At 59.5% G+C, this 87,589-nt stretch carries 77 protein-coding genes and 1 pseudogene (1 of these 78 only partly in view); 40 read left to right on the top strand and 38 right to left on the bottom strand.

Features of this window, described 5'->3' with window-relative positions; genetic code table 11:
• Positions 1 to 536 (top strand): NAD(P)(+) transhydrogenase (Re/Si-specific) subunit beta (locus tag ACXHXG_RS27610; RefSeq protein ID WP_457901391.1); only part of this gene is annotated, 536 nt, incomplete at its 5' end.
• A 492-nt stretch (positions 537 to 1,028) separates the two neighbouring features.
• Here ACXHXG_RS27610 and ACXHXG_RS27605 read toward each other — a convergent pair.
• The 7 genes from ACXHXG_RS27605 to ACXHXG_RS27575 all read right to left on the bottom strand — a co-directional run bounded on the left by ACXHXG_RS27605 (position 1,029) and on the right by ACXHXG_RS27575 (position 7,133).
• Positions 1,029 to 1,349 carry a 2Fe-2S iron-sulfur cluster-binding protein gene (locus tag ACXHXG_RS27605; protein WP_260304355.1) on the bottom strand — a complete coding sequence of 107 codons (321 nt, stop codon included), beginning with the start codon at positions 1,347 to 1,349 and terminating at the stop codon, positions 1,029 to 1,031.
• Between the two features lie 37 nt (positions 1,350 to 1,386).
• The gene (locus ACXHXG_RS27600) at positions 1,387 to 2,628 is read right to left on the bottom strand and encodes an NAD(P)/FAD-dependent oxidoreductase (protein WP_457901390.1); all 1,242 of its coding nucleotides are present in this window, start codon (positions 2,626 to 2,628) and stop codon (positions 1,387 to 1,389) included.
• A gap of 4 nt (positions 2,629 to 2,632) precedes the next feature.
• Positions 2,633 to 3,184: a cupin domain-containing protein gene (locus ACXHXG_RS27595; RefSeq protein ID WP_457901389.1), complete on the bottom strand. Its 552-nt coding sequence runs from the start codon at positions 3,182 to 3,184 to the stop codon at positions 2,633 to 2,635.
• Positions 3,177 to 3,848: a 4-carboxy-4-hydroxy-2-oxoadipate aldolase/oxaloacetate decarboxylase gene (locus tag ACXHXG_RS27590; protein ID WP_457901407.1), complete on the bottom strand. Its 672-nt coding sequence runs from the start codon at positions 3,846 to 3,848 to the stop codon at positions 3,177 to 3,179. Before ACXHXG_RS27590 ends, ACXHXG_RS27595 begins: the two co-directional genes overlap by 8 nt.
• Positions 3,849 to 3,973: 125 nt before the next feature.
• Positions 3,974 to 4,888: an ABC transporter substrate-binding protein gene (locus ACXHXG_RS27585; protein WP_457901388.1), complete on the bottom strand. Its 915-nt coding sequence runs from the start codon at positions 4,886 to 4,888 to the stop codon at positions 3,974 to 3,976.
• Positions 4,889 to 4,917: 29 nt separating this feature from the next.
• Complete coding sequence (locus ACXHXG_RS27580) at positions 4,918 to 5,943, bottom strand: amidohydrolase family protein (protein ID WP_104827400.1); 1,026 nt, start codon at positions 5,941 to 5,943, stop codon at positions 4,918 to 4,920.
• Entirely contained in the window at positions 5,943 to 7,133 is a 1,191-nt protein-coding gene (locus tag ACXHXG_RS27575) for a cytochrome P450 (RefSeq protein WP_457901387.1), read from the bottom strand. Before ACXHXG_RS27575 ends, ACXHXG_RS27580 begins: the two co-directional genes overlap by 1 nt.
• 238 nt (positions 7,134 to 7,371) lie before the next feature.
• On the opposite strand from ACXHXG_RS27575, the gene ACXHXG_RS27570 reads away from it, so the two are divergent.
• The 7 genes and pseudogenes from ACXHXG_RS27570 (at position 7,372) to ACXHXG_RS27540 (ending at position 14,254) form a co-directional block, all read left to right on the top strand.
• The gene (locus ACXHXG_RS27570) at positions 7,372 to 8,157 is read left to right on the top strand and encodes an ABC transporter ATP-binding protein (protein ID WP_457901386.1); all 786 of its coding nucleotides are present in this window, start codon (positions 7,372 to 7,374) and stop codon (positions 8,155 to 8,157) included.
• On the top strand, positions 8,154 to 8,867 hold the full coding sequence (locus ACXHXG_RS27565; protein ID WP_457901385.1) for an ABC transporter ATP-binding protein: 714 nt from the start codon (positions 8,154 to 8,156) through the stop codon (positions 8,865 to 8,867). The genes ACXHXG_RS27570 and ACXHXG_RS27565 overlap by 4 nt, the downstream gene beginning before the upstream one ends.
• Complete coding sequence (locus ACXHXG_RS27560; protein WP_457901384.1) at positions 8,867 to 9,748, top strand: branched-chain amino acid ABC transporter permease; 882 nt, start codon at positions 8,867 to 8,869, stop codon at positions 9,746 to 9,748. Before ACXHXG_RS27565 ends, ACXHXG_RS27560 begins: the two co-directional genes overlap by 1 nt.
• Entirely contained in the window at positions 9,745 to 10,704 is a 960-nt protein-coding gene (locus ACXHXG_RS27555; RefSeq protein ID WP_457901383.1) for a branched-chain amino acid ABC transporter permease, read from the top strand. Before ACXHXG_RS27560 ends, ACXHXG_RS27555 begins: the two co-directional genes overlap by 4 nt.
• A 34-nt stretch (positions 10,705 to 10,738) precedes the next feature.
• The gene (locus ACXHXG_RS27550; RefSeq protein WP_457901382.1) at positions 10,739 to 11,971 is read left to right on the top strand and encodes an ABC transporter substrate-binding protein; all 1,233 of its coding nucleotides are present in this window, start codon (positions 10,739 to 10,741) and stop codon (positions 11,969 to 11,971) included.
• A 299-nt stretch (positions 11,972 to 12,270) separates the two neighbouring features.
• A pseudogene (locus ACXHXG_RS27545) lies at positions 12,271 to 13,282 on the top strand (ABC transporter substrate-binding protein).
• An 87-nt stretch (positions 13,283 to 13,369) separates the two neighbouring features.
• On the top strand, positions 13,370 to 14,254 hold the full coding sequence (locus tag ACXHXG_RS27540) for a GntR family transcriptional regulator (protein ID WP_457901381.1): 885 nt from the start codon (positions 13,370 to 13,372) through the stop codon (positions 14,252 to 14,254).
• Here ACXHXG_RS27540 and ACXHXG_RS27535 read toward each other — a convergent pair.
• On the bottom strand, positions 14,245 to 15,318 hold the full coding sequence (locus ACXHXG_RS27535) for a lactonase family protein (protein WP_457901380.1): 1,074 nt from the start codon (positions 15,316 to 15,318) through the stop codon (positions 14,245 to 14,247). The two genes, ACXHXG_RS27540 and ACXHXG_RS27535, sit on opposite strands and share 10 nt — an antisense overlap.
• Positions 15,319 to 15,469: 151 nt before the next feature.
• Here ACXHXG_RS27535 and ACXHXG_RS27530 point away from each other — a divergent pair, with 151 nt between their 5' ends.
• The 3 genes from ACXHXG_RS27530 to ACXHXG_RS27520 all read left to right on the top strand — a co-directional run bounded on the left by ACXHXG_RS27530 (position 15,470) and on the right by ACXHXG_RS27520 (position 21,926).
• Entirely contained in the window at positions 15,470 to 16,822 is a 1,353-nt protein-coding gene (locus ACXHXG_RS27530) for an MFS transporter (RefSeq protein WP_457901379.1), read from the top strand.
• A 16-nt stretch (positions 16,823 to 16,838) separates the two neighbouring features.
• A complete protein-coding gene (acnA, locus tag ACXHXG_RS27525) occupies positions 16,839 to 19,463 on the top strand; it encodes an aconitate hydratase AcnA (RefSeq protein ID WP_457901378.1) in 2,625 nt (874 codons plus the stop codon).
• Between the two features lie 426 nt (positions 19,464 to 19,889).
• Positions 19,890 to 21,926 (top strand): methyl-accepting chemotaxis protein, encoded by a 2,037-nt coding sequence (locus tag ACXHXG_RS27520; protein ID WP_457901377.1) that lies wholly within the window; start codon positions 19,890 to 19,892, stop codon positions 21,924 to 21,926.
• An 87-nt stretch (positions 21,927 to 22,013) separates the two neighbouring features.
• On the opposite strand, the gene ACXHXG_RS27515 is transcribed toward ACXHXG_RS27520, so the two are convergent.
• Genes ACXHXG_RS27515 through ACXHXG_RS27505 form a run of 3 tightly spaced genes read right to left on the bottom strand, consistent with a single transcriptional unit; the run spans position 22,014 to position 25,640 of the window.
• Positions 22,014 to 23,171, bottom strand: a complete 1,158-nt coding sequence (locus ACXHXG_RS27515) for a M20 aminoacylase family protein (protein WP_457901376.1) — start codon at positions 23,169 to 23,171, stop codon at positions 22,014 to 22,016.
• A 1-nt stretch (position 23,172) separates the two neighbouring features.
• A complete protein-coding gene (locus ACXHXG_RS27510; RefSeq protein ID WP_457901375.1) occupies positions 23,173 to 24,414 on the bottom strand; it encodes a Zn-dependent hydrolase in 1,242 nt (413 codons plus the stop codon).
• Positions 24,411 to 25,640 (bottom strand): diaminopropionate ammonia-lyase, encoded by a 1,230-nt coding sequence (locus ACXHXG_RS27505; protein ID WP_457901374.1) that lies wholly within the window; start codon positions 25,638 to 25,640, stop codon positions 24,411 to 24,413. Before ACXHXG_RS27505 ends, ACXHXG_RS27510 begins: the two co-directional genes overlap by 4 nt.
• A 164-nt stretch (positions 25,641 to 25,804) precedes the next feature.
• Between ACXHXG_RS27505 and ACXHXG_RS27500 the strand changes: the two genes are divergently transcribed.
• The 3 genes from ACXHXG_RS27500 (at position 25,805) to ACXHXG_RS27490 (ending at position 27,654) form a co-directional block, all read left to right on the top strand.
• On the top strand, positions 25,805 to 26,311 hold the full coding sequence (locus ACXHXG_RS27500) for an Lrp/AsnC family transcriptional regulator (RefSeq protein WP_457901373.1): 507 nt from the start codon (positions 25,805 to 25,807) through the stop codon (positions 26,309 to 26,311).
• A 184-nt stretch (positions 26,312 to 26,495) separates the two neighbouring features.
• Positions 26,496 to 26,966, top strand: a complete 471-nt coding sequence (locus ACXHXG_RS27495) for a hypothetical protein (protein WP_260304334.1) — start codon at positions 26,496 to 26,498, stop codon at positions 26,964 to 26,966.
• Between the two features lie 124 nt (positions 26,967 to 27,090).
• The gene (locus tag ACXHXG_RS27490; protein ID WP_260304333.1) at positions 27,091 to 27,654 is read left to right on the top strand and encodes a CYTH domain-containing protein; all 564 of its coding nucleotides are present in this window, start codon (positions 27,091 to 27,093) and stop codon (positions 27,652 to 27,654) included.
• On the opposite strand, the gene ACXHXG_RS27485 is transcribed toward ACXHXG_RS27490, so the two are convergent.
• Together ACXHXG_RS27485 and ACXHXG_RS27480 are read right to left on the bottom strand one after the other, a co-directional pair.
• Positions 27,617 to 28,564, bottom strand: coding sequence for a DUF2950 domain-containing protein (locus ACXHXG_RS27485; RefSeq protein ID WP_260304332.1), 948 nt, complete (start codon positions 28,562 to 28,564; stop codon positions 27,617 to 27,619). The two genes, ACXHXG_RS27490 and ACXHXG_RS27485, sit on opposite strands and share 38 nt — an antisense overlap.
• Before the next feature lie 27 nt (positions 28,565 to 28,591).
• Positions 28,592 to 29,974, bottom strand: coding sequence for a DUF3300 domain-containing protein (locus tag ACXHXG_RS27480; RefSeq protein ID WP_457901406.1), 1,383 nt, complete (start codon positions 29,972 to 29,974; stop codon positions 28,592 to 28,594).
• A gap of 827 nt (positions 29,975 to 30,801) precedes the next feature.
• Between ACXHXG_RS27480 and ACXHXG_RS27475 the strand changes: the two genes are divergently transcribed.
• From ACXHXG_RS27475 to ACXHXG_RS27460, 4 genes are all read left to right on the top strand, one after another.
• Positions 30,802 to 32,490 carry a SulP family inorganic anion transporter gene (locus ACXHXG_RS27475; RefSeq protein WP_260304331.1) on the top strand — a complete coding sequence of 563 codons (1,689 nt, stop codon included), beginning with the start codon at positions 30,802 to 30,804 and terminating at the stop codon, positions 32,488 to 32,490.
• 55 nt (positions 32,491 to 32,545) lie between these two features.
• Positions 32,546 to 33,379, top strand: coding sequence for a polyphosphate kinase 2 (gene ppk2, locus ACXHXG_RS27470; protein WP_260304330.1), 834 nt, complete (start codon positions 32,546 to 32,548; stop codon positions 33,377 to 33,379).
• A gap of 28 nt (positions 33,380 to 33,407) precedes the next feature.
• Complete coding sequence (locus ACXHXG_RS27465) at positions 33,408 to 34,562, top strand: AI-2E family transporter (RefSeq protein WP_457901372.1); 1,155 nt, start codon at positions 33,408 to 33,410, stop codon at positions 34,560 to 34,562.
• A gap of 185 nt (positions 34,563 to 34,747) precedes the next feature.
• Entirely contained in the window at positions 34,748 to 35,962 is a 1,215-nt protein-coding gene (locus tag ACXHXG_RS27460; RefSeq protein ID WP_260304328.1) for an alpha/beta hydrolase, read from the top strand.
• 98 nt (positions 35,963 to 36,060) lie between these two features.
• On the opposite strand, the gene ACXHXG_RS27455 is transcribed toward ACXHXG_RS27460, so the two are convergent.
• Positions 36,061 to 36,369 (bottom strand): hypothetical protein, encoded by a 309-nt coding sequence (locus ACXHXG_RS27455; RefSeq protein ID WP_260305258.1) that lies wholly within the window; start codon positions 36,367 to 36,369, stop codon positions 36,061 to 36,063.
• Between the two features lie 129 nt (positions 36,370 to 36,498).
• Here ACXHXG_RS27455 and ACXHXG_RS27450 point away from each other — a divergent pair, with 129 nt between their 5' ends.
• The 3 genes from ACXHXG_RS27450 (at position 36,499) to ACXHXG_RS27440 (ending at position 39,933) form a co-directional block, all read left to right on the top strand.
• A complete protein-coding gene (locus ACXHXG_RS27450; RefSeq protein ID WP_283052263.1) occupies positions 36,499 to 38,292 on the top strand; it encodes a hypothetical protein in 1,794 nt (597 codons plus the stop codon).
• 139 nt (positions 38,293 to 38,431) lie between these two features.
• Positions 38,432 to 38,776 carry a DUF3302 domain-containing protein gene (locus ACXHXG_RS27445; protein ID WP_260304326.1) on the top strand — a complete coding sequence of 115 codons (345 nt, stop codon included), beginning with the start codon at positions 38,432 to 38,434 and terminating at the stop codon, positions 38,774 to 38,776.
• Positions 38,776 to 39,933 (top strand): HlyD family secretion protein, encoded by a 1,158-nt coding sequence (locus tag ACXHXG_RS27440; RefSeq protein WP_260304325.1) that lies wholly within the window; start codon positions 38,776 to 38,778, stop codon positions 39,931 to 39,933. The genes ACXHXG_RS27445 and ACXHXG_RS27440 overlap by 1 nt, the downstream gene beginning before the upstream one ends.
• A gap of 141 nt (positions 39,934 to 40,074) precedes the next feature.
• On the opposite strand, the gene ACXHXG_RS27435 is transcribed toward ACXHXG_RS27440, so the two are convergent.
• Complete coding sequence (locus tag ACXHXG_RS27435; RefSeq protein ID WP_283052262.1) at positions 40,075 to 41,082, bottom strand: LacI family DNA-binding transcriptional regulator; 1,008 nt, start codon at positions 41,080 to 41,082, stop codon at positions 40,075 to 40,077.
• Between the two features lie 204 nt (positions 41,083 to 41,286).
• On the opposite strand from ACXHXG_RS27435, the gene ACXHXG_RS27430 reads away from it, so the two are divergent.
• The 6 genes from ACXHXG_RS27430 to ACXHXG_RS27405 all read left to right on the top strand — a co-directional run bounded on the left by ACXHXG_RS27430 (position 41,287) and on the right by ACXHXG_RS27405 (position 47,674).
• Positions 41,287 to 42,606, top strand: a complete 1,320-nt coding sequence (locus ACXHXG_RS27430) for an alpha-L-fucosidase (RefSeq protein WP_457901371.1) — start codon at positions 41,287 to 41,289, stop codon at positions 42,604 to 42,606.
• 34 nt (positions 42,607 to 42,640) lie between these two features.
• The gene (locus tag ACXHXG_RS27425) at positions 42,641 to 43,426 is read left to right on the top strand and encodes a DUF4037 domain-containing protein (RefSeq protein WP_104827371.1); all 786 of its coding nucleotides are present in this window, start codon (positions 42,641 to 42,643) and stop codon (positions 43,424 to 43,426) included.
• An 86-nt stretch (positions 43,427 to 43,512) separates the two neighbouring features.
• Positions 43,513 to 44,727 (top strand): ABC transporter substrate-binding protein, encoded by a 1,215-nt coding sequence (locus tag ACXHXG_RS27420; RefSeq protein ID WP_457901370.1) that lies wholly within the window; start codon positions 43,513 to 43,515, stop codon positions 44,725 to 44,727.
• Between the two features lie 99 nt (positions 44,728 to 44,826).
• The gene (locus tag ACXHXG_RS27415; protein ID WP_445945045.1) at positions 44,827 to 45,732 is read left to right on the top strand and encodes a carbohydrate ABC transporter permease; all 906 of its coding nucleotides are present in this window, start codon (positions 44,827 to 44,829) and stop codon (positions 45,730 to 45,732) included.
• Entirely contained in the window at positions 45,722 to 46,576 is an 855-nt protein-coding gene (locus ACXHXG_RS27410; RefSeq protein ID WP_260304322.1) for a carbohydrate ABC transporter permease, read from the top strand. The genes ACXHXG_RS27415 and ACXHXG_RS27410 overlap by 11 nt, the downstream gene beginning before the upstream one ends.
• A gap of 30 nt (positions 46,577 to 46,606) precedes the next feature.
• Positions 46,607 to 47,674: an ABC transporter ATP-binding protein gene (locus tag ACXHXG_RS27405; protein WP_457901369.1), complete on the top strand. Its 1,068-nt coding sequence runs from the start codon at positions 46,607 to 46,609 to the stop codon at positions 47,672 to 47,674.
• A 44-nt stretch (positions 47,675 to 47,718) separates the two neighbouring features.
• On the opposite strand, the gene ACXHXG_RS27400 is transcribed toward ACXHXG_RS27405, so the two are convergent.
• Complete coding sequence (locus tag ACXHXG_RS27400; RefSeq protein WP_457901368.1) at positions 47,719 to 48,603, bottom strand: AraC family transcriptional regulator; 885 nt, start codon at positions 48,601 to 48,603, stop codon at positions 47,719 to 47,721.
• A gap of 130 nt (positions 48,604 to 48,733) precedes the next feature.
• On the opposite strand from ACXHXG_RS27400, the gene ACXHXG_RS27395 reads away from it, so the two are divergent.
• The gene (locus ACXHXG_RS27395; protein WP_457901405.1) at positions 48,734 to 49,693 is read left to right on the top strand and encodes an aldo/keto reductase; all 960 of its coding nucleotides are present in this window, start codon (positions 48,734 to 48,736) and stop codon (positions 49,691 to 49,693) included.
• A gap of 71 nt (positions 49,694 to 49,764) precedes the next feature.
• Here ACXHXG_RS27395 and cueR read toward each other — a convergent pair whose 3' ends face one another.
• Positions 49,765 to 50,232, bottom strand: a complete 468-nt coding sequence (gene cueR, locus ACXHXG_RS27390; RefSeq protein ID WP_457901367.1) for a Cu(I)-responsive transcriptional regulator — start codon at positions 50,230 to 50,232, stop codon at positions 49,765 to 49,767.
• A 57-nt stretch (positions 50,233 to 50,289) separates the two neighbouring features.
• A complete protein-coding gene (locus ACXHXG_RS27385) occupies positions 50,290 to 52,767 on the bottom strand; it encodes a heavy metal translocating P-type ATPase (RefSeq protein WP_457901366.1) in 2,478 nt (825 codons plus the stop codon).
• A gap of 160 nt (positions 52,768 to 52,927) precedes the next feature.
• Here ACXHXG_RS27385 and ACXHXG_RS27380 point away from each other — a divergent pair, with 160 nt between their 5' ends.
• The 4 genes from ACXHXG_RS27380 to ACXHXG_RS27365 all read left to right on the top strand — a co-directional run bounded on the left by ACXHXG_RS27380 (position 52,928) and on the right by ACXHXG_RS27365 (position 55,694).
• Positions 52,928 to 53,122, top strand: coding sequence for a heavy-metal-associated domain-containing protein (locus ACXHXG_RS27380; RefSeq protein WP_260304319.1), 195 nt, complete (start codon positions 52,928 to 52,930; stop codon positions 53,120 to 53,122).
• A 15-nt stretch (positions 53,123 to 53,137) separates the two neighbouring features.
• Positions 53,138 to 53,548, top strand: coding sequence for a CopM family metallochaperone (gene copM, locus ACXHXG_RS27375; protein ID WP_260304318.1), 411 nt, complete (start codon positions 53,138 to 53,140; stop codon positions 53,546 to 53,548).
• 113 nt (positions 53,549 to 53,661) lie between these two features.
• Positions 53,662 to 55,140 (top strand): multicopper oxidase family protein, encoded by a 1,479-nt coding sequence (locus tag ACXHXG_RS27370; protein WP_457901365.1) that lies wholly within the window; start codon positions 53,662 to 53,664, stop codon positions 55,138 to 55,140.
• 215 nt (positions 55,141 to 55,355) lie between these two features.
• Positions 55,356 to 55,694, top strand: coding sequence for a carboxymuconolactone decarboxylase family protein (locus ACXHXG_RS27365; protein ID WP_285170238.1), 339 nt, complete (start codon positions 55,356 to 55,358; stop codon positions 55,692 to 55,694).
• 115 nt (positions 55,695 to 55,809) lie between these two features.
• On the opposite strand, the gene ACXHXG_RS27360 is transcribed toward ACXHXG_RS27365, so the two are convergent.
• The 5 genes from ACXHXG_RS27360 to ACXHXG_RS27340 form a co-directional block, all read right to left on the bottom strand.
• Positions 55,810 to 56,601 (bottom strand): amino acid ABC transporter ATP-binding protein, encoded by a 792-nt coding sequence (locus ACXHXG_RS27360; protein ID WP_283052254.1) that lies wholly within the window; start codon positions 56,599 to 56,601, stop codon positions 55,810 to 55,812.
• An 11-nt stretch (positions 56,602 to 56,612) separates the two neighbouring features.
• Entirely contained in the window at positions 56,613 to 57,902 is a 1,290-nt protein-coding gene (locus ACXHXG_RS27355) for an amino acid ABC transporter permease (RefSeq protein ID WP_260304315.1), read from the bottom strand.
• 1 nt (position 57,903) lies between these two features.
• Positions 57,904 to 59,157 carry an amino acid ABC transporter permease gene (locus tag ACXHXG_RS27350; protein WP_260304314.1) on the bottom strand — a complete coding sequence of 418 codons (1,254 nt, stop codon included), beginning with the start codon at positions 59,155 to 59,157 and terminating at the stop codon, positions 57,904 to 57,906.
• A gap of 115 nt (positions 59,158 to 59,272) precedes the next feature.
• A complete protein-coding gene (locus ACXHXG_RS27345) occupies positions 59,273 to 60,289 on the bottom strand; it encodes an amino acid ABC transporter substrate-binding protein (protein WP_457901364.1) in 1,017 nt (338 codons plus the stop codon).
• Positions 60,290 to 60,437: 148 nt separating this feature from the next.
• Positions 60,438 to 61,676 (bottom strand): MalY/PatB family protein, encoded by a 1,239-nt coding sequence (locus ACXHXG_RS27340; protein ID WP_457901363.1) that lies wholly within the window; start codon positions 61,674 to 61,676, stop codon positions 60,438 to 60,440.
• Between the two features lie 115 nt (positions 61,677 to 61,791).
• Here ACXHXG_RS27340 and ACXHXG_RS27335 point away from each other — a divergent pair, with 115 nt between their 5' ends.
• On the top strand, positions 61,792 to 62,691 hold the full coding sequence (locus tag ACXHXG_RS27335) for a LysR family transcriptional regulator (RefSeq protein WP_457901362.1): 900 nt from the start codon (positions 61,792 to 61,794) through the stop codon (positions 62,689 to 62,691).
• Here ACXHXG_RS27335 and ACXHXG_RS27330 read toward each other — a convergent pair whose 3' ends face one another.
• The 10 genes from ACXHXG_RS27330 to ACXHXG_RS27285 form a co-directional block, all read right to left on the bottom strand.
• Complete coding sequence (locus tag ACXHXG_RS27330) at positions 62,692 to 63,447, bottom strand: alpha/beta hydrolase (protein ID WP_457901361.1); 756 nt, start codon at positions 63,445 to 63,447, stop codon at positions 62,692 to 62,694.
• A 122-nt stretch (positions 63,448 to 63,569) separates the two neighbouring features.
• On the bottom strand, positions 63,570 to 64,412 hold the full coding sequence (locus ACXHXG_RS27325; RefSeq protein WP_457901360.1) for a VOC family protein: 843 nt from the start codon (positions 64,410 to 64,412) through the stop codon (positions 63,570 to 63,572).
• A gap of 13 nt (positions 64,413 to 64,425) precedes the next feature.
• Positions 64,426 to 65,658: an MFS transporter gene (locus ACXHXG_RS27320; RefSeq protein ID WP_457901359.1), complete on the bottom strand. Its 1,233-nt coding sequence runs from the start codon at positions 65,656 to 65,658 to the stop codon at positions 64,426 to 64,428.
• Positions 65,659 to 65,672: 14 nt separating this feature from the next.
• Positions 65,673 to 66,779 (bottom strand): flavin monoamine oxidase family protein, encoded by a 1,107-nt coding sequence (locus tag ACXHXG_RS27315; RefSeq protein ID WP_457901358.1) that lies wholly within the window; start codon positions 66,777 to 66,779, stop codon positions 65,673 to 65,675.
• Between the two features lie 273 nt (positions 66,780 to 67,052).
• Positions 67,053 to 67,733: a cupin domain-containing protein gene (locus ACXHXG_RS27310; RefSeq protein WP_457901357.1), complete on the bottom strand. Its 681-nt coding sequence runs from the start codon at positions 67,731 to 67,733 to the stop codon at positions 67,053 to 67,055.
• Positions 67,720 to 68,760, bottom strand: coding sequence for an alcohol dehydrogenase (locus ACXHXG_RS27305; protein ID WP_457901356.1), 1,041 nt, complete (start codon positions 68,758 to 68,760; stop codon positions 67,720 to 67,722). Before ACXHXG_RS27305 ends, ACXHXG_RS27310 begins: the two co-directional genes overlap by 14 nt.
• 13 nt (positions 68,761 to 68,773) lie before the next feature.
• The gene (locus ACXHXG_RS27300; RefSeq protein WP_457901355.1) at positions 68,774 to 69,913 is read right to left on the bottom strand and encodes a flavin monoamine oxidase family protein; all 1,140 of its coding nucleotides are present in this window, start codon (positions 69,911 to 69,913) and stop codon (positions 68,774 to 68,776) included.
• A gap of 255 nt (positions 69,914 to 70,168) precedes the next feature.
• Positions 70,169 to 71,092, bottom strand: coding sequence for a transcriptional regulator GcvA (gene gcvA, locus ACXHXG_RS27295; protein ID WP_457901354.1), 924 nt, complete (start codon positions 71,090 to 71,092; stop codon positions 70,169 to 70,171).
• Between the two features lie 162 nt (positions 71,093 to 71,254).
• Positions 71,255 to 72,706 carry an NADP-dependent succinate-semialdehyde dehydrogenase gene (gabD, locus tag ACXHXG_RS27290; RefSeq protein ID WP_457901353.1) on the bottom strand — a complete coding sequence of 484 codons (1,452 nt, stop codon included), beginning with the start codon at positions 72,704 to 72,706 and terminating at the stop codon, positions 71,255 to 71,257.
• Positions 72,707 to 72,756: 50 nt separating this feature from the next.
• Positions 72,757 to 73,581: a bifunctional allantoicase/(S)-ureidoglycine aminohydrolase gene (locus tag ACXHXG_RS27285; protein ID WP_457901352.1), complete on the bottom strand. Its 825-nt coding sequence runs from the start codon at positions 73,579 to 73,581 to the stop codon at positions 72,757 to 72,759.
• Positions 73,582 to 74,023: 442 nt separating this feature from the next.
• Between ACXHXG_RS27285 and ACXHXG_RS27280 the strand changes: the two genes are divergently transcribed.
• Together ACXHXG_RS27280 and ACXHXG_RS27275 are read left to right on the top strand one after the other, a co-directional pair.
• Positions 74,024 to 74,716, top strand: a complete 693-nt coding sequence (locus tag ACXHXG_RS27280) for a hypothetical protein (RefSeq protein WP_457901351.1) — start codon at positions 74,024 to 74,026, stop codon at positions 74,714 to 74,716.
• A gap of 365 nt (positions 74,717 to 75,081) precedes the next feature.
• On the top strand, positions 75,082 to 77,700 hold the full coding sequence (locus ACXHXG_RS27275) for a beta strand repeat-containing protein (RefSeq protein WP_457901350.1): 2,619 nt from the start codon (positions 75,082 to 75,084) through the stop codon (positions 77,698 to 77,700).
• 624 nt (positions 77,701 to 78,324) lie between these two features.
• Here the strand turns inward: ACXHXG_RS27275 and ACXHXG_RS27270 are convergent.
• The 5 genes from ACXHXG_RS27270 to ACXHXG_RS27250 are packed head-to-tail and all read right to left on the bottom strand — an operon-like array spanning position 78,325 to position 82,325.
• Positions 78,325 to 79,233, bottom strand: a complete 909-nt coding sequence (locus tag ACXHXG_RS27270; RefSeq protein ID WP_457901349.1) for a homocysteine S-methyltransferase family protein — start codon at positions 79,231 to 79,233, stop codon at positions 78,325 to 78,327.
• A gap of 56 nt (positions 79,234 to 79,289) precedes the next feature.
• Positions 79,290 to 79,979, bottom strand: coding sequence for an ABC transporter permease (locus ACXHXG_RS27265; RefSeq protein ID WP_457901348.1), 690 nt, complete (start codon positions 79,977 to 79,979; stop codon positions 79,290 to 79,292).
• A gap of 12 nt (positions 79,980 to 79,991) precedes the next feature.
• Positions 79,992 to 80,717, bottom strand: coding sequence for an ABC transporter permease (locus ACXHXG_RS27260; RefSeq protein WP_260304297.1), 726 nt, complete (start codon positions 80,715 to 80,717; stop codon positions 79,992 to 79,994).
• Between the two features lie 12 nt (positions 80,718 to 80,729).
• Complete coding sequence (locus ACXHXG_RS27255; protein ID WP_457901347.1) at positions 80,730 to 81,500, bottom strand: transporter substrate-binding domain-containing protein; 771 nt, start codon at positions 81,498 to 81,500, stop codon at positions 80,730 to 80,732.
• 45 nt (positions 81,501 to 81,545) lie between these two features.
• Positions 81,546 to 82,325: an ABC transporter ATP-binding protein gene (locus ACXHXG_RS27250; RefSeq protein ID WP_260304295.1), complete on the bottom strand. Its 780-nt coding sequence runs from the start codon at positions 82,323 to 82,325 to the stop codon at positions 81,546 to 81,548.
• Positions 82,326 to 82,495: 170 nt separating this feature from the next.
• Here ACXHXG_RS27250 and ACXHXG_RS27245 point away from each other — a divergent pair, with 170 nt between their 5' ends.
• From ACXHXG_RS27245 to ACXHXG_RS27225, 5 genes are all read left to right on the top strand, one after another.
• Positions 82,496 to 82,981 carry an Lrp/AsnC family transcriptional regulator gene (locus tag ACXHXG_RS27245; protein WP_104827337.1) on the top strand — a complete coding sequence of 162 codons (486 nt, stop codon included), beginning with the start codon at positions 82,496 to 82,498 and terminating at the stop codon, positions 82,979 to 82,981.
• A 151-nt stretch (positions 82,982 to 83,132) separates the two neighbouring features.
• Positions 83,133 to 83,531 (top strand): DUF1236 domain-containing protein, encoded by a 399-nt coding sequence (locus ACXHXG_RS27240; protein ID WP_260304293.1) that lies wholly within the window; start codon positions 83,133 to 83,135, stop codon positions 83,529 to 83,531.
• 685 nt (positions 83,532 to 84,216) lie between these two features.
• Positions 84,217 to 85,278 carry a porin gene (locus tag ACXHXG_RS27235; protein ID WP_457901346.1) on the top strand — a complete coding sequence of 354 codons (1,062 nt, stop codon included), beginning with the start codon at positions 84,217 to 84,219 and terminating at the stop codon, positions 85,276 to 85,278.
• 331 nt (positions 85,279 to 85,609) lie between these two features.
• On the top strand, positions 85,610 to 86,485 hold the full coding sequence (gene yghU / locus ACXHXG_RS27230) for a glutathione-dependent disulfide-bond oxidoreductase (protein WP_104827334.1): 876 nt from the start codon (positions 85,610 to 85,612) through the stop codon (positions 86,483 to 86,485).
• A gap of 161 nt (positions 86,486 to 86,646) precedes the next feature.
• Positions 86,647 to 87,589 carry the 5' portion of an ROK family protein gene (locus tag ACXHXG_RS27225; protein WP_457901345.1) on the top strand. The gene runs 203 nt beyond the window's last position, so the window shows 943 of its 1,146 coding nt (coding positions 1–943); the start codon lies at positions 86,647 to 86,649; its stop codon lies beyond the right edge, outside the window.

The raw sequence follows: 87,589 nt of genomic DNA, 5'->3' as shown, positions 1-87,589 counted from the left end.
AGATCATCGGCGAGCAGATCGCCATTAGTGCCGAGGGCGTCGCGGCCGCCTTGGACGAGGCCGACAGCATCGTGATCGTGCCGGGCTACGGCATGGCGGTGGCCCAGGCGCAGCAGTCGGTCTCGGAGCTGACCCGCAAGCTGCGGGCTGCCGGCAAGACCGTCCGCTTCGCCATCCATCCGGTGGCCGGCCGTCTGCCCGGCCACATGAACGTGCTGCTTGCCGAAGCCAAGGTTCCCTACGACATCGTCTTGGAAATGGACGAGATCAACGACGATTTCCCCAATACCGACGTCGTCATCGTCATTGGCTCGAACGACATCGTCAACCCGGCGGCGCAGGAAGATCCGAACTCGCCGATATCCGGCATGCCGGTGCTCGAAGTCTGGAAGGCCAAGCAGGTCTTCGTCTCCAAGCGCGGTCAGGGCACCGGTTATTCCGGCATCGAGAACCCGCTGTTCTTCAAGGAGAACACCCGCATGTTCTACGGCGATGCCAAGAAGTCGGTCAGCGAGCTCTTGCCGATGATCGGCTAGGCAGGATACGCGCGCAGCCCTACGATGAGCGTAGTTGTTGCAGGCCTCCCACGGCGAAAGCGGCTCTATCTGCACCAGCCTTACGGCAACAAAATGCGTCGGGATTTGCACGGCCACTATTTACGGTCGTGTTCTCCCGGCGAACCTATGAAGAACCGTCACCCAACAGCCTTGTGCAGCGGGCGGCTGCAGCGCAACAATTGCTGTAATGGAAAGACCGCAATCCTAAGCCTGCAACGCGGGCCCGTGGTACTCTCTGAGTGGAAGACTATGCGGCAATAATGTCGACGTGGCCAGCCGAAATCGAGGGTTAGTTTCAGTGCTCAGCCATGGCAGAGATAATAGCAATGCGGCTTGACGAGATCGCAACAACGATCGCGTCAAGCCGCCAACATTACTCCTCCCGCTGGCCGAGTTCGGATCTGTCGGCCTTTGAGATAAGCCTGTAGGAAGGGAGCCGGGTCGCCCCGACAGGGTGCATCCTTGCGGCGACTATTCCTCCGGAGCAATCCTCACGACGATGCCATCCAAAGCCTGGTCAAAAGGAATTTGACAGGAGAGGCGGGAATTGTGCTCGCGATAATCCGACCCCTCCAGCAATTCGCTTTCATCGATCGAGGCATCCGGGAGTTGTCCCTCGACGGGGAGGCCCTCCACATAGACATGACAGGTGGCGCAGGACAGGCAGCCACCGCACATTGCGAGAAGTTCGTCAAAACCGGCATTCCGAATGTTTTCCATGAGAGACATGCCGATGCGCCCCTCGAAGTGATGGAGTTCGCCATCGCGTGTGCGCAGTGAGATCGTAGCCATTGATTTTCCCGTGTTCCGATTGAGAAACCTCGGACCGTCAGTTGGTCTCGAGGGTCAATTCCTTGAGTTGTTTAGAGGTATCAGCCAATCGGTCGCTGCTGAGCTTGGCCGCGTGTTCGACGAGTTTCCGCCCCTGGACGTAATCTCGCGGCGAATTCACGCAATCCAATGCGATCACCGCTCCGTTCTTTAGATAAACCAGGCTGAAGCTGCGGCTTGCCGGCTCGCCTCGCAGGACGACGGCGTCGTAGCCGACATTGAGGCCGACCGTCTGGAGCTTCAGGTCATATTGGTTCGACCAGAACCAAGGCAGCGCATCATAGGCTTTATAGTCGCCGCAAATGGCTTTCGCGGCTGTCGTCGCCTGGTCGGTGGCGTTCTGTACGGACTCGATCCTAATGCCCGCACCATTGATGAGTTTTGCGCAATCACCGACGCAATATATGTGGGGTAGCGACGTGCGGCAGTGTTCGTCGACATCCACTCCGTTGCTGCCTTCGGCTCCCGCAGCCAGAAGCGGGGCGGCAGACGGAACGATCCCGATGCCCACCACGACGATGTCGGCTTCAATTGCTTGGCCGGACTCCAGAAGCATACCGCTCACATGGCTGTCATGCCCGACGATGGCTTTGACGCCGCTATTCAGGCGGATGTCTACCCCGTGGTCCCGGTGTTCGCGCTCATAGAAGCGGGATATGGGTTCTCCGGCCACTCGGGCGAGGACCCGGTCAAGGGCTTCGACAAGAACGACGTCCTTGCCGAGCTCCCGAAACACCGCCGCCGCTTCGAGGCCCACATAGCCGCCTCCGATGATTGCGACCTTTCCGACATCTGCAAGAACGCCCAGGAGCGCGTCGCAATCAGCCTTCGAGCGGATATAGAAGATGCCGGGCAACTCGCTGCCTGGGCAGGAAAGTTTTCGCGGCTCTCCGCCTGCGGCCCAGACGAGGCTACCATATGAATAGCGTGCGCCATTTTCCAGGGTGACCGTCTTTGCGATTGGATCGACCGCGACGACGCGCGCGCTCAGCAGAAGTTCCACATTTCGAGAACTCCAGAAATCCTGCGGTCTCAGATGCATCCTCTCGAATGTCTTCTTCCCGGCGAGGTACTCCTTCGACAATGATGGCCGATCGTACGGCACCTCCGGTTCGGCACCTATGAGGGCTATGCTTCCTTCGAATCCGGCTTGACGAAGCGCTGCCGCGGTTTGGCAACCGCCGTGCCCCGCGCCGACAATGATGCAATCGAAGGTGCCTGTGAGGGCGTCCTGTGTCATGGCGTCACTCTCTTTCCGCACCGATCAGAACGAAGCACATGGTTGCGGGCTTTTCACCCTTGTTGCGCCATGCGTGGCGCGTGCCGCACTGGACGACAATGTCGCCTTGTTTCAGGAGGGTCTCCGCACCGTCATCGAGTTCGAGCCAGACTTCTCCATCGAGAACGATGTCATAGTCGATAGTGTTCGTGGTGTGCATGCCAGGCGCGTCCACCTCGAACGCCTGGATCAGTCCGGGGATGTGTACCGCCTGTTCCTCGAACGCGGCCGCGGGATCGACGGTAGCGAAGACCGAATCCGGTGGGAAAACCACGATCATGAGCTTCGTCTCGCCCGGTTCGGGCGTGATCAGAATTTTCGGAGGCGCCTGTTCGGCATGGTCCTGCGGCAGGCTTGGCCTTGCCGGCGTGGCGTAGACGACAGATGTCAGGTGACCGGGTACGGAGTCGTATCTATGGGCATTGGGTGTCGGACCGTCGCTGATGAAAACCGACTTGCCGTCTTTAAGGCCCGTGACCACCCGGCGCGGGATGCGGATGTCTGCTCCCTTATTCATAGGTCAGGCCTTTCGCTTTCAACTGGGGACGCATGTTGTTGATGTCGAGGCTCAATTGGCCGGACTCGTAGAGCGCCCGCTTTTCGTCCTCCATCTGCTGCCGTTTAAGGGCTTTCTGAAGGACCGCTTCCGCCTCGGTGCGTTTGACCACGCACACGCCATCGTCGTCCGCGATGATCACGTCGCCCGGCTCGATCGCTGCGCCGGCACACACGATCGGAACCTGTACGTTCGCCAGGGTCTCCTTCACCGTGCCTTGGGCTGAGATCGCCTTGGCCCAGACTGGAAACTTCATCGCCCGGAGATCGGCAATGTCGCGTACGCCGGCATCGATGACCAGGCCGAGGATTCCGCGCGCCTTGCATGAGGTGGCGAGCAAATCGCCGAAGTATCCGTCGGTGCACGGGGAGGTCGGCGCGACCACCAGTATGTCGCCGGGCTGGGCCATTTCGAGGGCGACGTGGATCATCCAGTTGTCACCGGGCGGAACTTCACATGTCAGGGCCGTCCCGCCGATGCGTGCGCCCTCGATTACGGGCCGCAGATGCGAAGCCAGGAGGCCCTTCCGGCCTTGCGCTTCATGGACCGTGGCGACGCCAAGTTTGCCCAAGGCCTCGCAAACCGCGCGGTCGGTCCGCGGCGTCTTTGTAACTACTCTCACCAGAATCCTCCCGGGCGTGTCCCTCGCTGGCGCGGACCTGCCTCTTTAGATACCAAATAGTATGCAAATTCCAAATGGAATGTCAATCCAAACCCGCGAGTTCTGCGCGGGTTTGGACCCGCTTTTCGCTAGGAAGCCGATGCTTCCAGGAAGCTGGAATCGAAGGCGGTCGCCGACGTCGATCGGGCGGTTTCGTCAAGCAGGTTGGCGCGGATCATGAGGTCGACGGTGGTGTCCCACGCCTCCCGTGGTATCGAAAGATCGCCGGGCCACATTCCCATGTCGCGCATGTAGCGGAAGCCTTGCAGCGCAAGGCCCGCGTCGTCCTTGGTCGTGATCCGCTGGAAAATCGGAAGCGTGATGTCCTCGCGGCCGGGATCGTTGGTGATCACATGGGCTTCGCGCAGTGCACGGAGGAAGCGGACCACGAGACCGCGGTTTGCTTCCAGCCAGGCGGTGCGTCCGATGACCGCCGCGAAAACGATTTGTGGGATGATTTCATTGATCTCGCCGATGAGATTGAAGCCTTCTCTTTCGGCGAGGAAATTCCAGGGTGCTGGTTGCGGGGCACAGTCGATTTCACCGGATTGAAGCGCCTCCCAGCGTTTCGTGTGAATGCCCGCGAGTGCGAACTCGTAGTCGCCGGGATAGCGCAGTCCTCCCCTGGACAGGAGCATCTGCGTGTAGATCGCGGTGCCTTCGGTCAGCGAAGACGTCCCGACCTTCTTGCCCCGGAGGTCCTGGATAGAGTTGATGGAGGGCTGGGCCACGAGGGACATCGGCAATCTGTTCGAGTTCGAGGCGATCACCCGGAGTGCGCCGCCTTGCACGAAGTTTGAAACGGCTCCTTCCGGAGGCGTGATTGCGAGGTTGGCCTCGCCGTCCAACACGGCACTGGTGGCCTTGTCGACGGTTCCCATCTTCATATACTCGATCGACAGCCCGTGCCTGGCGAAAATACCGTGTTCTTCCGCCACAAAAACCGGTAGCCAGTTGAAGCCTTGCGCTCCGCCGGCCAGGCTGAGTTTCTGGGTTGAGGTCATTTGAAATCTCCCTATGGATTTCGGGCTGTTCACAGGCCGCGGTCTTGGAGTCGTTTATCCAGCAGCGGGTACACACGCCGCGCATTTGCTTCGAAGACCGCTCGTCTCTCATCTTCCTGAAGGTCGAGCTGGTCGATGTATCGCTTGGTGTCATCGAAGGGATGACCGGTCTCGGGATCGATTGCCTTGACCGCACCGAGCAGCTCCGAGCCGAAAAGGATGTTCTTCGTGTCGACGACGCGGAAAAGCGTATCGATGCCCGCCTGGTGGTAGACGCAGGTGTCGAAAAACAGGTTGTTCATGAGGTGCGTGTCCAAGCCCGGCTTTTCGAGCATGATGGATAGACCGCGATACCGGCCCCAATGGTAGGGCGCTGCCCCGCCGCCATGCGGTATGATCAGCTTGAGGTCGGGGTGACGCTCGAAGAGGTCTCCCTGGATAAGCTGCATGAAAACCGCGGTGTCGGCGTTGATATAATGCGCCCCGGTCGTATGCAGGCAGCGTTCGCAGGACCCGGAGACGTGGATCATGGCGGGTACCTGAAGGTCCACCATCGCATCCCAAAGCGGATCCCACCAGGCGTCGTAGATTGGCGGCGCACTCCAGCGTCCCCCTGAGGGATCGGGGTTGAGGTTGCAGCCGACGAAGCCATTGTCGACGCAGCGCGCAAGTTCCTCGATGACCGCTGAAAGGTCGCCGTCTACGGTTTGTGGAAGCTGGCAGACCGCGGCGAAGTTGTCGGGAAACATGTCGACGATCCGACCGATATTGTCGTTCGAAACGCGCGCCCATTCTTTCGCCACCGGCAGGTTCGGCAGATGGTGCCCCATGCCGGAGGCGCGCGGGCTAAGTAGCGTGACATGCGAGCCGCGCTCACGCTGGATCTTGAGCTGATTGGTCTCGATGATGTCGTGAAGCTGTTTGTCGGGGATGCCCGGATAGACCGGGCGATCCGATGATGTGCCTTCCGCGAAAGCGACCTGGGCCTTGCGGAAGGCGTGGTGCTCTGGCGGCTCTGTGGTGAAGTGGCCGTGGCAGTCTATGATGAGTGTCATCACGCGTTCCATTTCGCGGGAAGGTCCGAAATACCGCGGAATCGCCAGCCTTTACCTTTGATTTCGCGCGATCCGTCGAGCCGAAGTTCGGGCAACTGACGGAACACTTCCGCAAGTGCGATCTCGCCCATGGCCCTTGACAGAAAATGTCCTGAACAGAAGTGCGGACGGAAGCCGAACGAGAGGTGTTGCTTCTTCTTACGGAACATGTCGAACTTGTCGGCATGCTCGAAGCGAGTCTCGTCACGGTTGGCGGAGCCCATAACGATCGCGACCGACGCTCCCTGAGGAATGACGGTTCCTGCGATCTCGAAATCCTCTCGGGCGATCCGCGGTGTCACGCCGATCGGCGCGATCCATCGCAATCCCTCATCGAAAGCGCGCATGGCGTTTTCCTGTGGCTGCTCCGCCATGACTTTCGCCTGTTCGGGATTCGAAAGAAGACCGGCGCAGGCATTCGCCGCCGCATGACCGGGTTCCTGAAGGCCGCCAAGGATAATGACGCGCATGGTCGGTGAAATCTCGTCCCAACTGCGCACTTCGCCCTTCGGCATGCCGCCATACATCACATGGCTGAGGAGGGAGTTGTTGGGCTTGGACAGGCAGGCTTGGTAAAGGTCGCCCATTTGCTTGTCGATATCGGCAAGCGCATCGTCCAGTCGCTTCCAGATCGCCGCGTCGTTGCTGACATTCTGCAGGCCAAGCGCCATCGCGTGGAACCACTCGACGAGGGTTTCATTCGGCGTGTCCGTGAGGCCGATAACGTCGCCGATGCACCGCACCGAGATAGGCTCGAACAATTCGGCCGTCAGGTTCGCCTCTCCCTTGGCTTTGATCGCGTCGACGTAGCGCTGCACCACGGGGCGCGTCAGACCTTCGACAAACGACCGGACACGCTCCTGCGTGAGGTTTTCGTCGATGCCCTGACGAAGGCATTGGTGCTCCTCGCCGGACATGGTCAGCACGTTCGGCATGCCCATGACGCGTGCTTCCGGGCGGTCCGCCGATCCGGAAGGCCCAAAGATCTTGTCATGACCGCCGATCGTGCGGCAGTCGTCAAATCGGGTGATGAAGTATTCCTTCGTTCCTTCGAAGAAGGCCACTGGCTCTTCAGCGCGCAGCCTCGCGTAAACCGGATACGGATCTCGATACAGATTCTCGCCCGTCAGTTCGGTGTTGTTTCCTGTCATGGATGTCCTCCCATCGCCCCGTCAGCGAGGCATTCGATCATCTTGCCGCCACCCAACTCCAACCCGATGGCAGGCAACTCTGAGGCCGTTCCGTGGCAAGCCAATCCAGATGCGATTGATGCTTGACATACCGAAACGTCTTCGGATACTTATTGGTATCCAAAGCGGGGATGGCTGTCAATCATAGAAATGGACAGGCCGTCTGGGAGACCGCTCAGGGAGGGAGGAAATAGTGGAAATGAGCAGCATTGCAGACGCTCGTCTCGTGCTTGAGGCGCGAGGCGTTTCAGTGCACTTCGGCGGCATCAAGGCGCTCACCGACGTTTCGGTCTCGGTGCGTTCGGGCGAGATCTGCGGCCTGATCGGACCGAATGGCGCGGGCAAAAGCACCTTTCTCAATGCGATCACTCGTCTCGTGGCCTACGACAGCGGCACCATTGTTTTGAATGGGACTCCAATCGAAGGCGCGAGGGTTCGGGACATGATCGGCCTCGGTGTCGCTCGAACGTTCCAGAACCTCGGCATCTATGCCTCCATGACGGTCCTGGAGAACGTCATGCTCGGTGCTCACCATGAACTCGGGGGCAAGTTTGCACGGGCGATCGTGACGCCTTTGCGATCGCGAGCCGATGAGCGGGCGGTGCGCGAGAAGTCGATGGCCATCCTCGAAGAGATGGGAATGGCCGATATGGCTGCTCGGAAAGCTGGCGCGCTTCCATATCCGTTGCAAAAGCGGATGGAGATTGCCCGCGCCCTCGCATCAGACCCCAAGATATTGCTTCTCGACGAACCGGCGGGAGGGTTGACGCATGGCGAAGTCAACGAGTTCGGCACTCTGCTGGACGGGGTAAGAAAGAGCCGCAATCTCTCGATCCTCCTCATTGAACACCACATGGGCCTGGTGATGGGGCTGTGCGATCGGATCGTTGTTTTCCATCTCGGCCGTAATCTCGCCGAAGGCACTCCGAGTGAAATCAAGTCGAACGACGCGGTTGTCTCCGCTTATCTGGGGAGGGCGGCATGACGCTTCTCGACGTTAAGGACCTCTCGGCTTTCTACGGAAAAACGCAAGCGCTCTTCGACTGTTCGTTCGCAGTCGAAGAGGGCGAGTTCGTGGCACTTCTCGGGTCGAACGGAGCTGGAAAGACCACTCTGTTGCGCGCCATTTCCGGCCTCCTGCCGTTCAAGGGTTCCATATTCTACGCGGGAAGGTCGCTGGAGTGGATCGCAGCTCAAAAGCGGCTCGGCCTCGGCATCGCCCAGATCCCGCAGGGCCGAGGCACCTTCTCGGAATTCACGGTGGACGAAAACCTTCAGCTCGGAGCCACCATCATCTCCAGCCGGTCTCAGATCAGGCAAGACAAGGAGCGTTGGTATGAAACCTTTCCGCGGCTGCGCGAAAGGCACGACCAGCTCGCCGGAAACTTAAGCGGTGGCGAGCAGCAGATGCTCGCGGTCGCCCGTGCGCTCATGTCCCGTCCGAAACTCCTGATGTGCGATGAACCATCGCTCGGCCTCGCGCCGTCGATCACGCAGGAGATCCTGACGATATTCAAGACGCTGCACCGCGACCACGGAATGACGCTGCTGGTGGTCGAGCAGAACGTCGATATCACCCTGCAATACGCGGACAAGGCCTTCGTCATTGAGGCGGGCCAGATCGTCGCCGGCGGGGCCGCAAGCGACCTCATCAACAATGAGGACATCAAGAAATCATATCTGGGGGTCGCCTGATGAGCCTCTTCTTCCAGCTCGTCGTCAGCGGGCTAACAACGGGTGCCATCTACGCGGCACTGGCGCTCGCGCTCGTACTCATTTTCCGGGCGACGAATGTCGTGAATTTCGGCCAGGGCGAAATGGCGACATTCTCCGCTTACGTCACGTGGCAGTTGATGCAGTGGGGCGTTCCGCTCTGGCTGGCCGTGCTGGCGAGCCTGGCGGTCGCATTCTGCATCGGCATCGTGACATTCCGCCTCGTGATCAGGCCGTTGATGAGCGCGCCCGTGGAAGCGGTGGTCGTGGTCACGCTTGGAATATTCGTCCTCTTCCAGGCCATGTGCATGTGGATCTGGGGAGCCGAACAACTCTCGTTCCCAAGCCTGTTTCCCGATGGCGGCTTCAGTCTCGGGGAGGTTCGCGTGCTCGCGTCCGCAGTCGGCACGCTGGCGATCCTGATCTGCATCGCGGCCGCCATCGGTTTCATCTTTCGCTTCACGAGACTTGGGTTGTCCATGCGTGCGGCGGCTTTCGACCGGGCGCGCAGCGTACTCGTCGGCGTCGACGTCGAGCGCATGCTGATGCTGGGATGGGGTTTTGCCGCGGTCATTGGGGCCTTTGCGGCGATCCTGATTGCGCCGCGTCTCTTTCTCAGCCCGACAATGATGGCGCCGATTTTGTTTTACGGCCTCGCCGCCGCGACTCTCGGCGGATGGGATAGTCCCCTCGGCGCAATTGTCGGCGGTCTGGCGGTCGGCGTCGCCGAAAGCCTCGGCGCGAGCTACCTCCCTTTCATCGGCGCTGACATGCGCATCGCAGTGCCCATCGTCCTCACGTTGGCCATCCTGCTTGTAAAGCCCGTCGGCCTGTTCGGTTCCTACAAGGTGACAAAACTATGAGTGACGGATTCCGCCCGGCTGCGGTCAAGTTCGGTCTCTTCGCATTTCTCGCAATACTGATCCCGTTTGTCGCTCCGGACTACGCGCACCAGCAGATATGCGTTGCGATCGCTTATGCAATCGCAATTCTTGGACTGAATCTCCTGATGGGATTTGCGGGGCAAATCTGCCTCGCGCAGGGCGCGCTCTTCGGCGTCGGCGCGTATGTGACCGCGATCCTGAATGCGACCTACGGCGTACCTCCGCTCGCCACGCTTCCTGTTTCGGCTGCAGTGACGGTTTTGGTCGGGCTAGCGATCGGCCTCCCGGCGCTGAGGCTTCAGGGCCTGCAGTTGGCAATTGTCACCTTCGGCATTGCCGCTGCCTTCCCCCAGCTCGTGTTGAAAATGGGGAGCCTCACCGGCGGGGTTTCGGGTCTTCCGATCGACGCTCCGGAAGCGCCGGAATGGCTTCCCCTCAGCCCGGAGCTATGGCTCTACGTTATTTGCCTGGGATGCGCGGGGATCGGTGCCCTTCTGGTTGCGTTGATGCTTTTCGGCGATGTCGGACGGGCGCTGCGGGCCCAGCGTGACAATGCGCAGATCGCGGAAGCCCTTGGTGTGAACCTGACACGCACGCGATTGTGGGCATTCGCGGGTAGTTCGGCACTCGCGGGCATGGGTGGTGGCGTGTTCGCCATCGTCACCGGTTTCGTCAGCCCGGAGTCGTTCCTGGCGATCCTGTCCATTAACATCGTGATCGGCAGCATCGTCGGCGGGGTCACGAGCATCGTCGGGGCATTTCTCGGCGGACTGTTCATGGTCTTCGTTCCGACCTGGGCGTCCGACATCAACCTCAGCCTCGGCAACCTGATTTATGGCCTCGCGCTAATCCTGATCATGATGGTCGCGCGCAACGGCGTTACTGGCTTCATCGAAAAATGGCTTTCGATGATTTTTCGGAAAACAGCGGGCTGAGGAGGCCTGCCACCGAACAATGGGAGGAACTGATATGAGATTTGTCTCCAAGCTGAAGGGCTGCACTATGCAGTTGGCCGTGGCCGCGCTGCTTGCTGCGACCCACGCCAGCGCAACCGAGACCACGCCGGGGGTAACCGACGATTCGGTGAAGATCGGCGTTACCGGCCCACTGACCGGGCCGGTTGCTGTTGTCGGCGGCGTCGCGGAAGGCATACGCGCCCGCATCGAACAGGCCAACGCCGAAGGCGGCGTTAAGATGGGCGACGGAAAAACGCGCAAAATCGACCTGGTTATCGAAGACGACTCGCTCGATCCCCAGCGCACGCTGGCCAACGTCCGTAAAATGGTCGAACAGGAAAAGGTATTCGCCTTGGTGGGCACCGCCGCAACGCCAAATAACCTTGCGATCGGCCGCTACATCACCCAGAAGAAAATCCCGAATATCTTCATGTATTCGGGGGTGATTGCCTTGAATGCTCCGAAGTGGGAGGTCGGCTTCGTCCCGTCCTTCTCCACGGAGGCGGACTCGTTCGCCGAATATCTGAAGGCCCATAAGCCCGATGCGAAGGTCGCCATTCTCTATCTCAACACGGAGACCGGCCAGACTTTCATGAAGGCGTTCGACCGTTCGATCGAGGGCTCCCACGTCAAGGTATTGGACCGACAGCCGGTCACATCCCAGGATCCGACTGTTGAAACTCAGCTCTCGACGCTGAAAGCGTCAGGTGCCGATACCCTCGTCATCATCGCAGCACCCCGCCAGGGCGGTGAGGCGATCCGCTTTCAATCCGAAAGCGGCTGGAAGCCTTTGACCCTGGTGACGAACCTTTCGTCGGCTTATCCGGTTCTCCAGTCGGTCGGACTGGACAATGCCAAGGGCATCATTACGTCGGACTATCTCAAGCCCATCATCAGCGACAAGCCGTCGGGCGACGAGGGCGTTGATCGTTATCTTTCCGCCATCTCCGCCGCCAAGGTAAACTTCAATTTCGCAAACACGATTGGTCAGACCGGCTACGCCATCGGCGATTCCTTGATCCAGGCGCTTGAGAAGCTCAAGAGCCCGACGCGCGAGGAACTGATGAAGGTCGTGCAGAATATGGACGGCTGGAAAAATCCCCTTCTTCTGAACGGCATTACCATGACCACCAAGGAAGGCGGCGACATTTTCCCGACCGAAGCGCTGCAGCTCTATCAGTTCGACGGCCAGAAGTACGTGCCGCTCGGCGACGTCATGCATTTTGAAGGCAAGACGAAGGAGTGATGCAGCAATGAGGACGCCGGACCGCTGTCGCTGGCGTCCTCAATCCCGATCCAGCCTGCGGGAAGCAGTTTCCAAAAAAAGAATAATATAATTATAAAATGCAATTGTGCATTCCTTCAAACGTGGCTAGTCTCTCATCGGAGGATGAAGGGCTGACCGTCGGCGCCGAGACCATTGGGAGAGGTGGAGGCCTGCCGGCACCCTGAGGCCGAGGCTCGTTTGGTGTCCATTTCTGTGTCGCGTCATCGGGCTCGGAGACGGTCACTCAAGCGATTTATTGCACTAAGGAGGAGGAATTCATGCGTTCAGCAGGTCTCTATTTTTCGACCGCAGCTATCTGCGTGGCAATTGCGACGGGAGCCATGGGCACAACAGCCAAAGCTGCCGAGAAGATTTCAATCATGGTGGGTGGGTATGAAAAGCAGATCTACCTGCCCGCCAAGCTCACCGAAGCCCTCGGCTATTTCAAGGACGAAGGGCTCGATGTCGAACTGCTGAATGAGTCGGCTGGAGTTGATGCGGAAAATCAGCTACTTGCGGGCGCCGTTCAGGGTGTTATCGGCTCTTACGACCATTGCGTGGATTTGCAATCCAAGGGCAAGTTTCGTCGAGTCGGTCGTCCAATTGCAGCAGGTTCCCGGCGAAGTAGAGCTGGTTTCGACGAAACATCCGGAAATCAAATCGCCTGCCGACTTCAAAGGAAAGGCACTCGGGGTAACCGGCCTCGGCTCATCCACCAATTTTCTGACGCTTTACATGGCATCGAAGGCTGGATTGAAGACAGGCGATGTGACGACTGTTCCGGTCGGTGCAGGCTCGACCTTCATCGCAGCCATGCAGCAGGACCAGATCCAGGCTGGAATGACCACCGAGCCGACCGTATCACGGCTGCTGAAGACAAACGAAGCCAAGGTGCTGGTGGACCTTCGCACCGTCGAATCGACACGAGCGGCGCTCGGCGGAGTTTATCCATTTGCTTCGCTGTACATGGAAAGTTCCTGGGTCGACTCGCACAAGGAGGAAGTCCAGAAATTGGTCAACGCCTTTGTAAAAACAATGCGATACATCGACACGCACTCTGCCGCGGAGATCGCTGATAAGATGCCGAAGGATTTCTATGTCGGCGACAAGGACGGCTATGTCAAAGCGCTTGAGGTAAGCAAGGGCATGTTCACACCTGACGGAATGATGCCCAAGGGAGGACCCGAAATCGTCCTGACGGTTCTCTCGGAATTCTCCAAGAACGTCAAAGGCAAGCAGATCGATCTTTCCAGGACCTACACGACCGAATTCGTCAAGAACGCCAGGTAGGCAGGCTTGGTTCGGATATCGACAGGGCTGTCTTGATGTTTCATGCGGTGATAGAAAAACCGCAAGAGAAGCAATGAATCGGAAGCCATGGCGAGAAGCAGCCTCACACCGCAGATCAGCGGCAATATCATCGAGTTCGTGAAAGCGAACGGAATGCGCGAGGGCCAGCATCTGCCTCTTCAGATGCTGGCCGATGCATTCCGCGTCTCGCGCGCGCCGATCATGAGTGCGCTGCGGAGCCTGGAGGGCCGCGGCATCGTCCGTGCCGAGCCGAACCGAGGCTACTTTCTGGCGGTTGATGGCGAGAGTCTGGATGCTTCCAGGCCGGAGAGCCCCAAAGACAGCGATGGTGACGAAGCCATCTATTTCCGGATCGCCGAGGACCGCTTTTCCGGCAAACTCGAGGAGCGTGTCAGCGAAAGCGAGATGATGCGCCATTACGATCTGCCGCGAAGCCGTTTGCTTAAGATCCTGCATCGGATTGCCGATGAGGGTTGGGTCGAGCGGCTGCCCGGCAACGGTTGGTCCTTCCGGCAAACCTTGACGTCGAGGCAGAGCTATCAGGATGGCTACACGTTCCGCGCCGTCATCGAGCAGCAGGCCATGCTGCTGCCAAGCTTCGAGCCAGATCCTGAAGGGTTCAGACGCGCGCGTCAGATCCAGACGGAACTTGGCCAGGGTGGGTATGAAACCTGGTCGCGCGCTGAGATTTTCAAGGCGAACAACGAGTTTCACGAGATGCTCGTCGCTTGCTCGCGCAACGAATTCTTTCTCGATGCGATCAGGCGCATAAACCGCCTGCGCCGGCTGATCGAATATCATATCACGATCGACAGAAGCCGGCTTCCGAGACAGACGGCCGAGCATCTGCATATCCTCGACCTGATCGAAGACGGTCGCCGCAACGAGGCGGCGGCATTCCTTTATACCCACATCATGGGTGCGAGCCGCATCAAGACGCCTCAGGTCTGATCTAGATCCTTGAGAAGGATGCAGACCGGGCTGCCGACGGTAAGGACGCTCGACGGCGGCGACAATGCGCCGGATCTTTTGTCGACGCCGATGGCGACCACCGTATCGGTGTCCTCGTTAGCGGCAAGTAGGACATCGCCCTCGCAGAGAAGCGTGAAAAAGCGTGGCGTCTTTCCGGCCGTCGTCCATGAGCCGACGGATGTCATGCGTCCATCCTCTCCAATCGCAAAACCCGCAATCGTGTCGCTGCCGCGATTGGACGCGTAGACGAAACGGCCATCGGCAGAAACCGCAATCTCGGCGCCGCGACTGTTGCCGGTGAAGCTGTCAGCAAGCGACGAAAGGATCTGGAATGGCTCAATGCCACCGGTCGCTGGATCGAAGCGATACGCGGCCACGCTGCAGTCGAGCTCGTTGATGACGTAGGCGAGGCGGCCTCCGGGATGAAAGGCAATATGGCGTGGGCCAGCGCCTTCTCGAGTCTGGCAGGATGCCACCTTGATCAGCGTGCCGGAGGCGCGGTCCAGACGATAGACGAATATCGCATCCAGGCCCTTATCCGGCACCACGATCCATTTTCCCGACGGGTCGAACTGGACCTGATGGGGCTTGGCGAAGGGTTGCTCGACGCGGTGAGGCCCAAGCTTTCCTTCGATCACGGTCAGGCTCTCGACCGGGCCAAGCCGTCCATCATCCAGGCGCCGGAGCACGGCGAGCGAGGAGGTCACATGGTTCGCGACGATCAGAAACTGGTTCGAGGGGTCGAACGAGAGATGGACGGGGTTGCGGCCCTCGGTCGATTGCTCGTTCCGGAAGGACAGGTGGCCAGAAGATGGGTCGATGGAGAAAGCGCTCACGCGGTCGGAATCGCCGTGAACGGTGTAGAGGAAACGGCCTGTCCGATCGAAGGCGAAGAAGGAGGGGTTTTCCATCTCCACCAATTGCCGATGCTCCCAGCTCAGATCCTGCCCGAGCCGGTAGACGTTCAGACCGTTGCCACGCGCGTTGCGGGCCTTCGTCGTGCGTGCACCGATATAGGCGATCCTCACCTTTTCCCCGTCCATACCAGAAATCCTCGCGCGAATTGATGTGCTTACCATCAATATCGCTATTTACACTTCACGGCAATTGCATTTTATAATCATATTGTGTAAATAAGCTCGCATGTGCTCGGACATGCCCGGGTATCACCATCACTGCTTCTGGGAGGTAGCAATGACCGATGCTGCGACAAGCGGACTAGAAAAGGCCACGATGCGAAAGGTCTTCTGGAGGATCGTCCCCTATACGTTTCTGCTCTACATCATCTCGTATCTGGATCGCGCGAACCTCGGTTACGCGGCGCTGCAGATGAACAAGGATCTGGCGCTGTCTGCCGAAGCCTTCGGCTTTGCCGGCGGTATCTTCTTCATCGGCTATTTCCTTTTCGAAGTGCCGAGCAACATCGCTTTGCAGAAATACGGATCGCGTATCTGGATTTCACGCATCCTGCTGACCTGGGGTGCCGTCGCCATGCTGACCGGCTTTGCTCAAAGCGCCATGCAGCTTTATATCCTGCGCTTTCTTCTGGGCGTTGCCGAAGCCGGCTTCTTCCCAGGCATTATCATCTATCTGACCTACTGGTTCCGCTCGAAAGAGCAGGCGACGACTGTGGCATTCTTCACCGCTGCCATTCCCGTTTCCTATCTTATGGGCGCGCCGCTCAGCACCTGGATCATGGATAATGTCAGTGGCTTCGGTCTTTCTGGTTGGCGATGGATGCTGATCCTTGAAGGCGTACCCGCAGTTGCCGCCGGCATCTTCAACTATTTCTACATGACGGACCGCCCCGAAAAGGCGAAATGGCTGACCGAGGAGGAGCGGGACTGGCTGACGAAAGCGCTTGCCGCCGATCATGCCAATCGCAAGAACGTCAAACATCTTGGTCTCTGGCAGGCGATCTCGAACCCGAAAGTGCTGTTCCTGTCCGCCATCTATTTCATCTATCAGGTCGGCAATCTCGGTATTGGCCTGTGGATGCCGCAGATCATCCAGAGCTTCGGCGGCGATCTCAGCCATTTCCAGATCGGCCTCGTCGCCATGGTCCCTTATGCCGTCGCCACCATTGCTATGGTGCTGTGGTCGCGCAGCTCGGATCGCACCGGCGAGCGCCAGAAGCATACGGCGGCCCCGCTGCTGATTGCAGGCATCGCATTGGCGGCGACGGGGCTAACCCACGATCCCTATATTGCTATCGCGCTGATCTCCGTGGCGCTCGCCGGGATCTATGCCTTCAAGTCGCCGTTCTGGTCGCTGCCCGGCCTGTTCCTGACCCGATCGACCGCCGCGGTCTCGATTGCCGCCATCAATTCCATCGGCAATCTCGGCGGCTTCGTCGGCCCATACGCAATGGGTGCAGCCAAGACATGGACAGGCAGCGCCCTCGGCGGGCTCATGTTCCTCGCGGCACTTCTGTTGCTGTCCTTCCTGATGACCTGGTTCATGCGTGTCTCCAATGCGGAGACCGCAGAGGGCGTGGGGCCGTCTGGGCAATTCAATATCGCGCGGGCCAGATCGCCCAAATCGTGAAGCAGGGTTTCAGAGCATGAGCATGACGACGGTCGGCAAATTCGCCGTAGATGGCGTCCGGTACGATATCATTGACCTGCCGAAGGAGGCCGGTCCGAAGCTCGAGCGGATGCCCTATATCCATCGCATCCTGCTGGAAAACGTGCTCCGGACAGGGGGAGATGACGCCGCGCGCGCCAAATCGGCGATCATTGCCTGGCTCGATGAGGGCAGGAGCGAGGTGGAAATCCCGTTCTTGCCGAACCGTGTCCTCATGCATGACACGACCTGCGGGCCGGCACTGGTGGATATTGCGGGCATGCGGTCCGCATTGGCGGAGGCCGGCGGTAATCCGGCCCTGCTCAATCCCGTGGTGCCAGTCGATGTCTCGACCGATCATTCGGTTGCCGTCGATGCGTTCGGAAGCTCGGCTTCGCTCGAGCGCAACATGCAGCGCGAATATGAGCGCAATGCCGAGCGCTATAGCTTCATGAAATGGGCGACCAACACCCTCACCGGCTTCCGGGTCCATCCGCCCGGCACCGGTATCATGCACACCCTCAATCTGGAGCGGCTCGCAACGGTCGTGACCCACCAGCAGAAAGACGGCAGGCGCTGGGCCATGCCGGATACCTTAATCGGAACGGACAGTCATACTCCGATGATCAATGGTATCGGCGTGCTTGCCTGGGGTGTCGGCGGCCTGGAGGCCGAAAGCGTCTTCTTCGGCATGCCGGTGACGCTCCGTGTGCCGGATGTCGTCGGCGTACGCCTGATCGGCGGCCTGCGGGAGGGCGTGCTTGCGACCGATCTCGCGCTGGTCGTCACCCATCTGCTGCGTCAGATCGACCTTCAGGACAAGTTCGTCGAGTTCTATGGGCCGGGCGTGTCGACGTTGACGGCGGGCGACCGCGCAGTCGTTGCAAACATGACGCCGGAATTCGGCGGCAATAGCGGCTATTTTCCGATCGACGGCCATACGATTCAATATCTGAGGGCGACCGGACGCAGTGAGGATCACGCCGATTTCGTCGAGCACTATGCCAAGCGCGTGGGGCTCTGGTTCGATCCATCCTCGGAGCCTCGATATACATCCACCCTTGAAATCGATCTCTCCAGCGTCGAACCGAGCCTTGCGGGTCCCCGGCGTCCGCAGGATCGCATTCCCGTCAGCGAAACGGCGCCGGCCATTGCCGGCATGAAGAAGCCGTCGGCCGATGTCGAAGGGCAGCCGAACAGCGGCGCCGTCGCGATTGCCGCGATCACGAGCTGCACCAACACCTCCGATCCGCGCCTGCTCGCCGCCGCCGGGCTCCTTGCGCGCAAGGCGCGCGCCTACGGACTGCGTCCGCCTCATTGGGTGAAGACATCGCTGGCGCCGGGATCCCCGACCGCCGAGCGCTATCTTCAGCGAGCCGGCCTGCTTGAAGATCTCGAAGCCGTGGGTTTCGGGATCGTCGGCTACGGCTGCGCGACATGTATCGGCAATTCCGGTCCCCTGACAGAGCCCATCGCAAAGGCCATGGCAGAGCGCGATATTCTGCCCGTAGCTGTGCTTTCCGGAAACAGGAATTTCCCCGGCCGCGTGCATCCTCAGCTCGAAGCAGGCTTCCTCGCTTCCCCACCGATGGTCGTCGCCTTTGCGCTGGCCGGCACCGTCGAGCTCAATATACTGACGGATCCGATCGGCTACTCCCGTGAAGGGACACCGGTGACGCTTTCGATGGTGTGGCCAAAGGCGTCCGAGATCGATGCGGCCGTGGCGCAGGCCTCTGACATCGGTGACTTCGCCCCCGCCTACGAGAAGGCCGAGGCCAGCAAGGCATGGCGAGACCTCGATGCGCCGACCACGATTATCTTTCCCTGGGATGAGAAATCGACCTACATCCGCCGGCCGCCTTTTGCGAGCTTCGGCAAGGGCACGTTGCTGGGTAACTATCAGGCCCATCCTATTCTGGTCGTCGGCGACGACATAACGACCGACCATATCTCCCCCGCCGGCGCTGTTGAGGCGAAGAGCGACGCGGGGCGCTATCTCATCGAGAGGGGAGAGAACCCGGCGGACCTCAACGTGTTCTCGTCGCGTCGCGGCAATTGGCAAGCCATGATCCGCGGCCTGTTCACGAACAAGACGGTCAGCAACTTGATCGGAGCGGATATTCCGCCCGGATCGACCATTCATGCCCCTTCGGGTGAGATCTTGTCTCTCTGGGCCGCCGCGCAGCGCTATGCAGCGGAAGATCGATCGGTCGTGGTTGTTGCGGGCGAGCGATACGGTATGGGATCGTCGCGCGATTGGGCTGCGAAGGGTGTTTCACTGCTGGGGGTAAGGGCGGTTCTCGCCTTGAGCTTCGAGCGTATCCATAGATGGAACCTGATTGGAATGGGCATCCTGCCGCTTCGATTGCCGGAGGCTTTTGGCCCTGCCGAGCTGGCGTTTGCGGCGGAAGATCTGGTGGAGATCTCTGCCGATCCAACGCGCCTTGAGCCACGTTGCGAGGTCGGCGTTGTCGTGAAGCGATCGACAGGACAAAAAATAAGCCTCTCGGCAACCGCCGCGATCGAGACCAACGCTGAGGTCGATATTCTCCGGTCAGGGGGCATTCTCCCTCTTATTCTGCGCAATGCGATGCAGACCGGAGCAATGTCGCGATTGCTCTAACAAGCGTTCATTCGGGAAACAGGCCGAAACCGGGCTGAGAGAGAAGCTATCTCAGTTTGCGGTTAATGCGGCGCTTTGAGCTTGGCCACCATGCAGTTCGCGTGGATGAGAGCCAACGTCACCGGGACAACGAAAAGCAGGTGGCTGGGAGCTTTCCAAGCCTCCGTAGTCTTTTAGCATTATCCATTTCATGCCCCTCTTATCCCATTTGCGCAGCTAACCTCTAAGTTGCATCAAATGCAAAACTTTTTGTTAATTGTTACAGAATGTTAGTTGGACAGGGCCGACGAAATTTCATCTTCGAAAGAAAGGAAGTTCTCGAAAAGCCGGACGCCTATACCGCGGTCGAATGAAGTCGATCACGCTTTCTAAAATTCAGCAGGGGATATGACGTTTTCCTGTTTCTACTATGGAGGAACTGGAACAATGACGACGAGTATCTTTTCGCGAATTAGCACCAAACTGACTATGCTTTCCGGCGTCGGCATTTTCTTGGTCGCGGTCATGCTGGTCACGGCTTGGCAAAGTGGCCAACTCGTCAAAGAACGCGCCGCCTATCAAAGGGATCAGTTGATCATTTCGCGGGATCTGGTTGACGCAAAGGCATCGTTGCGTGGAATGCAAGTCGATGTGCGCGATTTGCGCCTTGCGACCTCGACGGATGAAGCTGCCAGCGCCGTCGAACATATCGGCACCCACAAGGCGTCCCTCGTGAAATATTTGGATGACGCGCTTGGCGGGTTGCGGCTGCAGGTCAACAGAGATCGGATTGCGGCAATCAAGGCAGCGGTCGATACCTTGTTTTCAACGACCAATGACATGGCAAAGGTCATCGCGGCCGAACTACAGGTCAAAACGACCGACCCTGCGCTTGAGGCTAAGGAAAGGGAAGTTCAGGCTAAGCTGCTGTCAATAGCGACCGAGGGGTCTAACCTTCTCGACGAAGGGGTGGACTCGGCGAAGACGATGGCGACACGGGCCGAGGAGGATGCAACCGAAACGGCAGCCTTAGCTCTACGCCTCAATCTCGGCATCGGGGCGCTGGCTGTTGTTGTGCTGATCGGCGCTGCCATGTTCGGTGCTCGGGTGATCGCGAGGCCGATCGGCGAAATTACCGAAAGCATGAGCGTTCTTGCCGAGGGCAATCTTGATACGAACGTCCCCTTCGCCGCCCGGCACGACGAAATTGGCGAGATGGCCCGTGCCGTCGAGGTGTTCAAGCAAAACGGCATCAAGGTGCGGGAGATGAATGCGCAGGAGGCGGCGCTCCAGGCGAAAAGCGCCGACCTGCAATCGAGCATCGGCGAAGTCGTATCGGCCGCCGTTGCCGGTGACTTCACGCAGCGCATCACCAAAGACTACGACAACGCCGACCTCAACCGCTTCGCGGCGCAGGTCAACGAACTGGTCGCCTCCGTTGATCGTGGCGTCGCCGAGACCCGCCGCGTCATCGCGGCGCTCGCCGACGGGGATATCAGGGAGAACATGCGCGGCGAGTTCCAGGGCGCTTTTGGAGAGCTTCAGTCCAACGTCAACGCGACCATGGACAATCTTCGCTCCGTACTCGGCGAGGTTCGTGCCGCCATCGATACGATCAATGGCGGTGCCGGCGAAATGCGCCTGGCGTCGGGGGATCTTTCCAAGCGCACCGAGCAGCAGGCCGCCGCGCTGGAGGAAACCTCCTCGGCTCTGGAAGAAATCACCGTCGCCGTGAAAAGCTCGACCGAACGCGCAGTTGAGGCCAGTCATATGGTGGACGAGGCGCGCAGGAGCACCGAGCAGTCAAGCGCCGTCGTCAAGCAAGCCGTCTCTGCGATGGGACGGATTGAGCAGGCCTCGGGCGAGATCAGCCAGATCATCAACGTCATCGACGAGATCGCTTTCCAGACGAATCTCCTGGCACTCAACGCCGGTGTTGAAGCCGCGCGTGCCGGCGAGGCCGGCAAGGGTTTTGCCGTCGTCGCCCAGGAAGTGCGGGAACTGGCACAACGCTCGGCCAATGCAGCAAAGGACATTAAAGGGCTGATCAACCGCTCCGGCGATGAGGTCACCTCGGGTGTCAAATTGGTGACAGCTACGGGGGATGCCCTTGGCCTGATCCAGGGGCATGTCGCCAAGATCAACGAACATGTGCACTCGATCGCCACGGCCGCGAAGGAACAGTCGACGGGCCTTCATGAGGTCAGCACCGCCGTCAACGCGATGGATCAGGTGACACAGCAGAACGCGGCCATGGTAGAGGAATCGACCGCCGCCACCGGCCGCCTCGCCGAGGAGGCCGCCAGCCTTGCCCGGCTGATTGCTCGCTTTAAGCTCGACATGGGTCAAGCGGCGCCACGCGCCGTCACCGCCGAAAGCCGACCGGTGCCTTCGCCTGCGCGTGCGCTCAAGCAGAAGCTGACAGGTGCCTTTCGTGGACAAGCCACGGCGGCAGCAGCCGTTGCTGGGTGGGAGGAGTTTTGACGGAAGCGTCAGCGGCTGCCCGCAAGTAGCGGTCAGCCCTCCAAACTCGTTGGGGAACGAGTGGGCCGCGAGGCCCACTTTTCCATATCAGGACAGGGAAAGCCTGCGACGGACGATCGCGGTGTGGAAGTTCGTCCCATGGATCAGACCATCGTCGCAGAAGTCGTAGCGAGGATTGTGCAGCGGTGCAGAATCCCCGTTGCCGAGGAACACGAACACGCCGGGCGCATGCTTCAAAAAGTGCGCGAAGTCCTCGCTTCCTGTCATCGGCTCCGGTGCCACGCGAACGTTTTTCTCCGGGAGAAAACTGTGAGCGGCGGCGAAAGTCTCCTCGACCAGATCGGGATCGTTGAGGAGCGGAACGAATTCCCGGGTATAGGTCACTTCGGCCGAGACGTTATAGGCGAGAGCGGTTCCCTGCGCGATTATGCGCATCTGCTTCTCGATTTCGGCGCTGACCTCCGAACGGAAGCTTCGTGCGTCACCCAGGATCCTGGCCTCTCCCGGCAGCGCGTTTCGGGTGCCGTCGGTGATGAGTTCGGTGACGGAAACCACGGAGGTATCCGTAGGGCTGAGGCGGCGCGAGACGATCGTCTGCAGGTTCGTGACGATGGCGCAGGCCGCGACGAGAACCTCGTTACCCCAGTGGGGACGCGCGGCATGGCCGCCGATCCCGGTTAGGTTGATCTCGAAATTGTCCTCGGCCGACATGATTGCGCCGGGCCGGGTTTCGAACGTGCCGACGGGCAGGCCTGGCATATTATGAATGCCGTAGATTTCTTCGAAGGGGAAGCGGTCCATTAATCCGTCTCCGAGCATGGCGAGTGCGCCGCGGCCCCATTCCTCGGCGGGCTGAAAGATGAAGCGGACGGTTCCGTCGAAGCCGCCGTCCTCTGTGAGCAGTTTGGCGGCTCCGAGAAGCATGGTGGTGTGGCCGTCGTGGCCGCAAGCATGCATGATTCCCGGGTTCGACGACCTGTACGGAAGATCTCCCTGCTCGGGAATACGCAGCGCGTCCATGTCAGCGCGCAGTGCGATCGAACGGTTGCCGGATCCGCGCTTCAGCGTGCCGACGACACCCGTTCCTCCGACGCCTTCCGCCACATCATCGAGGCCGAACTCGCGCAGCTTGGCTGCAACGAAGGCCGAAGTGCGCCTCTCCTCGAATCCGAACTCGGGGTGGGCGTGCAGGTCGCGTCGCCACGCCGTCATTTCTTTCTTTAAAGCATCGATGTCGATAGCCATTTCAGAGCCCTCCGCCCGCAATCTGCTTTACAACGTCGAGAAGCATGTTGGCTCCAGCGACAAGATCCTCGTCCGGTGTCTTTTCCTTGGGATTATGGCTGATGCCGCCAAGGCTCGGCACGAAGATCATCGCAGAGGGGGCGATCCGCGCGATCATTTGCGCGTCATGGCCTGCGCCCGAGGTCATGCGGCGGACCGTGTGTCCGCGCTTCGTCGCTGCTTTCTCGATCAGCTCGACGATCTTGCCGTCGAACGTCACCGGCTGAAAGCGGGCGAGGCGCTCGACCCCGAAGGATACACCTTCCTCCCTCGCCACCTGCGCAAGATAGGCTTCAAGGGCTGCTTCCTCTTGCTTGAGCCGATCCTCGTCCGGATCGCGAAGATCCACCGTGAATGTCGCGCGGGACGGGATGACGTTGATCGCATTCGGCTCGAAGCTCATGCAGCCAACCGTCGCTACCATCGGAGTGTTCGAATTCTTGGCGCGCTCGCGCAGGAACGTGATGACCAGCGCGGCGGCATGTCCGGCATCGCGGCGCATGGAGATAGGCGTCGTTCCCGCGTGGTTCGCGTCGCCGCTGATGGTCACCCGCTGCCAGGAAATGCCCTGCAGGTTCTCGACGGCTCCGATCTGGATGCCTTCGCGCTCGAGAACCGGACCTTGTTCGATATGCAGCTCGATATAGGCATGCGGCCGGATGAAGCCTGGTTCATGCTCTCCGTCGTAGCCGATGCGCCGCAGCTCCTCGCCCAGCTTCGTGCCATCCGTTCCGACCGTCGCAAGAGCCGTGTCGACATCGAGGCCGCCCGCGTAGACGAGCGACCCCATCATGTCGGGCGCGTAGCGCACGCCTTCCTCGTTGGTGAAAGCGGCGACTACGATCGGGCGCGACGGCTGGAAGCCCGCCGCGATAAGCGTTTCGATCACCTCGAGACCCGACAGAACGCCATAACATCCGTCATAGATGCCCGCGTTGATGACGGTATCGATGTGCGATCCGAGCATGAGCGGTGGCTCGTCGGAAACGGCAGTGGGCTTCCAGATACCGAATATGTTGCCGATGCGGTCGATGGCGACGTCCAATCCAGCCTGCTCGATCCACGAGACGAACTTGTCGCGTCCAAGCTTTTCTGTATCCGAAGCTGCGAGACGGACTAGCCGGCCGTCACCGCCACGACCGATGTCGCCGAGTTCGGAGATTCGGTCGAGCAGCCGTTCGGAGTTGACGGAAATCTCGCTCATCGGGCCACCTTTTCCTTTCTTGCGCTTTGGCCGGCGTTCTTCGCTGCAATGTCTGCCGGCGTTGCGCCGACAAACTTCTCGTAGAGAACGGGATCGGTCGCGCCCTCGGTGTTGATGAGGAAGACGCGGGACTGCGCATCAAGGCCGATCTTCGCCCGCAGTTCCTTGTCGGCAGCAAGCTTCAAAAGGCCGGCGAGGCCAACGCCGCCGCTCTCGCCGGCAACGACCGCCGGGTCTGATCCCCTGGGGTTTGCAAAAAGCTTCATCGCATCGATCGCGTCGGGGTCGTCAACCGTCATAAATGCATCCGCAGCATGCGACAGGATCCGCCATGCCACCAGCGACGGCTCGTAGCACTCCAGCATCGCCATCACGGTGGCTTCGCCATGATCGACCTTGACCAAATGTCCGGCGCGGGCTGTCTCGAAGATGCAGGCTGCGCGGGAGGGATCGACGACCACGAAGAAGGGGCGATTGTCGCCAAAAAGGACGGAGAAGTGGCCAGCAACCGTAGCGGCGATGCCGCCCACGCCTGCCTGCACAAAAACATGGGTCGGCGGTTCCGACATGTGGCGGAGCGCCTCGGTCAGCAGCGCGGTGTAGCCCTGCATGACGAAGCCTGGAATGCGCTCGTAGCCGGGCCATGACGTGTCGGAGACCGTGATCCAGTTGTTTTCCTCGGCCACGCGAGCCGCTTCCCGGACGGAGTCATCATAGTTGCCGTCGACGCGGACCATGTCTGCGCCGAAACGGGCGATTGCGTCGATGCGCTCCTTGCTGACGCCCGAATGAACGAAGATCGAGCATTTGGCACCAACGAGCTGCGCGCCCATGGCGACGGAACGCCCATGGTTGCCGTCCGTCGCGCAGGCGACCGTCATTTGCGATGCAATGGATCTCACATCGTCGCTCTGAAGCTCCGCCACGCCGACTTCGCGGTCGAGGCGCTTCGAAGCCTCCTCCAGTACGAGCCTGATCACAGCATAGGAACCGCCGAGTGCCTTGAAGCTGCCGAGGCCGAGGCGATGGCCCTCATCCTTTACCATGATCGAACCGATCCCGATCTCACGTGCGAGATCCGGTAGCGACACCAGAGGAGTTGCCTCGTAGTCTTCGCGATGGCGCAGGAAGTCCTTGACCGTCTTGGCGGCTTCGACCCCCAAAATCTCGGCGTCGACGGTTTCGAGCGGCTTGCGATAGTCGGCGTGTTTGTTCAGGAGCAGCATCGGGACATCCTTTCGAAATTAATCCTGTCCTGATAATTACTTCATTACGTGTGAGAAATGCGCTGTATTTTAATGCCAACAATGAAACATTCGCTCGATCGGCCGGGCCGATTTGACCTAAATTTGAGCCTATTGGAAAATTACTCCTCGCAAAGGAAATACGGATGACTGACAAGCATTCTGCAGGAGCCGTGGAGCTCGACCGTTTCGACCTCGCCATCCTGCAGATTCTTCAGAAGGACAACAAAACGCCGCAGCGCTCGATCGCAGAGGCAATCGGCCTGTCGGCTCCGGCCGTGCAGCGCCGCATCAAGCGTATGGAGGAGATGGGCACGATCGTTGCCAATGTCGCTGTCGTCGAGCCGTCGCATGTGCGCCACGAGATTACAGTCTTCGTCGAGGTGGAGATGCACAACGAGTTCGCCGCCACGCATGACGCAACGAGGAAATCCTTCGCGGAAGCCCCGGAAGTTCAGCAGTGCTACTATGTGACAGGCGAGGTGGATTTCATTCTTCTCGTGGTCGTTAGGACGATGGCCGATTACGACGCCCTGACGAGGCGGTTGTTCTTCGCCAACAAGAACGTGAAGCGGTTTCGCAGCTTTGTCACCATGGACAGGGTGAAGGTCGGATTGAGCATTGCTCTGGATCCCAAACGCGACCGGAGCTAGCGGATGCGCCTCTCGGCATTTCGCAGGCTAGGGCAAGCCGCGTTGATCTTCAGTTGGTGTGCAGCAACGGGCGCTATGAAACGCGTCGAGGTAGCCTACCGTAATTTACCAACAATCCTGCGTATCTTACTACGAGGCTTGGTTCGCCTGTCCTATGATCCTTCGAACAGCGGAGGGTCACGTCATGACTGGTGAGGAAAAATCTGAATCCCATCCTTCGATGATCAGTGCGGAAGAATTACGCAAGCGCGCGCTTGAGCTGCAACTCGTGGAGATGCAGCGCGACGAGAAGATCAGAGCGCGTGAGGCCGAAAAACATGCCGAGTTCGTCGAGAACTTCTTTCAGAAACATGTCAGCGAGAAGGAGCGGGAGGTCATTCGCCGCGTGGTGATGAAGGCCGTCGCCGACGGGAAGGTCGAAGCATTGATCTACAGCTTCCCTTCCGACTTCTGCACCGATAGCGGTCGCGCCATCAACAGCAACCGCTCCGATTGGCCTTCGACTCTCCAGGGAAAAGCCAAGGAACTCTACGACCTCTTCAATGAAGTTGCTCGTCCTCAGGGCTACGGCCTCACCGCCGCAGTCATCAATTTTCCGGGCGGTGTGCCTGGCGACATCGGCTTTTTCCTGAATTGGGAGGCGCCGGTCGTCTGATCCCCTATAGAATTGGCGACCGACATGTCCGGCTCCAGCAGTGGTTGGAGCGCAGCAGCGACGGCTGAATTTACCGACGAAGTTCCAGGCGCAACGCCGAGAATATCGGCAATGGGGGCGGCGCATGAGGACAAGAGAGATCGAGCGAAGGTTTCTTGTCCGAAACGATGATTGGCGACGCAAAGCTGTGGCTGCAAGTGAATTGCGCCAGGGCTATCTTCTGTGCGATGCCCACAAGTCGCTCCGTATACGCTTGGTGGACGGCCGGGCGGCTTTCCTGACCGTGAAGTTCAAACGGCAGGGGATCATCCGCGATGAGTTCGAATATGCCATTCCGCTCCTGGAAGCGGAAGAATTGCTTGAACGCGCAATCGGCGCCGTGATTGAGAAGTCTCGCTATAGGGTACCCGTTGGCAGATTCACCTGGGAAATCGACGTCTTCCACGGTGGGCATTCCGGCCTGACGATTGCCGAGATCGAGTTGTTCAGCGAGACGGATCGGCCGGTGCTGCCGCGCTGGCTGGGACCTGAGATCACAGGAAATGCCCGATATTCCAACCGGACCCTGGCGACAATGACTTTGGATCGGTCGGCACAGCTTCGCCTCTTCGGCGCCAAGAGTGCCATGATCACAGACGAGGTTTCAGACTCTATTCGCCGGCTATCGTCCAATTATGGTCCGGATTGAACTCCTTGATGGAGGCGGCAATCTCTGCCGTATTCTCGCCGAGGTCGCGTTCGTAGATCACGCTCTGGTCGCTAATCATGAATGTCTGCACGCCCGTTTCACGATACTTTACTGGCCAGGCGATGAGCGCAAAGCCGTCGGTCATGTTGCCGTTGACGATGTAGCTATGCCGGCCACCGAAGACGTTCGGGCCTTGGCCGGTCAGGATACGATAGCGGTAGCCGAAATAGCCTTCGCCCTTCAGCGCCTTTCCGAATGCCGCATTTTCGATCAAAGCGCTGGCCGGGCTTGCGTCCTCGTCCGTCTCGGCCACCCAGTAAAGGCCGTTCTTCCGTCCCTGGTCGCTGATCAGCACCTGGGCGTATTCGTAGACGCCGTCACCATCCCTGTCTTCGCTGGCGTAAATGCGCTGGGCCATGACATAATCATGCATCGTCTGGATGGTCTGCAACTCGTTTTCGCCGATGCGCCGATTGAGGATTTCTTCCAGGCCCGCTTTCGTGTCGAATGCCCATTTGCCATCCTCGCGTTTCACCAGAGGAAACGGCAGCGGCCAGAGCTTGTCTCCGATCGCGATGATCTTGCGGTCCCAGATGTCCTGCACGGCCACTTGCCTGGCCGCGCCTTCCTTGATCAGGCCGAGGGCGGCCATGGCTTCTTCGCTCGCCTTCAGCCTGGCCGCATCGAGACCCAGCAACTTTGCCAGACCGTCGACATCGTTGGACGTCAGCACCGTCTTGAGGCGATCGACAGCTTCCGACGACTGATCGAATTCGGCCGACTTCTCATGGGACGCAAAGCCCGCGAGCCTTTGCCGGTCCTGCGCCTCGCCAACTTGCCAGCTTGATAAGGAAACGACCGAGGCCACAAACATCAATATGGGCAACTGCATTCTGCGCGTCGTTCTCATCGCCTGCCTCCCCAAAAAATATCGTGTCTATCTCCGGCCTCTACCGCCGCCGCCTCTGCCGCCACCGCCTCTGCCGCCGCCATGCGGCATTGGACGTCCACCGCCACGATGCATTGATCTGGGAGGCTGTCGGTGTGCCGCTCCCATGCTTTGACGGCCACGCTGGGACGCCATCATCTCCCGGCGGCCAGAGGAGACGTTGCCAAGGGCCGAAGGCTGGCGTCCCCTGTTGTCGGGTCTTGAAGCCAGCTTCTGCTGGCCCGAGCGAGCTGCGGCTGCCTTCGTACCTCGATTTGCGCCCGTCGCCGCCTTTGGAGACCGGGGCTCGGCCCGCGCGACATTCGCGGGCCGGTTGGCACCTTGGGCAGTCCGGGCGGTCGGCTTCTGTTTCAATCCTTGCGCCGTATCTCTGCGGACATCGGCCGCACGATTGACGCGATCAGCCGCAGAACCGCTGCGTTCCCGATTGAGGCTCTCCGCCCGGCTGCGCAAATCGTTGCCACCTTCTGACCGGAGATTGTTTCCGATGGCAGACCGGTCCATCTTCGCGAGCTGGTCCTTGCCGATGTTTAATTTGCTGCGGTCAACATTCTTCCAATCGACATCATTCCATTTGACCTTGCCGCTGAAATTGCGGTTGTTGAAGCAGTTGTTGCAGTCGATATCGACGTCGCCGCGCCAATTGCCGCCCCATATGCCCCAATCGTTCCAGTTGACGGCCGCAGCCCATGCAACACCCGTAAATGCGGCTGCGAAAAAGGTTGCTCCCGGGTAGTAATAGCTGGGATAGGAATCCGAATAATAGCCAATCGGTTCGGAAGCGTAGCCGGGCTCATAGAGCATTTCCGGCGCATACTGGGGAACGTAGATCTTCTCCGGATTGGTCGGCTGGATAATGACATTGTCGTTTTCGGTAACGACGGTAATCTTGTCATCGCTCTTGATGATTTTTTTTGCCACTGCCTCGTCGCGCAATTGCTGGATGGCGACCAGAACGTCCTTTTGCTGGTTCGTCAGGGCATTTCCGAACGCCTGCGTCCATTCCAGGTCATCGCTCATCATCTTGACGACCTCCGGATAGTTCAGCAGCGAAATGACGCTGCCGTCCCAGTCGCTCTTGGGCTTTAGATCCGCATTCTTTTTCTTCGCCTCCAGGAAGCGTTGGGCTTCGACGATCTGAAGCGGGAAAAGCGATGCTGCCGAGATGGCCGCGACAAGCTCGTCCGGATAGAGAGCGATGCGTGCGACGAGCACTTCCAGCTCGTCATCGGAAAGTAGCGCGGGCGCATTTTCTGCTGCTTGCGCCGGTGGGGCGCTGCTCGCGGATGTTTGTGAGTAGGCGGGAAATTGTGCCTGAATCGCTAGAAGCGACACCGCTGACAATCCAAAGATGAGGTCTCGAAGTTTCATCCCCATAGCGATCTCTCCCCATAGCGATCTGCGGGACATGCCGCTTTTCTGATACTGCTTTTCGCTCTGAAGCTCCGTCCCGATCAGCGCTGCAGGCCGTATCGAGAGGAGCGGGCTTTCCCCCAAAATAAGGCCCCTTGCAGAGCCCAACTGCCTGCAACTGCTTGCATCGCGCTCGACGCCGCTTCCATCGGTCCGACGTTCGGTCGCAACCATAATATTGCAGTCGATTACATTAGGTATGTATAATACAAGAAGTTACGCAGCACGGGTCAGCCGGGCATCGAGGGTTGCACGTCGCGCAGTGCGGACAGCACCGCACTGGACGAGATTGAGCGGTCAGAAGAGCGACATTCCTTTTAGAGAACAATGGCGAAGGCGCCGGCCGGATTGGTTGTTGAGTCACATTGCGCCAATAACGGTAGGTATGAACTTACTTTCGCTACGGCAATGGCTGTTGCGCAAGGCCCTCGCTCACGTGCGAGCGTGCTGCCGCAGCTATATCTCATCGAGCAAAGTGCGGCCCGTTATTTCTGAACGGCACCTCTTTCGAACCGGCGGCGCGAATTTGCTTTTCCAGTAGCGGCATCAATCCTTCGATCGCCTCGGACGGATGGCGTTCGTATCGGCTTCGATGCGGCACGCGGATGTTACGCGATGCTACACGCGCTGTGACGGCAGCCGCGTTAAAATCCTGTCTGTTTATCAAGAAGAGGACGAACCGTTGGCCGAGCTATGCCTTCGCCAAGCATCGATCAAGCGTTTGGACGCATATGAGGCGGGCTCAGCTTTTTCGATTGGCGTCCTTTGTGGGCGGGAGTTGTAAGATGGCCGTCAGTTTTCATCTGCCCATATTGCGAGGCTTGGGCGGCTTTCAATCCGATTGGCTGCGCAGCGACATTCCCGCCGGCCTGTCGATCGCCGCGGTCGGCTTGCCCAGCGCCATTGCCTATCCCGCCATTGCCGGGCTCCCGCCTGAAACTGGAATTTATGCCAGCATTGTAGCCCCGATTGCCTACGCGCTCTTCGGGCCGTCGCGATTATTGGTGGTTGGGCCTGATGCTGCCACGATGACGGTGCTTGCCGCTGCCATGGGCGTGGTGGTCTCTTCCATGCCCGCAGGCGCTCCGGTTGATCGAGTGGCGATTGCCGCAGCCCTCGCATTGGGCGTTGGGTGCTTCTGCTTTGCTGCGCGGTTATTGCGCCTTGGTGTTTTGGCGAGCTTTCTCTCTCGGCCGATCCTCGTTGGTTTCTTCGCCGGCGTGTCGCTGTCCATCCTTGTCGGCCAGATCAATCGATTCACGGGCGTGCGCATCGAATCGGACGGTCTGCTGGCGCCGATTGCCGAGATACTTCGCAAAAGCGCATCCATCCATTGGCCCTCGCTGTTGTTCGGGCTCGCGATGTTCTGCCTGCTGTGGATCGTCAAAGCGACGCAATCCCGTATTCCAGGGCCTGTGCTCGTCGTTGTGATATCCTGTCTCCTGTCCGCCATCTTCGATTTTCAGGGGAGAGGAATCGCCGTGATCGGCGACATTCCTCGCGGGCTTCCGTCGGTCAGCTTTCCGTCAATTTTACAAATGCCGCTTGATAAGATTGCCCTGGGATCGGCTGCGGTTTTCCTCGTCAGTTTCGGCGCAGGCATCGTGGCTGCCCGGAGTTTCGGAGCGCGCACGGGCGAAGAGGTCGATGCCAATCAGGAATTGATCGGCCTGGGCGCTGCAAACATCGCTCCTGGCTTGTTTGGGTCTTTCCCGATCAGCGTTTCGGACTCGAGAACGGCAATCAATCTTTCGGTAGGCGGCCGCTCGCAGGCTGCCGGTCTGGTGTCCGCGGCGACGCTGATTGCGGCCCTTGTCTTCCTGCACAGCGCATTGCGCATTCTGCCAATCCCTGCTCTTGCGGCAATACTGGCGACCGCTGCGATCGGTCTTATCGACGTTCATGAGCTGAAGAGGATCTGGCAGATCAGCAGAATGGAGTTCGTCTTCGCGCTGATCGCCATGTGGGGCGCCATCAGTTTCGGTGTCTTGAATGGCGTCGTCGTCGCCATCGTTGCGACGCTGATCTATCTCCTGCGCAAGACGATGTTTCCCCATGACGCGCTTCTCGGGCGCATCCCCGGCCGGGATGGCTTTTACGATATGCGGCGGTTTCCCGATGCCACGGGGATCCAGGGCACGGCGATATGCCGGATCCAGGGCAGCGTCTTGTTCTACAATGCGGATTACGTTCGTACGCGATTGCGTGACATCGCCAGGAATCTCACGCCGGACACGCGGCATTTCGTGCTCGATGCCGGCGCAATAGTCCATCTCGACAGCACGGGCGCTGCTGCGCTCGACGCGGTTCAAGCGGCCTTGCAGGAGCAGGGCGTCGTCTTCTGCGTGGCGGAGTTGAACGCCGAGGCCAAGGCGCTGCTGCAACGTGCGGGTGTTGTCGACCGCATCGGTGTGACGAGTTTCTTTGATGACAAAGAGGATGCCATCCGGTCGTTCCGCCTTCAGGAAGTGTGACCCAGGCAAGAGCGAGACGGGGCATCACAGATATCGCAACTCAGGGAGGGAAGTCATGAACAAGATGTATGATCCCAATCGCGAAGGGGAAGCGGATAGCGGTGGAAAGAAGAAAAAGCGCACCAAGGATTATGAGAAGGAAATCGCGAAACTGCAGGTCGAACTGGCGCATCTGCAGGCTTGGGTCAAAAATTCTGGCGCTCGCATCGTGATCATCTTCGAGGGTCGCGATGCCGCCGGCAAGGGCGGCACGATCAAGCGCCTCACGGAGCGCGTCAGTCCGCGGGTGTTTCGCGTGGTTGCCCTGCCGGCACCCAATGACCGTGAAAAATCACAGATCTATATGCAGCGCTACATTGCTCATCTCCCGGCCGCGGGCGAAGTCGTCATCTTCGATCGTAGCTGGTATAACCGCCCTGGCGTCGATCGTGTCATGGGTTTCTCCACGGAAAAGAAGGCCCGTCGTTTCCTTGAACTCGCTCCGCGTTTCGAGGCTGCCATCGTCGAAAGCGGCGTAATTCTGCTGAAGTATTTCCTGACCGTTAGCGAACATGAGCAGGAGCGTCGCTTCAGGAGGCGGATCGACGATCCGGTGCGGCAATGGAAGCTAAGTCCGATGGACTTGGAATCCTACCGCCGCTGGTGGGACTACACACGGGCCTATGACGAAATGATCAGAATGACGGATACGCAGCATGCGCCCTGGTGGATCGTGCCTTCGGACGACAAGAAGAAGGCGCGCATCAATTGCATCTCGCATATTCTGAAATCGATCCCCTATGAACGGGTGAAGTTCGAGAAACCTGAACTGGGCAAACGGCAGAAGCGGCCTTCGGACTATGTCGAGGACGACGGCGTCCGCCATATCGTGCCGGACCTTGTCTGGTAAGCTGTAGAATCCGCCGGGGCTTTGTGCCATGCAATCGATCTCAGCACCGCCCGTACAGGAAGTTGCGGCAGACACCGGCAGCGTCCGGTCGAGCTCGAATTCCGCTGACGCGCGCATAAGCGAGTTTATCCGACTGGGTGTCGTCGGTCTTTTCGCCTATTGGTCCTTTACGATCGTCGCTCCCTTCATCTTGATCTTCGCCTGGGCGGCGATCCTGGCGGTGGCCCTTTTTCCTCTCTTTGAACTGTTAAGGAGATTGCTTGGCCGTCGCGGCATTGCCGCGGCAGTCCTGATCGTCGTCGCGTGCCTCGCGATCGTGATCGCGCCGCTTGCGGCCATCTTGTTCAGCTTCGCCGACGGTACGCGCGCGCTTCTGACCGGCCTGAAAGAAGGGACTGTTGTCTTGCCTTCGGCGCCTCAGAGCATAAGGGCCTGGCCATATGTCGGGGAGCGCGCCTTTGAGATTTGGAACTACGCCATCGCCAACTTTACGGTGATGCTAAAGCAGTTCCAGGAGCCGATAAAGGCGGCTGCAGGCGTCATTCTCGAAAGAACGGCCGCTCTTGGGGGCGGCGTGCTCAGTTTCATTGCATCCGTGTTGCTGTGCGGCTGCTTCCTGGTTGCAAGACAGCAACTGGTGACGTCGGTGAACTTGGTCGTTGCTCGGATCGCCGGCAACAGAGGAACCGATTTCGTTCGTCTGGCAAGTATGACGGTCCGCAATGTTTCCCGTGGTATCATCGGCATCGCATTGCTGCAGACGCTGCTCTGCGGGCTTATCTTTTTTCTCTTCGACGTTCCGGCAAAAGGCGCGCTGACCTTCGTGGTCTTCGTATTCTGCATCATTCAGATCGGACCAGGTATCGTGCTGCTGCCCCTGGTCATTTGGGCCTGGTTCACCTGGCCATTCCCGGATGCTTTGCTGTTCACGCTTCTCGCAGTGCCGGTCACCGTTCTCGACAATATTTTAAAGCCGATTTTGATCTCGCGCGGTCTATCCACGCCGATGCCCCTGATCTTGCTTGGCGTTATTGGAGGAGCTTTGGCGCACGGTTTGGTAGGCTTGTTTCTCGGCCCGGTAGTTCTTGGCGTTTTCTATGATCTGTTCGTGGCCTGGACGAGCCCCACCCTTCCTGCTGGTGACAATTCTCCCGAAACCTCGCAAGAGGTGGCTGTTTCCTGACCGTAAGCTGAGCCTTCCTGCCGCCAAGTTGCCCACCCGTATCATACGGGCGAAGGAAGGCACCATCGCGTAAGTTACTACCAATGCCAGAGCTGCCGCCTATGATCCGATGGCCGCTTCGGAGCGATGGTCCGAACGGAGGCTGCCGGCGTGCGATCAGGTGCACCGTTCGATTGGAAAAATGCATGCTTAGAAGGTCTCTGGTTGTTCTGCTTTCAGTCCTTTCAGGATGCGGTCATCCGAGCGGCGTAATGACGCCGGTGACGCTTTCGGCATCGGCGCCGCCCACTGCGAAGGTGGACATGCTCGTCGCAACCACCCGCCAGCCCTCCGGCGATCCGGCCACGCTGTTCAATGGCGAGCGCAGTCCGAAGCCCTATTTGACGGAGGTAGCGGTCTCGATCCCGCCCAAACGTCAGCCGGGCACCGTGCAGTGGCCGCATCGGCTGCCGCCCAATCCGGCAACCGACTTCGCCGTCATCCGCGTAAAGCAATTGGAGACGGTCGCGGAGGGTCGAGCATGGTTCCGTCAGCACGTCGTCGGCGGACACGCGCTCGTTTTCATTCATGGCTTCAACAACAAATACGAGGATTCCGTCTTCCGGCTGGCCCAGATCGTCCATGACAGCGGAATGCAAGCGACGCCGGTCCTCTTCACATGGCCCTCCAGGGCTCAACTCATCGCCTATCAATATGACAAGGAAAGCACCAATTATTCACGAACCGCGCTTGAGCAGGCGCTTCACACGCTCGCTGCGGATCCGGATGTAAAGGACATCACCATTCTCGCCCACTCGATGGGAACGTGGCTCGCCATGGAGTCCCTCCGGCAGATGGGCATCCGCGATGGCCATGTGAACCCTAAGATCCACAATGTTATTCTCGCATCGCCGGATATCGACATCCAAGTCTTCGCCAAACAGTATGTGGAGATGGGGGCGCCGAGGCCGAAGTTCACCATCTTCGTGTCTCAGGACGATAAAGCGCTCGCGGTGTCGAGCTTTATCACGGGAAGGGTCTCCCGCTTGGGTGCGATCAACCCGACGGAAGAGCCCTATCGAACGAAACTCGAAAAGGCGGGAATTACGGCAATCGACCTGACAAAGGTCAAATCCGATGACGCACTGAACCACGGCAAGTTCGCGGAAAGTCCGGAAATAGTCCAGCTCATCGGCAAAAGGCTGATGACCGGTCAGCCGCTTACGGATTCGAACGTAACGCTCGGGCAGGGCATCACGGCTGTCGTCGGCGGTACGGTATCGAATATCGGCACGGTTGCCGCCGCGGCTGTTGCTGCTCCTGCTACCATAGTCGAGCAGCCGTTGCGGCCAAGGAGGAAGCAGCCGGCTCCCGAAGGTACGCTCCAAGGTGATCTCCAACCGCAGCAGCTAGTGAAATAACCCGCCGCCCGATGCCGTTGGCTGAATGCCCGCTGCGGAGCAATTCTCATGATTTCCGAACCAATTCATGGGCTGCATCGGTTCAATCTGGTGATGCGCTAAGACTTGGGGCGCCCTGGCTGCGGCCGTAAGATCACAAGTTTCGAATTGCGAATTGCATCGCGAATTTCACCGGAAAGAGCATCGACGAGTCCGGCGTATTCCTGGCGCCGCGCTTCCCGGACATTGTCGGGGAGATCGTCCACCCGCGTCAGCGTTTCGACGGCGGCTGCAAGGTCCTCGCACATGCTGCGAAAAGTTTCGTCTACGCTAAAGAGCTGTTGTACCCGCGCGACCTCATGAGGAAAGCGCACCTCGACAATTTGGAGCGCGGACAAATGCGTTGAACTATTTTTTCCCGATATCATCCCCGCCCCGCTCGTCATGATCACGTCAAGCAGATTGAGACATTATATTGCCACTACCTTAATTAGAGGCGTAATATACATGAACATACAAGGGCGATAAGACGACCGCTACGGTCGCAGGGGGACACCATGCAGAGCGCTTGGGCAAGCGGTGGAGACGACACGTCGTCTCCTGAGATGTGGGAGATCCGAGAGCAGCTTCAGCGAATCCTTTCAAGTGAAGAGTTCCTGGCACCGGAGCGGGGCCGCAGGTTTTTGGAATATGTCGTTGAAGAGACGCTGGGCGGACGGGCTGATTATCTCAAGGCTTACACGATTGCACAGGAGGTTTTTGCCCGGGATGCATCGTTTGATGCTCAGAACGATCCGGTCGTCAGAATAGAAGCCGGCCGGATTCGTCGCGGCCTCGAACGCTACTATCTGGTTGCCGGGTGGGCCGACCGGATCATCATCACCATACCGAAAGGTGCCTATATACCTTGTTTCCGGTATGCGACTGCTGCTGACAGGCTGGCCGATCGGCCCGATTCCGACAATGTCCTAGAGACCCCGGCCGAAGTGCAGAAGCCGGTGATCGTGGCCGATCGCGCGGATAGGGCACCTCCGCCCGTGTGGCTGTGGTATGCGATTTCCGCGGCGATAGTCCTGACGACGTTCGTCGCCATTATCCCGCCGTTGAGCACTTTTTTCTTTTCATCGCACAGGGCTCAAAATGCCGCTCCGGCTGCGGCGGGAGGAGGTGTTCCCAAAGTTCTCGTCGAACCGTTCGAAGAAATTTCAAAGGAGGGTGGATCCGCCGACATCGCCCGGGGGCTCACGGACGAAGTCATTGGCGAGCTTGCGAAATTCAAGGAAATTGCCGTCATTGCAAAGGAGCCGCTTTCCAGCCCGGACATACGGGTGGAAGAACCGCGCTTTGCGCTGCAGGGCGGCATACGCGTCGACGGAAACAAGCTTCGGCTTACGGCCAGACTTGTCCGCCGCTCCGATGGATCGGTGACCTGGGCGAACAATTACGACAGGGACCTTCGAGTGCAGGATATACTTGAGGTCGAAGCCGATATCGCACGGCGCGTCGCGACGGCTGTCGCCCAGCCTTACGGCCTGATCTACCAGGCCGACGCCGCACGTTTAGCCCAATCTCCGCCCGACGACTGGGATGCCTATGCATGCACCTTGTCCTATTACAGCTATCGGATCGATCTGAACCCGCAAAACCATGCCGCCGTGCAGGACTGTCTCAAGCGCACGACCGAGCGTCTTCCGGCTTATGCAACCTCGTGGGCATTGCTCTCTCTGACCTATCTGGACGAGATTCGCTTCCAATACCGGCTGGACATGCCGCAATCACCACATCCGTTGACGCTTGCTCTTGAAACCGCCAAGCGTGCGGTGGAAATCGATCCTCAGAATGCTCGGGCGTTGCAGGCATTGATGCTCGCGAACTTCTTCAACGGCGATGTCGACGCCGCATTGAGGGAGGGAGCCGCCGCCTATGCGATCAATCCGAACGACACGGAAGTTGCCGGAGAATATGGATTCAGGCTCGCCTTCTCAGGAAAATGGGAAACGGGTTGCGAACTGATGTCGAGTGCCATCAGCAGAAACCCAGGCCCGATTGGATATTATGAAGTGGGCATGGCACTTTGCGCCTATATGCGGCGGGACTATCAGGCGGCCGAGCTTTGGGCACGTATGGCAGATCTCAAATATAATCCAATGCACCATCTCGTGCTGCTTGCGATCCTTGGCGCGGAGGGCAAGCTCGACGAAGCCAGCCGAGAACAGGACTGGCTCAAATCGAATGCGCCCGCACTCCTGACCAATATTCGTAGGGAAGTCGCAATACGGCTGCAGCGCCCATCGGACCAAGAGCATTTCCTTTCAGGATTAAGATCGGCCGGCGTCACGGTTACCCCCTGAAATCAAGGTTTTGCTGAAAACTCTGCGGCTTGGCTAATAGACGATACGTGATGCTACAGGCGTTTGAGGTCTGGCGGCGTTACTATCTCCTCCTCGATGACGGCCGGTCGGCTCGGTCACAGGCCGAAAAGGAGGAACCGTGTTTCTCGACTATTTTGCACTTGGGGTGCTGATTTTCATGGTGGTCACTCTCTTCTATGCAGTGATCGCGATTCACGACATCCCGCATCTGATCGCCAAGGCTCGCAACCACCCTCACCAGGATGCCATCCATGTTGCCGGTTGGGTGAGCCTGTTCACCCTGCACGCGATTTGGCCGTTTCTCTTCATTTGGGCGACCCTCTACCGGGAGGACCGCGGTTGGGGAATTCGACCCGATGGCAAGCTTTCGCGCGAAGCCGAAGCAAATGCCGAAATCGCACGTCTTCATGCCCGGATCGCTGAGCTCGAAGCGCAACCGTCGTCGGAGAGGGAGAAAGCCTGATGGATCTGCTCCTGATACTCACTTATGCCGCGATCTGCTTTACGATCTTTAAGGTGTTCCGGATTCCTGTAAACCAATGGACACTCTCGACAGCGGTCCTGGGCGGCATCTTTTTGATCGGGGCCCTGCTGCTCATCATGAGCTACAATCATCCCTATTCCGGGGACGGGCGCATCTATTTCACTTCGGCGCCGGTCATTCCCGTCGTCGGCGGGCAGGTCGTGGAAGTCCCGGTCGAGCCGAACAAGCCGCTGAAGAAGGGCGATGTGCTCTTCCGCATTGATCCGCGACCCTACCAGTTTGTCGTCGATCAGAAGAAAGCAGCGCTTGCCGAGGCGAAGCAGACGGTCCTTCAATTGAAGGCTGCTCTCGACGCCGCCAATGCCGGAGTCGTCGGAGCGGAAGCCTCGCGAGATCGTGCGTTGCAGGCATTCGAGAAATTCCAGAACTCAAATGAGAACGCGAAATCCAGCGGCCGGGGTGCCGTCTATTCCGAACTGGAGGTCGAAAACCGGCGTGGTATCTATCTGACCGCCGAAGCCGCCGCAGATACGGCACGTGCCCAGGCTGTCCAGGCAAAACTCGCCTATGAATCCGAGATCAACGGTACGAACCCAACCGTCGCCCGGTTGACGGCGGAACTGGGCAATGCGGAATACGAGCTTGACCAGACGACGGTGCGTGCGCCGAGCGATGGCTATGTGACCCAGGTCTTCCTTCGCCCCGGCATGATGGCCAACCCGTTGCCATTGCGTCCGGTGATGGTGTTCATCAACAGTGAGGACCGAATGCTCGCCGCAGCGTTCATCCAGAATTCGCTACAGCGTGTGAGTGTGGGCGACGACGCCGAAGTCGCTTTCAAGGCGGTTCCTGGCAAAATTTTCAAGGCACGCGTCGAAGAAGTCATCGACGTCATGGCCCAGGGACAGCTTCAGCCTAGCGGAGCGCTAATCGATCCGCAGTCGCCGGAGCGTACCGCACCGGGACAGACGCTGGCGCGTATCGAACTGCTCGAAAATACGGACAAATATCAATTGCCGGGAGGCGTCGTTGCGGAGGTTGCGGTTTATACCGAGCACTGGCATCACGTCGCCGTCCTCCGAAAGGTCCTTCTGCGCATGAGCAGTTGGATGAACTACGTCTTCCTGGAGCACTGAACGGCGAGGCAATCGCGCAGGACGTAGGAAGAGGCAGAACCGGCGATGGAGATGGAGGGCTGCGCGCATGAGCAGCCCTGCCGCATGAGCGGTTTTGCTGCGCCCTTGATATGAGATCGCCGCGCTTCGATGTGCGATGCCCTAAATTCTTCGGCAGGAATTGCCCGGAACGAATTTCGGCGTCAGCACAAAATCCTGTGCCGGCTCGACGGCGCCTTCCGGGTTGGTGATGCGGTGCATGAGGCGGCGGGCGATGATGCCGCCGAGCGCCAGTGTGTCCTGAACCACCATGGTAATGCGCGGCGTGATGACCGAACTCCATTGCACATTGTCGATCATCGCGAGCGAAATGTCTTCCGGACAGCGGAACCCCAGCTCCTGCATGGCCTGTAATGCCGAAAGCGCCACGGTGTTGTTGGCGCCGAGGATTGCGGTGGGCCGCTCGGGCTGGATCAGCAGGCGCATGGCCGCTTCGTAGCCGGCGGTGCGCGTGAACTGCCCGTCGACGACGAAATTCGGGTTCACCTCAACGCCGGCATTGGCCATGGTCTCGGCAAAGCCGCGATAACGCTCCGTCGCCGTGTGCATATGGCTCGGGCCGGTGATGAAGGCGATGCGCTTGTGGCCGAGTTGAAGAAGATGCTCTGTCAGCATTGCGCCGGCGAGGTAATTGTCGGACCCGACGAAATCGCGCTCGATCCCGGCAACCTTCTGGTCGAAGCAGACGATCGGCACGTTCAGGCCTGCGATGAAATCGATATAGTTCTGGTCATAACCGGACGGCGCAAGCGCCAGGCCGGCAGTCTTAAGGCCGATCAGGTGCTCGACCATCGCCCTCTCGCGATCCGTCTTGCCGGAGGAATCGGTGACGACGACGAAATGCTCGTGGTCGAGCGCATAGTTTTCCAGCTCGCGCCGGATATCCCCGAAAAACGGGTTGCCGACATTGCCGACGACGAAACCGATCATGCGACTGCGTCCGCGCGCAAGGCTTTGGGCAAGCGGGTCGGCAACGAAGCCGACCGCGGCAATCGCCTGGCGAATTTTCTCCAGCGTTTTCTGGCTGACCCGCGCCGGATTGCTGAGCGCTAGCGACACCGTCGAGACGGATACGTCAGCGAGTTTGGCGACATCGCGAATTGTGGCCATGAATTTTTCGAACCGTTTCTATCGCCTTTTGCTTTCCGATCGAAGGTACTTCCCTCAATGAATCGCTGTCACAAATCTAACATTTGTCGGCCATGAAGCAATATGCAGAAAGAGCTTTCAACAGCGCGCTTGACATGCAGGGGCAGGAGGGTCAATGATTAAATCGAACCGGTTCGATTGAGCCGTAACACTTGGGAGGATAGTGTGACCGACGCAGCGATCAGTAGCGGCAGTGATGTGGCCGATGGCAAAGCATGGTTTGGACACGACCGCTTCGGCATGTTCATCCACTTCGGGCTGTACGCCCTCGGCGCACGGCATGAATGGCTGAAGAACCGCGAGGAGTTCACCACCGAGGCCTATCAGAAGTATTTCGACAACTTCGATCCCGACCTCTACGACGCCCGCGAATGGGCGCGTCGCGCGCGCCAAGCCGGCATGAAATATGTCGTCCTGACCGCCAAGCATCACGAGGGTTTTTGCCTGTGGGACAGCAAGGTCACCGACTACAAGGTCACCAACACGCCCTATGGCAAGGACCTGATCGGCCCTTATGTCGAAGCGCTTCGCGCCGAGGGGCTGAAGGTCGGCTTCTATTATTCGCTGCTCGACTGGCATCATCCGGATTTCCCCATCGACGGGCATCACCCGCAGCGCAACCATCCCGACGCCGCCAAGCTCAATGAGGGCCGCGACGTCAAGCGTTATGCCAAGTACATGCGCGATCAGGTGACCGAACTTCTGACGAACTTCGGCAAGATCGACGTGATCTGGTTCGATTTCAGCTATCCCCGCCGCGTGTACAAGGGGCTGCCCGGCAAGGGCCGCGCCGATTGGGAGAGCGAAGATCTCATGAAGCTGGTGCGCCAACTACAGCCCGATATCATCGTCGGCGACCGCCTAGATCTTCCGCGCGACGCAGATCACATGCCCGACCTGGTGACGCCGGAACAATATACGCCGCGTGTCGCTCCGACGGTTGCCGGATTGCCGGTGCGCTGGGAGGCCTGCCACACCTTCAGCGGTTCCTGGGGCTACTATCGCGACGAGACGAGCTGGAAGGATGCCGGTCAGCTCATCAACATCCTGGTCGACACGGTTTCGCTCGGCGGCAATCTTCTGATGAATGTCGGCCCGACCGGCCGCGGCACTTTCGACGCTCGCGCCATCAAGGCACTCGACACCTATGGCGAATGGATGCAGCTGAACGGTCGTGCGATCTACGGCGTCGGCCCCTCCACCTACAAGGCTCCGAGCGGCTGCCGCTTCACCCAGAAGGGCAATCGGCTCTATCTGCATATCCAGACCTGGCCGTTCCGCCACATTCATATCGAAGGACTGGGGCGTAAGGTCAAATATGCGCAGTTCCTGCATGACGCCAGCGAACTCCATTGGCTCGATCCGGATGCCGATGTCGATTCCAATATCGGCGTCGCCGTTGGCGAGGGCGTACTGAGCCTGGAGCTGCCGGTGCTCAAGCCGGATGTCGTCACGCCGGTCATCGAACTGATCCTCAAGGACTGAAGGAGATAGCGAAACCCAGCCGCCCGGTGCTGTCATGAGCCGCGAAGCCGAACTCATTGCCGCGATGACCCCCTTGATCGCCGATCTGGCCGAAGACGGCAATGGCGCCGTCGCGCTCGCCGGGTCGCGCGGCAAGGGGTGGTCGGATGCGCAATCGGATTTCGACTTCCGGGTCTATGCCGATGCCTATCGCGGACCGGAGGTTCGGCAAACCGAGGCATGGAGGCGTTTCGAAGCGGCTCTGCAAAGCTGGCAGGCCGAGGGTATCCGCATGGATGGGGTCTGGATGCGCCGTTACGCAGGCGTGCAGCGCGATCTGGAATCCTGGCTTGCCGGCATGCCCGTGCCCAAAACCTTCGAATGGACGATCTGGGGCTATCACCTGCCGACCGATCTCGCCAGCCAGCAGATCATCGCGGATCCGCGCGGTCTGTTGACCGGCTGGAAGCGGCAATTGGCGGAGTATCCGGAAGCACTCAGGGCCTCCGTCCTCAGCCAATACATGGACATCCTGCGCTACTGGGCCAGGGATTATCACTATGAGAGCAAGGTCGCTCGCCGCGATCTCGTCTTTCTCGTGGGGCTGACGGGCAAGCTTGCCAACGCCATTCTGCAGACGGTCTTTGCCCTCAACCGGGTCTATTTCCCGGGTGACGGCTGGAATCTGCCCATGGCAGCCGAACTCGAGCGGCTGCCCCCTGACTTCCTGCAGCGGATGACCGCCATTCTGGAGCCGGGACAAGGTTCGGACCCCTGGCGGCGCCAACGAACGGAACTGATCGGCCTGATCGCCGACCTGGAGGTTATGATCGCGGCCTGAACGAGCCGCAAGACCAAGCCGGAGGGGAGCGTCCGGAGTGTGATCAGCGTCACTGCAACCAAAGTCATTATGGAGGAGGAACCATCATGAAACGTTCATTGATCTTTGCCGCCGCCCTTGCGGCGAGTTCACTACCTGGCATCGGCGCTAAGGCGCAGGATGCTCCCGTGACCCTTACCTGGCAGATGTGGGGCGAGCCCAACGATGCGCAGCTCTGGCAGCAACTGACCGATCTCGTCACCCAGCAATATCCCAATATCAAGGTCCAGCTACAGCTTTCAGGATGGACGGATTATTGGACGCGCCTGCCGGTTCTGACGGCATCGGGCCAGGTCGCCGATATAGTCTCGATGCAGTCTATGCGTATGCCCAATTTCTATTCGATCCTCACGCCGCTCGACGACTACGTGAAGAACAGCGATGTGAAGGTGGCGGATTTCGAGACATCGATCATGTCCGGGCTTTCCCATGACGGCAAGCTCTACGCGCTGCCCTACGACGTCGGCCCCTGGATGGTCTTCTACAATCGCGATAAGTTTGCCGCCGCCGGCTTGAAGGAGCCTGCCAAGGACTGGACCTTCGATGACTTCAAGGCGGATGCCAAGACGCTGACGAAGGACGGAACCTATGGTTACGGCACCCAAGGCTTCGATTTCATTGCCGGCCCCGTCGCCCTCGGTGCGGAATACTTCAATTCCGATAATGAATTCGACCTGACCAATGCCGGCTTTGTCGATGCTTTCAGCAAATATGCCGATCTCACCGCCAAGGACAAACTCTCGCCCGTCTTTGCCTCGGCAGCCGATGCCTCCGCAGCAAGCGGCCGCTTCGCCTCGGGCAATGTCGCCATGTATATCGACGGTCCCTGGACACTGATTACCGCGCAGGCCAACGTCAAGTTCAAGATCGGCATTGCGCCGCTGCCACGCGGAAGCGGCCCGTCGCGCTTCATCACGGCCGGCTCGGGCTGGGGCATTTCCGCCACCAGCCAGCACAAGGATGCGGCTTTCAAGGCGCTGCAGGTGCTGAGCGGTCCGAAGGCGGCCGAGATCCTCGGCTCGGCCGGGCGCGCGTTGCCGGCCCGCCTTGCGCAGCAGACCGCCTGGTATGACGGCGCGGCCAAAAATGTCAGCGGCACCCGCGACACGCTGCAATATATGTTCGCCCACACCACGCCGTTCCGTATCAACGAGAAATGGAACCAGTTCGAGAATCTGGTGATGCAATATGTGCCGCTGGCGCTGACCGGAGACTCGAAGCCCGAGGGTGTGCTGAGCGACATTCAGAGCCAGCTTCCCTAGCCCCCAAGGGATCTGGCCTGCCTGCGGCCGGGCCACCGGCTCGACCGCAGCGCCCTTGCCGGAAAGGAGAGGCCCATGATGCTGGGCAAACACACCGACATGATCGCAAGACCAAGGCCACGCTCGCGCAAATGGTTCAGAGGCGAGGGATGGACGGCCTTGTTCTTTCTGCTGCCGGGCCTGATCGGCATCGTTCTGTTCCTCGTCCTGCCGATCCTTGCTTCGATCGCGCTCAGCTTTACCAACTGGCAATTGCTCGGCACGCCGCGTTTCGTCGGCATTTCCAATTACACGCGCCTGTTTACGACCGACCCGCAATTCTGGACGGTCATGCGCAACACCATCTTCTTCACGGTCGAATATCTGGTGCTGAATATCGTCATTTCGCTCGGGCTTGCGACCTGGATTTCGAGCCTGAAGATCGGACAGCGCTGGTTCCGGGTGATCTTCTTCCTTCCGACCTTCACCCCGCTCATCGCGGTCGCCATGGTCTGGATGCTGATTTTCACCAGCGGCGGCCTTTTCGACAGCCTGATGGCTGCGTTGTCATTGCCGTTCTCAGGCGTCCTCAACGATCGCACGCTCGCCATGCAGGCTGTGGTGCTCACATCGATCTGGGCTGGCGTCGGCTACAATACGGTTCTCTTCAACGCCGCTCTCGACATGGTGCCGGCGACCTATCTGGAAGCGGCGCGGATCGACGGCGCCACGGCCTGGGACCGTTTCTGGAAAATCCGCCTGCCGCTGATCTCTCCGACCTTGTTCTTCGGCACGGTGATGACGGCGATTACGTCGCTGCAGGTCTTCGACCAGATTTTCGTCATGACGAAAGGCGGGCCGGGATCGTCGACCGCAACGCTCGGCTACGCCATCTACCAGCGCGGCTTTCAGAATTTCCAGATGGGCTATGCCTCGGCAATCGCCTGGGTGATGTTCGCGCTGATCATGGCGCTGACCGCCCTGCAATTCTGGTTCCAGCGCAAATGGGTGCACTATGACGCTTAAGTCCAAGGCCAGAGCGCGCCGGAAGCTGGTGCTCGATATCATCAATCACGCCGCCCTTGCGCTCGTGGCGCTCGCCTTCCTATTTCCTTTTTTCTGGATGGTCTCGAATGCAGTGCGCTCGAATGCGGAGGTGACGGCAATACCGGTGCGCATCCTGCCCGAGGTCTTCGAATGGGGTAATTTCGCTGCAGCCTGGACCAGGCTGCCCTTCGGCCGCTTCTTTCTCAACAGCGCCGTCATCGCCGTCTGCGTGACTGTTATCACCGTCGTCGTCTCCTGCCTTTCCGGCTACGCTTTTGCGCGGCTGAAGTTCAGAGGGCGTGAAACCTTGCTGCTGGGCTATATCGGCACGCTGATGGTGCCGCCGCTGATGCTGATCATTCCCCTGTTTCTGATCGTCAACAAGCTGGGCCTGGTCAACACTTTCCCCGGCGTGATCCTGCCGATCTCCTTCGGCACCTTCGGCGCATTCCTGATGCGGCAGTTCTTCCTCTCCATTCCCATGGAGCTTGAGGAAGCCGCAAGGATCGACGGCGCATCGCGCCTGCGTATCCTCATCAGCATCATCGTGCCCCTGTCCATGCCGGCGATCGGGCTGCTGTCACTGTTCACCTTCATCGGGCAGTGGAACAATTTCCTCTGGCCCCTGATCGTCATGACCGGTGCCGACAATGCCACGCTGCCAGTCGGTCTCACCCTGTTCCAGACGCAGCAGGGTACGCAATGGAATTATCTGATGGCGGGCGCCGCCCTTTCCATGCTTCCCGGGATTTTCCTTGCGATCATCCTGCAGAAGCTCATCTACAATAGCATCGCACTCAATGCGGGCATGGGCGGGCGTTGACGCACCGGCCGACATTATCGGGAGAGATCCATGGCGAAACTGACCATTCGCAACGCCATCAAACGCTACGGCGCGCTCGAAGTGCTGCATGGCGTCTCCGTCGCCGCGCAGGACGGGGAATTCGTCGTTCTGGTCGGCCCCTCGGGCTGCGGCAAATCCACTTTGCTGCGCATGATCGCCGGACTTGAAAGCATCAGCGACGGTGAGATCGAAATCGGCGACCGCATCGTCAACGATCTCGAACCCAATGAGCGTGATATCGCCATGGTGTTCCAGTCCTACGCGCTCTATCCGCATATGACCGTGCGCGACAACATGGCCTTTTCGCTGAAGCTCGCGCGCCGCAGCAGGCAGGAGATCGAGCAGAAGGTGAGTGATGCCGCCGCGATCCTCGACCTTGCCGCACTCCTCGATCGCTATCCCCGGCAATTGTCCGGCGGGCAGCGCCAGCGCGTGGCAATGGGCCGGACCATCGTCCGCAACCCGGCGGTCTTCCTCTTCGATGAGCCGCTTTCCAATCTCGATGCGAAACTGCGCGTGCAGATGCGCACCGAGATCAAGACGCTGCACCAGCGGCTCGGCACCACCATGGTCTACGTGACGCATGACCAAATGGAGGCCATGACCATGGCCGACCGCATCGTCGTGATGCGTGGCGGGCATATCGAGCAGATCGGTTCGCCGCTCGAAATCTACGATGCACCGGCCAACAGCTTCGTCGCCGGCTTTATCGGATCGCCATCGATGAACTTCATAGACGGCCTCGTTGTCGAACGGGGCGGAGCCATGGAATTGCAGGCCGCGGAAAATCTGCATTGGCCGCTGCCGGAAAGCGCCCGTCGCCATCTCGGTCGATCCGTCCAGCTCGGCATCCGTCCGGAACACATCGCCGTCGATGCAGATGGCGTGCAGGCCAAGGTGATCATCATCGAACCGACCGGCTCCGACACGCATCTGCAATTGCAAGCCGGGGCGCATTCCATCGCTGCCGCCGTGAGGGATCGCCCTCCCGTAGCCACAGGCCAGGCGATCCAGCTCAAAATCGACACCGCAAAGGCGCACCTGTTCGACCCATCGAGCGGCGAACGGCTCGGTTAAAGGATGGCTATGGCTTTCGGATGCAGGCCAAAGTTCCTAAAGTCTTACACGGGGTTCAACGCTATGGCGGACTGTATCACCGTCGCGCTTCGGCGAGGTGGCTCCCCAAATAAGCGCTTATATTCCCGGCTGAACTGAGAGGCACTTTCGTAGCCCACGGCGAAGGCCACAGAGGCGGCTTTGGCGTTGGCGGCAAGAATTCGCCGGCGAGCTTCGTGCAGCCGGACATGTTTCTGGTACTGAAGCGGGCTCAATCCGGTGACCGCCTTAAAGCGCCGATGGAACACAGACACGCTCATGCCCGCTATGTCTGCCATGGCTTCAATGGTCAGACGCTTTGCGTAGTGCTCCCGTATCCATTCCATTGCCCGGCGAATATGGGAGAGACGGGAATCCACGCCAGCTATCTGCCTGAGAATCCGACCCTGCGGTCCCATTAGTAGCCTGAAGAGTAATTCATGCTCAAAGTGTGAGGCCATGACCGGTATTTCGAGCGGCCGATCCAAAAGCTCCACCATACGCCGCCATGCTTCCAGCAGCGGCGGGGACGCCTTCGTCACGTTGAAGCCTGAGGGAACAGATGGCTCTGGTATCCTGGCCATGTCCACCAGAAGAGACGAGATAAGCACCGGGTCCAGATAGAGGTTCGCTGCAAGGTAGGGCTGGCTTGGGCTAGCCTTGGTGATTTGCCCCATTGCGACCACCTCAGCAGCCACGATCATGCAGTCGCCAGGGCCATACTCCAAAGACTCATCGCCAATGAGTGTCCTTTTCGTTCCCTGAAGGACGAGGCAGACAACTGGCTCGTAGATCATGGCCATCAATTCCGTCGGAGCGTCCGACGAATAGATCTTCAGGCGGGGCACTTTCTGCTCATCGCTTCCCGCGTGGCGGAGCGCGATCGCGTGGATTTCTTCCAAACTCGTCATAATAACACCTCAGACTTTTTGCCTGAAAAGGTCAAGAGATTGGCAGGATCAGGCAAGCTTTTGGTAGCATCAGGCATCGCCGGAATGGCCTGCCGCCACATATGTTTTGGACCAACAGATGGAGGTTCAAATGCATAAGCGTAGATTGGGTGTGAACGGCCCGGACGTGTCAGCAATCGGATATGGTGCCATGGGCATTACCTTGTGGTACGGATCAAGTGACGAGCAGCAGGGTTTCGAGACGATCAGGCGTGCCTATGATTTAGGCGTCACCTTTTTCGACACTGCCGAGGTCTATGGCTGGGGCGAAAACGAGAAGCTCGTTGGTCGCGCACTGAAGGGTATCCGCGAAAACGTCGTTGTTGCGACCAAGTTCGGCCTGACCCGTGAATATGCCACGGATAGCCGCCCGGAGCATATCCGTGAAGTGATCGAGAACAGCCTGCGTTATCTCGGAGTGGACCACATCGATATCCTGTATCAGCATCGTGTAGATCCGAACGTTCCGATCGAAGATGTCGCGGGAACGGTCAAGGACCTGATCCAGCAGGGCAAGGTAAAATACTTCGGTTTAAGCGAAGCCGGGCCGCAGACCATTCGCAGGGCTCACGCCGTACAACCCGTGACGGCACTCCAAACCGAGTATTCGGTGTTCGAGCGAGACGTTGAAGCCATCCTGCCCGTCACGCGTGAACTTGGTATCGGCTTCGTCGCCTATTCTCCCCTCGGGCGAGGCTTCCTGACAGCCGCCGTCAAACCTGCCGCCGAGTATGAAGAGACGGACATGCGGCGGTTCGATCCGCGTTGGCAGCCCGGCAACTTCGAAAAGAACCGAGATGCTGTACGAGAGTTGAAGGCGCTGGCGGAGCAACGAGGTGCGACGATCTCACAACTCGCGCTTGCCTGGTTGCTCGCTCAGGGTGATGACATCGTACCGATTCCCGGCACACGCCGCCAAGATCGGCTCATCGAGAATATCGGTGCCGTCGACCTGAACCTGACGCAGGAAGACCTTGATAGGATCAAGCAGATTCTGCCACATGGTGCATTCGGCGAAAGATACAGCAGCGGCGCTCCCGAATGGATTTAGGATTGCCCGCATGAGTGTTCCCACTCCGCCGCGCCGTACTCGAGGAATGGGGTGCAAGCCCTCCCCAAGTCTCAAAACTTGCGCTTCATCCTGTCACGCGGCGAAATTCTCGAAGTATATTTGGGGTTGGCGATGCGGGCATCATCCGAATCGCGGGTCTCCAAATCGTCCAGAATAGGGCAGCCCGGACGGTCGTCCCCCGTGCACTTCGTCGCCAGTTCCTCAAGGGTTGCGGCCATCTGCTCCAATTCCTGAATTTTGAGCCGAAGTTCGGCGATGTGGGCAAGTGCTATCCGTTTGACATCGGCACTTTGCCGTTCGCGGTTGACCCAGAGATCCAGAAGCGTCTGAATCTCCGCAACCGGAAAGCCGACATCCCGCGCGCGGCGGATGAAGCGCAACACGTGGACATCATCCTCCGAATAGTCGCGATAACCTGAAGCCGTACGATCGGCCGCCTGAATGAGGCCGGTTTGTTCGTAATAGCGGATCATCTTGGCCGATACGCCCGATGCCTTCGCCGCCTGTCCGATATTCATGAGTTTTCTCCTGCGTAGGGTAGCCGGTCCCGTGCGGGACCGGCTGTACCTGGTTTATCAATTGGCGACCCTGAACCGGCGGAGCCTCAGCGCATTGCCGAGCACGAAGACGCTCGAAAGGGCCATGGCACCCGCCGCGAAGACCGGAGAGAGCAGGATGCCGAAGGCCGGGTAGAGAGCACCCGCGGCGACCGGGATCAGGGCCGTATTGTAGGCAAAGGCCCAAAACAGATTCTGGCGGATGTTGCCGATCGTCGCCTTGGAAAGCGCAATGGCGTTTGGTACGCCCTGCAGGCTGCCCGACATCAGGACCACATCCGCGGCCTCGATGGCGATATCCGTGCCCGTGCCGATGGCGAGACCCACATCCGCTTCGGCAAGCGCCGGGGCGTCGTTGATGCCGTCACCGACGAAGGCGACCTTGCCATACTGGCTCTTGAGGCCGCTGATCGCGTCGACCTTACCATCCGGCAGCACTTCGGCTACGACCGCGTCGATGCCCAACCGCGCCGCAACGGCGTTCGCAGTGCGGGCATTGTCGCCGGTAATCATCGCGACCTTGAGGCCGAGATCGTGCAGGGCCTTGATCGCCGCGGGAGTCGTGTCCTTGATCCGGTCCGCCACGGCGACAATCGCCGCGAGCTTGCCGTCAATCGCGGCATAGAGGGGTGACTTGCCCTCGTTGCCCAGGCGTTCGGCGACCGAGGCGAAACCGGCGACGTCGTAGCCAAGCTCGACCATGTAGCGATCGGCGCCGATTTGGACCAGCTTGCCTTCGACCTTCGCCTGCACGCCGAAACCGGTAACTGATTCAAAATCCGACACGGACGACAGCGAGAGACCTTCCCCGGTGGCGGCGTCGACGATCGCACGGGCGATCGGGTGCTCGGACTTGGCCTCGACGGCGGCGATGAGGCTGAGGACGGTCGGCCTGTCAAACCCGGTGGCCAGTTCCAGGTCCGTCAGCGTCGGCTTGCCCTCGGTCAGGGTGCCGGTCTTGTCGACGGCGACGACCTTGGCGTCCTTGAGCAATTGCAACGCCTCGCCCTTGCGGAACAATACGCCGAGCTCTGCGCCGCGCCCTGTGCCCACCATGATCGAAGTCGGCGTCGCCAGACCCATGGCGCAGGGGCACGCGATGATCAGAACCGCCACGGCGTTGACGAGCGCAAAGGTAAGGGCGGGCGAGGGGCCGAAGTAGAGCCATGCCACGAAGGTAATTGCGGCCACAGCCATGACGGCCGGCACGAACCACATGGTTACCTTATCGACCAGAGCCTGGATGGGCAGCTTGGAGGCTTGCGCTTCTTCGACCATGCGAATGATTTGCGATAGCACGGTGTCGCCACCCACGGCCGTCGCACGGAACGCAAATACACCTTTCTGGTTCACCGTGCCGCCGACAACCGCGCTGCCTGTGGTTTTCGATGCCGGGATCGGTTCGCCCGTAATCATCGACTCGTCGACATAGCTGTTTCCTTCAACCACTTCTCCATCGACGGGAACACGTTCGCCGGGCCTGACTTCGACGATATCACCGGCGACAACCGAGCCGATCGGCAGATCGACAGCCTTGCCATCCCGGCGAACACGGGCGCTTCTGACCTGAAGGTCGACCAGGCGCTTGATCGCCTCGGAGGTGCGTCCTTTGGCGCGGGCCTCCAGCAGGCGGCCGAGCAGGATGAGCGTTACGATGACGCCGGCGGCTTCGAAATAGACGTTGATCGTGCCAGGGGGGAGGAAACCGGGCGCGAAGGTTGCGACCAGCGAATAGCCATAGGCCGCGAGCGAGCCGATGGCGACCAATGAGTTCATGTCTGGGGCAAGTCGCCCAAGTGCCGGAAGTCCCTTATGATAGAAGCGGATGCCGGGGAGAAAGAGGACGAGCGTCGTCAACGCGAACTGGATGTACCAACTCCACTGCATGCCGATCGTTGATTCGATGAGGCTGTGAACGCGCGGGATGAAATGCGATCCCATCTCCATGAGAAAGACCGGCGCGGTAAGCACGGCGGCGATGGTAAAGTCGTGGCTGAGCTCGCGCCGCTCGGCATCCTTCTTCTCGGCGCGCTCGGTGTTTTCGTCCCCTCGGTCGGCACCGATAAGCTTCGCCTCGTAGCCGGCGTTTTCGACCGCCGCGATCAGGGTTGCCGCATCCGCCGATCCTTTGACCGTAGCACGCTCGGTCGCAAGGTTGACGGCGGCCTCGCTGACGCCTGGAACAGCCTTCAAGGCGCGTTCGACGCTGCCCACGCAGGATGCGCAGGTCATGCCTTCGATCGAAAGCTCGATGGAACTGGCCGCAGGCGCGAAATAGCCGACGTTTTCGACAGCCTGGACGAGTTTCGCGCGGTCGATGGCTGCGTGCGCCGTTATGCTCGCCTTTTCGGTGGCGAGATTGACGGATACGGAATCGACGCCAGGCACCTCTTTTAGGGCGCGTTCGACGCTGCCCACACAGGATGCGCACGTCATGCCGTCGATAGGCAGAGATATGACCGTCGATAAATCCGTTGGCCGGACTGAACTATTCATGGGAGGTCCTTTCACGCTCCGGAATTTGAATGTGAAGGGAAGCTGGGGCTTCCAACCATGGGAAGGTCAATAGCATTTTTTTCGTCAGACAGCACTTGACCTTACCATGGTTGGAAACTCCACTTTGAGTGCCGTGAGATCAAAACCAAGGAGAATTCTCATGGAACTCAGAATCGAAAACATGACCTGCGGCGGCTGCGCAAGGTCCGTTACCAAGGCAATCCAGTCCGTCGATCCCGACGCCAAGATCGAGACCAATCCCGATGCACGCACGGTCAAGATCGAGACGACCGCCTCTCAGCCGGCACTTCAGCAGATTCTCGAAAAGGCCGGCTATCCGGCAACTGCGAGCTGATCAGGGAGCAAGATCATGAATAAGCTCACCCCGATCTTCATCGCCGGTGCAATCGCTATCAGCGCGGGCCTGGCGATCGCGCAGAGCCAGTTGAAGACGAACGACGCAACATCTGCGGATCATTCCATGCCGGGAATGGACATGTCTGGCGCGGAGACCACCTCATCCAGTGCCTCGTCCACCCAAGCATATGCGGCCGCAAACGACCGCATGCACAAGGACATGATGATCGAGTACAGCGGCGATGCCGACACCGACTTCATGCGCGGCATGATCCCGCATCATCAGGGCGCGATCGATATGGCCAAGGTTGCGCTGCAATACGGCAGAGATCCCGAAGTCCGCAAACTCGCCGAAGATGTGATCAATGCTCAGGAAGACGAGATTGCCACGATGAAGAAATGGCTCGCCGAACACGGCAAATGATGACTGGAGGGCGGCTTATCGAAGCTGCCTTCGGCTCAGAAACAAGAAACGCGATATTGCGGTGAGCGGCCTTATGGGTGAATCGCTCCCAAACGACCAAAAGGAAGCAATCGATGTACCGACGTACTTTTCTGACGGGCCTGGCAGGCCTTGCGATTTCCGGGCCTGCCGCGGCCCAGATGATGCACGACATGGGCAACATGACCGGACACGGCGCTCACAACATGATGCCTATGGCCGGCAACAAACTTGTTTTGCCGGAAGGGCAGCCTCTGCGCGAGTTGCCGCGCCTGATGAACCAGGCCAGCGAGGCCGGCCTGTTCAAGGCGAGGCTTGCCGCAGAGTCGGGCCTCGTTCGTTTCGCCGAGGGGCTCGATACGCCCGTGCTGCTCTATAATGGCGGAAATCCCGTGATCGAGGCGCACGAGGGCGACCGGATCGAGATCAACTTCAAGAACGGCATTCCCGGCGAACCGACGACGGTTCATTGGCATGGGATGCCGGTGCCGGCCGATCAGGATGGCAGTCCCATGGAGCCAGTCGTTTCGGGCAGCGAGCGCATCTATGCTTTCGATCTGCCGGAAGGCAGCGCCGCATCCTATTGGTTTCATCCCCATCCGCACGGCCTTACCGCCGCTCAGGTCTATCGCGGCCTCGCGGGCATCTTCCTCGTGAAACCGAAGAGCGATCCGATCCCTGCCGAATATGGCGATACGGTTCTGATGTTCACCGATCTTCGGATTGCCGAAGACGGAAGCATGCCGGCGAGCAACATGATGGACCTGATGAACGGGCGTGTCGGCGACCATGTGCTGGTCAATGGCCAGAAAAACCCAGCCCTGGCCGTGGCGAAAGGCGAGAAGCGCCGCCTGCGTCTGTTTAACGCGACAAACGCGCGGTTCTTCCGGCTGAAGTTCGAGAATGCCGCCATGGTGCTCGTCGGAACGGATGGTGGCCTTATCGAGGCTCCCGTCGCCGTCGACGAACTGCTGCTTGCGCCCGCCGAGCGTGTCGAGCTGATCGTCTCCTTTGACAAGCCGGGAACGGCAAGGCTCACCACGCTCGACTATGAGCGCGGCTGGATGGGGCCGGGTAAGCCCGAGGAGGCCGGCATGACCTTGCTGACGGCAAATATTTCGGAGAAACCGGCGCCCGCCATGCCCCCGGTTCCGGTGAAGCTGCGCACCATTGAATCCCTCGCAAAGCCGACGGTCACGCGTCGCTTGGTGCTGACGGAATCCATGAAGGGCATGGAGATGGAGTTCCTGATCAACGGCGCTACCTTCGACATGACTCGCGTCGACGAAGTCTCGAAGGTCGGGCAGGTCGAACTCTGGGAAATCGTCAACCAGGCGGACATGGATCACCCATTCCATGTGCATGGGACGCAGTTCCAGATTGCCGAGCACGAAAAGGACGGCCAGGTCACCAAGCCATCATACCGGGCCTGGAAGGATACCGTGAACGTCGTAGCCGGCGAGACCGTACGCATCCTGTTGCGACAGAATTTGCCGGGGCCGCGCATGTATCACTGCCACATCCTCGAGCACGAGGATCTCGGCATGATGGGCACGGTCGATGTTCAGGCCTGAGCACCCCTTCGTCAATCGAAACGCGGAGGGAAAAGAGACGTTATCTTCCCTTCGCCTTCGATGAGCAATGCTCATGGCAACGTGAAAACATACCATTTCTGCTCATGAAGCTTATCCGCTACTCCTGAGGCCGATGTGGGCGCTACCTCTCTGTTTTAACTAGGGGATCGGGCTTGCCGTCACATCGGATCAACCCAAATTCACGGAGAACCTAAATGCTCGAGTGGGGAAAATACCGGCAGGAACTGTCGTCGCGCGTTGCCGAACTTGGCCAGCTATCGCCTGCTACGCTCGAGGGTGTCCGCACCCTCGGCGGCGCCGGCCAAAAGACCGGCCGGCTGGATGCCAAGACCCGCGAGCTGATCGCGCTCGCCGTGGCGGTGACGACGCGCTGCGATGGCTGCATCGCCAGCCATACCGCCGAAGCCGCAAAAGTGGGCGCAACGCGCGAGGAAATCGCTGAGGCACTCGGCGTGGCGATTGCTCTGAACGCAGGCGCGGCTTTGGTTTACTCGTCGCGCGTTCTGGATGCTTTCGACACCGTCGGCGGCTGATCACGGTACGAAGGAAAAGCGGAGGAGGGCAAGATACTGTCCTTCTCCACAAGTCAACCATCGAGGAGGTCAATGCGCATTCAGAGCCGCGGCAGCTCGCGAGTTCCGACGATGCTTAATGACCCAGGATCTGACTGAGGAACGCACGCGTGCGTTCCGATTGCGGCGCGCTGAAGAATGCTTTCGGTTCGTTCTGCTCCACGATCTGACCCTGATCCATGAAGATCACCCTGTTAGCCACGGCCTGCGCAAACCCCATTTCATGGGTGACGCAGAGCATGGTCATGCCCTCTTCGGCGAGCGCGATCATCGTATCGAGCACTTCCTTGATCATTTCGGGATCGAGGGCCGAGGTCGGTTCATCGAACAGCATGACGCGCGGCTTCATGCAGAGCGATCGTGCGATCGCAACACGCTGCTGCTGACCGCCTGAGAGCTGGCCGGGATATTTATGCGCCTGATCCGGAATCCTGACCTTCTCAAGGAAGTGCATGGCGAGTTCCCTGGCTTCCTTTTGCGGCATCTTGCGGACCCAGATCGGGGCGAGGGTGCAGTTCTGAAGGATGGTCAGATGCGGAAAGAGATTGAAGTGCTGGAACACCATTCCGACTTCGCGGCGGACCTCCTCGATCTTCTTCAGGTCGTTGGTCAACTCGATGCCGTCGACGACGATCTTGCCGGCCTGATGCTCCTCAAGCCTGTTGATGCAGCGGATCATGGTCGATTTGCCGGAGCCGGACGGGCCGCAAATGACGATCCGCTCGCCGCGCTGAACGGTGAGATTGATGTCGCGCAGGGCGTGAAACTCGCCATACCACTTGTTCATGGCCGTAATTTCGATGGCGACGTCTGCAAGACCGATCCGGCCGTCCTGGGGGAAAGCTCGTTGCGTAACAATGCTTGTCATGCGCATTTCTCCTAACGATGGTCCGTCTTCAGCCGGCGCTCGAGATACATCGAGTAGCGCGACATGCTGAAGCAGAAGACGAAAAACACGGCGCCGATGAAGATGAAGAGTTCCCAGTAAATCCCCTGCCAGTTCGTGTTAGCGCGAATGGCTGCGGCAAGGGCGATCGGATCGAGAAGACCGATGAACATGACGAGCGTCGTGTCCTTGAAGAGACCGATGAAGGAATTCACGATGCCAGGAATGGAAATCTTGAGCGCTTGCGGCAGGATGATGAGCCGTTGAGACTTCCAGTAATCGAGCCCGAGTGCTTCCGCGGCTTCGTATTGCCCACGCGGCAGGGCCGCCAAACCACCACGAATGACCTCGGCCATGTAGGCGCTCGCAAAGAGCGTCACCATGATGACGACGCGCAGAATGAGGTCGAAGTCGGTGCCGGGCGGCAGGAAGTAGTTCAGGAGCAGCGAAGCCGTGAACAGCAGCGTGATAAGCGGCACGCCGCGGATGAATTCGATGAACATGACGCTCAGCATATGGATGAGCGGCAGCTTGGAACGACGGCCAAGCGCGAGCAGAATGCCGAGCGGCAGCGACAATGCAATTCCCGTCACGCCGATGATGATCGAGAGCAGGAACCCACCCACGTCACGCGATGCGACAGTATCGAGAACGACCGGAACGAGACCGTTTACGTCTGATGTGACGGGTTGGACGGCGTAGATCCACCAAAGGGTCGCGGCGAGGATGGCGATGCTGACACCAAGCCCTCGACCGATACGTGCCGTCAGCATGAACAGCCCAGCGGCGACGGCAAAGCCGAGGTAGACGGAGACCGGAAACCATAGGCTTCCGCCCCAGATCAGCCAATAGGCGATGCCTGGATAGACGGCGCTGAACCAGAGCGCACGCGCCGGCACAGCGCGGAACAGGACCGGCGCCAATGCCACGAATAGCAGCCCGAAAGCCAAAACCGGCCGCCAATAGAGATTGGACGGGTAGAAGCCGAACAGAAGCTGCGGCCAGCGGTCACGAATGACACCCCAGCACGCACCGGGCGCTCCACCCAGGAGTTGCCGACATTCGGCAAGCGAGTTGGCTTTCCAGATGGAATTGCCAAGCCAAGGTGCGATGGCCACGGTGAGCCACACAACCGTCATCACCGACGCGACAGTCAGAAATGTACTGAGCCAGCCGTTGAACAGGTTCTTTCTCGCCCATCGCATCGGGCCGTTTTGGCCGACGGGTCTGGCCGAGGGGGAAACCAAGTCCTGGCGCACCCAGGAGACGTTGTGCATGTTCATCTTAACGCTCCTTCAGCCTGACGCGGTCGTTGTAGATGTTCATGACGCCGGAGATGATTAGGCTGATGCTGACGTAGATCAGCATCATCAGCAGCATGCCCTCGAGCTCGCGGCCGGTCTGGTTGATTGTGATGCCGCCGAGCGTCGAACGAAGATCCATGTAGCCGACGGCAAGGCCCAGCGACGTGTTCTTGGTGATGTTGAGATATTGCGAGATCAGCGGTGGCACGATGACCCGCAAGGCCTGCGGCAGGATCACCAGACGCATCGTGCGACCTGACGAAAGCCCGAGCGCATGAGCGGCCTCCGTCTGCCCTCGGGAAATCGCAAGGATGCCGGAGCGGACGATCTCCGCAATGAAGGCGCCGGTATAGACGCTTAGCCCGATCCAGAGCGCGATGAAGGAATTGCGCAGTTGCAGACCGCCCGTGAAGTTCAGCCCCTTCAAGGCGGGATAGTCGAAATGGAAGTCGAGCGTATAGAGCAGGGCGATCATCGGCACTGTGCAAACAATCAAGCTCTTCCACCAGGTCGCCGGTCGCCGGCCGGTCGCGCTTTGGAGCCGTTGCGCGTGCTTGATCAGCCCTCGGCGGACGAGAAGCGAAAATGCGAGCACGCCGAAGATCGCCACGGAATTGAGGTCGAGCATGCCGAGGCCAATGTCGGCCTGGCCCAGGCTGCGAGAGAAATCAGGCACCGGCAGGTAGATGCCGCGGTTCGTGATAGCGACGCTGTCCCAGAGGATCATGGAGGCCGTCGGGTTTTCGCCGCGGAAAGCGTTCGGCGCCGGCATGGCCTCCGACATGACCGCCGCCACCACGATGATCCAAAGCAGGGCGGGCACGTTGCGGAAGCTCTCGACATAGGCGGTCGTCAAGCGGGCGACGATCCAGTTGTCGGAAAGCCTCAGAACGCCCGCCAACACGCCAAGGATCGTTGCGGTCACGCAGGCGAGCGCGGCAACGATCAGCGTGTTGAGCAGTCCGACCACGGCGGCGCGGGCATGGGTGCTGGTGCTCGAATAGTCGATGGCGTGAGGTGAGATGTCGTAACCGGCTGTGGCCCACAGGAACCCGAAGGAAAAGTCCTTTCCGAGGGCGGCAAGGTTGCGGATCGTATTGTCGACCAGCCAGGCAGCCGCAAGGACAAGCATGATGAATGCGAGAACCTGGATCGTGCGGGCTCGGTAGCGGGTGTCGTTAAAGAGCATGCTCAGGTGAAACGGCTCGCGGCTAGCGTCGCTTTTCATTGCCATGAGTGATCTCCCTGAAGGTTCGCTGCGCGACCTTCGGCGCACAATGAGTGCGGTGTGGGCAAACGAGGACGGCGAAAACGAATGGCGCGGGCCAAGCCCGCGCCATAAGACGTTTTCAGCGGAACGGCAGCGGGTACATCAGGCCGCCCTGGTTCCACAGAGCGTTCTGGCCGCGGGACAAACCGATTGGCGTCTTTTCGCCAATGTTCTTGGCAAAGATTTCCCCGTAATTGCCTTCGGCGGCGATCGCACGCTTCGCCCAGGCGGCATCCAGGCCCAATTGTTGGCCGAGATCGCCTTCCTTGCCCAGCAGGCGATTGATTTCCGGATTATCCGTGCCGGTGGAGAGCTTCTCGACATTCTCGGCCGTGACGCCGAGTTCTTCGGCTTCGATCAGTGCGTTCAGTGTCCACCGGGCGACATCGGCCCATTGATTATCGCCCTGGCGCACCAGCGGGGCCAAAGGCTCTTTCGAGATGACGTCAGGAAGAATGATATGGTCCTGCGGGTTCTTGAAGCTGGAACGCGTGGACGCTAGGTCTGAACCATCGCTGGTGTAGACGTCACAGGCACCCGCCAAATACTTCTGCGCGATATCAGCGTTGTTCTCGACCGGCACCGGCTCGTACGTCATGCCATTTTTGCGAAAATACTCGGCGAGGTTAAGCTCGGTCGTGGTGCCGGTCTGAATGCAGATCGTTGCGCCGTTCAGATCCTTGGCGCTCTTGGCGCCGAGCGTCTTCGGTACCATGAAGCCCTGACCGTCATAGAAGTTTATGCCGGCGAAGGTGAACTTCAGGTCCACGTCCCGGGAAAACGTCCAGGTCGTGGTGCGGGACAAGATATCGATTTCGCCCGAGGCGAGTGCTGTAAAGCGCGTTTGGCCTGTCGTCGGAATGAAGTTTACCGCCTTGGGGTCTTTTAGGACCGCGGCTGCAATGGCACGGCAATAGGCGACGTCCATGCCTTGCCAAACGCCGGATGCATCCGGCGCGGAGAAACCGGCCTGACCGCCGGTCACGCCGCAGTTCAGCTTGCCGCGCGCCTGAACGTCGGCCATCGTGCCGGCCGAAGCGGTACCGGCCGTCAGCGTTGCCGCGGCAATCGCGGCAAGGGCAATCATTATTTTCATTTCGCATTCTCCCAGTTTGTGATCCGGCAGCTGGCTTTTTGCCGATTTCTCCGCTGCTAAGATCGGTTGAGTTCCCAATTTTTTCGTCGTTATCGGCATGGCCGAAGACGATCGTCATTTCCGCGTGAATCCGATGATGGCTTGGCCCTCAAAGTGCGGCGACGGCGGCGGTGATGCGCCGGATCGATTCATCGACGATTGCGCGTGGGCAGCCGAGATTGACGCGCATGAATCCATGCCCCTCGATGCCGAACTTCTGGCCCTTGTCGAGCCAGACGCGCGCCTTGGTCAGCATGAATTTATTGAGGGCGTCGGCATCCATTCCGAGGCCGCGGCAATCCATCCAGGCCAAGTAAAGAGAATCCGTCGGAAGGACGTTCAGGCGCGGATCCGCTTGGTGGATCGCGGTAGAAAAATGCGCGTGATTTGCTCTGAGATAGGCCAGCATATCCTCAAGCCATGGCTCGCCATGCGCATAGGCGGCCTCGGCCGCAACCATCCCCAGCACGTTGACCAGTTCGAAGACATTGCGCTCATACTGGCGGCACAGTTCGTCGCGGAGCCTCTTGTTCGGGACGAAAGCATTGGCGCTCTGGAGACCCGGCAGGTTGAACGTCTTGCTCGGCGCGGTGCAGGTGATGCTGTTTTGCGCGAACGCTTCGCCGAGCGAGGCGAACGGGATGTGCTTCTTGGCCGGGTTGAGGATCAGATCCTCGTGGATCTCGTCGGAGATGACCAAGACATCGTTGCGAGCGCAGATTTCGCCCATCGTCCGCAGCTCGTCCTCCGACCAGACGTTGCCGGTCGGGTTATGCGGGTGGCTGAGGATGAAAATCTTCGTATTGCCGCGGATCGCCGCTTCGAAAGTCTTCTGGTTGAACCGATAGCCATCGCGGGTGAATTCGAGCGGCGCATAGGCGAGGTGCCGGCCATTCAAAAGGACGTCGTTGTGAAAATGCGCGTAGACCGGCGGTTGGATCAGGATGCTGTCTCCTGGCGCCGAAAAAGCCTGAACGGCCGTCTTCAACGTGGTGATGATACCGGACGTCTGGAGGATCCATTCTTTCGCGACATCCCAACCAAAACGCCGCTGCTGCCAACCGATCACAGCGTCGAGATAGGAAGCGGTTCCCCCGCCGGGATAGCCAAAGACGCCATGATCGACCGCCGTGTGAAGCGCGTCGATGACGGCTTGCGGCGCCTTGAAATCGGTATCTGCCACCCACATCGGCAGGGGATCGGCCGCAGCTTCGTCGGGTGTCAACAGCTTGCCCGCATAGGCCCATTTCATGGAGTTGCTGTTCTTGCGATCAATGACCTCATCAAAAATCGATGATGTCTGCGCATAATCTGCAGGAGGATGTTGCGCAGTTGCCAGCTTCGTCACAGCGGTTTCCTTTCCGTCTCGGCTGCCTCGTTGAGGCCTGATTGACGAAAAGGTAGCGGCATTGCATTATGAGCGGAAATGGTATGATTTCATCTATTCATGAGTTGGTATCATAATGATCGATCGTCAGCACCTTGCGATTCTGAGAGAAGTCAGCCGCCGCGGCAGCGTCACCGCGGCTGCGGAGAAGCTGAACGTCACCCAATCGGCTCTAAGCCATACGATCGCCAAGTTCGAAGAGCGGCACGGCATCAAGATCTGGATGAAGACTGGCCGGGGTCTGCGATTGACGCAGACGGGCGAGTACCTGCTGGGCATTGCCGAACGCATCCTGCCGCAGATGGAGCATGCGGAACGGGTGCTGACTGACTTCGCGGTGGGAAGAAGGGGAGCGCTTCGTGTCGGCATGGAATGCCACCCCTGCCAGCGCTGGCTCACGAGAATAGCGACGCCCTATCTGACGAAGTGGCCCGACGTAGATTTCGACGTGCGCACCGCCTTTCGTTTCGATGGCGTGGAGGCGCTCCTCGGTTACGAGATCGACCTGCTGATAACGCCGGACCCCGTGGAAGCGCCGGAGTTGCGTTTTACGCCTGTGTTTGATTACGAACTGGTCCTGATGGTGCACGAGACGCATCCTCTTGCCAGCCGCACTTGTGTACAGCCGCAAGACCTGCTCGACGAAGAGCTGATCACGGTTCCCGTCACTCTTGAGCGCCTGGACATCTACACCCAATTTCTTGTTCCGGCGCACTGCCGGCCCCGCCAGCATCGCACCGCCGAAACCATCGACCTGATGCTGCAACTCGTCTGTGCGGGCAGGGGCGTGACGGTTCTTCCGGATTGGCTGCTGCATGAGGATGCGTCCGGATCGCCCATCCGTGCGCTCCGTCTGGGAGACGCCGGCATTCGGAAGAGCATCAATCTGGGCGTACGGCGCGGCGAGGAAACCATCTCCTACATCGACGGTTTCCTGAAGCTTGCTCTGGAGATGGGGCGCTCAGCTTTGCCGTGATCAGTTGCCAAGGGCCTTCTTTATGGCCCATGCAAAGCCCGGCCTGGCGGAGCCGATATGGTCCTCGCCAGGGATCACGGTCGAGGATATTCGCAGACCGCTGTAGCCGCGCGAGCGAAGACGCTCTTCAAACTTGTGCATGCCGGCGACCATGTCGCGGCTTTTTTCTCTATGAGCGGAGTCGTAACCACCGGTTTCCAGACTGCCGACATAAAGGAGCGCCTCGGCATTGAGTTGGTGATGCCCTTCAGCGTAACCGGCTTCAAGGTCAAAGATCGCTTCGTCTGCGAACCAGAAAGACGGGCTTCCCAGGAGGTAGGTCTGAAACAGCGAGGGTTCGGTTAGAAGGATGCGCGCACCCAATAACCCTCCATAGGAATGCCCCCAGAAAATGCGCCGGTTGGATGCGACCCGGTAGTGGTCTTGGAGATATGGCAGGACGACATCGCCAAGATACCGCTGATAGGCGGCTGCGCCGCCATAGAGCTTTCCGCTGCTCGGAAGGGCGACCGGTGTATAATCGCGGCGCCGGCTATCCTCAAGGTTCTCGCCAAGGGCGTAGGAGAGGCCAACGATAACGGCTTGGTCAATGGCATTGCTGTTTGCGAGCGCTCGGGCGTCGCAACTTAAGGTCGGAAAAGCCCGGCCGCCATCGGCGATGATCACCAGAGGATAGGTCTTTCCGGAACTCTCGGAATAATCCGCAGGCAGGCTGACATAGATCTCGTAACGGCGGTGCGAAACAGGATCCGGCAATTGCACCGTCAGATGATCGCTTTTCGAACAAAGCGATTTGGTTTCAGAGGCTGAAGAAGGCAATGAAACCGACATTGCCGTCACGAGCACTAGCAAAAGGACAAGGGCAGCTCGGATACGCATCAGTCGGCCGAGACAAAGCTGATGGCTACACCGAAGGCGTTCTCGGGCTTCACGACAACGCAAGCGCCGACCATGCTGAATACGATGCCCGCTTCCGATAGCAGAGCTTGCTGTCGCGCCAAATCTGGAACGGCGACCGTATAGCCCGTGAAGCCGCTGTCGCTTCCACTCTTCTCCGCGACGAGTTTGCCATTTTTCGCCAGCTCATAAGCCACCTGAGTGTGGTCGGGCCTGTTCGGCTGGACATCTGTGAAGTCTGCCAGGAAGCCGGCATGATCCATAGGGTCCGCGCTCGCCAGCGTGACCGCCAGGATGTTTGTCGCGCCGTTCGGGTGCTTCTGAAAATCCGAATTCCAGAAGTTCTCAGGAAAATGCTGCTGACAAACGAAGAAGGAAGCGTTTGGAAGCTTAGGGTCCATGGCAAAGGCCAGCGTGAAGGCGACATGCGTCTCGCTGCCATCTGGACGGCGCCCCTTGCGTTCGAAAAAGAACGGTTCGAATTCGCCGATCTTCCTTTGCGAAAACGCCGCCGCGTCCGCCTTTGCGTCCGGGCTGTCGAGCACCAACATCGCAAAGCCTTCGCGCTTCCTGAGGTAATCCTGCACGAAAGCGCCGAAGCTGAAGCGCCGAGGTTCATGCGGCGGGATCAGTCCGGGGTCGTCGCCCACCGTAATCAGCTCGATGAAGGAAGAGCCGAACTGGACAAGCCGGTTTTCGGTGCCCCAGGGATGGCGATTGCGGGCTCCAACCTTGAATCCGAGGCGCGCATAAAACTCCGCTGCGGCCTCAAGATCATGAACCGCGAGTACAATGTGATCGATACGGCGTCTGGAAGCGGGCATTGCACTCAACCTTTCATCTGCTTTTTGTCAGCCTCGCCGCACGCCAAACCAGCGGAACGAGGATGAAGGCCACCGCGGGCAGCACTAGCCAATTGATAGTGCTCCAGCCAGAGCTATGCAGCAGTGATCCCGAAAAGAATGAGGCGCAAGCGACTGTGCCGAAGACCATGAAGTCATTTGCGCCCTGCGCCTTGCCGCGTTCGGACGGAGAATGGCAACCGGCAACCATGGCGGTGGCGCCGATGAAGCCGAAGTTCCAACCGATCCCCAAAAGCACCAGTGACCCCCAGAAGTGCGCGACATCGAGGCCGCTCAGTGCGATGAGCGCCGAAGCGCCGATCAGGAGGAGACCCACTGCGGCGACACGCTCCTTGCCAAAGCGCGCCATCAGCCGGCCGGTAACGAAGCTTGGTCCAAACATCGACAGAACGTGCCATTGAATGCCGAGCGCTGCGGAATCGACGGAATGGCCGTGGCCAACCATAGCCATCGGTGCGGCCGTCATAACGAAGGTCATCAGCGCATAGGATACGACGCCCGTGGCGACCGCCAGGAGATAGCGCGGCGAACACAGGATTTGAGACAGTGGCCGGCAGTCTGCCATTTCTGTCGATCCCGCCTTGGGTGTCTCAGGGCGGCGGAGTGCCAGCAGGATCGGAAGGGCGAGCATCGCCAGTGCCGCTTGACTGAGGAAGCTGCCGGCAAAAGAATGCCCTGGAAGCGCCTCGCGCGTCCAGATGACCAACTGTGGTCCGATCACCGCCGCAATCAATCCGCCGACCATCACGCGGGAGATCGCCTTGTCGCGCGCTGCGCCAATCAGGCCGTCAGTCGCTGCGAAGCGGTAGCTCTGTACATAGGCCGAATAGAAGCCAGCCATGAACGTGCCGATGCAGAAGACGAGAAAGCTCGCGTTGAGGATGCCGATAGTGGCGACGAGGCCTGCTGTCATGCCGATCGTTGCACCGAGAAGATAGCCGGTTCGACGCCCGAACCGCCGCATGATGGCGGATGCCGGCAACGTCCCGAGAGCAAGCCCCAGATTGAACATGCTGACCGGCAATGTGGCAGCGGTAGGATTGGATGCTAGTTGTTGCCCGACAAGTCCGCCCAAGGAGATTATGATGGGGGAACTCGCCCCTCCGAGAGATTGGGCAGCCGTCAGCACCCAGACATTCCGGGAAGCGATATTCTGCTGTTCCGACAAACCGGTCGTGTCGCGGAACGTCCGATCGACGATTCCCATGGGCAAGGGTCCTTTCAATTTCTGTTTGTCGCGAGCTTATCGATAAGGTCGGTGGCCGCGCGAGTGGATGCCTCCACTGCGCCAGCCAGATAACCGGCTTCTACCGAGCTGGCCTCGCTCCCGGCCAGCACAAGCCGATCTTTCCACGGGCCGGTGATCCAGCCTTCATCCGGGGCGTGCGGATGCCCGGCGGAAAACCAGTCGGCGGATGTTGCCGTCAACGGATCGGCGGCCCAGTCCTTGTAGAGCGTGGCCCGCGGCTGGGCAGCTTCTGGCCCAAAGATGCGAGCGAACTGCTGGACGCAGGTCCTAGTCAGCGCTTCCTCACCTATCGCCGCGCGTTGCTCCGCACCCATTCCAACGAAGCCGAACAGCGCCGCGCTGCCGGTGGACGTCGTCGCATCATGGATCTCCGCCAGTGGCCCGACCATGCTCTGCGCCGTCCCCGAAAAGCCTGCCTCCCGCCAGAAGGGACGATCATAGACGGCAAAGAATTTTGCATGCGGCGCCATCCAGGTAGGGGTTTGGTGCCATAACTGGATTGTCGCGGGTTCTTGGGGCGGCTCGAACCGGACGGACGATTCCAGGATACGCGGCGGTAGGGCCGCTATGACCTGTGACGCCCGCAATTTCTCCTTCTGTCCGTCTGCGAAGCGGATCGACAGCTTCACCCCGGCATCCGTCAGGCGCATCTTGGTGATCTGCGCTCCGCACCGCAGCCGCTCTTCCGGCAAGTCCCGCGCCAGTGCCCGGACCAGCGCGGCAAACCCTCCGACAAGCCGCATCGTTTCGGGTTCTTGATCCAGTCCGGGATAGCGCTTTGCCGATTCCCGCGACATCCGTTCGAAGACGATGTCGCCATCACTATTCTGCACGAAAGTTGGCAGATCGAGCTCTGCGACGAGTGCGGCGATCGCAGGCTGCATCCGGGGCCAGAACCAGGAGGGCCCAAGGTCGAAGCCGTCTGCGTCAGGCTGGCCTGACTCGTTGACGGTCTGGATCCGGCCGCCGAGTGTTGTTCTTGCCTCAAGGAGCAGGAATTCGATCCCTGCCGCATGCAACAGGCGCGCCGCATTCAGCCCCGCCAAACCTCCGCCGATAATCGCAACCTCTGTGTTCATCTGTCTCTTTTCCGGGAAGTTGGTCCCAGCGGCGCTTGCGTCGTTCAAGGCGGCGAATATGCCAATATGGGAGTGGCAAGTGGTCCGCTAGGTCAAGGGCAGGCGGCCGGCGGGACGAATTCGTTGATCCGCGCGGCCATACCATGGGGCCCATCAAATCAGAAATGACGTTGCGTCATGTATCGATGAGCAGTGCTCATAATGTTGAGATTCGACGTGCCTCAAGCAGATGGCGCTGGCTCACGCGCGGATTAAGAGTCCTTCCCGCTGGTTTCAGTCGGGCATCGGCAACACGTCGGGGTGCTGGAGAGGGGCATCCTTGATCCAAATCTGCGCACCCTCCGGCCCCGTCATTGCTTCAAGTGGCTCGCCTGCAGGCAAGCGACCCCAGCTCTGTGGCTCCAGTAGCTCGCCCCGAACTGTAAGGCTGCCCGAAAGCACGAAGAATTCGAGGCCGAGGCGATTTTCAACCGCTATGGCGAAATCCGGCTGCCAGTTCTCAAGCGAAACCTGTTCTTTTTCGTCTTCGAAAAGGACACGTGCTGTTTCGGCCCCGTCGCGCAACGATGCCGCTTCGCCCTCGCCAGGCTGGCGGACGATTTGCACGTCGTCGCCCTTCCGGAACTGCCAAAGGCGCACGAAGATCGTGCAGCCCTCTTCCGATGCGGGCACATGCGAGGTGCCGGGCGGATTGCGGAAATAGCTGCCCGCCGGGTAATCCCCATGCTCGTCCTGGAAGGTTCCCTCGAGCACGTGTATTTCCTCGCCGCCGGCATGGACGTGGCGCGGAAAGGCGCTGCCGGGCGCATAGCGCACGATCGAGGTTGCCCGGGCGACTTCGCCGCCGACGCGATAAAGCATCCGCCGATCCACGCCGGCGGCAGGACTCGGCTTCCAATCGAGCCCGGCCGCGTGGACGATGACCGGTTTTGTCAGGTCTTCATTGATGCGCATTGGACTGGTCTCCCATGGTCAGGACGATCCGGAACTTCACGTTGCCGGATCTCATTCTTTGAACGGCTTCTGCCGCTTGTTCCAGCGGCATGGTCTCGGTCATCGGTCGCACTCCCGCCAGAACGCTGAAATCCAGCGTCTTCTCATTCTCGAACGGCGTACCCGTCATCGAGCCGATGAGGCTTCGCTCGCCGCCGACCAGGTATCGCGTCGACACAGGGAGCGGATCCTTGCCAACGCCGAGCACGACAAGGCGACCTTCCGGTGCAAGTGCGGGCATCAACGCCGTGACCGCCGCCGGATTGCCGGTCGTCGTCAGGATCGCTTTCGCGCCGCCCATCTCGTTGAGAACGTCGGCGGCGTTTTCCTTATTCGTATCAATGTAGCGATGGGCACCAAGGTTCATCGCATCCTGGGCGATATTGTCGCCGCGCCCGACCGCCACGACGCGAAAACCCATCCTGCGGGCATATTGCAGCGCCATATGCCCGAGGCCGCCAATTCCGAGAATGGCGACGGTGTCGCCTGCCTCGGCGCCCGATTTCTTCAGCGCGTTGAATGTGGCAAGCCCCGCGCACAGAATGGGAGCGGCCTCCTCGGACGACAGTTCGTCCGGAATGGAGACAAGCCCGGTCGCCCGCACGATCATCATTTCGGCATAGCCGCCATCGCTGGAGGCGCCGACCACGGTCTGGTTGCGGCAGAGATTGAAGCGGCCACGACGGCACTCGCGGCACTCGTTGCAATGGCCGCCGAGACGGCCGACGCCGACGCGCTGTCCCACCTTCCAGATCGAGGGCGTATTCGGACCAACGGCGGCAATACGGCCGATCACCTCATGGCCGGGAACACGGGGCGGCTGCAATGTGGGATCAGCATTGTCGATGTCGCTGGCATCGGCACCGCAGATGCCGCAGGCTTCGATGGCGATCAGGACTTCGCCCGCCTTGGGTACAGGGGTTTGCCGCACCACCAGTTCAAGACCGTGTTGCGTGGTAATCTGCATCGCCCGATAAGTTGCCTTCATGACTTCCGCTCCTTTATGCGTTGGACATTGTCGGGATCGCTGTTTGCGGACCCGATCTGTTGATCAGGCTGATAGCGGCACGTTCCCCGGCTTCGACGGCGCCAGCCAGATAGCCGGGGTCGTGAACTGCGGTTTCGCTGCCCGCCAAGGTGATTCGATCGCTCCAATTATTGTCGGTCCATTCTCGACGGCGGCCGTCGGGATGGCCCGTCGCCATCTGGTCCAGGGAGGTGGCCGTCAGAGGATCTTTGGCCCAGTCCTTGTAGAGCGTTGTCGTCGGCCTCAATGCATCCGGTCCAAACAATTGTCCGAGTTGGGCGATCGAAGCGTCGGTGATGGCGTCGCGACCGACTTCTCTTCTGTAGTGTGCCGGAACGCCGACGAAGCCGAAGAGGGCTGCTTTCCCCGACGCGGTGGTGGCGTCATGGATCTCGACGAGTGGACCGGCCATGCTCCGCGCCGCGCCGGAAAGTCCGGCCGCTCGCCAGAAGGGAGCCTCATAAAGAGCGAAGAACTTTGCGTGTGGCGCCATCCAGGTCGGCGTCTCGCGCCAAAGCTTCTGAAGCAATGCACCCGGCGCCGGATCGAATTCGACCGTCTCGGCCAGCAAACGTGGCGGTAGCGCGAAGATGACATGGCCGGCAGTGATCTCCTCGACCGCATCGTTCGCACCAACAAAGTACATAGTGATGCCCCTGTCTGTTCGCTGGACTCGGGTCACTTTGGTTCCGAGACGTATGCTGTCCGGCGGCAAACGCGCCGCCAGCGCAGAAATGATCGAACCGCTGCCGCCCACCAACCGCATGGACTGTGGGTCTTGCCGGAGCGTGCGATAGTGCTCGGTCGCCGTTTCCCGCGAACGCTGAAACACCGTCGCGCCGTGGCTGTGCTGGGCAAAGAACTCAAGGCCCAATTCGTGTGCGAACCGGCTGATGGCGGGATGCACATCCGGCCAGAACCAGGATGGGCCAAGATCAAATCCATCGCCCGAAGTTTTGTTGTCGGGATCTGTCGTCAGAATACGCCCGCCCATACGATCCCGCGCCTCGATCAAGCCGAAACCGATGCCCGCGCGATGGAGGCGGTAGGCGGCCGTCAGGCCGGCGAGCCCGCCGCCGACGATCAGAATGGAATTTGAAAAGGAAGATGTCATTGGAGAGGCCAAGGGCCGTGATTCCGGAGCCATGATCATCCTCTCAAGTGTGGCTTCGTATAAAAGACGCAGAACGGGTCATGGGATCCGTTCGATAGCAAGCAATCCCGCCGGGGAAGGTCCAGTGCCGAGATCTGCGTCTGGGACATTTGATGCCCCTGAAAAGCCGCCCTGACAAATGAGAGTTTCTTGCGCCCGACAAAGGAAATCTTTGTCGTGCTTGCGGGAAACCGATCGGGAGAAGACTTATCCCCGTTAGGATCGGATCGTGGATGCTTCCTCGATCAGCCAACTACGAAACGCCTGCAACTTCGGCAGCGAAGCGTATTCCGAACGGTAGACCACGTAGTAGGCTAGCTTTGAAGGCACGCTTACCCCGGGAAACAGGCGCCGGAGCCGCCCGGCCGCCAGATCATCATGCGCCAGAATACTGCGCGCCAGCGCGATACCATGTCCCTCGATCGCGGCCTGAAGGACGGCGGCGGAATTATCGATCCTCATGCCTCTTTGCGGTTGGCTCTCGGGCACACCGGCCGCCCGCAGCCAGATGTCCCAGGTGACGAAGCCGATCGCCGGATCGACCGAGAGGTCATGGATGAGCGTGGTTCGCATGAGATCGGGCGGCGCGGTCAAATTTCCCCTGTCGCAGAAACTGGGTGAGCAGACCGGAAAGACCTCCTCATCCATCAGTTTTTCCGCAACCAGTCCCGGCCAGTTTCCGTCGCCATATCGGACCCCCACGTCTATGCCATGCGCCTTGTAGTCGACGAGTTTCAGGCTCGTCTCAAGGCGGATATCGGTGTCCGGCGATCTGGCCTGGAAGCGGTCGATACGCGGAAGCAGCCACTTGGCGGCGAAGGCCGGACTGACTGTGACGTTGAGGATGCCGCTGGTCGCGGAGTCCCGAAGCCGTTCCAGTCCAATCCCGAGGCGATCGAGTCCGGCGCGGATATCCGGAAGCGCGCGTTCGGCGCTTTCAGTCAAGGTCAATCTGGTTTTCCCGGTAGCGCTGCGATGAAACACTGGGGCTCCCAGCCAGTCCTCGAGGCCGCGCACCATTTGCCCGACGGCCGCCGCGGTCACGTTGAGTTCTTCCGCGGCGCCGGAAAAGCTGCCGTGACGTGCACTGGCTTCGAAAGCCCGCAGCGCATTCAGATAAACCGGTGATTTCTTGTTCAAGGGACTTTCTCTTGCGCGGATTGCGGACGACTGATCGCCTAAAGATATTAAGCAACGTCTCCGTTTTGCGCTATCCGCCTCGCCGTCCTTGTACGCCGGGTTGCGGTCGTGGCGAGGGTGAACGAGGCGACAAGCCTCTATCACCCTCGCGTAGCGTCTGCCTCAGACGACGCCGCCGAGGCAGACATATTTGATTTCGGTGAACTCCTCGATGCCGTAGCGCGATCCCTCGCGGCCGAGGCCGGAGAGTTTGACGCCGCCGAAGGGGGCTTCGGCCGTCGAGATCAAGCCGGTATTGACGCCGACCATGCCGTATTCGAGCGCTTCTGCGACGCGGAAGACGCGGGCGAGATCCTTGGCATAGAAATAGGAGGCAAGACCGAATTCGGTGTCGTTGGCCTGGGCGATGACATCGGCCTCGTCCTTGAAGCGGAAGAGCGGAGCCACCGGTCCGAAGGTCTCTTCCTTGGCGACAGCCATCGCCGGTGTGACATTGGCAAGTACGGTTGCCTCATAAAAGCGTCCGCCGAGCGGATGGCGATGACCGCCGGCAACGACGCGGCCGCCCTTGGAAAGCGCATCGGCGACATGCTCCTCGACCTTGGCAAGGGCTGCCTCGTCGATCAGCGGGCCGAGATTGATGCCTTCGTCGAAACCATTGCCGGTCTTCAGTGCGCCGACCGCCTTAGAGAGTTTTTCGGCAAAGGCATCATAGACACCGTCCTGCACATAGAGCCTGTTTGCACAGACGCAGGTCTGGCCGTTGTTGCGGAACTTGGCGATCAACGCGCCTTCGACGGCGGCATCGAGATCGGCATCGTCAAAGACGATGAAGGGCGCATTGCCGCCGAGCTCCAGGCCGAGTTTCTTGATAGTCGGCGCGCTCTGCTTGTAGAGCTCGGCGCCGACTTCGGTCGAGCCGGTGAAGGTGAGCTTGCGCACGATGGGGCTTGCGGTCATCTCGCCGCCGATGGCGCGGGCCGAGCCGGTCAATACACTGAACAAGCCCTTGGGCAGGCCGGCACGTTCGGCAAGCACAGCTATCGCAATCGCCGAAAACGGCGTCTGCGAGGCTGGCTTCAGCACCATGGCGCAGCCGGCGGCAAAGGCAGGACCCGCCTTGCGGGTGATCATCGCATTCGGGAAGTTCCAGGGAGTGATCGCGGCGACGACGCCGATCGGCTGCTTCATCACCAGAATGCGCTTGTCTTTCTGGTGGCCGGGAATGATGTCGCCATAGACGCGACGGGCTTCTTCGGCAAACCATTCGATGAAGCTGGCGCCATAGGCGATCTCGCCCTTGGCCTCGGGCAGCGGCTTGCCCTGTTCGGACGTCAGGATGCGGCCGAGATCATCCTGGTTTTCCATCATCAGCTCGAACCAGCGCTTGAGGATGCCGGAGCGTTCCTTGGCGGTGCGGGCGGCCCATTCCTTCTGGGCGGCTTCAGCCGCGGCAATCGCCTTTTTGGTCTCGGCAGCCCCCAGATTGGGAACGTGGCCGATGATCTCACCGGTCGCCGGATTGTCGACCTTGATTGCGTTGTCACCTGCCTCGATCCAGTCGCCACCAACCAATGCGGCCTGCCGGAACAATGTTGCGTCTTTCAAATGCATGACGGCCTCCTCGCGGATCCTTAAGGTCCTGATATCACATGCCAGCCTTGTTATCGGGACAGCTTCATATGGCGATTGACGTCCTTGTAAAGGAGGTAGCGGAATTTCCCCGGCCCTCCAGCATAGCAGGCCTGAGGGCAGAAGGCGCGTAGCCACATGAAATCGCCAGCCTCGACTTCGACCCAATCCTGATTCAGCCGATAAACGGCTTTGCCCTCGAGTACATAGAGACCATGCTCCATCACATGGGTTTCCGCAAACGGGATGACGGCACCGGGTTCGAAAGTCACGATCGTGACGTGCATGTCGTGGCGCAGGTCTAGTGGATCGACGAAGCGGGTGGTTGCCCATTTCCCGTCCGTCCCAGGCATTGGTGTTGGTGCAATTTCCTGCTCATTGGTGAAAATTGGCTCTGGCGCGTCCAGGCCCGGAACGGTCTCATAGGCCTTGCGAATCCAGTGGAATCGCGTGGCGACCGATCCATGATTGCGAAGTTGCCAACCGCTCGAGGGTGGCAAGAAGGCGTAGCCGCCGGGATGGAGCACATGAACGTCTCCCCCCAACTCGATCGTCACCTCTCCTTCCAAAACGAAGATAACCCCTTCGGCGTGCGGATCCGATTCCGGCGTCTCACTGCCGCCGCCTGGGGCGACCTCCATGATGTACTGCGAGAAGGTTTCCGCGAAGCCGGAGAGCGGGCGCGAGAGCACCCAAAGGCGTGTTCCTTCCCAGAAAGGCAAATAGCTCGTGACGATGTCCATCATCACACCCTTGGGGATCACAGCATAGGCTTCGGTAAAGACCGCGCGGCCGGTCAGAAGGTCAGTCTGCGCCGGAGAGCCGCCTTTCGGCGCGAAATAGGTCGGTTTTGTCATTTTGCACTCCGCGAAATATGGCGCCTATGATCTTCGCCTGATCGAGGGCGTCAGGATGTGGCGAACATGATATCGGTTTGCCTATATCCGGCGGGCTTGTCCAGTCGCCGATGGTTCTGCGGCAAACTTTCCTACCCGTTTATCATGATGGCGCGTCGATCTCTCCTGGATGCTCAAAGCGTCTCGGACGCAGCGGCTGGACCAGAAGGGTGATGGTCTCCGATGAGCCGAAAATCTCGATCTAACTTCGAAAATTAATGCCCGCATAAGGGGATAAAATGGGTGGAGCAAGTTGAAATAGAAACAACTTAAAGGAATAGTGGCGGCCGCGGTCAAAATCGGGACCGACGCGTCGAATTCTAAAATATCTGTTTTTGCCCGTCGTTGAAATCTCATCTGAGAGCGATGCGCGCGCTAGGCATACTTTGAGAAAAGGTTCGGAATGAAAAAGCTTATGATTCTGGTGGCTATCACTGTGGCGACTCTTTCTGCATCCGCAAGCGCCGGACCGGTCACGACCAAGGGCGGGTATGAATATGATCGAAATCAACTGAGCGATGCCACTGTTCTCAACTGGAACATCCAGGCATGCAGCCACGGTGGCATCAACCCGGACGCGCAACAGAAGCTTGCGAAACTGATGGGCGTTTCAGAGGCCAATGTCCGTCTTGAGTTCTGCCGCCGTGTCCTCACTGCTTACGCGAAGGGAGCTATCCCCTATGAGGATTACGTTCAGTTTGTCCAGGGTCACGTCATGGCTCCAAGCATCATGAAGGCCTTGAGGATCGCCGGTTCAGGCCCGCTCAAGCCTCAGAGCCATGGACAAGGCGACATAATTCTTCCGGTTTCAGCGAAAATGGACTCTGGTGAGACGTTCAAAGGCTCCACGATAGCCTCGCGCGAAGGCGGACGTTTCTCGGTTCAATCGTCGCGCCATTCTGTGAAATGTTCCGGCACCTACGATCCCAAGGATCGGCGCCCGACAGTCACTCTTCCGGTCAAATGCTCGGACGGTCGCACAGGCCAGGCCGAGGTCACGAGAGCGCCGGACCTCATGTCCGGATGGGGGAAGGTGAAACTGTCCGACGGAAGCGCCGGTCGACTGGTCGTTGGAGCAGTTCGCAAGCAGCCGTAACAGGCAGCTAAAGCGCCCACGGGCTAGCCACGTACCCCTCGGGCTGCTGTCTCTGTCGCGAAATTAAACGCCAGCCCCGATCGGGGCTGGCGATCCCGGTGCCGCGTTTTTCCATGAGAACCACGCAATCGATGGATCGCGCCTCGCGCAAGCTTCGGATCAGGTGCCACTGCTACGGATACTTGTAAGAAACATCCTAGCGAGTCGCGCGGGCACTATGAAATTAAAAGCAGTCAGCTAGTTCGCAGTTGCGTTTATTCCTGCGCCTCTGCCAGCGTCGCAGCCCACTATCCGAAAGCCGCTGTGGCGGCTTGATGGGGCGGACAAGCAAGGCGTGATCAAGCTAACATTTGGAACGCTCGTTTATGACTTCAATCATTTCTTCTCTGTCCGCCAGTGCAATCCGGTCTCTTTCCACCGCAACGATCGCTGCTCTGACCACAGACGACGTCGCGGCGATGGGTACTAGCCAAATCAACGCGCTTACCTCAACGCAGATCGCCGTGTTGAGTACGGAAGACATTGCTGTTCTCTCGACGAAACAAATGAAGGCCATCTCGCCGAGCGCCATTGTGGGCTTGGGGCTGGATCAACTGGCGGTTCTTTCATCGGTCCAAATTGGAGGCCTCTCCACGGTCGAAGTGAGGGCGCTGACCACCACTCAGGTCGCAGGGCTGTCGACGACGCAGATCAGTTCATTGACGACGACGCAGATCGCCGCTCTCTCTGCGACAGAGGTCGGTGCCCTTTCGACGGAGGATATCGCGGCGCTGTCGAGCAGCCAAATCGGGGCCATCAGCTCGTCCTCTTTGTCAAAGCTCTCCACCGATAATGTCGCGTTGCTCACCACCGGCACGATCGCCGCGTTGAAGACGGCGCAGATCGCGGCACTGACATCCAGCCAGATCGCTGCGCTCACGACCAAGCAGATCGACGTTTTGAGTTCTACACAGATCGGTGCCTTGAGTCTGAAGCAGGTTGCGGCTCTAAGCACCGAGGCTGTGGCCGCACTCTCGACCGAACAAATCGCTTCACTGAAGTCTGCCTCGATTGCGGGTCTGACCACCGGTGAGATTGCGGCGCTGTCGACGACGCAGATCGCTGCATTGACGACGACGCAGATCGCGGCTCTCTCTGCCACAGAGGTCAGTGCCCTTTCGACCGAGGATATCGCGACACTGTCGAGCAGCCAGATCGGCGCCATCAGCTCCGTCGCCCTCTCGAAGCTTTCCACCGATAATGTCGCATTGCTCACCACCAGCACGATCGCCGCGTTGAAGACGGCGCAGATCGCCGCCCTGACGTCCAGCCAGATCGCTGCGCTTACGACCAATCAGGTCGACGTTTTGAGTTCGACGCAGATCGGCGCTTTGAGCTTGAAGCAGGTTGCATCTCTGAGCACCGCCGCCGTTGCTGCACTCTCCACCACGCAAATTGCCGCGCTGAAGACTGCTGCGATCGTGGGTCTGACCACCAGTGAGATCGCGGCGCTGTCGACAACGCAGATCGCTGCACTCTCCACCACGCAGATCGCAGCTCTCTCTGCGACAGAGGTCGGCGCCCTTTCCTCGGCGGATATTGCGGCGCTGTCTAGCAACCAGATCGGGGCAATCAGCTCATCCGCGCTGTCGAAGCTCACGACGAGTAACGTCGCGTTGCTCACCACCAGCGCGATCGCCGCCTTGAAGACGGCACAGATCGCGGCGTTGACCTCCAGCCAGATCGCTGCGCTCACAACCAGTCAGATCGACGTTTTGAGTTCCACACAGATGGGCGCCTTGAGTCTGAGGCAGGTCGCGTCTCTGAGCACCGTCGCCGTGGCTGCACTGTCGACCACGCAAATCGCTTCACTGAAGTCAGCCTCCATCGCGGCCCTGACCACCAGTCAGATCGCGGCGCTGTCGACAACACAGATCGGTGCGTTGACGACGACGCAGATCGCGGCTCTCTCTGCCACAGAGGCCAGTGCTCTTTCGTCTGCGGATATTGCAGCGCTGTCGAGCAGCCAAATCGGAGCCCTCAGCTCCGTCGCTCTGTCGAAACTCTCTACCAGTAATGTCGCATTGCTCACCACCAGCACGATCGCTGGTTTGAAGACGGCCCAGATCGCTGCGCTGACATCGAGCCAGATCGCGGCGCTTACGACCGGTCAGGTCGAGGTTTTGAGTTCGACACAGATCGGCGCCTTGAGCCTTAAGCAGGTTGCATCTCTGAGCACCGCCGCTGTGGCCGCGCTCTCGACCACGCAAATTGCCGCGCTGAAGACCGCCTCGATCGCGGGGCTGACCACCGATGAGATTGCAGCGCTATCGACGACACAGATCGGTGCGTTGACGACGACGCAGATCGCCGCTCTTTCTGCCGCAGAGGTTGGTGCCCTTTCGACGGAGGATATAGCGGCGCTGTCGAGCAGCCAAATTGGAGCCCTCAGCTCGGTCGCTCTGTCGAAGCTCTCCACCGATAATGTCGCGTTGCTCACCACCAGCACGATCGCCGCCTTGAAGACGGCGCAGATCGCGGCTCTGACATCCAGCCAGATTGCTGCGCTCACGACCCAGCAGATCGACGTCTTGAGTTCGACGCAGATGGGCGCCTTAAGTCTGAAGCAGGTTGCGGCTCTGAGCACCGTCGCCGTGGCCGCACTCTCCACAACGCAGATTGCCGCGCTGGCGTCAGCCTCGATCGCGGCTCTGACCACCAGTCAGGTCGCGGTGCTATCGACGGCGCAGATCGGTGCATTGTCGAGCACGCAGATCGCCGCCCTGACCTCGGCGGAGATTGGCGCTCTGACGTCGACGGATATCGAGGCGTTGTCGACCGAGCAAATCGAAGCCATCAGCACCCGAGGCATAAAAGGACTATCAACCTCTGATATTTCCGTGCTCTCCAGCGAGCAGCTATACGCTATCACGACAACCCAGGCACAGGCATTGGACTCCGAGCAAATTGCGGCGATCATTGCGGCCTATGCTGCTTATAGCTGACTATGACGTCTGTGATTGCTGAAACGTTGCGGTTTCCGCGAAATGATGACGACGGACGGCGGCACTTCCTCGAATAGTTTTCAATTTGGAAGGCTATTTCGGCTGAAAGCCACCTGAGCGTCCCATTGCCATCAGCATTCTTGCTCGTGGAATAGAGAAGCGGCTCTACCTTGTGGGGCAAGGTAGAGCCGGGAGACCGCATAACGGCTCACTGAGCGCGCCCAAGCGTCGGGGAAACTTGTCCGCTTGCTAATTTTATACTACTCAAGGCTGAATATCCAGCTAAACCTAAGCGCGCCGACCGGTTTTAACAGCAACTGCTCCCGGTCTCTCAAGGACGCTGATCCATGTCGTCCGGTTAGGATGTTTGAATGACGGCTTTTGTCCGGCCACCGCAGTTTCAGCTCCGGGTAATGCCTGGGGGCGCCCTGAGAAAACCCGCCGCTGGCAGGGGCGCTACCAACGACGGGCTCGGCTTGGAGACAGTTGGTCAGTGCGCGCGCCTGCCAACTGACAGTTCAACATCCGCAGGGGCGAATTGTTCCATCGCCGCGCGAATTTGTCGCCGCTTGCGGTCGGATCATAGAGCATGACGAGCCGATTCTGGTCATTGCGCAGCGAGTTTCAGCGCAGGAGCGCCCTTGTCAGCCGGTGGATATGCTCTGCTCCGATGCCGCAGCAGCCGCCGATCATGGTCGCACCAGCTTCTGCCCATGAGCAGGCGAAGCGCGAATAGGTGTCGCTGGTCATATCCTCGCGGGTATCATGGAGGCCCTCATTGGCCGCCGAATCACCTTGTTCGCCTTCAAAAGCATTGGCATAGACGCCGATCTCAAGCGCAGAGCCTTTATCTTTGAACACGCGAGCCGCTGTTTCGACCGCCGCCTGCATCACTTCCGGCTTGCTGCAGTTGAACAAGAGAGCCTTCGCGCCGGACGAGACCGCCCAGATCGCCGCATCTTCCACCCGTTCGCCGGAGCGCAGCTTCGGTTCGCTGCCTTTGACCTGTGCCTCGTCATCGGCCAGCGTGAACGAGATCCAGAATGGCTTCCCCGTTGCGGCAACCGCGGTGCGCACAGCCTCTCCTTCGGCGATCAGGCTGAGGGTCTCGCCAAGCCATACGTCCACATAGGGCGCTAGATTTTCAACCAGCACCTTGAGATAGGTCTGCACCCGCGAAGGATCGAAGTTCTGCGGCTCGTAGGAGCCAAAGATCGGCGGCAGCGAACCGGCAACCAGAATTTCCCGGTTGCTGACGGCATCGGCGGCTTCGCGCGCCAATTGGCCCGAGAGCCTGATCAGCGACGCACCGTTCTTCTGAAACCGTTCCTCGCCGATGTGAAAGGGTACCAAGGCATAGCTGTTGGTGGTGACGACATCAGAGCCGGCAGCGATGAATTCCTCATGGACCTTTCGAACGATGTCTGGGGAATTGATCAGCGCTAAAGCTGACCATTCCGGCTGCTTCAGTTCGGCCCCGAGGCGCAGGAGTTCGCGGCTCATGCCGCCATCGAGAATGGAAAGTTTGCTCATGGGTAGGGTCTCCGTAAATGCGTCGGGTCTGCGCAAAGGCATGACCTTCCTGCGTGCTAGCGCCGCACCGGCACCTGCGCCTCCAAGTGGCGGAAGGCTCGTGCGATAATGGCGGTGAGAATGAGATAGAAGACGGTAACGACGATCAGCGGCTCGTAGACCAGCAGCGTGTCCTGACGCACCTTGCTGGCGACAGCGTAGAGATCCATCACCGTGACGGTGAAGGCGAGTGGTGTCGCCTTGAGCTGCATGACGATTTCGCCGCCGATCGTCGGCAAGGCGATGCGAATGGCGCGCGGCAGCCAGATGCGCCGGGTCAGCGTGAAGGGTCGCATCCCAAATGCACGGCCTGCTTCCAACTCCCCCTTCGGCACTGCGAGCAGTGCACCTCGCAACACCTCCGCCTCGTAGGCAGCATAGTTCAGCGTAAAGCTCAGGGCGGCAAAGAAGAAGCCCTCGCGCAAGATCGGCCAGAACAGGCTCTGACGGATACCGGGGATCATCGGCAGTAGCGAACCGACGCCGTAATAGAGAAGCCAGAGCTGGATGAGCAGAGGCGTGCCGCGGAAGAAGGTGCAGTAGCTTCGGGCAAGAAGTTGCGTCAGCGGACCGCCGCTCACCTGCGCAAAGGCAAGGCCGATAGCGACAATGAAGCCGAAGACGACCGAGATCACCAGCAGCGTCACCGTCTGTGCAGCGCCTGCCAAGAGAAGCGGCCAATAGGAGGCGATCCATGAGAAGGTCATGCCGTTCGCTCCTCAGGCAGGTTTCGGCTGACCGCGCCGCACATGGCGCTCGATCAGATTGAAGACGACATTGGAGGCGAGCGTGAGGGCGAGATAGAGAAAGGCGGAGGCCAGGAAGAAGATGAAATAATGCTTGGTGCTCGCGCCGGCGAGGCGCGTGGCGAGCGCCAGTTCCTGATAGCCGACGACGGCGACCAGCGCGCTGTCCTTGGTGATCGACATCCACAGATTGGCAAGGCCCGGCAGGGCATTCGGCAAGAGTGCCGGCAGGATGACGCGGCGGAAACGCAGCATCGGCCCCATGCCGAAGGCCTTCGCTGCGTCGATCTGACCGGCGGGGATTGCGAGGATCGCGCCGCGCAGCACTTCCGTCATGTAGGCGCCCTGCACGATGCCGAGTACGACGACGGCGACGACGAAGCCGTTCACTTCGATCGCAGGCAGATTGAGCGCAGCCAAGAGCCGGTTCAGGCCATCCATTCCGGCATAATAGAGCCCGACGATCAGAATCAATTCCGGAATGGCGCGGACCGCTGTCGTATAAAGATTGAGCAACAGGCCGAGCGGCCTGTTGCCGGAAAGCTTGCCAAGCGCGCCTCCGACCCCGAGCAGGAGGCCGATTATAAACGCGCCGGCGGAGATGGCGATCGTGGAGGCCGCACCCACGAGCAGCACACCACCCCACCCGGGCGGATAGGGAGAGAGCAGGTCGAAGATACCTTGTGGAGCGGCCGCCATCGTCGAGATCGCTTACTTTGCGCCGTAGATGTCGAAGTCGAAATACTTCTTGGTGATTTCGTCGTATTTGCCGCTGGCACGGATCGCGGCGATCGCGGCATTGAGCTTGGCTTTCAGGTCGGTATCTTCCTTACGCAAACCACCGGAAACGCCCGCTCCGAGAATTTCCTTGTCGTCGGCGACGTCGCCCATCTTGGCGCAGCAATCCTTGCCGGCATCACTCTTCAGGAAGGCATCAAGAGCCAGCGAATCGCCGAAAACATAATCGATGCGGCCGGCGGCGAGATCCTGGAATGCCTCGTCCAGGGTCTGATAGGTTTTCTGATCCGCGACTTTGGCAAAGTACTTATTGAAGTAGTCGGACTGAATGGTCGAAACCTGAATGCCGATGGTCTTGCCCTTCACATCGTCGGCGGTTGCGCCGGGCTTCTGGTCTTTCGGGCCGATCAGGGTGCTTGGCGTGTTGTAATATTTATCGGTGAAGTTGATGATTTTCGAGCGTTCCACGGTGTTCGACATCGACGACCAGATCACGTCGAACTTCTTGCTCTGCAGGGCTGGAATGAGGCCATCCCAGGAGAGTTCGACGATCGAGCATTTTTCCTTCATCTGATCGCAGACGGCATTCATCAGGTCGATCTCCCAGCCTTGCCACTGGCCGGAGGCATCCTTGGCGAAGAAGGGCGGATAGGATTCGTTCATAATGCCGAAACGAACGTCGGCCTGAGCCGTAAAGGCAGAAACGGCAAGCATGGCGCCGGCAAGAAGCAGGGGCAGTTTCATTCTTTGGATTCTCCTGATGTTGTTGTTTGTGAAAGCGGGGAGGGATCAGTGGCTGAGTGCGCCGGTGAATTCCCGGCAGCGGGCACTCAAGGGGGCATCGAAGATCTGCCGCGGCGGACCCTCTTCTTCGACCCGTCCTTGATGCAGAAAGAGAACATGACTGGAGACGTCACGGGCAAAGCGCATCTCATGGGTGACGAGCAGCATGGTTCGGCCCTCTTCCGCGAGGTCGCGGATGACCTTCAGCACCTCGCCGACCAGCTCGGGATCGAGTGCCGACGTCGGCTCGTCGAACAGCATGACAGCGGGATCGACACAAAGCGCCCGGGCAATGGCGGCTCGCTGCTGCTGGCCGCCGGAAAGGAAGGCGGGGTAAGCATGTCGCTTTTCGTAAAGTCCGACTTTTTCGAGCAAGGCTTCCGCCTTTTCGACGGCCTCCCGGCGGGCAACGCCCATGACATGAACCGGCGCTTCGATAATGTTTTCGAGTACGGTTCGGTGTGCCCAGAGATTGAAGCTTTGGAAGACCATGCCGAGACCGGTGCGCAGCCGTTCGACTTGCCGCCAGTTCGTTGGCTGCATCTGGCCGCCGCGGTTGCGCTTTAAGGCGATTTCCTCGCCGTTCACGACGATACGCCCGCGATCCGGTATTTCCAGCAAATTGATGCAGCGCAGAAAGGTGCTTTTTCCGGAGCCTGACGAACCGATGATCGAAATCACATCGCCTTTTTTGGCTTTCGTCGAAACGCCTTTGAGGACTTCATGGGGACCAAAGCTCTTGTGAAGATCATCCACATGAAGAGCTTGGAGAGGCGGTTCTGTCATACGCGGTTCCGAGTAAAAATAATTTGCGGAGAATATCGCGTATATGTGCCGTTTTTGCGCGCAAATTCTGATTGATTTGCATAATATATGCAGAAATTTGTTTCATATGCATCAAATGTGACAGAATGCCGGTATTGCCGGGCAATTCACGACCACGGTCTGGGGGTAGGATGGAAAAACTGGATCGCTTTGATCGCGATATTCTCGAGATCATCCAGCGCAATTGCCAGCTAACGGCGGAAACCATTGCCGAAAGGGTGGGGCTTTCGACCTCGGCCGTGCAACGGCGCCTGAAACGCCTGCGCGAGGAGGGGATCATCAAAGCGGAAGTCGCCGTCGTTGACCGCAAGGCGACTGGCACGCCCATGGTATTCATCACCGGGATGGAAATCGAGCGGGATAATTACGATGCGCTTGCGAAGTTCCGCCTTTGGGCGGAGAAGCAGGATCACATCCAACAGGTCTATTATGTCACGGGCGCAGTTGATCTCATTGCCATCATCACGGCTCGGGACGTCGAACACTATGACGACATCGCTGCGCTGATCATGGCGGAAAACCCGCAGATCCGACGCATGCATACCAATGTAGTCTTGCGAGACGTCAAGCTCGGTCTGGTCGTCCCGTTGGCGACCGGGGATGATGACAACAAATAGAGTCGCAGATGCCGTCACCGACGGACTTCTCACGAATTCTATCGCCGTGGCGCAACTTGTGATAATTGCAGGTAACTCCGCAAAGGAACTTTCGGATGCAGTAGTCATTCCCCTTCCAGCTCACATGAGCCGAAAAGGAAAGGAGAATGCTATGAATACGAAACTCATCGTTTCAGCAGCGGCCGCCTTCGGCCTTCTCGCTGGTTCAGCCTTTGCGCAGTCCTCGACGGTCACTGGGGCCGCGGGTGGCGCGGTTACCGGAGCAGTTGTCGGTGGCCCGGTGGGTGCCGCAGTCGGTGGTGTTGCGGGCGCTATTGTCGGTACCGCGATCGATCCGCCGCCACAGAAGGTTGTCACTTATGTGCAAGAGCAGCCGATGCCTCCGGCTGAAGCCGTCGTACAAGAAAGAGTCGTCGTCGGTCAGCCGCTCCCCGAGACCGTTGTCGTAACGCCGGTTCCGGATAACCCGACTTACGCCTATGCCGTCGTCAACCATCAGCGTGTCATCATCCAGCCGAAAACGCGCAAGGTTGTCAAAATTCTCGATTAATCCTACCGGAAGGGCCTCTGCCGGAGGTCCTTCCTCTGCCGGCTCGCGCATAGATGCCGGACGCTTTTACCCAATTCCCTCATCGACCAGATTCTCGGCGCTTAGTCCGCCATGTCCCGGCGGCTAGGGCAGGCGAAAGTTGGTGCCTCCTGCTATTTGTAAGCTTGCGCTTATGCCTGAGGGCTGTGACGCCCCTTATTGGTTACCGCTTGTTTTCCGAAAAGTTCAGCGCTTGGCGCCTGCGCCGGTCGTGGCAGCATTCATTCCTGACAACCCATGGAGGCAGTATCGGCGACGCTTTTGCAGCCCAGAGAAATCATTTTGTGCAATAACTTGACGAAAAAATGATAATATCGCCTTACAATATGGGCGCTATTGATAAGTATTGTAAGTACAATATCTATAATTATACGTACAGTGCGTATGTTTCTGAATATTTCTACCGGCATATTTGGCATTATATATTCAGTTATTCTTAATTTACTGATGCATTTCTGCATCTATGACAGGTTTATGTCAGCGTATTCCCATGGATTTATCAAAATATTGTGTTGGCTACGGAGCTTCTCTGGCTATCGTGCGCCCGGAAGTTCACGAACTTTCGATTCAAAGGGAACAGCCGGATGAATGAACGTAACGGATAATCTCCGGGTCGTTCCGATCAGGCACACAGATTGGAGACAAAATGAACATCAAGAGCCTTCTTCTCGGCTCCGCTGCTGCGCTTGCAGCAGTTTCCGGCGCTCACGCGGCTGACGCTGTCGTCGCTGCTGAACCGGAGCCGCTCGAATACGTTCGCATCTGCGACGCATACGGCGCTGGCTACTTCTTCATTCCGGGCACCGAAACCTGCCTCAAGATCGGCGGCAAGGTTCGTACCGAAGGTGAATGGTACGACGCTTACAACCCGAACAACGTTCGTGGCACGCTCTGGCACACCCGCGCCGAGCTGCAGCTTCAGACGGCTACCGACACCGAATACGGTCCGCTGAAGACCAACACGGAACTGCGTTGGGATTGGCAGGAAGGCGGCTCCACGAGCACCAACTTCCTCCACGGCAGCATCAGCCTCGGTGGTTTCACCATCGGTAAGGAAGACTCGCAGTTCAACGTATTCACCGGTTACGCCGGCGACGTCATCAACGACGACGTGGTCTATGACGGTCCGTACGAACTCAACCAGATCACCTACAACTACGACGCCGGCAACGGCTTCACGGCTGTGATCTCGTTGGAAGACACCAATTCCGGCGTTGGCGCAACCGGCTCCAACGGCGAAGACAGCTCGGATCACTACGCTCCGGACGTCGTTGCCGGTGCTGGCTACAAGGCTGGCGCATGGTCCTTCAAGGTCGTCGGTGGTTATGACTCCATCGTCGAAGAAGGCGCTATCAAGGCTCGTGTCGATGCCGACTTCGGCGTCTTCTCTGCCTTCGTCATGGGCGGCTGGAACACCGACGGCGACAAGCTGAACAAGTACGCTGGCGCGAACGGTGGCGGCGACGCTTCCGGTATCGGCTGGGGCGACTGGGCAGTTTGGGGCGGCGCAAGCGTTCCGATCAACGAAAAGCTGAAGTGGAACTTCCAGGTCGCCTATACCGACTCGAAGATCTTCTCCGCTACGACGAACCTGAAGTTCAACCCGGTCAAGAACCTGCTCATCGAACCGGAAGTCACCTACACCAACTGGGATTCGATCAACGAAGATCAGTGGGCTGGTATCCTCCGCTTCGAGCGTAGCTTCTAATCTGATCTGAATTTGACCTCCGATCAGAAAAGGGAGAAGGCCCGGTTTCCCTCCGGGCCTTTTTCTGTTCTGCACGTAAGTACTTCCGCAGCGCGCAACTGCGCTAGATCATGCGCTTTAATGGTGTCTGCTGTCCTCAAGGGCGCAGGCGCCCATTGTCATCCTTGACAATCCAGCCACCAAAAATCTCAACGCTCAGTTAGATAATTGTCTCACTGTTGCGTGAAGTGGCATTCTCGCCCCTGACAAAACATCGTTACCTCTGCTAGGTGCTACAGCCTATCGACGCCATATCGATTGTACGTCCCTGTCAAATATCAGGAGTTTGAGCATGACCGGTTCTTCCGACTACACGCCGCCGAAAATCTGGACTTGGAACAAGGCGAATGGAGGCCAGTTCGCGAATATCAACCGTCCGATCGCTGGACCGACCCACGACAAGGATCTGCCGGTCGGCCGCCATCCTCTTCAGCTTTATTCGCTCGCAACGCCGAACGGTGTGAAAGTCACGATCATGCTGGAAGAGCTGCTGGCGCTCGGCCACAGCGGCGCGGAATATGACGCCTGGCTGATCAAGATCGGCGAGGGTGATCAATTCGGAAGCGGCTTCGTGGGGGTCAATCCCAATTCAAAAATTCCGGCCCTGATGGATCGCAGCGGCCCGACGCCGATTCGCGTCTTCGAGTCCGGTTCCATCCTGACCTATCTCGCCGAAAAGTTCGGCGCCTTCCTGCCGACCGACCCCGCCGTGCGCGCCGAATGCTTTTCCTGGCTGTTCTGGCAGATGGGAAGCGCACCCTATCTCGGCGGCGGCTTCGGCCACTTCTACGCCTACGCGCCGACGAAGATCGAATATGCGATCGACCGCTTTGCCATGGAGGTGAAGCGCCAGCTCGACGTGCTGGATCGCCGCCTTGCCGAAAGCGAATATCTCAGCGGTAAGGAATACACGATCGCCGACATGGCCGTTTGGCCCTGGTATGGCGGCCTGGTCAAGGGCTGGCAATACGGTGCGGCCGAGTTCCTTCAGGTCGAGGACTACAAGAATGTCCAGCGTTGGGCCGATGCAATCTTCGAACGGCCGGCAGTCAAACGCGGGCGGATGGTCAACCGGGTATCCGGTGAGCCCTCAAGCCAACTGCATGAGCGCCATGACGCCAGCGATTTTGAAACCAAGACGCAGGACAAGCTCGCAATCGCGAGCTGAACAATTCCTTTGCTATCAAAGCTGGGCGCTATTGCGCCCGGCTTAGCCGCTAAGGTTATCAGCCTTCGGTGAGCCTTTTGCTGCCGCCTCGACAAGAGATGTTCCGATGATAAAAGGCATCGGTGTTATCATGCGTCGAAATGTGACGAAGAAGAGGGTTCATGCGGCACTCCCGGTCAGATGTGCAAGGGCGCGCGCGCGTCGGACCTAACGTGCCGGCGACATCTAAGAAGGTCGGCCTTCGCTCGACTGAGATCGCCGACCGGAATTTCCGCGTCATCCTCGAAGCCATTCGCCGCTACGGTCCGTTGACGAGGCTCGAGCTGGGACAGCGGACCGGACTGAGCGGGCCGGGCATCACCAATATATTGCGCCGGCTGAGCGATGACGGCCTCATCACATCCAGGCGGCGCAGGGATGCGGCTAAGGGGGCTTCGTCCACGGAATTTGCACTCAATCCGGATGGCGCCTTCTCGATCGGCGTCCGGCTGGGCGGGGCCTGCCCGGAAGCCGTATTGGTCGATCTGAGCGGCCAGATCCGAGAGCGGACGCAGCTCGACCAGACGATCGAGCTGTCGGCCAGCCTTGAAAAGGCGGCACGCGATCTTCTTGCCGGCAAAACGGCGGCGCCTCGCGTGCTTGGCATGGGCATTGCCGCCCCATCGGCGGAGGAGGTCAGCCTTGAGCAGATAGCGCTTGATTCGCGGCCGCTCCGCGTCCTGGTCGAGCGCGATTGCGTGGCGGCGGTGCTTGCCGAGCGCACCATCGGCGCACCGATGCCCGAGGGCGGCCTGGTGATGATCATCATCGACCATACGGTGGAGGCGGCGCTTCTCGTGCGCGGCGTGCCCTTTGCCGGTGTGCATGGCCGGGCGGGCAGCATCGGTGCGATGCGGACAGGTCCGGACCATGTGCGGCTCGACAGCATCGTTGGTCTGCATGCACTACAGGCCTGCCTGCCGGCTGAGGTGTTCGCGGCGCTTCTGGCCGGAGAGGAATTGCCGATGTCGGCTTCCGTTTTGGATTGGGTGAAAAATGCTGCCGGTCATCTGCTCGACGCCATTGTCGCGACGGCAGGGTTCCTCGCCCCGGGCGCAATTCTTA

The organism is Rhizobium sp. LEGMi-198b, from assembly GCF_054114205.1.
This window is presented reverse-complemented; position numbering and strand designations above follow the sequence as displayed.

Bases quoted from the DNA above. Each gene is read 5' to 3' on its own strand.
- ACXHXG_RS27420 (WP_457901370.1), top strand. From the start codon at position 43,513: ATGAAACGTTCATTGATCTTTGCCGCCGCCCTTGCGGCGAGTTCACTA.
- ACXHXG_RS27310 (WP_457901357.1), bottom strand. From the start codon at position 67,733: ATGCGCATCAATGAAGACCTGACAAAACCGGTCATCGTCCACGCGGCC.
- ACXHXG_RS27245 (WP_104827337.1), top strand. From the start codon at position 82,496: ATGGAAAAACTGGATCGCTTTGATCGCGATATTCTCGAGATCATCCAG.
- ACXHXG_RS27595 (WP_457901389.1), bottom strand. From the start codon at position 3,184: ATGAATAAGGGAGCAGACATCCGCATCCCGCGCCGGGTGGTCACGGGC.
- ACXHXG_RS27280 (WP_457901351.1), top strand. From the start codon at position 74,024: ATGAAAAAGCTTATGATTCTGGTGGCTATCACTGTGGCGACTCTTTCT.
- ACXHXG_RS27425 (WP_104827371.1), top strand. From the start codon at position 42,641: ATGAGCCGCGAAGCCGAACTCATTGCCGCGATGACCCCCTTGATCGCC.
- ACXHXG_RS27305 (WP_457901356.1), bottom strand. From the start codon at position 68,760: ATGAAGGCAACTTATCGGGCGATGCAGATTACCACGCAACACGGTCTT.
- ACXHXG_RS27385 (WP_457901366.1), bottom strand. From the start codon at position 52,767: ATGAATAGTTCAGTCCGGCCAACGGATTTATCGACGGTCATATCTCTG.
- ACXHXG_RS27400 (WP_457901368.1), bottom strand. From the start codon at position 48,603: ATGACGAGTTTGGAAGAAATCCACGCGATCGCGCTCCGCCACGCGGGA.
- ACXHXG_RS27235 (WP_457901346.1), top strand. From the start codon at position 84,217: ATGAACATCAAGAGCCTTCTTCTCGGCTCCGCTGCTGCGCTTGCAGCA.
- ACXHXG_RS27505 (WP_457901374.1), bottom strand. From the start codon at position 25,640: ATGCTGCTCCTGAACAAACACGCCGACTATCGCAAGCCGCTCGAAACC.
- ACXHXG_RS27555 (WP_457901383.1), top strand. From the start codon at position 9,745: ATGAGTGACGGATTCCGCCCGGCTGCGGTCAAGTTCGGTCTCTTCGCA.
- ACXHXG_RS27500 (WP_457901373.1), top strand. From the start codon at position 25,805: ATGACTGACAAGCATTCTGCAGGAGCCGTGGAGCTCGACCGTTTCGAC.
- ACXHXG_RS27565 (WP_457901385.1), top strand. From the start codon at position 8,154: ATGACGCTTCTCGACGTTAAGGACCTCTCGGCTTTCTACGGAAAAACG.
- ACXHXG_RS27335 (WP_457901362.1), top strand. From the start codon at position 61,792: ATGATCGATCGTCAGCACCTTGCGATTCTGAGAGAAGTCAGCCGCCGC.
- ACXHXG_RS27580 (WP_104827400.1), bottom strand. From the start codon at position 5,943: ATGACACTCATCATAGACTGCCACGGCCACTTCACCACAGAGCCGCCA.
- ACXHXG_RS27325 (WP_457901360.1), bottom strand. From the start codon at position 64,412: ATGCCCGCTTCCAGACGCCGTATCGATCACATTGTACTCGCGGTTCAT.
- ACXHXG_RS27475 (WP_260304331.1), top strand. From the start codon at position 30,802: ATGGCCGTCAGTTTTCATCTGCCCATATTGCGAGGCTTGGGCGGCTTT.
- ACXHXG_RS27395 (WP_457901405.1), top strand. From the start codon at position 48,734: ATGCATAAGCGTAGATTGGGTGTGAACGGCCCGGACGTGTCAGCAATC.
- ACXHXG_RS27560 (WP_457901384.1), top strand. From the start codon at position 8,867: ATGAGCCTCTTCTTCCAGCTCGTCGTCAGCGGGCTAACAACGGGTGCC.
- ACXHXG_RS27370 (WP_457901365.1), top strand. From the start codon at position 53,662: ATGTACCGACGTACTTTTCTGACGGGCCTGGCAGGCCTTGCGATTTCC.
- ACXHXG_RS27455 (WP_260305258.1), bottom strand. From the start codon at position 36,369: ATGATATCGGGAAAAAATAGTTCAACGCATTTGTCCGCGCTCCAAATT.
- ACXHXG_RS27365 (WP_285170238.1), top strand. From the start codon at position 55,356: ATGCTCGAGTGGGGAAAATACCGGCAGGAACTGTCGTCGCGCGTTGCC.
- acnA (WP_457901378.1), top strand. From the start codon at position 16,839: ATGAGCATGACGACGGTCGGCAAATTCGCCGTAGATGGCGTCCGGTAC.
- ACXHXG_RS27240 (WP_260304293.1), top strand. From the start codon at position 83,133: ATGAATACGAAACTCATCGTTTCAGCAGCGGCCGCCTTCGGCCTTCTC.
- ACXHXG_RS27515 (WP_457901376.1), bottom strand. From the start codon at position 23,171: ATGGCTATCGACATCGATGCTTTAAAGAAAGAAATGACGGCGTGGCGA.
- ACXHXG_RS27480 (WP_457901406.1), bottom strand. From the start codon at position 29,974: ATGAAACTTCGAGACCTCATCTTTGGATTGTCAGCGGTGTCGCTTCTA.
- ACXHXG_RS27600 (WP_457901390.1), bottom strand. From the start codon at position 2,628: ATGACACAGGACGCCCTCACAGGCACCTTCGATTGCATCATTGTCGGC.
- ACXHXG_RS27345 (WP_457901364.1), bottom strand. From the start codon at position 60,289: ATGAAAATAATGATTGCCCTTGCCGCGATTGCCGCGGCAACGCTGACG.
- ACXHXG_RS27350 (WP_260304314.1), bottom strand. From the start codon at position 59,157: ATGGCAATGAAAAGCGACGCTAGCCGCGAGCCGTTTCACCTGAGCATG.
- ACXHXG_RS27495 (WP_260304334.1), top strand. From the start codon at position 26,496: ATGACTGGTGAGGAAAAATCTGAATCCCATCCTTCGATGATCAGTGCG.
- ACXHXG_RS27530 (WP_457901379.1), top strand. From the start codon at position 15,470: ATGACCGATGCTGCGACAAGCGGACTAGAAAAGGCCACGATGCGAAAG.
- ACXHXG_RS27520 (WP_457901377.1), top strand. From the start codon at position 19,890: ATGACGACGAGTATCTTTTCGCGAATTAGCACCAAACTGACTATGCTT.
- ACXHXG_RS27570 (WP_457901386.1), top strand. From the start codon at position 7,372: ATGAGCAGCATTGCAGACGCTCGTCTCGTGCTTGAGGCGCGAGGCGTT.
- ppk2 (WP_260304330.1), top strand. From the start codon at position 32,546: ATGAACAAGATGTATGATCCCAATCGCGAAGGGGAAGCGGATAGCGGT.
- ACXHXG_RS27410 (WP_260304322.1), top strand. From the start codon at position 45,722: ATGACGCTTAAGTCCAAGGCCAGAGCGCGCCGGAAGCTGGTGCTCGAT.
- ACXHXG_RS27360 (WP_283052254.1), bottom strand. From the start codon at position 56,601: ATGACAAGCATTGTTACGCAACGAGCTTTCCCCCAGGACGGCCGGATC.
- ACXHXG_RS27255 (WP_457901347.1), bottom strand. From the start codon at position 81,500: ATGAAACTGCCCCTGCTTCTTGCCGGCGCCATGCTTGCCGTTTCTGCC.
- ACXHXG_RS27450 (WP_283052263.1), top strand. From the start codon at position 36,499: ATGCAGAGCGCTTGGGCAAGCGGTGGAGACGACACGTCGTCTCCTGAG.
- ACXHXG_RS27250 (WP_260304295.1), bottom strand. From the start codon at position 82,325: ATGACAGAACCGCCTCTCCAAGCTCTTCATGTGGATGATCTTCACAAG.
- ACXHXG_RS27575 (WP_457901387.1), bottom strand. From the start codon at position 7,133: ATGACAGGAAACAACACCGAACTGACGGGCGAGAATCTGTATCGAGAT.
- copM (WP_260304318.1), top strand. From the start codon at position 53,138: ATGAATAAGCTCACCCCGATCTTCATCGCCGGTGCAATCGCTATCAGC.
- ACXHXG_RS27300 (WP_457901355.1), bottom strand. From the start codon at position 69,913: ATGACATCTTCCTTTTCAAATTCCATTCTGATCGTCGGCGGCGGGCTC.
- ACXHXG_RS27490 (WP_260304333.1), top strand. From the start codon at position 27,091: ATGAGGACAAGAGAGATCGAGCGAAGGTTTCTTGTCCGAAACGATGAT.
- ACXHXG_RS27315 (WP_457901358.1), bottom strand. From the start codon at position 66,779: ATGAACACAGAGGTTGCGATTATCGGCGGAGGTTTGGCGGGGCTGAAT.
- ACXHXG_RS27435 (WP_283052262.1), bottom strand. From the start codon at position 41,082: ATGGCCACAATTCGCGATGTCGCCAAACTCGCTGACGTATCCGTCTCG.
- cueR (WP_457901367.1), bottom strand. From the start codon at position 50,232: ATGAATATCGGACAGGCGGCGAAGGCATCGGGCGTATCGGCCAAGATG.
- ACXHXG_RS27440 (WP_260304325.1), top strand. From the start codon at position 38,776: ATGGATCTGCTCCTGATACTCACTTATGCCGCGATCTGCTTTACGATC.
- ACXHXG_RS27540 (WP_457901381.1), top strand. From the start codon at position 13,370: ATGGCGAGAAGCAGCCTCACACCGCAGATCAGCGGCAATATCATCGAG.
- ACXHXG_RS27535 (WP_457901380.1), bottom strand. From the start codon at position 15,318: ATGGACGGGGAAAAGGTGAGGATCGCCTATATCGGTGCACGCACGACG.
- gabD (WP_457901353.1), bottom strand. From the start codon at position 72,706: ATGCATTTGAAAGACGCAACATTGTTCCGGCAGGCCGCATTGGTTGGT.
- ACXHXG_RS27465 (WP_457901372.1), top strand. From the start codon at position 33,408: ATGCAATCGATCTCAGCACCGCCCGTACAGGAAGTTGCGGCAGACACC.
- ACXHXG_RS27275 (WP_457901350.1), top strand. From the start codon at position 75,082: ATGACTTCAATCATTTCTTCTCTGTCCGCCAGTGCAATCCGGTCTCTT.
- ACXHXG_RS27460 (WP_260304328.1), top strand. From the start codon at position 34,748: ATGCTTAGAAGGTCTCTGGTTGTTCTGCTTTCAGTCCTTTCAGGATGC.
- ACXHXG_RS27510 (WP_457901375.1), bottom strand. From the start codon at position 24,414: ATGAGCGAGATTTCCGTCAACTCCGAACGGCTGCTCGACCGAATCTCC.
- ACXHXG_RS27270 (WP_457901349.1), bottom strand. From the start codon at position 79,233: ATGAGCAAACTTTCCATTCTCGATGGCGGCATGAGCCGCGAACTCCTG.
- ACXHXG_RS27320 (WP_457901359.1), bottom strand. From the start codon at position 65,658: ATGGGAATCGTCGATCGGACGTTCCGCGACACGACCGGTTTGTCGGAA.
- ACXHXG_RS27265 (WP_457901348.1), bottom strand. From the start codon at position 79,979: ATGACCTTCTCATGGATCGCCTCCTATTGGCCGCTTCTCTTGGCAGGC.
- ACXHXG_RS27405 (WP_457901369.1), top strand. From the start codon at position 46,607: ATGGCGAAACTGACCATTCGCAACGCCATCAAACGCTACGGCGCGCTC.
- ACXHXG_RS27260 (WP_260304297.1), bottom strand. From the start codon at position 80,717: ATGGCGGCCGCTCCACAAGGTATCTTCGACCTGCTCTCTCCCTATCCG.
- ACXHXG_RS27605 (WP_260304355.1), bottom strand. From the start codon at position 1,349: ATGGCTACGATCTCACTGCGCACACGCGATGGCGAACTCCATCACTTC.
- ACXHXG_RS27415 (WP_445945045.1), top strand. From the start codon at position 44,827: ATGATCGCAAGACCAAGGCCACGCTCGCGCAAATGGTTCAGAGGCGAG.
- ACXHXG_RS27285 (WP_457901352.1), bottom strand. From the start codon at position 73,581: ATGACAAAACCGACCTATTTCGCGCCGAAAGGCGGCTCTCCGGCGCAG.
- ACXHXG_RS27380 (WP_260304319.1), top strand. From the start codon at position 52,928: ATGGAACTCAGAATCGAAAACATGACCTGCGGCGGCTGCGCAAGGTCC.
- ACXHXG_RS27585 (WP_457901388.1), bottom strand. From the start codon at position 4,888: ATGACCTCAACCCAGAAACTCAGCCTGGCCGGCGGAGCGCAAGGCTTC.
- ACXHXG_RS27355 (WP_260304315.1), bottom strand. From the start codon at position 57,902: ATGAACATGCACAACGTCTCCTGGGTGCGCCAGGACTTGGTTTCCCCC.
- ACXHXG_RS27550 (WP_457901382.1), top strand. From the start codon at position 10,739: ATGAGATTTGTCTCCAAGCTGAAGGGCTGCACTATGCAGTTGGCCGTG.
- ACXHXG_RS27485 (WP_260304332.1), bottom strand. From the start codon at position 28,564: ATGAGAACGACGCGCAGAATGCAGTTGCCCATATTGATGTTTGTGGCC.
- yghU (WP_104827334.1), top strand. From the start codon at position 85,610: ATGACCGGTTCTTCCGACTACACGCCGCCGAAAATCTGGACTTGGAAC.